Here is a 113,406-nt window from a genome sequence, read left to right as displayed (position 1 = left end):
TGCGAGCATCGACAAGCGGCGTGCCGGCCGTTAGTGCAGCAGCAGGTCGGGCGCTTGCCCCGGTCGACTTTGGTTCCTTGTCGGTACAAGAGCGAGCGGCAGTTGAGCTCAGTTTCATGAACTACGAAACGACCCAGTCAGCAGTATCGGAACGGCCAGAGGCGCATTTAAACCTTGGCCTCTTTCACGCTGAGCGCGGCGATGCGGTTAGTTCCGAAGCTGAATACCGGCTGGCCATTCAGCGGGACCCCCAGTTTGCGCCAGCCTATGCGAATCTGGCCGATCTATACCGCGCTACAAATCGGGATGTGCAGGCGGAACGTATCCTCGAAGCGGGCCTGACTGCCGTACCTGACAATCCGAGCCTGTTGCACTCGTTGGGTTTAATGCGCATCCGTCAGGGTCGCCAGAGTGACGCGCTTGAGTTTCTGGCGCGCTCTCACAAGCTCGCGCCCGATCCCCGGTTTGCTTACATTTATGCAGTCGCATTACGCTCATACAACCAGCCGGAACAGGCATTGCGAATCCTCGATGCAGCGCTGGCTGTGAATCCAAATGACCCTGATTTGCTCTATGCGCGCCTTTCCTACACCTTGGAAGATGGCGACATTCCGGCCGCACGAAAATACGCAACCCGTTTTGTCGCTGTGGCCCCGGAAGACGCAAGGACATCTTTGTTACTTCAGTCTATTGAGCAGAAGTAACCGGCATTGCATCCATGGTTCGTAAATTTTTCCATGGAGTGCTTGTGCAGGGCTTTAACCGTGCGTGAAAAGGAGCTGGAAGGTATTCAGAAGATGGGCGAAACAAACAACCGTGCCATAAGAAATCTAGCGCGTTAATGCTTTTGATAGACGATAGGTGTATGAGTCTAATTTAGATATTTCCATTTCTTGGGGAAAGAAATGGTGCCGAGGAGAGGACTTGAACCTCCACGGGGTTGCCCCCACTAGCACCTGAAGCTAGCGTGTCTACCAATTTCACCACCTCGGCAGGTGATTTGCAGAATTCCCGTTAGTTTGTTGAAAACTGGGCGTTTCTGCCTAAGATGAACGTGCAGTCTCATCCGATGGCGCGTACTTTAGTAATTCCGGCTTAAGCTGTCAAACATTTTTTCAGTAAATGCTTGGCAGGTAATTATGCCTATAAAAGGTGGGTTGTTAGGCAGTTGCTGCCTCCCAACGTATACTGTGTTGCAAATGAATACGAACAGCGCCGCTGTGGCGCCGCATTGAGCAAGGATTTTAATGGGTTCCAGAAATAAAAAACGCAAAGACCCACACGCCAGTCGTGAGGCCCAAAATTATGACAACCCGATCCAAAGCCGGGAATTCATAATTGCGCACTTGAAAGAGCGGGGGGCTCCGGCAACGCACGAAACATTGTGTTCAGAGCTTGGGCAAACAGACCCGGAAGGTATCGAAGCACTTCGGCGTCGTTTGATCGCCATGTGTCGCGACGGGCAGCTTATCTGCAACCGGCGTGATGCCTATCTGCCGATTGAAGAAGCCGACTTGGTGAGTGGTCGGGTTATTGGGCACAAAGATGGCTTCGGCTTTCTGGTGCCGGATGATGGCGGGTCAGACCTGTTTCTTACTGCCCGGCAAATGCGCCAAGTGTTTCACGGCGATCGGGTAGCCGCCCGGGTAGACAGGGTCGACGACCGTGGCCGGCGTGAAGGCGTTATTGTTGATGTAATTGAACATCGTACACAGCAAACGGTAGGGCGTTTCTTTAATGAAAGCGGCATTGCCTATGTGGTGCCGGAAAACGCCCGCATCAATCACGAAGTGTTGGTGCCGAAAGAGCATGTTGGTGAGGCGGTTCATGGTCAGTATGTCGTTGTCGATATCTTGCGCCAGCCCACCGTGCGTACCCAGCCTACCGGCAAGATAGTCGAGGTTTTGGGTGAACATATGGCGCCGGGGATGGAAATCGACGTGGCTATTCGCTCCTACGATATTCCCCATGAGTGGCCCACCGCAGTAGGCGAGCAAGCTGCTTCTATTGCTGCCGAGGTTGAAGAGAAGGATAAAAAGAATCGCGTCGATATTCGCAACATGCGTTTGGTGACCATCGATGATGAAACCGCCAGGGATTTTGATGATGCGATTTATTGCGAGCCCAGAGGTCGAGGTGGTTATCGACTCGTCGTTGCGATAGCAGACGTGTCTCACTATGTGCGCACTGGGTCGCCCCTTGACGAAGAGGCGTTGCGCCGGGGTAACTCTGTGTACTTCCCGGATCACGTGGTGCCCATGCTTCCGGAGAAGTTGTCCAACGGCCTGTGCTCCCTGAACCCGGATGTTGATCGCCTATGTATGGTTGCAGATATGACCATCAGCGCCGCTGGTAACATCAGTGGATATACGTTTTATCAGGCAGTTATGCGCAGCCATGCCCGACTGACGTATAACAAGGTCAGCGACATGCTTGAGCGGCCAGATACAGAGCCGGGATACCGCCTGTCTGCCCAGTATGCCGACGTGCTGCCACATCTGCATAACCTGTACGATTTGTACAAGTTGCTGCGCAAAGCGCGCACAGAGCGTGGCGCTATCGACTTCGAAACCACGGAAACCCGGATTGTGTTCGATGCTGAGCGCAAAATCGAAGAGATTGTGCCAGTGCACCGTAATGATGCGCACAAGATTGTTGAGGAGAGCATGCTGTGCGCTAACGTAGCCGCGGCGCGCTTCCTCAAGAAGCACAAAATGCCCGCCCTTTACCGGGTGCACGATGGCCCCTCGGAAGAGCGTCTTAATTCGGTGCGTTTGTTCCTGGGTGAGCTGGGTCTGCAGCTGGGTGGTGGCGATAGTCCAACGTCAGCGGATTACCAGGAGTTGTTATCCCAGATTGTCGACAGGCCAGATGCCAATGTGATCCAGACAGTTATGCTGCGGTCGCTGAGCCAGGCGGTTTATAGCCCGGATGAAAGTGGTCACTTCGGCTTGGGCTTCCCAAGTTACGCTCACTTTACCTCTCCAATTCGCCGCTACCCTGACCTGATCGTGCACCGCGCTATCAAATCACGGATTCATAATCCTGAAGTATCCAAGGATGTGGTGTCTCCAGCTGTACACGATGCAACACTGGTAGAGTATCCCTACGATTACGCCAAGATGGAGCAGCTGGGTGAGCATGTGTCGATGACTGAGCGACGCGCAGATGATGCGACCCGCGATGTTATGGCTTGGCTCAAGTGTGAGTTTCTGAGTGATCATGTGGGTGAAGAGTTTGACGGTGTGATTGCCGCTGTTGTGCCCTTTGGTTTCTTTGTTCAGCTCGCGGATGTGTATATCGAAGGTCTTGTGCATGTGTCCACCTTGAGTGGCGACTATTTTCATCACGATGCTGCCAAGCATCGCTTGATTGGCGAGCGCACGGCCATCAGTTTCCGCCTGGGCGACGAGTTGCGTGTACGTGTAATGCGGGTTGGCATGGAAGATCGAAAGATCGACCTGGAGTTGGTCAGTGAGCCGAAACGGCGGCAAGCAGATCGGGACGGGTTGGGGGTTGCCAAGCGGGATGCCCGTGGCAAGGACGGAAAGCGCGGCGACAAAGGCCGTGGTCGTGGCGGGGCGTCTGCGGGGCCAAAATCCGGTAAGAGTGGAAGCACTGGTAGATCCGGGCGTGGCAGCAAGCCTGCGACTGCAAAAGCGCAACTGGTTGCGGAAGCTGCCCGTGATGCTGGCAAAAAGCCCAAGAAGGGTGCGGCCAAGCCAGATGGTGTGAGTAAGCCGCGCAAACCCCGTAAGACAAGCAAATAACAGGAATCCAAACCAGTGTCTCAGGAATTTGTATTCGGTTGGCATGCGGTTGAGGCAGTCCTCAAGCGCGAGCCTGAAAGGTTGCAGCGTGTTTGGATTCAGACTGGCCGGCAGGACAAGCGAGTAAAGTCCATCACAGATGCCCTTGATGAGTTAGGGGTGAAGTGGGGTGTTGTCCATCGCCGTGAGTTGGATGAGCGCGTTGGCGGGGTTCACCAGGGTGTTGTTGCGGCAGTCAGTGAAAGCCGTGAGTGGACAGAAAACGACCTTCTGGCCCAGCTTGCGGCAAGCGACAAGCCTCCGTTTCTGTTAGTGCTGGATGGTGTAACCGATCCCCATAATCTGGGTGCGTGTATGCGCACCTGTGATGCGGTGGGTGTGCAGGCGGTTATCGTTCCTAAGGATAAATCCGCTTCGCTTACTCCAGTGGCCCGTAAAGTTGCTTGCGGTGCGGCCGAGACGGTGCCATTCGTGCGCGTGACGAATCTGGCTCGCTTTCTGCGCACTCTGCAGGATCAGGGTGTTTGGTTGATCGGCACGGCCGGTGAGGCGAAGACGACTCTGTATCAGGCTGACTTTAAAGGCCCGGTTGCGCTGGTGATGGGGGCGGAAGGCAAGGGTATGCGCCGCCTTACCCGTGAGCACTGCGATCAACTTATCCACATACCCATGCTTGGCCATGTGGATAGTCTCAACGTTTCTGTCGCTACTGGCGTTTGCCTGTATGAGGCTTTGCGTCAACGCATTGGTTAGCCCTTGCACAGAAGCCCCTGTACGCCTAGAATACGTGACCCCTTTTTTTAGGGGGAGGTTTGTATTGCTTCTAATCAGGTGTACAACACTTCGCTTTTGATTAAGGTTTTTTGTAAGGCCTTATTAATAAAGCACAAAACCGGCAGCTTAGGCTGTCACCTCCTTGCTTTCATGCTTCCCGGCCAGTCCGTGAATTAGAGAAAGCTGTTTAAACCGTAGGGAGAACTCATGCGTCACTACGAAATCGTATTTATGGTACACCCGGATCAGAGCGAGCAGGTGCCCGCGATGATCGAGCGTTATACCAGCCTCATCACTGAAGATGGCGGCAAGGTAGATCGTTTGGAAGATTGGGGCCGTCGTCATATGGCATACCCGATCAACAAGATTCACAAGGCTCACTATGTGCTGATGAACGTTGAATGTTCACAGGCTGCAATGGACGAGCTGACTCACAACTTCCGGTTTAACGATGCCATCATCCGTGACTTGATTCTGCGTCGCGATGAAGCTGTTACCGATATGTCTCCGATGAAAGCCGCTGAGTCCCGTGAGGACCGTCGTTCCGGCGGAGATGATCGTCCGCGTCGTTCGGCTGAATCTTCTGATGACCGTCAAGGCGAGCGCCAAGACGAAGAGCAGTCAGCGGATTCCCAGGACGAAGAAGAGTAATTAACCGGAGTTGAGGAGATACGTTATGGCTCGTTTTTTCAGACGTCGTAAATTCTGCCGCTTCACGGCAGAAGGTGTTAAAGAGATCGATTATAAAGATCTGGACACCTTGAAAGGTTATGTCACAGAAACCGGCAAAATCGTGCCTAGCCGTATTACAGGCACAAAAGCACGTTATCAGCGTCAGCTGGCTACCGCTATCAAGCGCGCCCGCTACCTGGCACTGCTGCCGTACTCGGATAGCCACGATAACTAAGTAACAGAAAGACAGGACTTGGGACCATGCGTGCACTGGCACAATTTGTAATGCGCGGTCCCCTGCAGGCCAGCGGGGTAGCAGCAGTAACAACTGCGATACCTTTGCTGTTCTGGATTGGCGCAGCGGTTGTTGGCCTGGTTATTCTCAGGCTTGGCATCAGTCAGGGGCTTAATATTGGCCTTTGGGCACTACTTCCGGCTCTTGGTTGGAGTGTGTTCGGGGGCGATCCTACAGCTCTGGCGGTGCTGCTGCAGGTGATGCTGATGGCATCCATGCTGAGAACAACGCTGTCCTGGGAAAGAGCCCTTCTCGGAGGGAGCTTTCTGGCGATCGTCATGGGGCTTATCTTGCCCATGGTGTATCCCGGTTTGATGGACGAACTCGTTCGCACCGGGGTCAGTTTTTACGAACAGTACAATGCTGAAGTGGCCCGTGCGCTTGGGAACGATCTCGAGACGGTTATACGGGACACCATGAACGCCAGTATGGCCGGTAGTTATCTGGCAATCGGCGTGGGCATGACAATGTTGGCAAGATCGTGGCAGTCGGGGTTGTATAATCCCGGCGGATTCCGCAAGGAATTCCATGATCTCAAGCTGTCACCCGCCGTTGCAGTGGTTCTTATCGCCACCATGGTTGTTGGCCCGTTTCTCGGGTTGAATGCTATGTTGCTGGTCTGGATAGCCGGAACGCCGATGTTTTTGGCGGGCCTGGCACTGATTCATGGCATTGTTGGTCGTAAAAATCTGAGTGGCCAGTGGCTTGCAATGTTTTACGTTGCACTGGTGCTTCTGGGCCCAAGCCTGATGATTCTGTTAGTGGTTCTGGCTTTTGTGGATAGCTGGCTGGATATCCGGAGGCGAATAAAGCCTGCCGGGCCGGCTGAATAAAGCACGAAGAGGTTAACGAGATGGAAGTTATTCTGCTCGAGAAAGTTGCAAACCTTGGCACCCTGGGCGACAAGGTAAAAGTAAAGTCCGGTTACGGCCGTAATTATCTGCTTCCGTACGGCAAGGCTGCGCCTGCCACCGAAGCAAACCTGAAGGCGTTCGAAGAGCGTCGTGCCGAGCTTGAGAAAGCAGCAGCCGAGAAGCTGGCAACAGCTCAGGCCCGCGCTGAGGCTCTGGAAGGTGCATCCTTCACAGTTACCTCCAAAGCAGGCGATGAAGGCAAATTGTTTGGCTCCATCGGTGTGCGTGATATTGCTGACGTAATCACTGCTGCAGGTACTGAAGTAGAGAAGAGCGAAGTTCGCTTGCCAGAAGGCCCGCTGCGGTCAACAGGCGAGTATGAGATCGAGCTTCACTTGCACTCTGATGTTGAAGTGACTGTTAAACTGGCGGTTGTTGCCGAGTAAGCTGTCTTCTTCGGAAGCAGTGCCGGGCTTATCCCGGCTTCGGTAACACGCTGGTGGCTGGTAGAGAGCTCTTCTGCGTTTTCGCCCGGCCAACCCAACAGGCCCGAACCGTTTAATACGGCTTTCGGGCCTGTTGCTTTCTGGTATGCTGTTAACTCCGGTAACCCCCTCCATTGCTGCGACCTTCCGCGTACACTGTCGTGGCTGTGATGTTCAACTGAAGATGTGTTCATGGCGAAGCCTAATCTGAAACCCGCAATTATCGATACCGAAACCAGCCGCATCAAGGTGCCACCTCATTCCGCAGAAGCGGAACAGGCAGTGCTGGGTGGTCTTATGCTGGACAACCGGCGATTTGATGAGATTACCGAGATAATCTCCGCTGCCGATTTTTATCGCCAGGATCACCGGCTGATCTTTGGTGCGGTGGAGCGTCTGGCTAGCGAAAATGAGCCGCTGGATGTTGTTACTCTGGCTGAATTTCTGGAGCGTGCGGGCGATATTGAAGATGCCGGTGGGCTTTCTTATCTGGCGGAGCTGGCCGAGAAAACACCCGGTGCTGCCAATATTCGAGCCTATGCCGAGATCGTCCGAGAGCGCTCAATCCTCCGGCAGCTCGTGGAAGTTTCAGGCACGATCACCGATTCGGCGTTTAATCCTCAAGGGCGCAACAGCAGCGAGATTCTGGATGAGGCGGAGCGTAATGTATTCAAAATTGCTGAGTCCAGGGTTAAAGAAGGCTCGGGTCCTCAGTCGATTAATCCGATTCTGACCAAAGCCCTGAGCCGTATTGAAGAATTGTTCGAATCTGGCGAACAGACTACTGGTTTGACGACAGGGTTCAGAGACCTGGATGAGCAAACATCTGGTATGCAGCCTGCCGATCTCATCATCGTGGCTGGACGACCCTCGATGGGTAAGACCACCTTCGCCATGAATATTGTCGAGAATGCCCTGATCAGCACGGGCACACCGGTTTTGGTATTCAGTATGGAGATGCCGGCAGATGCACTGGCCATGCGTATGCTGTCGTCTCTGGGGCGCATTGACCAAAGCAAGGTTCGTGGCGGAAAGCTTGAAGAGGACGATTGGCCAAGGCTTACCTCTGCTGTCAGCCTGCTTAAAGACAAGCCTTTGTATATTGATGATACACCGGGCCTTAGCCCTACTGATCTGCGCTCTCGCGCACGCCGGATTGCCCGTGAGAACGGGGGCAAAATCGGCTTGATCATGGTCGACTACCTGCAGTTGATGCGGGTGCCAGGCAATACTGAAGGCCGGACCGCGGAGATCTCGGAGATTTCCCGGTCCCTGAAAGGCATAGCAAAAGAACTTAGCTGCCCAGTGGTGGCGCTTTCGCAGCTTAACCGGAGCCTTGAGCAGCGCCCCAACAAACGCCCGATTAACTCTGACTTGCGAGAGTCTGGTGCGATTGAGCAAGACGCAGACGTCATCATGTTTGTTTATCGTGATGAAGTGTACAACGAAGATACGCCAGATAAGGGCGTTGCCGAGATTATCATCGGTAAGCAGCGTAATGGTCCTATTGGCACCATACGCCTCGCCTTCATTGGTAAATATACAAAATTTGAAGACCTCGCTAGCGGTGACTACGGGGATTATGGTGGAGAATACTAATGCCGCGCAGTACCGTCGCCCGCATTGATCTTGATGCTTTGCGCACTAACTACCTCGCAGCTTGCGAGCGTTCAGGTGGCGCCAAAGTCATGGCCGTTGTGAAGGCTGATGGCTACGGCCATGGTATTGCCCGGGTTACATCGGCACTGGCGGATATTGCGCCCAAGTTCGCCGTTGCCTGTATTGAAGAAGCTTGGGCTATTCGCGCGGCAGGCCATGCGCAGCCAGTGGTGTTGCTTCAGGGAGTGCATGCCGCGGGTGACCTGGCGGACTGCGTACACAGTAACTTTGAGCCGGTAGTGCACGGTGAGCACCAACTGGCGTGGATGGAGCACAGTGGCGTTGCGCCGACCTTCTGGTTGAAGGTTAACACTGGAATGAACCGTCTGGGCTTCCGGGGAGATGCTCTGCCTGCCGTGATGACCAAGCTCGAAAAAATGGGTGCTGCGCCCAAGCTTCAAGGGTTTGTTGGCCATTTCGCATGCGCTGATGATGCCAGTAGCACAATGACACTTGCCCAGACTGCAAACTTTGAAACAGCAACCGCGCCCTGGCCCACACTGATGAAAAGCGTGGGGAATTCTGCAGCCCACTTTATTCCAGGCCAGCCTCTGTTTGACTGGAGTCGCCCGGGCATCATGCTCTATGGGGGCTCACCGATCATTGGGAAGACGGGCCCCCAACTCGGTCTTGAACCAGTGATGAGCCTTGAAGCGCCGCTTATCACCACGCGGGTTGTGAAAGCGGGGGAAAGTGTAGGCTATGGCGCAGGCTGGGTTGCTGAGCGCGACACCCGCATGGGTATGGTCGCCATCGGCTACGGAGACGGCTACCCTCGCCATGCTGGAACGGACACGCCGGCGGCCATTGCTGGCCGCCGTATCAGGCTGATCGGTCGGGTCTCCATGGATATGCTGGCAGTGGATTTGAGTAATGTGCCAGAGGCCAGGGAAGGAGATCTTGTTGAGTTGTGGGGGCGCACGGTTGGAATCGACGAGGTGGCAAGCTGTGCCGGAACCATCTCTTATGAGCTACTCACGGGGCTTACCAGCCGGGTTCCTCGAGTCTCCCAATAGCCTGCTCAGGTAGTTTCAGGCTCCTGGATGATTTCTTCAATGAAGTCGAGAATGGATGCCAAGCTGCGGTCGTCCAGCTTTTTAAGTACTTTGTGGACAACCATCTTACTGCCTTTGAGCATGCTGCTAATGCCTACTTTGGCCATGCTTAGCATCATCTTGCTGGCCCTCAGTCGTCGCAGAGGCTCGATAAAAAAGAAATCCAGGCCTGCGTCGGTCATGTCTACAATCAGGGCGTAGAGCTTGTCGATCGCTTCTTTGTCAGCTTTGCCGCGCCCGCGTAGCTCTTCTACGGTATATAGGGCCCGCATGCGCAATTCGTCTGGAATTGGGGCAACAATATGGCTCTGTTGTTTCAGCATGGTGATCCTGTTGTTGTATGCTTCTTGAAGGGATAGCAAGTGCAGTGCCGAGCAGGCTCGCCTGACGGCATCTTGAGTTGCGAATCATTCTACGAAACGGTAGCAGGAAGCCATTGGCCAAACAGGGCCCCCTGGCGCGTCATATCAGTAATATCCGGAGGCATTGAACCCTAGTGCATGTACTTGTTGTTCACGATTACGGCCCCTTGGGGAAGGTTCTGCTCGAGCGGCTCAGGAATACCTCTCTGCGTGTTAGCCCGTTGCTGGTCAGCGATCCGGCTGGTGCTAACCTGAGTGCCCTTGAGCGCTGGATCCCGGACGATACTGATCTTATTGTTAATGCGCTCTGGATGGCAGACCCTGAAGTCGCAGAACGCGATCCCGAAGGCACCCACAAAGCCGCATTTTCACTTCCGGTGGCCATCGCGGAGTATGCCCGCGACAAAGGCATGGCGCTGTTCCAGCTATCTTCGTGCTACGTGTTTGATGGCCGTAAGCAAAGCGGCTATATAGCTTCTAACCCCGGCCAGCCGGTGAATGAACTTGGCAACTGGCAGTGGGAGTGTGAACAGGCATTGCGCACACTCTTGCCCCGGCACATTATTTTACGTACCGGATGGAGTTTGGGGCGCTTCATTCGCAAAGTTCAGGCGAGCACCGCAGCGAATGAGACTCTGACCTTACCCGGGCGTTGTGTGGGGCAACCTGTGTCAGTGCAGGATCTCGCGAGGGTAATGACCGCTGTTATTCAGCAGCTGGATTGCGGTGCTGAGGTGTGGGGAACCTATCAGTACGCGGGCGCCGAAGAGATCAGTCTGTATGAGTTAGGTCTGGCCATTGCTGGCTTGCCGGGTATTCCGGAAGATATTCACGTTGTGGATGATATGCCGTTATGGGGCGCTCTTGAGCCACCCAATACAACGCTGATCTGTACCAAAATCCGTAATACATTCGGAATCAAACAGCAGCCGTGGCGCTCCGGGTTAGCGAATGAGCTGACTATGCTGAAGGAAGGTTTGGTGCGAGCTGAAACTGGCTTGCCGACCAAGTAATGGCAGCCGGTTCCAGTAAATAGGGGTTCATTGCTCGCAGTTTTGGCGTGAAAGCTCACGGGTTACCAGTTGCAGTGCTTCAACATCCAGCAACTCGACTTCACGGCCTCGCGCGCGGATAAGGCCCTGGTTCTGGAAACGAGTGAAAACACGGCTAACCGTTTCAACCGCTAGCCCAAGAAAGTTCGCAATATCATTTCTGGCCATAGGCAGGCTGAAGTTGGTTGGCGACATGCGCCGGCGCTGGAAACGGCTGGATAGAGAAAGAAGCAGTGCTGCAATACGTTCTTCCGCCGTGTTCTTGCTAAGCAGCATGGCCAATTGATGACTGTTTTGAATTTCCTGGCTCATCAGGCGGTACATGTGGTGCTGTAGATCTGGCAACTTGCCGGTGAGCTCTTCCAGCTTTTCAATCGGGAACTCGCATACGCTTGTGCGCTCCAGCGCTTTGGCTGTGCATGCGTAGAACTCGCCGCTCATGCTGTCCAGGCCCACAAGCTCTCCTGGCATGAAAAAGCCGGTAACCTGCTCTTCACCACCTTCGGTGATAATCGACGTTTTGACCGATCCACTTTTTACAGCGAAGCAGGAGCGGAACGGTGTGCTTTGATCGAAGATATGTTCACCACGATCATACATGCGCCCTTGTTGTACAATGTCTTCCAGGCTATCCAGGTCATTATCCTGAACGGCAAGTGGTAAGCACAGGTTGCTCAAGCTGCACTGCTGACAGGATGCTTTCAGGGGCGAGGTTGCTTGGCGAAATCTGATTGCTTGAGCCATTTCTGGTGGACCGTCCGAATTGATGCAAATCAAAGGATCACTCTAATACGTGGGCACTGATTTGCCAATGAGCAAATCTAAGGATATGCATATATCGCCTAATGACGTCGGCCCGAGCGGGCTGCTTTGGCTGCAGCTTTCTTTTCGGAAAGCTTGGCTTCTCTTTCAGCTTCCGCCGCGGCGGCTATCTTTATTTCCTGCTCTACCATCTCGGGTGTCTCCAGAGAGATTCTCCCAAGCGTGCCAGCACGGAACTCATTGAGCAGCACTTCAGAAACTTTGTTCAAGTCCGGAACTCCACCGCGGCCGAGGAACCGCCGCTTTTTGGCGATGCCGTCCATGAGGGCTAAGCCATCTGCCGGCAGCTCGTTAAAGCCGTATCGGGCTTTCACAAGCTCGGGGTAGGCTTCTCGCAGGTAGTCCGCTTCAAACATCGCAATGTCTTCAAAATCCAGAACGGAGCTACGTATGGCTCCGGTAATCGCAAGCCGGTATCCACATTCCTCTGGTGAGAGCTTTGGCCACAGGAACCCGGGTGTATCGTAAAGCAAAATGTTGTCCGGCAATTTGATGGTTTGCTGGGCCTTGGTAACCGCCGGTTCATTACCGGTTTTGGCCGCCGGGCGCCCGGCAAGGGTATTGATCAGCGTGGATTTACCTACGTTGGGAATACCCAGAATCATTACCCGTAAAGCGCTTTTCTGGCGGTCATGATTGGGTGTCATTTCCCCGGCCAGCCGGAGTATATCCAGCGCCTCGCCGCGTTGGTTGTGGGTGAGGGTGATGGTTCGTACGCCTCGCTCTCTTTCCAGCCAGGTCTGCCACTGCGCCGTGATGGCAGGATCAGCGAGATCGCGCTTGTTAAGGACCCTCAGTAGTGGTGTGTCTCCGCGCAGGGCGGGCACCAGCGGGTTTTCGCTGCTAAAGGGGATGCGGGCGTCCAGTACCTCAATGATGAGATCCATTTGAGGCATGATTTGTTTGATCTCCTTGCGGGCTTTGTGCATGTGCCCTGGAAACCAGTTAATAGCCATCTGTTACGCTCCGGAAGTGTGTGAATAGGGGCATTATGAAGGGGAATGACCAAACTTTCACATTTGTTTCAATGCGCTAGTGTGGCGGGTTTTGAGCGGGCTTGGCTCACAACCTGTACAAAAAGAAGGGGTGTTGGGGTGAAAAGCAAGGGCGGGATGCTTTAGGCTGTGAAATCAGTTGATTAACCAAACCACATTGTTAACGGAGATTTCTATGAAGCTTGCAAAACTGTTCGGCACTGCTCTTGTGGCACTGAGCCTTTCCGCACCCGCATTGGCGCAGCAAGCGCCGGGTGGACAGCCCGATCAGGTAGATCAGCTGGCTCAGATGGTAGGGCTTTCCGAGGATCAGCAAAAAGAGATCCGAGGCATCCTTGATGAGATGCAAGGTGAAATTGGTACGCTGCGCGAAGAAGCTCGTGCCTTGCAGGAGCAAATGCAGGCTGAAATCAAAGCGGATTACGATGAAGGCGCCATTCGCAAGCAAGGAGAGAATCTGGGCGATGTAACCGGTGAAATTGCCACGCTTTCAGCTCTGATGCAGGCTAAGGTCGACAGCGTGTTCACGCAGGAGCAGCGTGATGAGCTGGATAAGAAGATGCAGGAAATGCGTCAGCAAATGCAGCAGCGCCAAATGATGATGCAGCAGCAAGGGCAGTAAAATGTACCCTGCTATCTCACCTGTTTATCAGGGGGGTAAGGAAAGAGGGCAGTGCGCAATCCGTGTGCGCACTGCCTGAGCTCAACCGGTAATTAGAAGTACAGGTTGAACATTACGTTGGCTGTGCCCAAATCGATCGTGGTGTCGCAAGCGTTACAGCCGCCATCAGCAATCTCAGCGCCAATCTGGCCACTGATTGAAACGCCGTCGGTGATCATGGCTTCAGCACCAAAGAATGCACCAATGCCAAAGCCTGTGTCTGCTGCGTTAACAATGCCCAAAGCTCCGCCAGCGAAGGGGCGAATACGGTTGGACATGTCACCCAGGTACATGCGTGCGCCACCGCCGACTGTGAAGATAGTGTCAGCAGAGCCGCCGGGATCTGTGATAGAGAGGTAGCCGAAGGGCAGCAGTGTCTCGCTAGCCTTGTAGCCGATCATGTAGCTAGGGGCAGTTACACTTGGAGTTCCAAATACACTTGAGCTACCAAACGGGTTAAAGCCCATCATGATTTTGCCAGACTCAGATTCCTGAGCAACAGCCATGCCAGAGGACAGGATAGCGGTAGCAGCGGTAGCAGCAACCAGTTTGGACTTGAGAGAGAAAAGCTTCATTATCAGATTTCCATTCTTTGGTGTTTTAAGCAAGAACCGGAGCAGGCCCTAGGGTGATCTAAGGCGCTACGGTGTCCGGGTCGCGCAGTGCCTGAGCGACGGTGTGGATTTTCGTTGCTTTAGCTATGAAACGCAAGACTGAAGGCAGGATGAAGCTAAGGGTAGTGTTCAGCTTATGCACTATTCAACGTGTTTAACGGGAATCTGAATAGCATTTGAGGCTGCAGGTACTTTTGGGACCGCAAGGCCCAGGTTGTTTTTGTCGAACACTTTGTCAGCCCTGTAGCTTGAACGTACCATTGGCCCCGACGGTACTTCCATGAAGCCTTTCTCCAAACCTATTTCACGGTACTGATTAAACTCTTCCGGCGTTACATAACGCTCTACCGGCAAATGGTTTGGCGTTGGCCGTAAGTACTGGCCCAGTGTCAGAATATCCACGCCTATTTCGCGTAGATCGTCCATGGTGGCCAGGATTTCTTCATGGGTCTCGCCCAAGCCCAGCATCAAGCTGGTTTTAGTGAGCACGTCTGGCCGGTATTGCTTGGCGTGAGCCAACACACTGAGCGTCTTTTCATAGCCTGCACGTGGGTCACGAACGCGACGTGTTAGCCGCTCTACAGTTTCAACGTTCTGCGCAAATACCTCGAGGCCGGAGTCCAGTACCTTCTCTACATCGCTCATTACCGCATCGAAGTCGGGCGTCAACGCCTCTACAGCGACTTCTGGTGTGCGCTTTTTGATGGCTGATACGCAGGCCGCGTAGTGGGCAGCGCCGCCATCTTCCAGGTCGTCCCTGTCTACAGAGGTAAGTACAATATAGCGTAGGCCCATGAGCTCAACAGACTTGGCGGTGTTTTCAGGCTCGTCTTTGTCCAGCCAGCCATTGGGGTTGCCTGTGTCCACAGCACAGAAGCGGCAGGCGCGGGTGCATACTGAGCCCATCACCATGATGGTTGCCGTGCCGGCGGTCCAGCATTCGCCAATATTGGGGCAATGAGATTCCTGGCACACAGTGCTTAACCGGTTTTCCGTAACGTTTTTGCGCACAGCTTCAAAGCGCTCGCCACCGGGCATCTTTGCTCTCAGCCACCGAGGCTTGCGTTCAACAGATACAGGCTCCTGATTTGCCGAGCGCTTCTGGCCATCTTTGATAGCTGAAAAACCATGCTCGTTACGGAATTTGGAACCACTGGTGACGCGGGGCTTTGTGCTTTCGCTCATTGCAACCGGACTCTCATTAAGGCTTGGGGATCCTGAGAGAATAATCCGCTGGCAGGGCAGTTACAAGGCAGGTAAGGGCAATCACGGGGTGTTATAGGGGGATACCGGGCACGACTTTCGTCGTACCCGGTGGAGGATTATTGATTAGATGCGGTTAAGCCTGAGCTTTTTCCAGTGCTTGAGACACGTCGGCAAGAATGTCATCTATGTGTTCGATGCCAATGGACAGGCGTACCAGATCTTCACTCACTCCCGCATTTTCGAGTTCTTCCGCGTTTAGCTGGCGGTGAGTGGTGGTGGCCGGGTGGCAAGCCAGTGACTTGGCATCACCAATGTTGACCAAGCGGTAGATCAGATCCAGCGCATCAATAAACTTGGCGCCAGCTTCACGTCCGCCTTTAATGCCGAAGCTCACAATGCCGGATGCTTTGCCGCCACAGATCTTGTCGCAAGTGGCTTTATACGGGCTGTTTTCCAGCGCAGCGTAGTTCACCCATTCAACTGCTGGATGATTCTGCAGGAAGTTGGCAACCTTCTCAGCGTTCTCGCAGTGGCGCTCCATACGCAAGCCCAGAGTTTCCAAACCTTGCATGATCAGGAATGAGTTGAAGGGCGAGAGGGCTGAGCCCGTGTTGCGCAGGGGCACAACGCGGCAGCGACCGATAAACGCCGCAGCGCCCAGAGCTTCGGTGTAGACCACACCGTGGTATGAGGGGTCTGGCTCGTTCATCATCGGGAACCTGTCGCCGTTGGCTTTCCAGTCAAACTTGCCAGAATCCACAATAATGCCGGCTACGGTTGTTCCGTGTCCGCCAATGTACTTGGTGAGGGAGTGCACAACGATATCTGCGCCATGCTCGAAGGGGCGGCAAATGTAGGGCGTTGCAACGGTATTATCTACGATCAATGGAATGCCATGCTTGTGAGCGATTTCAGCCCAGCGTGCAATATCTACTACGTTGCCGGCCGGGTTGCCAATGGACTCGCAGAACAGGGCGCGGGTCTGGTCATCAATCGCCTTTTCAATAGCATCAAAGTCGTCATGGCGGACCATGCGGCATTCAATGCCCTGGTTCGGCAACGAGTGTGCAAACAGGTTGTAGGTGCCGCCATACAACTGGCCGGTGCTGATGATGTTATTGCCCACCCGGCAGATGGTTTGTAGAGCGTAGGTAATGGCAGACATGCCAGAGGCAACGGCAAGGGAGCCTACACCGCCCTCAAGCGCAGTCATGCGCTCTTCTAGTACCGAGTTGGTCGGGTTCATGATTCGGGTGTAAATGTTGCCGGCAACCTTCAGGTTAAACAGATCCGCACCATGCTGGGTGTCGTCAAACGTGTAGGACGTGGTCTGGTAGATTGGCGTGGTTGCGGCTTTGGTGGTCGGATCGCCTTTGAATCCGGCGTGAAGGGCAATCGTCTCGAATTTCATAGTAACTTCCTTGCGAATGGATAGTTGGCGTTGTTGGTTTCGGGCGTCAGTATGCCATATAGATTTGGCGGGGTTTATACCGGTATGCAATCGTGACATGCCTGAACATAATATGCAGGCCTTTGAGGGCGATAAACCATTGAGAGTGAGGGGGATGGGTGATGAATAGTTGGGTATTTCTGGGGGTAGCCATAGTGGCTGAGGTGATAGCTACCTCTGCGCTTAGAGCAAGCGAAGGGTTTACCCGGCTGGTGCCGTCTCTCATTGTTGTTCTGGGCTACGGCTTGGCATTTTACCTACTTGCGTTAGCCTTGCGGACGATTCCGGTCGGAATCGCTTACGCAATTTGGGCAGGTCTTGGCATCGTACTTATCGCAGCAGTGGGCTGGGTTGTATTTGGAGAGAAGCTGGATGCCTGGGGTCTGGTTGGTATGGGGTTGATTATTTCCGGCGTATTCGTGCTGAACGTTCTCTCCCGGACCGGCGTTCATTGATTGGAGGGGGGTTCGGATATGGCTGTGTCAGAGTCGGGAAACAGGGTGTCGTAACACCAGGTAAACACAAAGGCATACACCAGATAAAACAGCGCAAATGAGACATCCACCAGAAGCGCTTCCAGCAGCCCTATATCCATCCACCAGGCAATAATCGGAAGAAAGGCTACTAATAACCCCGACTCGAAACAGATGGCATGTATGAAGCGATGTTTCAGGGATTTGCGGGTTGAGCCGGTAAATCGTTTTAGTGTGTGGTCAAAACCAAGATTGAAAATGTAGTTCCACACTGTGGCTAGCGTAGCCCCAATCAGGCCAAGCACGCCGGTCTTTTCAAGTGAGTAACCAAAGGCGAAGGCTGCCAGGGGAACGGAAATGAGCAGCCCGATAACTTCAAAGGAAACCGCTTGCCGGATTCTGTCGCCAGTGGTTCTCATGAGAAGTCTCCACAGAAGCTGGGTGCTGGGCGCTTTTTCTGCGCGAAAATAAAAAAAGGCCGCGACGTGAATCGCGGCCTTTTTCGAATACTGGTAGCAAGGGGCGGAGTTGAACCGCCGACCCCAGCATTATGAGTACAAAAGAACGCATCTCGTAAAGCTTCAAAGCCTTGCAATATATGTGTTTGCTCTAGGCTCTGATTTCATAAAGTGGCATAGATTAGCTATGCGCTGGTCAACTGGTCAACATCAGTTATCTCTTTTTAGGAAGTCGCGCTTGTCATCTATTATTTTTATATCCCGGTAGGCAAAACAAAAAAACCGTTGTGATTCGAGTACAACTCTACGCCCGTGATTTTTTTGAAACGGTTTAATTCTGGTCAGTTCTTCACATACTTTTTTGAAGTCTTCTTTTGCATTTGCCCTGCATAGAACCCTTTCATTTTTTGGAGCTGCTGAGCACAAGGAATCTAGATCCAAGTCTCCATCTTCAGTGACCTCGTACGTGTACGGGTATGATTTAGCCATGTAGCTGGGTACTGGCATTTCATCTGCTTGTATGTTTGTCGTAACTATTAACAAAAATAAAAGTAGCTTTTTCAACCCTGTTCCTTGTTTTCTGCGTTTCGGTGATACCAGCGGTTCATAACTTCCTGAGTGATGCTTATCCCTCTGCGCGTTTGCTTAAATTTTCGTTTGCCTGGTCGTATTCAGGGCTTGTCTGCCCTATGTCTGGTGCCAGCTCCCCGCTAATTAGCCAAAGCCGGTATTGAGGGTATTTTTTCTGGAGTACATCCAGCTCCTCTGTGCTCATTCTTACGTTCTTGTATGTAACGCTCGACCATCTGCTAGCCGGTATCTCACTGTTCTTTGCTAAGTGATCTACGCCTTTCAGTTTAATTAGAGTTCTAGCACGCCCTAGTATTGATTCCATAATGTTCTAAAAACCTGCTCAATCTTTCCGCTCAATAGTTGAACTCACCCTATCTATAGCCTATAATTCAATTATTGAGCTCATTTAGTGAGTTATAGCAACACACTGCAAGGTATAGAACATGTTAGAGCATTCGATAACTGAGCGCATCACCGAAAACGCCGATTGGCCACCCTTAATGGAGTGGCGGGCTTTCGCTCAGTGGTGCCGTGTCGATGAATCTGTAATGAACATGTGGGTACACCGCGCTTATGTCCCCACGGTCAAAATTGGCAAGCGTCGCCTGGTTAACCTGGTGCGCTTGGTTGAAGACTTGAAAGGGGAGAATCAGGAATGATTACTGACGAAATCCGCGCTGAAAAGAAAGAAGAAATGGACGAGCTTTTTTGGCTCACTTGTGATCTATGGTCGGCTCGCGAATACAAAGAATCTGAACGTATTGGCGCAAAGCTTCATGGTTTCAGGGACGCTTTTCTGGGGTTGGATGGTTACCTTTTCAGCTATGGTCTTCAGCTTACTTCCCTTTTCAATCTGTTTTTAGTTTCCGACGCTGAGACCTTTGAAGCGTTCGCCATGCTCAAGGCTTGCCAGGCGTTTAAGGGTCTTAATGTCGACCCAGCCCCAGCCCCAGTTCAGTCCCGTGTCGGCTCTGCTGACGTTGATTACGGCCCGCTAGATCCCTCAATAGCCGCTGAAAATAACCGCCTTGCTACGGATTACATGGCTGACCGTCCTCGCCTTCGCGGTGGCGTTGTCATTGTCTTTAAGGGCCAGTGTTCCGGCTGGATGAATGAACTACGCAATCCTGAGCGTTGGGAACCTGGCTGCTTTGCCATTGATAGTCGCGGTAATCAATACCTTGCTATAGGCGGTGATTCTCAAAATGGTGCTACTAGCTGGAACCTTGTCTATCACGCTCCACAACTAGGGGAGGCCGCATAATGCCCCGCATCCCTCCCAGGCAAGCCAACATCGAGGACAAGAACAAGCGTTTCTACGTCCAGTCCACCACATCCGTAAAGCTTGCTCTTGAGAAGGAAGCGTTCTCCAGGGGAACTGATCTTTGGACACTTTCCGGCTCCGTACTCGCGGCCTGGCTCCATGCTGGCTGTCCTGATTTCGGTTTTTCGGGTGATCAAGTTTCTAACCAAAGTATTGAAGCCCCCCCCTCGTCATCGTCGCCGCTCACGGGCTCCAAGGGAGGTTCGGCATGACCGGCGCAAGGCTGCGCAGCACGCGTAGCGCTTGGCCTTGCGCTGGTCAGGACGTGCCTCACGTTGCCCGTAACAGAGCGGAGACGTTGACGAGGGGGGAGGCCCCCCCTTTGATTCAGAGCTGTGAGCAATCGAGGCAAGCGGAGCGCGGCAGGCAACCGGGATCGTCACCCGTAAGGGCCGCGACCTTAGGCGCGGGGAGCAAAGCGACTAGAGCCCACCCCGGAGGGGTTGCACTGGAAGTTTCAGATAGTGATGCCTTGATGCTTCAGCGCCTGTTTGAGCGTCACATGATTGCTTTGAATTCGAGTGTCACCTTCTGGCGAAAAGAATTGGCCTTCGGCCATAGCCCCACGTTTGAGCTGTCACATCGTGAACGTGAGGCAGAACTGATGCAGCGCCTTTACCTGGCCCTGTTTGATGTCAACAAGCAAAACCCAAAACTCAATAAAGCAAATGCCTATAAATTGGCCAAAAACGCGGAGTAATAACCATGCAATTTGAAATGACATCCACCGTATTCAGCTGCAACAAAGTTACTGTTGAGGGTCGCACCTTTTGCAGCATCTTTACCGGCCAGCATCCTACCGGTGATAACGCAGAAAATACCCTGGGCCTTGAAGTAACCAAAATTTCTGCTGATCCCCAGGTCTTCGAGCAGCTGCGAGCCGAAAACTTTAAGCCAGGCGATAACGTCAAGCTGATCGCCATGATCAAAAAGGCAAGCGGCGGTAAGAGTCAGCCTTTTATCGTTGGCGTTGTGCCTGGTCAGAAGCCTGTTTCTGAGCCTCATAAGAAGGCTGGTTAAGGGGTAGCTGATCGTGTCCTTTTTATGGTTGCTGAACACTATCGGCGTGTATATCGCTCTAGTTGTTAGCGGGCTGCTTGGTGGTTTCACCATCTTTGCTTATACGGTCGATGAGTCGGTTTCGGACTATATCCAGGAGCACGGTTGCCCGACTGAGGAGGTTGTTAGTGAGACTCCCAAAAACCCAGTTGACTGAGCTTGGCACCGAGCGGCGCTGCACCAGGTGCAAAGAATACTGGCCTGAAGATCGCGAATTTTTCTACACCATGCAGCGTAAAGGAAGTGTGCAGGTGAAGTTTCAGCAGCCCTGCAAAGCCTGTTTTTCAGAGCTTAAACGGAATCAAAGGAGAGTAAAACAAAATGAAAACCTTCTTCGTTGTGACGTTAGCAGCCTTCACCTCAGGTTTCTTGCTCGGTGACGTTCACGGCTTCATTAGCGCACTTGAATTGTTAGGGGATCATTGATGCAAACCGTCCAGAACTACCAGTGCTCAGGCACCTTAACAAGTGAGCTTATCAACGGTAATGCCGTGATGGGCTGCTCTGGTGGTAACTGGACGGTTCAACAAATTCAGCAACAGGACATCGAAACGGTGTTCGCTGAATACCTTTCCCCTGATCCTGGGATGATTGGTTTGGTTATGGGTTCTGGCCTGGTGTTTTGGGCTGTTGGAATCGGGCTGAGTCGGGTTGTCCAGGTGATGCGGAAAGTTTCTTAAACCAGTGGAGTAATTGTTATGCCTGAATTGATCGAGATGGAAAAGAACGAAGCCAACAAGCAGTGGGCTATTGCTCGCTCTCGCGTTGGTCGTGGTGCCGCGTTGGTTGGTACCGCACTGACTGCCGGTCTTGCTGCCGGTGTGGCGTCTGCAGCTGATCACACTGTTGCTATTGGTGATGCCTTTACAGACGCGAGCGGTAACGTAACGGCTGCAGCGCTTGGTGTCATTGCGCTTGTGGCAGTGGTTGTCGGGTTGGGTCTTATTGTTTCGATTATGCGTCGTTAAATGTTTACCGGTGTTCTCATAGGGGCCCTTTGGGCCTCTATGTTTGCCCTCGGTTACAACGGCAGTTAAAGCAATACAGGGCCGGTTTCGGCCCTTTTTTGATTTAGTGGGGTCAGTTATGCGTTTATTTGTTCAAGGATGTCTGATCCTGCTGCTCTGTTTTTTTTCATCTGCTGCTAGTGCTGCCGTATTTTATTATGAAACTTATGCTGAAGCTTTAGCTGCTTGCCAAGCTATTGGTACTTACCAGTGTGATGGCCGTCCTGGTGAATTTCGTGTTTTATTAAAAAAATATGGCTCCGTTTATAATGAAAACCGCGTAGCTAGTGAGTGGGGCGGTTGTCCTTCCGGCCCTGTAGATCTTAATACGGGGTATTGTGTTGATCCTGGCCCTGTTTGCACGTCTCCTGATTTTATTCACCCTGATTCCGGCGAGTGCGTTTCTCCTAAAAGCCCGTCTGAGTGTCGTGAAGTTGGTGAGTTTTATGATCGTTCGACAAAGCTTTGCGTTACTGAGTGTTTTTGGGGTGTGTTAGGCAATATTTGTCTTCTTGAACCGGAAACGGAACCGCAAGAACCTGATCAACCAGAGTGTGGCCCTGATCATCCTGATTTTAAGGGGGTGATTGGTTTTGGTGGTGAGGCGGCAATCGTTTGTGGTGATCCTGAAAATCAATGTCCCGTCGGTTCTACTTATGGTTTCCATGAGCAGGATGATGGGAGCTACAAGCCGTCGTGCTATCCACCTGAAGCTAATGCTCCGCAATGCCCAGGTGGTCTGGCCGTCATTATGGGAAAAAAAGGTATCTCTTTTCAGTGTGGTGAGATTAGGAATCCTAATGCTACACCTGAAGATTTACTCGATGCTGTAAGTGGCGATAGTACCGGTGATGGTGCTGGTGATCTTACCGGTATCGGTAATCAGCTTTCTAAGATTCAGCAATTGATACAGAAAGGCAATAGCGATACTAGCAATATTTCAGAAAGTCTAAAGGGTATTGGTAAGCAGCTTGATTCAGGTACTAAGGCTATTGTGGATGCTATCGGCAACATTCCAGGTGGTGGCGGCGGTGGTGGTAGCAATCCAGATCCCGGAGATGGTGAGACTCCCGATCCTGTCACTTGGAGCGGTACCCCTATAGATATGGAGCTGACTGACCCTGCTAACGAATATAACCAGGTGCTTCAGGATTATGAATCGGCTATGAATACCATAAAGGCCGAAATTCAAAGTATGTTTAGCTCCGACCTTTCTGGCGGTGGTTCTGTTGATGACAACATTCAAACCATTATGGGCGTTGACGTAAATTTTTCACTTAACAGGTTCTTGCCTGGTTTAAATATTTTAGGTGCCATTATTCTTTTCTGCGCAGCATTTATATCGGCTGGTATTTTATTTACTAATAGGGGTTAGTTATGGAATTTATATCTAGTTTCTTTACCGAGTTCTGGGGTTTTCTCGATAGCATTCCCGCTTTTGTCGATGATGCATTAATAAAAGTGGGGGCTTGGGTGGTTATAGCAGCCACTAAGGCCAAGATATATTTTATCCAGTTTAGCTGGGGCGTTGCTCAGGAGGTTCTTAGTCAGCTTAATGTTTCAAGTACGATACAGGCGTATTGGGGCCAGTTAGATAGCCAGGTGTTAGGTGTTGCTACTTTTCTAAAGATACCTGAGGCGTTCAACATGATTCTTAATGCTCGTTTGACGCGTTACGTAATGGACGTAATAGGCTAGGGGGATTTATGAGTATTGTGATTCACCATGGTCACCCTGGTTCTTACAAGTCGTTCGGTGTATTACAGCGTCACGCTATACCTGCTCTGCTTGAGGGTCGAACTGTTGTAACCAATATTAGGGGTTTCGATTCAGTCGAGAAAGTTGAGCAAGCGATTGATGAAGTGCTGCCTTCTGAGGCGCGCATATTAAATGTTAATACTGAGGGTCGGGACGAAAAGCATTATATGGCGTGTTGGTTTCATTGGGCACCAAAGGGTGCTTTGGTCATTATCGATGAAGCCCAGGCTATTTACCCTGCCAAGCGAAAAGATTTCAGAATCGAGAATCTCGATTATCCGGGGGGTGAGGACAAGGCCGCTGCCGATGAACGTCCAGCAGATATGATGGTCGCTTATGATATGCACCGGCATTACAACTGGGATGTGTTTCTGTGTACTCCTCACATATCAAAGGTTCACGCTGAAATACGTCAAGCTGCTCAGGTGGCTTTTCGTCATTATTCCATGGGAGAGCTCGTGCCCTGGAAAAAAGATAAGTGGAGGGAGATAGAGCATGATCCAGAAAACAACGGCAAGTCAAAAAGCCATGCATACGGAGTCCCTAAAGAGTACAAAGCGGATGTCTCCCTCTTCGATACCTACCAAAGCACAAAAACCGGAGACCATCAGTCTAACCAAGGCCCCCAGAGCGTTTTTAAAGATAAACGTGTTGTGGGCTATCTTTCGCTTTCAGTCTTTTCTGTTCTGGCTTTTGTCGTTCTCGCGGTTAATATTTTCCAAAGGGACCGGAGCTATTCGCTACCTGATCCGACGGATATTCAGAGTATTGATCCGGTGTTCTCTGATGCTGGTTCTAATGGTCGTGATGTCCGTCGTTCTGAGGCTCGTCCTGAGGTTAGCAGTGGCATAAGTTGGCACCCCTTTACTGACGTTCGCCTTGATATAGCTGGCAGCATCAATAGGCGTTATGTGTTTCACGGTAGTGATGATCTGGGTGAGTTCTCTGTTACCCAAAAAGATATCTTTAGCTTCGGTTATCGGGTTCTGTACGTCACCGATTGCCATGGCCAGCTCTGGTGGAACGGTGAAAAAGTCCAGGATATCTATTGCCAGCGAAACCGCATTGAGCAACCTGATCTACGCCCTGATTCAAACCCTATCGGCTTGTCTAATCCCTTCCTATCCGTAAACAAAAAAGCGGAACGCGCGGACGGCCGCGACGATGGCGAGGAGCGGACGGGAGCGCGTGGAGCTTTCTAGACGTCCCTGTAACACGTCTTATAGAAAACACTGAAAGCATCCGTAACATTGCAATAGGTATCAATAATGGCCGTATCTGATTTTGAGAGAATGAATGTTTCAACTGGTGAGGTTGGCACGGGCAATTTGTTTATTGGTCCTGACGCTCAACAGTTCAATTTATCTGGTCTTAACGTCCTTTGGTCTGGCGTTGATACCATTCGCCAGCTTTTTCAGGGTCGGTTGAAGCCTGAACTTCTTTCTGAGGTTGCGTCAGCTTATGACTCTGGCCATGGTGCAACGATTTCAGTTAACGGCACGGTGTTCGCTGTTATGTCTGGTCGTCGTGGTGGTTTTCGGTACATTCTCCAGAATCGTGAGCACGGCTTAACTATTCTGATTCAGAATTTTTATGCTGAGGCAGATAACCAGGGAACCCACGTTAAGATTGAAGCCTCTCCCCGGTGGATTTATGAGCGTTCTAGCGATCAGATACAGCAAGAACTCATGTATTGGGGTCGCACTTTCCTGAGCACTATGGAGCCTTCGGGCGTGGCCATACACTTGGCCGTTGATTTTCAGGGCTGGGAGCCACCTTCAGACTTTGCGCAATCTTTTGTAACACGCGCAAAAACGGTCAGTGTCCACAACGGCATAAGCTCCCTTGAGTGGGAGAGTGGATCGACCATTAATGGCCGTGGAGAGACTTTCACGTTTGGTAAACCTAATAGCCTTCAGGTCTGTCTCTATGACAAGTCTAAAGAGGTAGATGTTTCCGACAAACGGGCTTTCATGGAGGGTATCTGGCAATGCTCGGTCAATGAACAGACGTTTCCTGACACTTGCTATGATCCTGAAAAGCCGGTCTGGCGTCTTGAAATTCGTTACCACCATCGGATTATTAATGAGCTTTGGCAGGGTACCGAAATCAAGCCGATCGTTGATTTTGCTGGGGCTGTGCCTCACCTTACCGGCCTTTGGCGTTATGGCCTTGAGCGTAATAGGTATGAGATCAAACGTGACTGGAATCATCCGGTTTGGACAAAACTCCGTGATGATGTCTTTTTCGGTTGGGATGCTCCCAGTCTCGCTTATAAACGCGTAAAAAAGGAGCCTGGTTGCGGCAACGAAAAGAACGTTATTCTCGCATTCGGCAATCTGCTTAGCGTTTATGCTCGCAACCATTTTAATCCACGGCAAGCATGGGATTGCCTTAAAACTTCCGGCCTCTGGGACGATTTAGCTGCCTATTATCGTAATAGAGGGATAGATAAAAATGACTTGTTCAAGCTCATTGAGGACGGCCTCATACGACGACGATTGCTAACTAAGGTTGCGTCGTGATTGAAAAGTATTCTAAGGGCTGGAAAGTAGATTTCTATCCTGAGGGTGAGAGTGGCCCAAGGGTACGAAAGCGAGGCTTTAAAACTCGATTGGACGCGCTTGCCTTTGTCCGCGATTACGGCAGAAAAGGAAATCAGCCAGTTATGCGGTTGCGTGATCTTGTTACCACCTGGTACGACATGCACGGTCATACACTGAAGGATAAAAAGTATCGTTTATCGAGAACGTATGCCATTGCTGATCGGCTTGGCAATCCCAGGGTAAAAGATTTCAGGGCGTCTGATTGGCTGGAGTATCGCGCTCAACGTCTTGACGTTGTTACTGCTTCAACGATTAACCATGAGCAACGCTATCTTTCGGCTGTCTTTTCAGAGTGCGTCAGGGGTGGTTTGATTTCGGAAAACCCTATTTCTACAGTTCGCCAGGTCAGAACAGCCCATCATGAAATGATGTTTCTTTCCCTGGATCAGTGTCGCCAGCTCCTGGATGAATGTTCAGCGAGCACGAATCCTTTCACCTGGTCAGTAGCGTCCATTTGTTTGGCTACCGGTTGTCGTTGGGGTGAGGCTGAAAAGTTAACTTCTTCTTCTCTTTTGCCTGGAAAGATAATTTTTCGCGATACAAAGAACGGCAATGATCGCGCTGTACCTGTCTCTACTGATCTACACCAAGCTATTAAGGAAAATTCGTTATCAGGCCCTGGTCGTCTGTTTTCTTCCTGTCGTGACGCTTTCAGGTCTGCATATGGTCGCTGTGGTTTCGTTACTCCCAATCAGCTAACTCATATCTTGCGGCATACCTTCGCCAGTCATTTCATGATGTCTGGTGGTGATCTTTTAACGCTTCAGCGGATACTCGGCCATGGCTCTATCACAATGACCATGCGCTATGCCCACCTCTCTCCTGAGCATCTGGAGTCTGCCAAGGTTTATAACCCTCTTGCTCTCCTTGCTAGTCAATAACTGGGCAAAGCAAAAAAAAAGCCTACGGTTTTCACCGTAAGCTTTTGAAATTTGGTAGCAAGGGGCGGAGTTGAACCGCCGACCCCAGCATTATGAGTGCTGTGCTCTAACCAACTGAGCTACCTTGCCATCGCTTCACCAAAGGAAGCGGCGCGTATATTATGAAGGGAGGGCTGAACTGTCAAGGGCTGACAGAAAATTCTGATCTAATAACTGTTCCTTCTCTAAGGTGATGTGGGCTTTAAGTGTTATTAAACATGAGCTTGAAGGCTTTTGTGAAAGGCAGAAAGTGTTCGGATATTACAGGCAGAGACTGGTTTCAGGTGGACCTGCATAATAACGTGTATCATTATGCAATTGTCAGACGTCCCCATATTGGAAGTGGAATCTAACTATGCAATCGAAAGAACTAGTGGCGCAATTCATCGCGGATATCCAGGCACAGCATTTTGAAGAGGCCAAGACTTTGCTCGCTACTGAAGGCTTTGAGTATGTTGGGCCGAACATGCGGTTCCTGAATCGTGATGACATGCTGTCCTATCAGTTTGGAATGGCTGCCATTCAGAAGGACTTGATTGTCCGTCAGCTCAGTGCCGATGGTGATCACGTATTTGCAATCCTGGATTATCAGACTCACTTCCAGCCAATTGGGGATGTGCGGCTTGCGGTATGGTTCCGTGTTCGCGATGACAGGATCCAGACTGTTGAAGCTTTCTATAATGCGGCAGTGGTTGAGAATATGCTGGGGGGTAACTTGCCTTCAGCGAACCCCTTGTAAAGGGTTTTTCCGTGAAGTCGAAGACTCACCGGCTGGACCGCTTTATTAGCCAGAATAGCGAGTTCTCGATTTCTGATACCCGCCTTTTAGTTGCCCAGAAGAGAATCATTCTGGATGGTCGTGCGGCTAACTCGGTTCAGCAGCGAGTGACTGAGTTCACCCATGTTGTGTTGGATGGCCAATGCTTAAATGATAGCAAGCCCGTTTACTTGATGCTCAATAAGCCCAAAGGGGTTGTTAGCGCGACCAAAGACTCTAAGCACCCTACCGTTCTGGATCTTATAGACCACCCACGCAAGAGCGAGCTGCACATTGTTGGGCGCCTGGACCTTAACACAACGGGGTTGGTGCTTCTGACCAACGATGGGGCATGGTCGCGCAAGATAAGCCTGCCTGAGACAAAACTCGAAAAAACCTATGAAGTGACTCTCTCCAGGCCGCTCAGTGAGAAGTATGTGGCTGCGTTTCGGGAGGGGATTTACTTTGCGTATGAAAACATTATAACGCGCCCGGCAAGCTTGGAGATACTTTCAGAGTACACCGCCAGGCTCTCGCTGGTTGAAGGCAAGTATCATCAGGTTAAGCGGATGTTTGGTCATTTCCGAAACCAGGTGTTGGCGCTTCACCGGGTTTCTGTCGGGAGTATTACCCTTGAGGGGGCTGAGGGGCGACTTGCGGAGGGGGGTAGTAGGCCGCTAACAGCTGAAGAGTTTGGTAATGTGGGTATCAGGGCTGTCAAACATCCGTTCGACAGCCCCGCAGGCACATCAGATAGGGTTAAACATTAAAGCGGAAGTGAATGACGTCGCCGTCCTGAACAATGTATTCCTTACCCTCAAGGCGCCATTTCCCAGCTTCTTTTGCTCCTGCTTCGCCGTTGTATTTCACGAAATCCTCATAGCCGATGATTTCAGCGCGGATAAATCCTCGCTCAAAGTCTGTATGAATCACTGCAGCGGCTTGTGGGGCCGTAGCGCCGATTCTAACGGTCCAGGCCCGTACTTCCTTTACACCGGCCGTAAAGTAGGTCTGCAGGCCTAACAGGCTGTAGCCGGCGCGGATAACCCGGTCGAGACCTGGCTCTTCCATTCCCATCTCACCCAGGAACATGCTCTTTTCGTCATCTTCCAGTTCTGAGATTTCGGCTTCAATCTTGTTGCAGATCGGCACTACAACGGCGTTTTCTTCTGCTGCGATTGCACGCACTGTATCGAGGTACGGGTTGTTCTCGAAGCCGTCTTCGCTCACGTTGGCGATATACATGGTTGGCTTGATTGTGAGAAGACACAGTTCGCGGATCAGCAGGAGTTCGTCTTTATTCAGACCCATGCCGCGCACTGGCTTGCCTTCGTTCAGCACGGGCAGCAGGCGTTCAAAGATTTCAATCTGAGCCTTGGCCTCTTTGTCGCCGCCTTTAGCAATACGCTGAACACGCTTGATGGCTTTTTCAACGGTGTCCATGTCGGCCAGGGCAAGCTCGGTATTGATGATCTCGATGTCTGCCGCCGGATCGATTTTGTTGGCGACGTGAATGACGTTGGGGTCGTCAAAGCAACGTACCACGTGTGCAATGGCTTCGGTCTGGCGAATGTTGGCAAGGAACTGGTTGCCCAGGCCTTCACCTTTGGAGGCGCCCTCAACCAGGCCGGCTATGTCCACAAACTCCATGGTTGTGGGTACGGTGCGCTGGGGCTTAACGATCTCCGCCAATTTGTCGAGCCGGGGGTCGGGCATGGCGACGACGCCAGCGTTAGGCTCAATGGTGCAAAACGGGAAGTTTTCCGCGCCAATGCCTGCTTTGGTCAGTGCGTTGAACAGGGTGGATTTGCCGACGTTAGGTAGGCCGACGATGCCGCAGTTAAAACCCATGGAATGCCTCTGCTGGTACTGGAAAGTTTGGCCGGATTATACCGGTGTACGCCAAAGGGTGCGAGTGAGGGAAATCAGGGCTGGTAGATTAGCCTGAAGTGGTCTCTGGCAGACTCAGGCGGTAGTTGGTTTGAAACTGTGTAAGCGGTTCATGGCGGCTGCGAGGTTGCCAGAAGCTGCATCGGGTAGCACCCGCATGGTTTCATTGAACACCTCGTTCAGGTCTTCCGTTTCACGCTTGCCTAAACGGCCAAGGACGTAACCGGTAACCTTGCGGCTATCGCCAGGGTGGCCGATTCCAATTCGCAGTCTTTGAAATTCGTTGGTGCCCAGATGGGCTATGGTGTCTCTCAAACCGTTGTGGCCACCGTGTCCTCCGCCTTTTTTAAGCTTGGCGGTGCCGGGAGGGAGGTCCAGCTCGTCGTGAGCAATCAGTATCTGACCGGGAGAGATTTTGAAAAAGTCTGCGAGTGCTTTTACAGAAAGGCCGCTGCGATTCATGAAAGTAGCGGGATTCAGCAGGTGGAGCTCAAGGCCTTGCCACTGAATGCGGGCGTAGTGCCCGTGGTATTTCTTTTCGGGGCGGAGCGACTGACCCGCATCGCGGGCCAGTGCTTCAACGAAGAGGGCGCCGGCATTATGGCGGGTATTCTCGTAGTCCGGACCGGGGTTACCCAGCCCAACCACCATGACAATATCCTGTGCCATCTGCCAACGCCTCCGGAGTAATTACTCCTTGTCTTCGCCTTCTTCGCCTTCTGCTGCTTCGTCTTCGGCATCGTCAGACTTGACGCCTTTCGGCTTGCTGACAGACACAACAGCCTGGTCGTGTTCTGCGTCGTGCTGCAGAGCAGGAATGCGAACGCCTTCTGGCAGCACCAGGTCACTCATGTGAATAACCTGGTCCATCTCGACATCAGCCATATCGATGGCGATGAATTCAGGCAGGTTTTGCGGCAGACAAGCTACCTCAACTTCGGTCATCAGGCGGAAAGCAACGCCACCAAAGGTCTTGATCGCAGGTGCTGTGTCTTCGTTCAGCAGGTGTAGAGGAACGTGAACAAAGATTTCCTGGTCTTTCTCTACGCGCTGGAAGTCGGCGTGAGACAGCAGCAGCTTGTACGGGTGCCGCTGAAGGTCTTTGATGATAACGCTTTCTTTCTTGCCATTCAGTTCAATGGTCAGAATGTGAGAGAAGAAGGCTTCGTTTTCCAGAGCTTTTTTCAGCTCGTTGTGCCAAATGGAAATCGGAGTCGCTTCTTTACCAGCACCGTAAATGATGGCTGGAATTTTACGCTCTTCGCGACGCAGGCGGCGGCTCGCACCTTTCCCCTTGTCGTCACGAGGAAATGCTTCAATAACAAAGTCCTGAGACATGGTTTTTACCTCAATCGTCATCTGAACTGCCCGCGACCAGGCGTTTGGACAGATGATATTTTCGAAAAGCCGGATTTTTCCGGCTGACTAAAAGAGTCGGGAGCCTTGTGGGGCTCCCGACTCGGTATCTTGATGAAAGTTGCCAGTAACTTGCTGTTTATCAGCGCATTACGGCGAGCAATCTACTCAGGCGTTCTCAAACAGCGCGCTGATAGACTCTTCGTTGCTTACGCGACGAATGGACTCTGCGAGCAGTCCGGCCATGCTGAGGGGGCGAATTTTAGCACAGTTCTTCGCTTTGTCACCCAGCGGGATGGTGTCGCACACAACAACTTCGTCAATTACTGACCCGTTGATGTTTTCGATTGCGGGGCCAGAGAGAACCGGGTGGGTAATATAAGCCACCACACGGGTTGCTCCACGCTCTTTCAAGGCATTAGCGGCCTTGCACAGGGTGCCTGCGGTATCGACAATGTCGTCCACAAGGATGCAGGTCTTATCTGCAACGTCACCGATAATGTGCATAACCTGAGATACGTTGGCCTTGGGGCGGCGCTTGTCAATAATGGCCAGGTCGGCGTCATCCAGTAGTTTGGCAATGGCGCGGGCCCGTACAACGCCGCCTACGTCTGGTGATACCACAACAAAATTCTCAAACCGCTGCTTTTCGATGTCATCAAGCAGAACAGGTGTGGCGTAGATGTTATCTACCGGTACATCGAAAAAGCCCTGAATCTGGTCAGCGTGCAGGTCTACCGTCAATACGCGATCGACGCCGATGCTGGAGATCATGTCGGCAACAACTTTGGCGCTGATGGCAACGCGGCTGGAGCGTACCCGGCGATCCTGGCGTGCATACCCGTAATAAGGGATAACTGCCGTGATGCGTGATGCAGAGGCGCGGCGCAGGGCGTCGGCCATCATGATCAGTTCCATCAGGTTGTCATTGGTTGGGTAGCACGTGGGCTGAATAATGAATACATCGTGACCACGAACGTTTTCGTTGATCTCGACGGTAGTTTCGCCATCGCTGAAACAGCCTACAGTGGCTTCTCCCATGGGGATGTGGAGTTTTTTTGCGATAGCGTGAGAAAGCTCGGGGTTGGCATTGCCAGTGAAAATCATCAATTTGGACACGACGGCATCCTTCTCGTTTTCGGAGGTTGAGTCAGAAGAAGCGGGAGAAAAATGGCTGGGGTGGCAGGATTCGAACCTGCGCATGACGGGATCAAAACCCGTTGCCTTACCACTTGGCGACACCCCAGTATCGTGCTTTTTCGGCATCATTCTAGCTCTGTCAGCTTTTGGTGAAGTGGTGATATGTTCACCCCTTTAGCTACGAACCCGGTGATGCCGGAAGGTTTGCTTTCCCAGATGATCCGGGCTGCGGATTCTGTAGGGAAACGTCCAAATATGCAAGCCCCGGTTCCGGTTAATCTTGCAGGTCCGAATTGTTTGAGCCAGTCCATGCTCTGCTTGACTTCAGGATATAGTTTTTTAACCACATCTTCACAGTCATTTCGGTACCTCGAGGCGTCTCCCTCAAAAGCGGGCGCTATTGTCATCTTCGGGGTGTTTCTTGTCAACCCTTGTTCTGAAAATATCTTTCCGGTGTTGATGTTGCATGTTGGTTTCAGAACCAAAAACCAGTCTTCTGGCGGGAAGGCAGGGGTTAGTCTTTCGCCAACGCCTTCGCCGAAGGCTGCATGGCCATGCACGAAAACGGGCACATCTGCGCCGAGGGCCAGGCCTATTTCTGCAAGCTCGTCTAAGCCCATTTGCAGTTTCCAGACGTGGTTTAGCCCCAAGAGGGTAGTGGCTGCGTTTGAGCTCCCCCCGCCGAGTCCGCCGCCCATCGGCAGACGTTTGTTGATACTGATACTGACGCCAGGAAGCTCGCCAGCCGCCTTGTGCGCTAGGGCGCGAGCTGCTTTGATGATCAGGTTGTCTTCATCCGGAACGCCGGTAAGGGGGCTCTCAAGGCGAACTCCAGGGTGTTCAGGTGTTACGCGGAGCGTTATATCGTCGCCGTAGTTGAGGAATTGAAACAGAGTCTCAAGCTCATGGTAGCCATCTGCGCGCCGGCCAACTATGTGGAGAAAGAGGTTCAGCTTGGCTGGGGAGGGCAGGGTTATGGTGTCGGTCACGGCGCCAGATCCTGCCAGTCGCTGACAACAACGCGCACTCGTTTGTTGTCCTTCAGTGCGGTGATTCTGGCAGGCAGGGCGGGGGTGCTGTCTTGCAGTTCGTGCCAACGATCGTAACGGATTTCCCAGCCGCCTTGGCGAATGATCGCTAGCTCACCACGGGTATCAAACAGCAGCCGAAAATCACCCGCCGGTGCCGGCAGGCCGCGTATCCACCAAACCAGGCTTTCCAGAGGCAGTTGCCAGCCCGTGGCGGCCTCCATAAGCGCATCTGGATCTCCAGAGCGATAGGTTTCACCGTTGGAGAGGGTAAGTTCAATAAACCCCGGAGTGCCATTCAGCTTGGTGCTGCCCATTCCCAGAAATGAGGACGACAAGGCTAGATCATAGGCCTCGCCCTCCTGTATCCAGTGGTTAATGATGGCTGTGCCGCTGTCTGTTGGTTGGCGCACCGCCAATTTGCCTGATAACTGCCAGTGATCAAACTGCCTTAGTTTCGCAGAGCGGTCTTGCCAGTCGGCGGGAGGCTGATCTGTCATCCCCTCCGGTAATGGCTCTAGTTGAATGGTGGTGCAGGCGTTCAGGCTCACCATAAGCAGTACGGCTGCCCATAAGCGCATAGCCTTTAGCATCACTGTTCACCAGTGTTGGTCAGCCGGTCAATGGTTTCTCGCAGCACGTCGTGTTCCATGTCCAGCTCAAGCGCTTCTTTCCAGATTACTTGCGCCTGCTCTTCGGCACCGCTCATCCATAAGGCTTCTCCATAGTGGGCGGCCACTTCCGGGTCAGGAAATGCTTCCCAGGCCCGGGACAGATAATCGAGTGCGGGTTCAATCTGACCTTCCTGAAGCAGAACCCATCCCATGCTGTCGAGAATGGCCGGGTTTTCCGGATCCAGCTCCAGGGCCTGCTCAATGTAGCCCCGGGCTTCGCTCAGGCGATCAGTGCGGGTGGCCAGTATGTAACCAAGGGCGTTAAGCGCGACGGCGTTTTTTGAGTCGTTTTCAATGATCAGCTTAAGGTCCGCCTCGGCCTTCTCGGGCTGGCCCAGTGCGTCGAACAGCATGGCTCGTGCATAGCGGATCTGAAGGTTTTCTGGATAGTCCTCAAGTGCGCTTGTAGCAACTTCTAACGCTTCTTGCTGGAGCTTTTGGTCAAGTAGCAGGTTGACCTCAAGCAGCCAGAAATTTTCAGCTTGTGCGGGGTTGGCGTTGCGCATGGAGTGAATATCTTCCAATGCTTCGTTGAGCCTCCCTTCTGCAGTTAGCAGGGCGCTGGCACGTGCAATAGCAGGGAAAAAGTAATTGCCTTCGTCCACGCTCTGGTAGTAACCGATAGCCTGCTCTGCATTACCTGCCTCGTCTTCTATCCTGCCCAGGTAATAGTTGGCTTCGCTGGTGTGGAGCCCCTGCTCGTTTAGTCGGTTAAGCTCTTTTTTTGCCAGCTCCAATTGCCCGTTTTCCAATGCAACAAGGGCGTGCGAAAGGCGTAGGCCGGGGTTGTCCGGATAGCGTTTTACCAGTCGGTTGAACTCGTCCTGGGCGGCTTGCAGCTCGCCTTCGCTGATCAGCATGCGTGCATATAGGGTGCCCATTTGCCGACTGGCGGGGAAGCGGCGGGTGTTGACCATCAAGTGCTCAAGCGCTTCGATTTCTCTGTCGCTCTGATAGAGGAGGTCACCCTTCAAGATAATGGCCGGCTGAAAGTTGGGCTCTTCCTTTAATAAGGGTTCTAGACGACCAAGTGCTGCTTGCGGGTTGCCGGCAATTTTCAACAGCAGGGCGATGCTGTATTCCAGCTCAGGTATGCCGGGATGGCGGTTTGCCATCTCATTGTATAAGGTCATCAGCTCTTGCTGTTGTTCGGGTGACAGGTTGCCCGCCATGGCCGCAAGGCTGTCGAAGTCTGCATCTTCCCCCTGGTTCAGGATTTGCTCCATGTACCCCAGAGCAGATTCGAGTTCATTGCGTTTTACTGCCTGAATGGCAGAGACCCTAAGTGCTTGAAGGTTGTTGGGGTCTACCTCAAGCCAGAGTTCAGCCAGCTGTTTCTGGGCGTTGTCACCATTGAGGGACTGGGCAATACGCATGGCCCGCTCAATTACGTTGGTGTCTCTGGACTGCTTGGCTGCCCGAAGGTAATTAACCAGGGTAACGTCATACCGGCCGCGCTGTGCTGCGATTTCAGCTGAAAGCAGTAAGTACAGTGTTTCCGGCTCAAAGTCCGCATACTCTATAGGCGGTTCGCTGTTGGCTTTTCTGGAATCTTCCTGCGTGTGCGTGGGGGCTTTTTCATCAACAACGGATGAATGGCCGGAACCGGTTATACTGGCGCAACCTGCCAGTGAGAGGCCAAGCAGGCAGGTAATCAAAAGCGGTGCGGATTTGTACATGCAACTTCCCGTGATTTTTTGACTACGCACCCTGAATAGCTCGGAACTCTCTCTTTTTTTGAGTTGAGCCGGGCCCGGCGTGCGCCGATTCCCTATAATGGCATAAGCTCCTGTTCTTGCCCAACCTGTCCGCACTTCCCGAAGCATGAACGGTTATGGGTGGCAGCTGAAGGCCCGGGCCGCTAAAATGCACGCACAATGGCGATCATGCACACCGTTTATTGCTAGAGGATTGTAGAACCAAGAAATGGCACTGCTAACGCTGGGAATCAATCATCGCACCGCCCCCATTGAATTAAGGGAGCGAGTTGCGTTTACGCCTGAGCGTATGTCAGAGGCGTTTGCAGAGTTGCGGGCGGCATCAGGTGCCAGCGAGGCTGCCATTCTTTCGACCTGCAATCGCACCGAGCTATATCTTGCGGGCGACGACGACTGCGCGTCGCTGGTATTGCGTTGGTTGGCGGGCTTTCACAATCTGGATGCTGCGGAGCTCGAAGAAGTGTTGTACATCCACCGCGATGCAGATGCTGTGCGACACATGATGCGCGTCGCTGCCGGATTGGATTCCATGGTATTGGGTGAGCCGCAGATTTTCGGCCAGTTGAAGGATGCCTATGCGCTGGCCCGGGAGCACGGCGGGAGTGGCTCTTTCCTCTCTCGCATGTTTGAGCAAACGTTCACCGTAGCAAAGCGTGTTCGTACACAAACTGCGATTGGCGAAAATCCTGTTTCTGTTGCTTATGCGGCAGTAAGCATGGCGAGTCGCATTTTTGCTGATATGTCGAAAAACACGGCACTGCTGATAGGTGCAGGCCAAACCATTGAGCTGGTTGCGCGTCATCTTGCAGATGCGGGCGTTAAAAACTTTATAGTAGCCAACCGCACCCTGGAGCGGGCTCAGGCACTGGCGGATTCCAGAGGTGGTCGGGGCATTCTGCTTTCAGAGATTCCGGATTATCTGGCAGATGTGGATATTATTATTTCATCTACAGCCAGCCCCCTGCCTATTCTTGGTAAGGGTGCGGTGGAGCGCTCGTTGAAGAAACGTAAGCACCGGCCATTTTTCATGGTAGACATCGCCGTACCCCGGGATATAGAGCCGGAAGTGGCATCCTTGGCGGATGTGTATCTGTACACCGTTGATGACCTGCGCCAGGTAATTGAAGAAAACATCCGTACCCGAGAGGGTGCTGCCCGTGAAGCAGAAAATCTCATAGCCGATGGCGTACAGGAATTTCTCAGCCAGCTCAGAGCGTTGGATGCTGTGTCCACGCTAAAACAGTTCCGCCAACGTGCGGAAGTGTTGAGAGACATAGAAACGGAAAAAGCCCTGCGCGCCCTGCGCAATGGCGGTGATCCCGAAACAGCATTGCGCAGTCTCGCGCGAGGCCTCACAAACAAACTCCTGCACGAACCTTCGATACAGGTTCGCAAGGCCACCACCGAAGGGCGAACCGAGGTGACCGAATGGCTGAGAGAGCTGCATCAGCTTGATGTGTTGGAAGTAGACGCGACCACCACCCCGGAAAAAATATGAAATCATCCATACAGTCCCGCCTCGAGCAGCTTGTTGAACGCTACGAGGAGGTGAGTGCTTTGCTCAGCGACCCTGCTACCATCGCCAAACAGGACAAGTTCCGGGAATTGTCGCGGGAGTATTCCGAGATTGAGCCGGTAGTGCAGTGCTTTCAAGCATGGAAGCGCTCACTGGGCGATATCGATGAGGCAAAAGAGCTGGCGAAAGACGGCGATGCCGAGATGCGCGATATGGCCGCAGAAGAGCTTGAGATTGCCGAGCAGAAAACCGAAGAGCTGGATGAAGAACTGCAGCGCCTGATGCTGCCAAAAGATCCGAACGACGGAAAAAACGTGTTCCTGGAAATCCGTGCAGGAACCGGTGGTGACGAAGCCGCCATTTTTGCCGGAGATTTGTTCCGCATGTACAGCCGCTATGCTGAGGGTCGCCGTTGGCAGATTGAAGTGCTGAGCCAGAACGAAGGCGAGCATGGAGGTTATAAGGAAATAATTGCCCGGGTTGCCGGCGACGCTGTCTACGGTGCACTGAAATTTGAATCCGGAGCTCACCGGGTTCAGCGGGTGCCGGAAACTGAATCCCAGGGCCGCATTCATACCTCTGCCTGTACCGTTGCGATCATGCCGGAAGCAGATGAGGCGGAAGCGGTTGAGATTAACAAGGGTGACCTGCGCGTGGACACTTTCCGCGCCTCGGGCGCTGGTGGCCAGCACGTAAACAAAACCGACTCGGCCATCCGGATTACTCACTTGCCCAGCGGCATAGTAGTGGAGTGCCAGGAAGAGCGATCGCAGCATAAAAACCGTGCCAAGGCCATGAGTCTGCTGGCCTCAAGGCTGCAGAATGTTGAAACTGAACGCCATCAGCAATCCATGGCGGAAACCCGCAAAAGCCTGGTGGGCAGCGGGGATCGTTCCGAGCGAATTCGAACCTATAACTTCCCTCAGGGCCGGGTAACCGACCATCGAATCAACCTCACACTGTACAAGCTTGATGATGTGATTGCGGGTGACCTGGATTCCGTAGTTGTGCCTCTTCAGCAAGAGCATCAGGCGGAGCTTCTGGCCTCGCTTTCCGATGACGAGTAAGCCTTCACTAACCTGCGAGGCGCTGCTGGGTGACGCAGCGCGCCGCATCGCCGGAGACACCTCCCGGCTTGATGCCGAATTGCTTCTTGACTATGTGACGGGTATTGGGCGTTCCGGCTTTCGTGCTTTTCCTGAGCGCGAAGTCGAGCCCCGGCTGGCAGCTCAATTCGAAGATCTTGTGGTGCAGCGTGTGCAGGGAATGCCCGTGGCCTACCTGTTGGGACATCAAGAATTCTGGTCACTCCCGCTAAACGTCAGCAAGAGCACTCTTATTCCACGCCCGGATACCGAATGTTTGGTGGAGCAAGCGCTGGAATTGCACTTGCCGGATGATGCCCGGGTTGTTGATCTTGGTACCGGCACTGGTGCCATCGCTCTGGCGCTTGCCAGCGAACGGCCGGGCTGGGTCGTTAGCGCCTGCGACCTGATGGACGATGCGGTGGCATTGGCGCAGGCAAATGCCAGCTCTTTGAAGTTACCTGTAGAGGTTTTTCAGAGCCGGTGGTTTGCGGGGTTGCCCGCTGGCAGTTTTGATCTGATTGTTTCCAATCCACCTTACATTGCTTCGGGCGACCATCACTTGGGCGAAGGCGATGTTCGTTTTGAGCCGGCCTCTGCGCTGGTATCCGGAGCGGACGGCCTTGATGATATTCGCCTGATCGTGAGTGAGGCGCCTTTTTGGCTGAACCCTGAAGGCTGGCTACTTCTGGAGCACGGGTTTGATCAGGCTGAGGCTGTTCAAGGGCTGCTCGCTACTCGGGGGTTTGCTAAGGTGGAAAGCCGGAAAGACTACGGCGGCAACGATCGCATGACCCTGGGGCAATGGCCCCGACAAGGAGCCCTCCATGCTCAGTGATGCAGAACTCCTGCGCTTCAGTCGCCAGATTTTGATGCCCCGTTTTGATATTGCAGGGCAGCAGGCTCTGAAGTCCGCCCACATTGTGATTGTCGGATCTGGTGGCCTCGGCTGCCCGGTTGCACTTTACCTGGGTGCTGCCGGTGTTGGTCACATAACGCTGGTGGATGATGACGTTATCGAACTGGCCAATCTGCAGCGTCAGATAGCGTTCGAAACTGCACAGATTGGCGAACCCAAAGCGGAAACTCTGGCTGCACGCGTGCGCAGTATCAATCCAGGGGTGTCTATTTCTGTGGTTGACCGCCGCCTTGATCTGGATGGCTTTGCGCAGGAAGTGGCGGGAACCAACTTGGCTTTGGACTGCTCGGATAATTTTGCTACGAGGTTCGCACTTAATCGTGCTTGTGTGGCTGCGGGTGTTCCGCTGATTTCCGGTGCGGCGATCCGGGGCGAAGGTCAGGTTGGTGTGTACGACAGCCGGAATTCGGAATCTCCCTGTTACCACTGTTTATACCCTGAGCAGGGCAATGAAGACTTGACCTGTTCTGAAGCTGGTGTGATCGCGCCGTTGGTTGGGATGATTGGTTCGGTTCAGGCTATGGAGGCCATTAAGGTGCTTTCCGGCGTAGGCACTTCGCTTGTTGGCCGATTATTGATTCTGGATGCTTGGGAAATGCAGTGGCGGGAAATGAAGCTTGCAAGGGATCCTGATTGTCCGGTTTGTGGGGCTGTGTAAGTCTTGAACTTGCTTGCCCGCTTCTACAATGGCTTTCTGGTCTAGTCTTTCAGCGCCTGAAACTTCGCTATTGCCTCTTTTCTACTCTCTTTCAGATCAACAATTGGCCTTGGGTATCCGCCCGGTATTACTCCACCTTTTGAAGGATCGTGGATGCGTTTGTTATCCAGCTTTGCCAACTCAGGCACCCACTCGCGGATGAACTCACCTTTCGGATCAAAACGCTCACTCTGCGTAACTGGATTGAACACCCGGAAGTAAGGTGCTGAGTCTGTGCCAGTGGATGCACTCCATTGCCAGCCGCCGTTGTTGGAGGCGAGGAAGCCATCAACTAGTTTCGACATGAAGTAGGCCTCGCCCAGTCGCCAGTCGATAAACAAATTTTTGGTCAGAAACATTGCCGTAACCATACGCAACCGGTTGTGCATCCATCCGGTCTGATTGAGTTGGCGCATGGCGGCGTCAACCAGGGGAATGCCGGTGTTGCCGGATTTCCATGCTTCGAAGTGTTCGCCTGGGTCGTTCCATTTTAGCGCTTCGGTTTCTGGTTTAAAGGCGCGATGCATGCTCACTCGGGGGCAGTGGTACAAAGTATGGATATAGAAATCCCGCCAGGCGATTTCGTTTATCCAGGTCAGGAACCCTTCCTGATTGCCTCCCATACCTTGTGCTTGTTTTGCTGCGAACAGGCACTGGCGGCCGGAGAGTACGCCGTTAGCCAGGTAAGGGGAGAGCTGGCTGGTGCCGTCAAGAGCGGGGAAGTCTCGTTGCTCTTTGTAGGCACCGCCGTTTTCGTTGAGGAAACCTTCCAGTTGTGAGTGGGCAGCATCCTCTCCGGTTTCCACCAGTGCTGGCGGAGCGTTTTCAAAACCATCAGGAATGCGTGAGATGCGTTCCGGCTCAATAGCTTCGCCCAGAGCTGCAGGAATCGGGTATAGCCCTGGCTGGTTGTCATCAATCCAGGTGCGCCAGCGGCGGGAGAAGGGGGTGAAGACGGAATAAGGCTCACCCTGGCCGGTTAGTATTTCGCCCACCGGCGCCACGGTCTGGTCGCGGTACTTGCGGGTTATGATGCCCAATTCGTCAAAACGGTGCTTCACTGCTTTGTCGCGCTTGCGCTCGTTGATGCCATACTCTTCATTGAAGTGGAGTTGGCGTACGCCATGTTCACGGCAATGATTCTCCAGCGCGGTAATACTGTCAGTGAACTGATCGGCATGAATAAAGCAAAGCGGTATACCCAGCTTTCCCAGTTCCTCAGCCAGAGCATTGGCATGGGCGACAACAAACTGTACCCGTGCCGGTGACCAGTCGTGTTCCTGCCATTGCGCGGGTGTCAGGATGTAGCAGGCGCGAACGTTTGGATGACCTTCCGCTTTACAAGCAGAGGTAAGGGCGGGGTTGTCTGCGATTCGGAGGTCATTCCTGAACCATACCAGTTGTGTCATTGGCTATTCCGTGTCGTGTTCCAGCATTTAGTGTAGGGGTAATTACATCGCACGGAGGCAATAAAATCACCTGGTTAGATATTCGCCCAAGACCCCTGATTGGATTATAGTCGTCACAACTTTAGTGGCCGTATTCGTGGGAGATTAGCAGCGATTATGGAGAATGAAACCGAAAGCTGGCGCGATGGCATTTGGGCGCAGCCGTATGAACTTTTGTCTGGCCAAACCCAGTACCACAAGCTTGGGCATGTGCGGCTGTGGGTAACCCTGCTGGATAATGAATGGCAGGTTCGCTCCGTAACGCGGGAGCCTGAAACAGACCCCGTGAGCTGGACGGAATCTATAGGGCATAAGCTACCACTGACAAGTGTTTCCCTGGAACGCTTTATCCGGGATGGGGATTCGCCAACGGTAACCTTTATACCGGCGGTGGCTAACCTTCCCACGGTAATCCGCCCGTTCCAGCCGTTGACCATTCCGGCAGGTGGTCGTTGCACAATTTATGTGGGAACGGTTGTGTGGATGAAGGTGTGTGCCGGGGCCAAACAGACCGTTCTGACCGAGGTTCCGCTGGCAGCCCCTTCTCTTACCTGGGTGGGCCGCAATACCATGGAAGGTGAGTTGTGCTATTCATCTTCCAGTTTTGCACGTTTGGTATTGGAGGCGGTTCCCAAGCGACCCTGGCGCGCAGTAACGCCGGTCACCATTATCAATCGACGGGCGGAACCATTGCTATTGGATCGCTTCAGCCTGCCCACGCCGTTGTTGTCACTGCACCAGAATGAGCGCGGACAGCTTTGGACACCGGGTGTGGTTGTTGAGGTCGAAACCGATATGAATTCAGCCAGCTTGCACGTGGATCAGAGCTTGCTCGTTGCGGCGGGCCCCTGTGAGCAGGTGGCTCCGGCCCGTGTGAAAGCGGCCAAGGGGCGCTTTGTACGAGCGTTCGACCGGGTGTTTGGCTGATGCCTTTTTTGCAGGTTAATTATTGTGGCTGAAGAGCTGAAGGCGGGTGCAATGCAGATGTTTACCGACATAGCATGGGGGCAGTGGATTAGTTCCGGCTTTATATTGGTGTTAGGTATTGTTCTGGCATCATTGGCGGCGCGGAGTGTGTCTCGCGTGATGTCCAAGCGCAGTTCCAGACACCACACGGTTATGATTCGACGGTTGGTATTTTACGTCATCTTTCTATTGTTTGGTGTGGCTGCGCTCCGGGAAGCCGGGTTTTCGCTGGACGTGGTGTTGGGTGCGGCCGGTATTCTGACGGTGGCCATTGGTTTTGCGTCACAGACGTCCGCATCAAACATGATCAGCGGGTTATTCCTGCTTGTGGAAAAGCCCTTTGAAATTGGCGATGTCATTGAAGTGGAGAAAACTACGGGTGAAGTGGTGGGTATCGACATGCTCAGTGTGAAGCTGCGCACCAGGGATAACCTCTATGTACGCATTCCCAACGAAACCCTGATCAAGACCCCGGTTGTTAACCGCTCGCGCTTTCCTATTCGCAGAATCGACCTTCAGGTGGGTATTGCCTATGCTGAAGATGCAGAGAAGGTGGAAAAACTACTGTTGGAACTGGCTGAAAAGAACCCTGCCTGCCTGGAAGAGCCCAAAGCATTTGTGCTGGTTACAGCATTTGGCCCTTCATCGGTGGATTTGCAGTTCTCCTTCTGGGTACCGAAAGACAAGGTGTTGGAAGGCAAAAGCGGTATGCTCGTTGCTGTAAAGAAAGCTCTGGATAAGGCGGACATTGAGATACCGTTCCCCCATACCAGTATTTATGCTGGCAGCCACTCCGAGCCGTTCCGGGTGCAATTGATGGCGCCTGAAAAAGTCACTGAAAAGGAAGAGTTGGATGTCCAAAAAGACAGTTGAAGCCCTCAAGACCGTGGAGCCGATACCTGCTGAAAATAAAATCAGCCTGGGCTGGCGAGAATGGGCGGCGCTACCTGATCTGGATATTAACCGCATCAAAGCAAAAGTGGATTCCGGGGCGCGCACCTCGTGCTTGCATACTTTTCGGACGGAGCCCTACACACAGGATGGTGAGCGCCGAGTTCGGTTCTGGGTTCACCCGGTTCAGAACGATATGCACCAGGTTGTGGAGTGCGATGCTCGTGTGCTTGATGAGCGTGAAGTAACGGATTCCGGCGGCCACACAGAGTTGCGACTGGTGATTGAAACCACATTGGTGATTGGCGGCCAAAGTTGGCCCGTTGAGATGACGCTCACGAACCGCGATAGCATGCGGTTTCGTATGCTGATTGGGCGCACCGCGATGGAGGGTCGATCCATAATATATCCCGAAGCTTCCTATCTTGCCGGGGAACCGGCTTTAAGGCCTAAAAAATGAAAATTGCAGTTCTGTCCCGTAACCGGCATTTGTATTCAACCCGTCGTTTGGTGGAAGAAGGGGTCAATCGTGGTCATGAAGTGAAGGTGATTGATTGCCTGCACTGCTCCATGAACATCACATCCGCCAACCCGAAAATTCATTATCACGAGGAAGTTCTGGAAAATTTCGACGTGATCATTCCCCGTATTGGGGCGTCCGTTACTTTCTACGGCACAGCGGTTCTACGCCAGTTTGAAATGATGGGAACCTTCCCGGTAAACGAGTCTGTTGCCATCACTCGTTCAAGGGATAAGCTGCGCTCCCTGCAGCTACTTGCTCGTAAAGGCGTGGGCATGCCGGTAACCGGCTTTGCCAACAAGCCGGATAACGTGCCTGAGTTGCTTAAAATGGTGGGCGGTGCGCCCGTGGTGATCAAGCTTTTGCAAGGCACCCAGGGTATTGGTGTTGTGCTGGCGGAAACCCGCACAGCGGCAGAAAGCGTGATTGAAGCATTCATGGGCCTCAAAGCCGACATTCTTGTGCAAGAATTCATCAAAGAAGCCGGCGGTGCAGATATTCGCTGCTTCGTGATTGGCGATAAAGTCATCGCTGCTATGAAGCGACAGGGTGCCGAGGGCGAGTTCCGTTCCAATTTGCACCGTGGCGGTAGCGCCTCACTGGTTCGTATCACGCCGGAAGAGCGCAAAACGGCCATTACGGCAGCAAAAGCCATGGGTCTGAACGTGGCGGGGGTGGATTTGTTGCGCTCGAGCCGTGGGCCGCTGGTGATGGAAGTTAACTCCTCGCCGGGATTGGAAGGCATAGAGAACGCCACCGGCAAGAACGTCGCGGGTATGATTTTGAACTGGATTGAAAAAAATCACGCGCCCTGGCGCACCAAAACCAAAGGCAGAGGATAATCGATGGCGCGCGCGCCCTTTGAGATGGCTGGAGTGCAAGTAAAACCTGGTACCCGGCAACAAGTAGAAATTCCAATTGCGAAGCTGTATACCCACACGCCGCTGCATATACCGGTGGAAATCGTGCACGGGCGCCGCGATGGCCCTGTGCTGATGGTGTGTGGCGCCATACACGGTGATGAAATCGCGGGTGTGGAAATTGTGCGCCGAGTGCTCACCAATTCAGCGCTTCGTAATCTGAGGGGTACCTTGATAGCGGTGCCCATCGTGAATATTTTTGGATTTGTGCACCGCACGCGCTATCTGCCTGACAGGCGCGACCTGAACCGCTGTTTTCCCGGCAACGAAAGAGGCTCTCTGGGTGGCCGTATTGCTTACCTTCTGCGCACCCAGATTATGGAGCATGTAACGCACATCATCGATTTGCACACGGGCGCTATTCACCGGTTCAACCTGCCGCAGGTGCGGGCCGAGCTGAAAAACCCTGAAACTGCACGCATGGCCGAAGCCTTTGCAGCGCCGGTGATTATTAATGCAGGCCTGCGGGAAGGCAGTCTGCGTGCCTACGCTGATTCGCTGGACATACCTGTCATCACCTACGAAGGTGGTGAGGCGTTGCGCTTTGACGACGTGGTTATCGGCAGTGGCGTAAAAGGCGTAATGCGAGTGATGCGCGAGCTGGAAATGGTTCCGCCACGGAAGGGACGCGCAACATCGAAAAAGCGTTCTGAAATTGCAGCTAACTCCCAGTGGGTGAGGGCAGAGATTGATGGCATCATGCGGCCGGTTGCCAAACTTGGGCAGAAGGTACGCAAAGGCCAAAAGCTGGCCATGGTGGCAGATCCTTTCGGCGAATCCGAAACGGCGATTATGTCACCTTGCTCGGGAATTGTTATCTGCGTGAATAATCTGCCGCTGGTTAACGAAGGCGAAGCCATCTACCACATAGCTCGATTCGATGAGCTTAACGAAGCAGAAAAAGCCATGGATTACTTTCGCAGCTCCTTTGAAACAGAGGTGAGCGAAGCCGTTGTGCCCATGCATCCTTGGGATGAACTTCAAAAATAAGCCACAGGAGCCGCCATGATCTGGGATCAGACATTCGTTGACCTTGCACCCTTGCCAAGGGGTTTTCATCTGGTAACCAATGAACTTCTCGCTCAGGCGCCGGAAATGACCAATTGCGAAGTGGGGCTGCTGCACCTGTTTATTCAGCACACCTCGGCGTCGCTGGCGGTAAATGAGAATGCTGACCCAGACGTACGCGGTGATCTCGAACGCCATTTCAACGTGATGGTGCCCGAGAGAGCGCCACACTACGAGCACGTACTAGAAGGGCCGGACGACATGCCGGCCCACATCAAGAATATCCTTATTGGCCCATCACTCACCCTGCCAGTAAACCATGGCCGGCTTGCGCTAGGCACTTGGCAGGGCTTGTACCTCTGTGAACATAGAGACAATGCCGATGGTCGGCGGATTGTGGCTACGTTGCAGGGGAGGTGGTAGCCGCGCCCGCTATAATCACCGGAACGGCGGCTCATCAAAGCTACGCAGTTTGCGCGAGTGTAAGGTGTAGCGCTCACTTCGCATCAGTTCCAGCGCGCGGATGCCGATATGCAAATGCTGGGTAACCGCGCTTTCGTAAAACGCCCCTGCCGCCCCGGGTAACTTGATCTCGCTGTGCAGGGGTTTGTCACTGACACATAGCAAGGTGCCATAAGGTACGCGAAACCGATACCCCTGCGCGGCGATGGTGCCACTCTCCATATCTACTGCGATGGCGCGGGCCAGATTAATTTGCGAGCGTTCCTGTGCCCAGCGTAGTTCCCAATTGCGATCATCGTAGGTCAATACAGTGCCGGTACGCAGTCGCCGCCGGAGCGTATCGCCCTCGTCGCCGGTAATCTCCGCAGCAGCCTGCTGCAGCACCTGTTGTACCTCGGCCAGTGCCGGCAGTGGGATATTTGGCGGCAACACCTTGTCCAGAATACCGTCGCGGCGCATGTAAGCATGGGCAAGCACATAATCGCCGATTACCTGGGATTGCCGCAGCCCGCCGCAGTGACCGATCATCAGCCAGCAGTGGGGCCGCAATACTGCAAGGTGGTCGGTGATGTTTTTGGCGTTGGAAGGCCCCACGCCGATGTTGACCAGTGTAATACCCTGGCCTTGCTCCTTGGCCTTCAGGTGGTAGGCTGGCATCTGGAATCTGTGCCAGACCACAGAGTCCACCAGTGTTTGCATTTCCTCTTCGCACATCCCTCGCTCAATCACCACATCGCCGGGTAAAACCATGCTCTGAAAACGGGAGCTGCCTTGCAACATATCCAGGCCGTGGCGAATAAACTGATCCACATACCGGTGGTAGTTCGTCAGCAATATCCATGGCTGTACATGTTTCCAATCACTACCGGTGTAATGCACCAGCCTGCGCAGTGAGAAATCGGTGCGCGATGCATCGAATAGAGACAGCGGCATCTCTTCAAGTTCTTGCCAGTCGTAAAGGCCATCGGCGGTGCCATCATCGGTGGCAGAAAGGTCCGTGCTGGGGAATACCTGTGAAAGCTCGCGGGCCGTAACGCCGGAAGCACCGAGTTCGTCGCCCTGCTCAACCACATAGGGGTATGGAATGTTGACCTGGCTTGTGCCTACTTCCACGGCAACCGTGAAATCCCTCATGAGGAGTTTTAGCTGGCTTTCCAGATAGCGTCGGAAGGATGCTGGCTGGGTGACGGTAATGCTGTAAACGCCCGGGTCCTGAAGGCGCGCATAGGCGCGTATACTACTTGGTATTTCCCCCAGGACCCGATAAGTCAGGCGCAGCTCGGGGTAGCGAAATGCGGAGTGGGCGTTCGTTGGTAATTGGCGATCAACAAGGTACTGCTTTAGCGCTGCACGCAGTGAGCTGGTAGCTTCTTCGTAAAGGACGGCTAGCCGGTCAACGGCCGCTTCAGGCGTGGTTACTACAATATAATTATCATCACTGGATAGTGTCACGACATGCCTCAGAGTTGTTTTGCTGTTGTTATGGCAGCTTTCTGCGTACGTCGGGCCCGCAGGTCTTTAAAGGCCATGAATAATGCTAACAGAATGACCAGCATGATCGTCAGGAACCCAAGGCTCACTGCTGTGTGCCAGGAGCTCTGAGCTGTTACGGCGAACACAACGGCTGTGATCATGGCAATGCCAACAGATGTGCCAATGCGCTGGCCGGTTTGCATAATGGCACCGGAGCTACCTGCGTAGGTCAGTGGCACCTCAGCCAGTGTAAGTGCCTGGTTGGGGCTGATCACTGACCCATGGCCAAGGCCAAAAAAGGCCAGAGATAACAGCAACCACCATAGACTCAAGCCTGTGTGCTGGTGCAACTGCACCACGGCAATGCTGGACAGCAAACCGAATACCGCCAACATCAAGCCCCCGATGACAACCTTGCGGCCGTGCTGATTGACGCGCTTACCAGCCCAGTTGGCGGACCAGGCAGACAGCAATGCTGAAGGGACGCCGATCATCGCCGCTTCAAAAGCCGAAAACCCAACGCCTTGCTGAGCGTACACGGGCACCAGAACCCAAACACTGGTCATCCCAAGAAAATATAGAAACATGATGACACTGCCATTACGGTAGCTGGATATGGCGAAAATGGTCAGATCCACCATAGGGCTATAGCCACGCCGGGTATACCACCGCTCCCATTGAACCCAGAGGTAAAACAGCAACAGGCCTGTTGGAAGCAACAGCCAAACCATATCAGACGAGCCAGATTCAACAAAAGGATAGAGCACGGCTAACACCCCCAGGCCCAACAATAAAGCGCCCACTGGGTCAAGAGAACCGAGACCCTTGTCGGCTTGTTGTTTGGGTTTGTGTATTAACGGGCGGGGAAACCAGAGGAACGCCAACACCAGGGTTAGCAAGCCGATGGGCACATTAATAAGAAACGTGAGCCGCCAGCCTATATCTGCGCCACCCAATTGAATCAACAGCCCACCCAAAACAGGCCCGATTGCGACAGAAACCCCCACTGTGGTGCCGAAAAAGCCAAAGGCGCGGGCGCGATCCGGGCCCTGAAAATACTGCTGGATCATGCCCATGCCCTGGGGGTTCAATAATCCAGAACCGACCCCCTGAACAAAGCGAGCCGTATTCAGCCAGTCCGCATCCGGTGTGAGCCCGGCGGCAACAGAGGCGAGGGTGAAAATGGTAACGCCCAGAATAAAAAAGCCGCCGCGCCCCATGAGATCCCCGGCACGCCCGGCGCTGACCAGCACCACGCCGAAAGTGAGCGCATAACCAGAGAGCACCCACTGGATATCAGACTGACTGGCAGCCAAAGCGTGCTGGATTGAGGGCAAGGCTACGTTGATCACACTCACGCCCATGAGCGACATAAAAATCGCCATGAGCAGCACGATAAGAATGCGCCAGCGGAGAGGGTCTTTGCTGGTGTCGGGGGTGGTGTTTTGCAGCGAACTTGTGATCCTGAAGGGCTCCCTGGTTACTGAAATGATGGTTGGCTGTATAGCCGGAAGCAGTTTTTCCCGCTCTTTTTGGCCGCATACATGGCTTTGTCTGCCTTGCTGATCAAGGTGTCTACATTTGCTCCATCTTTGGGATAGATAGCAATGCCAATGCTCGCCCCTATGGTGGCTGCGCCGTTATCGAACTGAAAGGGTTTAGACATATTTTTGATGATACTTGAGGCAACTGCCCCTGCGTCTTTTTCGGAGATTCCACCATTCAACTGGATGATGAATTCATCACCGCCATAGCGCGCCACAAAATCCGCATCCCTAAGGCTGTTCTTCAATAGTTCACCAATCTTCTCAAGCGCTTGATCGCCGGCTCTATGGCCAAATGTGTCGTTAATAGCTTTGAATCCATCAATATCGACAAACAACAGCGCGATTGTTTCTGTATTTCTTTCTGCATTGGCGATCATGGAGGCACTTAATTTTTTGAACAGTCTCATGTTTGCGAGCCCTGTTAGCTCATCATAAATGGACTCTTCATAAAAAATATCCTTTTGCTCGTGTACCAGCCCAATCAGCACAGTAGAAATTATCGACATGGCGAAGATCAACTGAACTTCTAGCATTCCATAGAATGAGTAGCCAAATAGAACGTAAAAGGAAAGTGTTAACAGGTTTCCAATAAACGCATACATCAATCCAATGCCTAATCCCCATTTAACAGAGGTCCAGATAATGGGGATCAGAATCACGTAGTAGTAGCTTGAGTAGTTCTCGCTGAACTTGCCAAGAGATAAAACCAAAAATGATAGTAATATTATGATGAGGAACGCAACTAACTTGTCGGGCTTCAGAATATCTCGATGAATGGTGAGCTTTACATTGTTCCATCCGCAGGATCTAACATGAAGGAAAAATATAAATATCGGAAGTGCGGTCAGTGCGCCGGTTAGATTCCCGATAAAAAACAGGGGAACCTGCTCGCGCCATGACGAACTGAACGTACTACCTATAGTACTGGAGCCCATAACAAAAACGGCAGAAGCTAGAAGCGCAGTGATTATGAATATCAGTGTATAGTAGAATTTTGCGCTAACTGTATGTTTTTCAGGGTTTAGTTTTTTTAGTATTAGACCGGCGACGCCGTAAATAAGAAACATTCTCAGGTCGGGAGCTAGCATTTCCAGGTTGTAGTTAAAAACATCCCGCTGTGGAAGACCGCCCAATATTATCGCAACAAGAAAAACAGGTAGGTATTTTGCTCCGAAAAGATAAATCAGCAGCATCGCAAACCCGGAGGGCGGGTAAAAGACGCTAATGCCTTCGGCAACCTCGAAGAGGTAAGCGATCTGGTTCAGGAACCAAAAAGAAAAAATAAAAAACAGTGCGTTTCGGAAGTGCAGCCTCGCCCCTGTCGGCCTAAAGGGAATGTTTGTTCTGTCCGACGAAACATCCATGAACGCTCCGGATCACACCGATTTTCAGGATTTTTATTTTCTGCCTGCACTTGCGAAAGCTGAAAACATCCAAGGCCTCAATTTCAATGCTTTTGAGAAGCATAAGTTAACCCGGTATAAAACGGTACCCCAAGGCTGAACCTTTGGTGCAATGTCCACTGCGGACGAGGTAGGTAGAGGGTTTTTCAGTAGGATACCGACCCAGCACGATTGCGGGGTCGGCGTTTTGGATTCGCCAGCTAGTCCTCCATCGCCTCCATGGCAAACTGACCAATATCCGTATGGTGCAGAATCTTGCCAAAAGGCCCCGCCACTTTAGCTGGCCCCTGGGTGAAGACCAGCACCGGAGTGTTGGTGTGAGTACCTGTAGACCAGACTACATTCTGCTGTTCAGCAACTTCGCGGGCCAGCAGGTTCTGGCGGTTGTCGTCTGTCTGGTACACGAAGAAGGCACCGTTTACGTCCATTTTTGGTACGGTTTTGGTGCTCAGGTACGAGTGGCCTTCGGTGTAGAAGGGGTTGTCTTCTGTGGCCAGTACCCGTGCTGCCTGCTCTTCGGTGATGTCAAAGCTGGTTTCAGCGTTAACAATGCGCGCCAGGTTAACGGGGGTTTGCTCGTCTTCGCTCAGGCTGTCGAACTGGCTGTAGAAGATGTCACCGTAGGAAGACTTCTGCTCATAGAGTTTGTCCAGAGTAGAAACATCACCAAAGTTGAAGCCAGGCTTGAACTGCTGTTCCTTGAACACATCGCCCGGCAGGTCACGGCCGTGGGGCAGGTCGTTGGCGGAGTAGCTGAAGCCGAAGCCGCCGGTTTCGTGGTCAGCGGTGACAACAACCAGCGTGTCATCCCGGCCTTCTGCCCAGTCCAGTACGTAGTTCAGGGTTTCGTTCATGCGCAGCATTTCATGCAGCATGGTACCTGTGTCGTTGTAATGGCCTGCCCAGTCAATCTGGCCGGCTTCAATCATCAGGAAGAAGCCCTTTTCGTTCTGTGACAGCGAGCCGATGGCTTTTTCCGACATTTCTTTCAATGTGGGAATGGTGCGGTTCGGGTCGTTTTTGGTCTGGTTCTCAACAATGGCGTTAGGCAATGAGGAATAGGCAAATAAACCGAGCATTTTGCCATCTGCCTGGTTCATCTGATCAAGATTGAACGCCAGGTCGTAGTTTTGTTGCTGCGCTTCGGCAATCAGATTGCGGTCGTCCTTGCGCTTGGATTTGATGCGCACGGAGCCTTCCGTCAATGCTTCCAGTTCCAGGCGCGCAGCGGATTGCTCATCATTGGCGGACGCTGGAATCCAGTAGCGCAGGCCACCAGACAACATCACGTCTACGTTGTTATTCAGCAGGTCCACGGCAATGTCATTTTCCAGGCTGCGGTGGCTCTGGTGGGCCGCAAAACCGGCGGGTGTGGCGTGGGTGATGCGGGTGTCAGACACCAGGCCGGTGGATTTGCCCAGCTTTTTCGCTTTCTCCAGAATGCTTTCCGCTGTGTTGCCGTCTTTGTCTGCGCCAATCATTTCGGCGCCAGCGAGTTTGCCGGTGGCCAGTTGGGTGGCAGAGGCCGCGGAGTCAACAACCAGGTTGTCATTGGCGTGGGTCATGGAGATGCCCATGGGGCCGTTTTCGGCAATACGGTCAAAGGCAGTGATGCCGCCGGTGATGACCGAGTTGGGCGCTTGCTTGGCATAAGCTAGCAGCAGGCCAATTTGTTGCGGGCCCATGCCGTCGCCAATAATCATGATGACGTTTTTGGCTTTTTCAGGCTCAGCCAATGCGGCTTGAGAGTCTGTTTGCAAGGGGGCACAGGCTGCCAGCAGGAGGGATGAAGCAAGCAGCCCCGCACCCGCCGTGATGTTTCGGATATTCATAGATGTCCTTTTTTAAAAAGGTTAGTCGTTTTATGATTATTGACCGGCGATAAAGCTCGCCTAGCTGTCGTCCAGATGCTTGCCCAGCATGGCGTGGTAAAGCTCCCGGTCGCCTATGGCGCCGGTAATCTGGCCGCTTTCTTCCACCAGCAGGCTATGGCCGGTGAAATATCGAATCTCTACGGCATCCCGCAGAGGTGTATTCGGGGCGATGCGGGTGGGTTGTTTGGCCAGGCTTTCGATGGCTTGGCCTTCCTGCCAGGCTTGGGTCTGGAAGGTTTGGCCGCCACTGGTGACTACGGCTTTTTCTGCCACATCCGGTGTGTGTAGCCAGGTGTCGTAGCGCTTGTTGAGGCAGCGGTTGCCTCTGGAGTCTTCCTGTATCTGGCCAATGGGCAGTGCCAGGGAGCGTGCCGCCAGAACGTTCAGCGGGTTGGTGCTGGCAACGAAGCTTTTCACGTAATCGTTCGCAGGTTCCAGCACGATGGATTCCGGCTTGCCGTGCTGCACTATCTGGCCGTCTTTCATGATGGCGATGTGGGAGCCCAGCTTCAGGGCTTCGTCCAGGTCGTGGCTCACGAAAACGATGGTCTTTTGCAGCTCTTCCTGCAGGGTCAGCAGTTCGTCCTGAAGCTGATGGCGGATTAGCGGGTCAAGGGCAGAGAACGGCTCGTCCATCAGCAGTATTTCAGATTCTGTGGCCAGTGCCCGTGCCAGGCCCACTCGCTGGCGCATGCCGCCGGAGAGTTCATCAGGCCGGCGATTGGCCCAGCCTGAAAGGCCAACCAGTTCCAGTTGGCGGGCCACTTTCTTGCGGCGCTCGGCTTTGCCAAGGCCTTGCAACTCAAGGCCGAAAGCCACGTTGTCTTCCACGGTCAGCCAGGGCATAAGGGCGAAGCTCTGGAATACCATGGAAATGTGGCGCGTGCGTATGTCTCGCTGTAGCTTTTCGCTGGCCTGGGTGAAGTCCACCATGTCGTTGTCGTGCTTGATGCGAATGGCACCGCTGGTGACCTCGTTTAAGCCGTTTATACAGCGCAGCAGGCTCGACTTTCCGGAACCCGAGAGCCCCATCAGCACGCAGATTTCGCCTTTTTTCACACTCAGGTTGGCATTCTGTACGCCCACCACCAAACCGGTCTGATCACGAATCTCGGCGCGTTCCAGGCCCTGTTCAATCAGTGGCAAGGCTCGTTGGGGTTGCTTGCCGAACACAACGTTAACGTTATCGATTTCAATCATGCTGAGGTCTCCGCAGCGCCTTTCTGGCGGAAAAAACGGTCCATCCAGATGGCCAGTAATACAATGGCGAGGCCGGCTTCAAAGCCCTTGCCTATGTCGACGGTGTTCAGGGCGCGTACAACCGGGACACCCAAGCCATCAGCACCGACCAGCGCGGCAATAACAACCATGGAGAGCGATAACATGATGCACTGGGTGATACCGGCACCAATGGAGCTCATGGCCGCGGGCAGTTCTACTTTGAATAGCAGTTGGCGGTTGGTGCAGCCGAAGGATTTACCGGCTTCAACCAGCTCGGTAGGTACCTGGGAAACGCCCAGATAGGTCAGCCTTACGGGGGCGGCGATGGCAAAAATCACGGTGGAGATAACACCGGGTACCACGCCCAGGCCAAACAGTGTGAGGGTGGGGATCAGGTACACAAACGGTGGAATGGTTTGCATAAGATCCAGCACCGGCTGCAGAAACCGGTAAAGCCAGGTGCTGTGGGCCGCGTATATGCCCAGGGGAATGCCAATCAGAATGCACAGCACAGTTGCGTAAAGCACCAGTGACAATGTGGCCATGGTGTCTTCCCAATAGCCGATATTCAGAATTAACAGAAAGCTGACAGCGGTGAAGGCCGTGAGCCCCCAGCGGCGGTGACGAATGTGGGCGGCCGCAGTAAACAGGGCTACCAATGCAAGAGGTGGAACCCAGAGAAGCGCGTCGGTCAGGCCATGAATCATGCTTCTGAGAGTTTCGGAAACGGCATCGAAAAAGCCGCTGAAATTGATCACCAGAAAATCAACAATGGCTTCCATGAAGTCGCCGAAGGGTAGTTGATGCTCAGTTATCCAGTTCATGGTTTTATGTCTTTTTGGGTGCGGGCCAGGGCCGGCACGGAAAATGAGTGAATCAGGCAGTGCATGGCAGGTGCCCGGGGTTGCCCCCGGGCACTAGAGGTTATTTAAGGGATGCTTTAACGGCGGGCAGAGCTTCTTTGCCGTCAAGGGTGGTCACGCCTTCAAGCCAGGCGTTGAGTACCTCGGGGTTGCTGGCCAGCCATGCCTTTGCAGCATCGTTTGGCTCTTCGCCGTCATTCAGGATGGCGCCCATCACTTCGTTCTCCATGGTCAGGGAGAAGGTGAGGTTGTTCAGCAGCTTGCCAACGTTCGGGCACTCGCTGGTGTAGTTCTTGCGAACGTTGGTGTGCACGGTTGCGCCACCGTAGTTGGGGCCGAAGAAGTCGTCGCCACCTTCAAGATACGCCAGCTCATGGTTAGCGTTCATCGGGTGCGGTTCCCAAGCCAGAAAAACAACCCAGTTGTTGCGACGGGTTGCGCGGCTTACCTGTGACAGCATGCCCGCTTCACTGGACTCGACCACACGGAAATCGCCCAGGCCGAAGGCATCTTCGTCTACCATCTGTTGGATCAGACGGTTGCCGTCGTTGCCCGGCTCGATGCCGTAGATGCGGCCATCAAACTCGTCGGAGTGCTTGGCGATGTCGGCAAAGCTGGTAACGCCTGCATCGTAAACATACTGGGGAACCGCCAGTGTGTATTTGGCGCCTTCCAGGTTGGTGATCACGGTTTCTACATCACCGCTTTCCAGGTAAGGGCGGACATCGCCTTCCATGGTGGGCATCCAGTTGCCCAGGAACACATCGATGTCCTTGTTTTTGAGTGAGCGGTAGGTCACTGGCACAGACAGGACTTTTGCCGTAGGGGTGTACCCCATGCCTTTCAGTACTTCGGATGCCAGCGCGGTAGTGGCGGTTATGTCGGTCCAGCCTACATCTGCAAAACGCACGGTTTCACATGCGGCGTTCGGGGCAGCGGTGGCAGCGCCACTGATCGCAAGGCCTGCACAGGCCATCATGAGTTTCTTCATTGGTTCTCTCCTTTCTTGGTTTTGTGTCACAGCGTTAGCGTTGTGCGTTTTTCCAGTCAGGGTGTTCCCATACCGGTGCGGGTGAGGGAGCGAGTGGCTCAAGGCCACGTATGTGGTCGGCACATTTTTCGGCCAGCATGATGGTGGGTGCATTCAGGTTGCCGCTTACCATGCTGGGCATGATGGAGGCATCCACCACACGAAGGTTGTTCACGCCATAAACCCGTGCCTGCTCGTCAACTACCGCCATGGGGTCATCGGCTGCGCCCATTTTGCAGGTGCATGAGGGGTGGTAGGCGCTGTCCGCGTATTTGCGGACGAACGCATCAATATCGTCGTCGGTAGTGGCGCTGGCACCCGGGCGCAGTTCTTCGCCCCGGAAAGGGTCAAACGCAGATTGGGCAAAGATTTCCCGGGTCAGTTTTATGCTTTGGCGCATTTCCCAGCGGTCACGTTCGGTGCTGAGCAGTTTGGGATCAATAATCGGGTGGTCGCTCGGATTGGCGGATTTCAGTTTAATGAATCCGCGACTGGTGGGGCGCATGGGGCCAACGTGGGCCTGATAGCCATGGCACTCAGCGTCTTTCCGGCCGTGATCAATTACCTGGGACGGCAGGAAGTGATATTGGATATCCGGGTGCTGAACGCCCGCTTCCGAACGAATAAAGCCGCCAGCTTCCAGGTGGGCGGTGCGGCAGGCGCCCCAATCGTTGTTGATAAACCACTTCATGCCGGCCAGGGTTTTGCCCGGCTGGGTGGTGTACTTGTACAAAGTGACCGGCTGGGTGGATTTGTGCTGAACGTAGATTTCCAGGTGGTCTTGAAGGTTTTTGCCGACACCAGGGCGGTCGGCCACTACAGGAATGTTGTGTTCTTTCAGCTCGTCTTCCGCGCCTATGCCTGACAACATCAATAGTTGCGGCGAGTTGATGGCACCGCCGCTTACGATGACTTCTTTGCGGGCCTTCACACGAAGGGCTTTCCCTTTCTGAATGTATTCCACGCCCACGGCGGTATCGCCTTCAAACAGAATGCGGGTGGTCATGGCGCCGGTTTCAGCGGTCAGGTTCGGGCGGTTCAGGGCGGGGCGCAGGTAGGCTTGAGCTGCGCTCCAGCGCCGACCTTTTTTGATAGTCATGTCCATCTCGCCAACGCCTTCCTGCTGGTAGCCGTTCATGTCTTTTGTATAGGGGTAGCCTGCCTGCTGGGAAGCCTCAAGAAAGGCGCCAAACAGGGGGTTGGGCTCGTCGCCGGTGTGAACGTTCAGCGGGCCATTGCCACCGCGGTAGTCGTCAGCGCCTTTTTCCCGGCTTTCGGCTTTGCGGAAGTAGGGCAGCACGTCCTGATAGCGCCAGCCTTTGGCACCTTCATCGTGCCAGCGGTCGTAGTCGTAGGCGTGGCCACGGATATACACCATGGCATTCAGGGTGGAACCGCCGCCCCAAACCTTGCCCCTGGGCCAATACAGCTTCCGGTTGTTCATGTATTCCTGGGGCTCGGTGTGGTAGTACCAGTTGTGCTTGTCGTCCATGAGGTTGAACATGAGCGCCGCGGGCATGTGAATTTTCCAGCCGTTGTCACGGCGCCCGGCTTCCAGAACCAGAACCTGGTCATTTCCACTTTCACTCAAGCGGTTCGCCAATACGCAGCCGGCGGAGCCGGTGCCGACAATCACATAGTCAAATTCATTATCAAACTGCAAAACGGTCTCCTTAATGCGAAGGCGGATAGGTCATCCGCAGAGGCTCTGGTTTGAAGGCGCGGGTTAAAATGGCGACTCAAGCGGGGCCATTCCAACGTAAACGGATTTGATCTGGGTGTAATGGGCGAGTGTTTCGCGACCATTCTCGCGGCCCAGTCCCGAGAGTTTGTAACCGCCCACAGGCATTTCCGCCGGCGAGGCACCAAAGCTGTTGATCCAGCAAATGCCTGCTTCAATTTGATGGATAACGCGGTGCGCGCGAATAATGTCTGCGGTGAACACTGCCGCTGCCAGGCCGTAGTCTGTGTTGTTGGCGCGCTGGATCACTTCTTCTTCAGTATCGAACGGCAGTACCGACATCACCGGGCCGAAAATTTCTTCCCGCACAATGGTCATGTCATCGGTGCAGTCGGCGAAGATTGTGGGCGCCACAAAATAGCCGCCTTCAAAACCAGTCGGTTGCAGGGTCTTGCCGCCGGTGAGCAAGCGCGCCCCTTCAGCTTTGGCACTGACGATGTACTTCATCACCAGGTCGCGATGCTTGGCGCTGATCAGGGAGCCAAAATTGGTGTCTGGGTGTTCCGGGTCGCCAGCGATGATGTTGTTCTCGGTTCTTCTTACCAGTTCCTCAAGGAAGGCGTTGTAGATGGAGCGTTGAACAAACACGCGGGTACCGTTGGTGCACACTTCGCCCTGGGTGTAGAAGTTGCCCAGCATGGCGGCGGACACCGCCTGTTCCAGATTGGTATCTTCAAAAACCATCAGCGGGGATTTGCCGCCCAGTTCCATGGTCACGGATTTGAGAGACGAGGCAGAATCGGCCATCACTGTGCGGCCGGTTTTCGCTTCGCCGGTAAACGAGACTTTTGCAATGGCCGGTTCGGCGGTCAGCATCTGACCCACCCGGTAATCGCCTTGCACTACGTTGAATACACCAGCAGGCACGCCGGCTTCGATGTAAATCTCGGCAAGCTTGATGGCGCCCAGCGGGGTTTCTTCGGATGGCTTGAAGATCATGCTGTTGCCGCACGCCAGAGCGGGGGCAGACTTCCAGCAGGCAATCTGCAGAGGGTAGTTCCACGCGCCAATGCCAGCGCATACGCCCAGAGGTTCGCGGCGGGTATAGAAGAAATCCGGCCCCAGGTGCTGGCTTTCGCCGGTAATACTGGAAGCCTGACCGGCGAAATACTCTACAGAATCGGCGCCGGTGACCACATCGACCACGCTGGCTTCCTGCCAGGGTTTGCCGGTATCCAGCACCTCGACCTTTGCCAGCTCATCATTCCGCTCACGCAGAATGTTGGCGGCCCGGTTGAGAATACGCCCGCGCTCAAGCCCGCTCATGGCAGACCAGGCTTCGAAGCCTTCCCGGGCACTCTTGACCGCTGCTTGCATAACGAATTCATCAGCCTGTTCAACCTGATAAATCAGCTTGCCAGTGGCAGGGTTCACCACGTCGAAGCGTTCGCCACTCTGGTTTGCCAGTGGCTGGCCGTTAATAAAAGACTGGTACACGGGCAATGTCATTTGCTGGCTCCGTTATTCGCCTGGATGGCTTGGTCGATGTAGGTTTTGCAAAGGGCAACGGCCTGGTCGGGTTCAATTCGGCCCTCACTCATGGCGGCGCGCAGCCAGAAACCGTCGATCATGGCAGCGACTGTTTGCGCGGTTGCTTGCGCCGGCCCAGGGGGCATCAACTGGCGCAAATGGAAAATCAGGTTCGAAAGCAGGCGGCGCTCGTTCACCCGCTGAAGTCTCATCAACTCCGGGCTGTGCATGGCCTGGGTCCAGAACGCCAGCCAGGTTTTAGCCGACTGAGCGTGGGTCTGAACGCCGGAGAAGTTGGCGTCGACTATGGCCATCAAGCTCTCACGAGGGTTGCTGGGCCGGCTGGCCATCAATCTTGAGGCGTCCTGTTGCAGGCACGAGAGCAGGTATCGCATGGTGGCTTCCAGCAGGCCCTGCTTGCCGCCGAAATAATGGCTCACAATGCCCACCGACAACTCCGAAGCCGCTGCAATTTTCCCTATGGTTGCACCTTGGAAACCGTGGGTTTCAATAACGCTCAATGTTGCGTCGATCAGCTGTTGCCGCCTGATTGACTCAATTCCCGGTCGTGCCATGCGCCCTGTGACCTGCTGCGGATTGAATGAATGTTCAATTTGTTGAATGACTGTTCAATCGGTGCAGAATAATGGTTTGAATACTAAATATCAAACAGGTTAAAGCGGAGAGGTGCCCGTGAGTGGCCTGATATGGGCAGGAGATTTGGCGGATAGTACCTATAAAAAAGTATTTAGAAGGCGAATGATTGCGCCTGGGGTTGCAGCTGCTTTTGTGCTGGCGGAAGTTCACCCAATGCGGCGCGGTAATGGGTGGAAAGGTACCCAATTTCCTGGTCTTTTAAGCGTGGCATTTTTGGATGTTTATGTTTTATATGGGTTTCTTTCTAATGGCCCGCTATTTGCTATCTTTAAAGAGTTATCGCAGCCCCTTCGGGCTCCGTCGAGCACCCAATTAACAAAACGAATCAGGGAGCAGTCTCTATGAAGAACCAAGCCATTTTCGCGGCGGCATTCGCCTCTACTCTTGTTGTTGCAAGTCCCGTTGTTGCCCAGGATCGGGCCGGTTGGCCGGATAACTTTACCGTTGGTACAGCCAGTCAGGGCGGCACCTATTTCGCCTACGGCTCAGGTTGGGCTAACTTTGTTGCAGAAAATCTGGGCGTTTCGGGCGGTGCTGAAATTACTGGTGGGCCAATGCAGAATATGGCGTTAGTGCATACTGGCGATCTCAAGTTTGGCCTCACTACCATGGGCCCGGCTCGCGAATCCATGGATGGCAACAGCCCGCTGGCGCCAGGCATGAAGATGGACAACGTATGTGCCATGTTCCCCATGTACGAAACGCCTTTTTCGGTCACGGCGCTGACCAGCTCCGGAATCAAGTCTATTTCTGATATTCCAGATGGTGCCACCATTGGCTTCGGCCCGGCTGGCTCAACCTCCGACACCTATTTCCCGCGCATGATGGAAACCCTGGGTGTGAACTTCAAGCGTCGTAACGGCAGCTGGTCGGATCTTGGCGGACAGCTTCAGGATGGCCTGATTGATGTTGTCGCGTTTGCCGCAGGCATCCCCATTCCAGCCGTTAGCCAGCTGGAAGTTCAAACCGATGTGAACATCATTGGTATGACCGATGCCGAAGCCAAAAAGGTTACAGATAACTTCCCGGTGTCTGAGTTCATTATTCCAGCGGCCACCTACCAGTCCCTGGATGAGCCATCGCGCGTTGTATCCATGTGGAACTTTGCCATGGTGAATTGCGATATGCCGGAAAGCTTTGTGTATGAAATCACCAAGCTGACCATGGAGCAGAACGAACGGATGGTTTCTATTCACAAAGCTGCCCGCAACTCCATTCCAGAGAACTACAGCAAGAACAACGTGCTGCCTTGGCACAAAGGCGCCGCTCGCTGGTTCAACGAGAACGGCTATACCATTGAAGAAAGCAAGATCAAGTAAGACTGCTGATTTGAATGGTTGAAAGAAAGGGGTCGCAAGGCCCCTGAATAATAGCCGGCAGTTTTCCGGCTCCGATTTGCCTGCAGGCAGGACCCCCAATGACACTCGAACGACACCCCAAAGACTTTTCTGATATAGAGGTGGGCGAAGACCACGTGCTTGCCCACGACGTGGACAAAGAGCCAGTAGAAGCAAACCGCAGGCTGTTTGAAGGCAGGATGCTGAAGTTTGTAACATTACTGGCCATTGTTTACTCCTCTTTCCATCTCTATTCGCTGAATATTGCGCCTTTGGAAACCTGGTCGTTCCGGATTGTGCATATTGCCGGCGCGCTCGTTTTAGGTTTTGTTCTGTTCGCGGGTGCGCGCTTTGTCTCTGCTGAAGAAGGCTCCGCTCGCCACCGGTGGACAACATGGATCGGTGCTGTAGCGCTTTTACCTGCCTTTTATGTGTTGTATCAGACTTACTCGTTTTGGCAGATGGTTCAGAACGGAGCCATGCGGATTCCGGTCGATCTGGAAACCTGGCATTTTGGCTGGCCGTTGCTGGCGGCAACGGGTGTGGGCATTGTGCTGAGCTGGTTCCACCAGCGTGAACGCTCGCGCTTCAGCCTGCCGGATCTGGTGTTGATTGTGTGTTCGATCGCGGTTGCGGCCTATTTTCTTGTGGCTTTTAACACCTCCATGCGCATGTCCACGGGCACATCTTTCGCGCCGGTGGGCATTTCTTTTGCTGCGGTGGCGGGTACTGCGCTGATAATGGAACTTACGCGCCGGGTGGCCGGCTTGGCTCTGGTGATTATCGGGCTGGTGTTTTTGGTGTACGTATTTGCCGGGCCGTACCTGCCAGGTTTTCTGGGCTACCCCGGGCTTTCAGTGCAGCGTTTCTTCAGCCAAGTGTATACCGATGCAGGTATTCTTGGGCCCACCACAGCGGTGTCGTCCACCTACATTATTCTATTCATTATTTTTGCGGCATTTTTGCAGTCGTCCAAAGTGGGCGATTACTTCGTGAATTTTGCGTTCGCGGCGGCTGGCCGTTCAAGGGGCGGCCCTGCGAAGGTCTCTATTTTTGCCTCTGGTCTGATGGGCATGATCAACGGCACCAGTGCCGGTAACGTTGTGTCTACCGGCTCGCTAACTATCCCGCTGATGAAAAAAGTGGGTTACAGCAAAAAATCCGCCGGCGCGGTAGAAGCAGCTGCGTCTACGGGTGGCCAGATCATGCCGCCGATTATGGGGGCAGGTGCCTTCATTATGGCCGAGATTACCGGTATCCCATATACCGAAATCGCCATTGCGGCCATTATTCCAGCGATTCTTTACTTCGCGTCTGTGTATTTTATGGTGGATTTTGAAGCGGCGAAAACCGGTATGCGTGGCATGCGGGAAGATGAGCTGCCCAAGCTGCGCACCATGGTTAAGCAGTGCTATCTGTTCCTGCCCATTATTATTTTGGTGGTAGCCCTGTTTATGGGCTATTCGGTGATACGAGCCGGTACGTTGGCGATGGTGTCTGCGGCGGTAGTTAGTTGGTTTTCACCCAACAAAATGGGCATTCGGCAGATTTTACACGCGCTGGAAACGGCCTCCTACATGGCCATACAGATTATTGTGGTGTGTGCGGCAGCGGGCGTTATTGTCGGTGTTATTTCCTTGACCGGGGTTGGAGCACGCTTCTCTGTGCTGTTACTTGATGTGGCCGAGGCAAGCCAATTGCTGGCGCTGATTTTCGCCATGTTTATCTCCATCTTGCTGGGCATGGGGATGCCCACGACGGCGGCCTATGCGGTGGCGGCTTCGGTAGTTGCGCCGGGCCTGGTGCAGCTGGGTATCGAACCTCTGACGGCGCACTTCTTCGTGTTCTACTTTGCGGTGGTTTCCGCCATTACTCCGCCGGTTGCCCTGGCTTCTTATGCGGCGGCAGGTATCTCCGGCGCCAACGCTATGGAAACCTCTGTGGCCTCTTTCAGAATTGGTATCGCGGCGTTTATCGTACCTTTCATGTTCTTCTACAACGGCGCTCTTTTGATGGAGGCTGGCTGGTTCGATATAGCTCGGGCACTGGTTACGGCGCTCTTTGGCGTATACCTGCTCTCGGGCGGTGTACTGGGCTGGTTTGGAAACATCACAGCGTCCTGGATCGTCCGTATATTGCTGATTGGCGCCGCACTGATGATGATTGAAGGGGGGCTGGTATCTGATCTGGCTGGCATCGGGCTTGCCGCAATAGCGTTTGTGATGCAGCGTCAGCGCAAGGGTCGCCTGGCTGCTGCCTGAACTATGCCCTCGTCGCCCGGTCCTTGTCCTTCACGGGGCCGGGCGATACTCTGGCGTCCTTTAACGGTATTTCGGGAACCGGGTTATGTCCTACCGGATAGGCGCTTTTGTTATATTCGCGATCACCCTTGCGGTGTCCTGGATCCTGGGTGGTTGGGTTGGTTACCAGCAGGTTGAACAGGATAGCCTCGAAGAATCTTTCCGCTACCGCCAACTCGTGGGGAACGAGCTTAACCGCTATCTGCCCATTCCGGAGCTGATGGCTGAACACCCATTGCTTGCGGCAGCCCTTAATGCTCCTGGCAATCCCGCCATTATTCACCAAGCCAACGAAGAAATGCAGCGTATGGCAACCATCGTTGGCAGTTCGGATGTGTATCTGATGGACACAGCCGGGCTGACGATTGCGGCCAATAACTACCAGCAGGCAGGCAGTTTTGTGGGGCGCAATTTCAGTTTTCGTCCCTATTTTTTTGAAGCTATAAAATCCGGCAGGTCTGCCATCTATTTCGCATTGGGTTCCACCTCCCGGGTCCGTGGGTTGTACTTCTCTCATCCGGTGCGTGGAGAGCAGGGCCAGCTACTGGGTGTGGTGGTTGTGAAAGTATTGGTGCACGAACTGGAATCCCAATGGCACAGGCCGGCTTCCGTGCGTGAGGCGGAAATGGTGGTATTGGATGAGGCTGGTGTCAGTTTTTTGGCCAGCAAGCCGTCGTGGTTGTACCGGGATTTCACAGGCAGTGCTGAAAAGGCGCCTGGTGAAGCATCTCGTCAACGGTATCCTGATCGGGATCTCAAACCTGTGTCACTGCAGTATCAGGGCAAGCCTTTTGGCTTGTCTGGCGCATCCGAGACGTTGCGCATCAGGGAGGATGGCAGTGCTCAGGAGTACCTGAGCGTGCGAACACCGCTGCCGAGACTCGACTGGACGTTGAGGGTAATGGTCAGTACATATTCGGTAGTGTGGACTCGCCTCGGGTTTGTAATGGGCGGTATCGCGATCTATTTTGGTGTTCTTCTGGCGTGGCTGTATCTGCGTGAGCGCTATCGTCGAGAGGCGGAGTTAGCTCTTAGGGGTGAACAGTTGGAGCTCAGTGTCACTGAACGAACGGCCGATCTGGAGCAATCCAACCGCAAACTCATTGATGAGATTCGGGAACGTGAACGCACTCAAAGCGAGTTACGGGAAACCCAGCAGGAGTTAATTCAGGCAGCCAAGCTGGCGGTGCTCGGGCAAATGTCCGCTGGGCTTAACCACGAAATGAGCCAACCGCTTACTGCAATCCAGACCTACGCCAGAAACAGCCGCCGCTTTCTGGAAAAGGGCGCCGCCGATATGGTGGATGAGAACCTCAGTGAAATTGTACTTCTGTGTGACAAAATGGCCGAACTGACTCGCCAGTTCAAGGTGTTTGCCCGGAAGTCCGAGGGGCCACCCACCATCGTGGATTTTCGCTTGTCTGTGGACGCCTCTTTGAAAATTATCGCAGCACAGAAAAGCAGCGCGGGCATTGATATTCGTTGGAGTCGCCCTGAGCAGCCAGTGCTATGTCACGGTGATCTGATCCGCATTGAGCAGGTTATGGTCAACTTGCTTGCCAATGCAGTGCAGGCTGTAGAAAGTCAGCAGCAGCCGATAGTCACTATTGATGTCGAGGAGAGGGGAGAATGCTGGCGCTGTTTTGTCCGGGATAACGGGACCGGACTGCCGGCGAACACCGAGCAGATTTTTGAGCCCTTTTTCACGACTAAATCGGTGAAACAGGGGCTTGGGCTGGGGTTGTCTATTTCAAGGCAGATTGCTGATGCTTTGGGTGGCCGGCTTACGGGGCGCAATCGCAGTGACGCGCCGGGTGCGGAATTTGAATTTACCCTGCAAAAAAGGGAGGCCACGGAATGACAGAACCCTCGGTTATTTTTGTTGATGATGACCCGCACATACGCAAGTCCATTGCCCAGGCATTGACTCTGGAAGACTTGCCTGTTCAGTGCTATGAAAGCGCCGAGGCAGGGCTGCAAGCTATTACACCTGAGTACAGTGGCGTAGTGCTGTGTGACTACAACATGCCGGGAATGGATGGGCTGGAAATGCTGGGCGCTGTTCAGACGCTGGATAAATCCATTCCGGTTATTATTCTGACCGGCCAGGGTGACATCAGCACAGCGGTTTCAGCCATGCAGCAGGGCGCCTATGATTTTATTGAAAAGCCCTTCAATCACGATGAGCTGATTGAGCTCCTGCGCCATGCCCTGGAGAAGCGTCACCTCGCCCTGGAAAACCGCCGGCTCAAGGCCCAGTTACGCCATTTGGCCCGGCCCGGCCCCAGGATACTGGGGGATACGCCTAGCATGCAGAAAGTGATGGATACCATCACACCGATTCTGGATATTTCCGCCAACACACTCTTGTTTGGCGAGACAGGCTCCGGTAAGGATGCGCTCGCCCGCTACATTCATGAAAACAGCCCACGGGGAGCCCATAATTTTGTGGCGATCAACTGCGGAGCTGTGCCGGAAAACCTCATTGAAAGCGAGCTGTTCGGGCACGAGGCGGGAGCATTTACCGGAGCTGACAAGCTACGAATTGGCAAAATAGAGCATGCTCACAGGGGTACCTTGTTTCTGGACGAGGTTGAGAGCATGCCAATGCCGCTGCAGATCAAGCTGCTGCGAGTTCTCGAAGAGCAAAAAGTGGAACGCCTTGGGAGTAATCAGGTACAGGATGTAGACGTTCGCATTATTGCGGCCACGAAAGCCGACCTGAAGGCGCTCAGCGATGAAGGGAGCTTCCGTGCGGATCTGTATTACCGGTTGAACGTGGTGAAAGTGGATATACCTCCTTTGCGAGAGCGCAAAGAAGATATCCCTATGCTGTTCCATCACTTCGTCCTGATTGCAGCTGCCCGTTATGATCGGGAGAGCATTCCTCTGGATGCCAGCCAGGCGGCACGGCTAATGCACCACAGTTGGCCAGGAAATGTGCGTGAGTTGCGTAATCTGGCGGAGCGGTATGTGTTGCTGGGGCCGGCAGCCCTTGATGACAGTGAGCCGGTAGCCAAAGCCGATGTGAGCGGGCGGCGAACCCTTGCCGAAATGATGGACAGCTTCGAACACTCGGTGCTGACCAGTGCCTTGAATGCGTGCCATGGCAGCATCAAAGACACCATGGTGCAGTTGGGCGTTGCCCGCAAAACCCTTTACGACAAGATGAAAAAGCACGGTTTGGATAAGGCTCAGTTCAAAGACTGAGCCGGGCATTTGATACGCAGACGCACGAACGTTTACACGCTGGATACAAAATACGCAGTACCCTCAATGATAATATCCGCGCCTATTCTGTAGCATCTCGCCTCCTTGCAATGGGTTAGACCTTCTGCCCACTCCTTCCAGCAGATACAAGATAAATTCGATATGAAAAATCTTACCATTCAGATGCGCGTGCTGTTGCTGGCACTTATCCCAGTGATCGTGCTTACCGCGTTCCTGACCACATACAATCTCAAACAAGCTCAAGGCATAGGCACTGAAGCAGTGGCGGGTTTCTCCTCAGATATGGAATCCAGCAAACGCCAGGAGCTCAAAAACTATATTGAGTTGGCGCGCACATCCATTGCCCATCTATACAACCAGCCCGGTTCGGCGAACGACCCTGAAGTTCGGGAGAAAGCTTGGGACATACTGCGCCAACTGAGGTTTGATGATTCCGGCAGTCCGGGTTATGTGTTCGCCTATGACACCAGCGGTGTCAGTGTTATGCATGGCGTCAACCCGGCATTGGAGGGTAAGAACCTCTGGGGCTTTAAAGATCCTAACGGTAAATATTTGATTCGCGAGCTTGTAAAAGTAGCCCGCAACGGCGGAGGTTATGTTCCCTATCACTGGGAAAATGGCGATACCGGTGAGGCTGCTCCAAAGCTTGGTTACGCCGTGATGTTGCCGAAGTGGAATATCATGATCGGTACAGGGTTTTGGGTCGATGGTCTGGAAGACCAAGTCGCCGCCATGGACAGCAAAGTCGGCGGGGCATTGGGCAAAGCGGTCGTTGGCTCAGTAACTACCTCTCTAATTGCGTTAGCTATCATTGTGTTTTTTGCCCTGATCGTAGTCCGCAGCATCATTCGGCCTCTGAAATCGGCGGTGTCTGCAATGAGTGATATTGCCAATGGAGATGGTGACCTGACACGTCGATTGGAGGTGGGAAGCAAGGATGAATTAGGTCAGTTGGCGACGGCCTTCAACAGCTTTGCAGAACAAGTGCACGGGTTGGTTGAAGGGGTTCTTTCGTCCACCCGCACGCTGAATGAAGCGTCTGCGGAACTGAATCAGATTATGGATGAGGCGGGGCAAGGTGTAGAGCGTCAAAAATCCGAGAGTGATCAAGTCGCAACTGCCATGAATGAGATGACGGCCGCGGCTCAGGAAGTGGCAGGTAATGCCAGTGAAGCCTCCAACGCTGCAGATCATGCCACGGTTCAGGTATCCGATGCTCAGGGCTTGGTACATCAGACTATCGAAGTGATTGGTGGCTTGTCCGAGCAGGTCGAAGAGGGCGTTAAAGTTATTGAAAAGCTGGGCTCTGATTCCCACAAGATCGACAGCGTTCTGGAGGTTATCCGTGAGATAGCTGATCAGACAAACCTGCTTGCCCTGAACGCGGCCATCGAAGCGGCACGAGCCGGCGAAGCTGGTCGAGGCTTCGCCGTTGTGGCAGATGAAGTTCGTACGCTGGCGAGCAGGACTCAAAAGAGCACTCAGGAAATCCAGGAAACCATTGAGCGGCTGCAAACCGGTGCCGGCAATGCCGTGAAATTGATTGGCTCGATCAGTGAACGCAGTGAGGCCACTGTTACGGAAACGCGCAAGGTGAATGACGCGTTGCAGAGAATCAATCAGGCGGTTGGAACTATCAATGATATGAACAGCCAGATTGCCAGTGCCGCTGAAGAGCAGACCAGCGTTTCCGAGACCATCAATCAGAATGTTCATGAGATTGTTGCAATCACGGAGCAGACTGCTAAAGGGGCATCCCAGGCGGGCTTGGCAGCGCAGCGTCTCAAGGCACTGGCGGCAGATATGTCAGACCAGGTCAGTCGATACCGAGTGTAAGCTAAGCGCTGAAGCATCAAAAGCCGGGCCGTGACCCGGCTTTTGTAACTGTGTCAGAGGTTGGCTTCGGCAAACTCCGCCAGCAGTGAGCGAGGTACACCTTGCAGGTGTATATGGCCACCGTGGCTGAAGGTTTTGAAACGTTCGGTCATGTAAGTCAGGCCCGAGCTTAGGGCGCTCAGATACGGCGTATCAATCTGTGCCAGGTTGCCCAGGCAGATCACTTTGGACCCGTTACCGGCACGGGTGATGATGGTCTTGATCTGGTGCGGCGTCAGGTTCTGGGATTCATCAATAATAATCAGGCTATGCTGAAAGCTGCGGCCTCGAATGTAGTTCATGGATTTGAAGTGCAGGGGCACCTTGCTGAGGATGTAGTCCACACTGGCGGTCATGTTCTCGTCGTCTTCGTGCAGTGCTTCCAGGTTATCTACAATGGCCCCTAGCCACGGCTCCATTTTTTCCGCCTCGGTGCCAGGCAGGAAGCCAATATCTTCATCCAGGCCCTGGGTTGAACGCGTGGCGATAATCCGCTTGTAGAGCTTGCTGGCCACAGTCATTTCGATGCAAGCGGCCAGCGCAAGAATGGTTTTACCTGAGCCTGCTGACCCGGTCAGGTTCACCAAATGAATGTCTGGGTCCAGCAGCAGGTGCAGCGCCATGGCCTGATAGATATCCCGCGGCACCAAACCCCAGACTTCTTCGTTCATCAGATCGTGCTGATGCAGATCCCGGATGACTACCTGGGAGTCGTTAATGTTAACCACCCGGCCGATAAACCCCTGCTCATCAAGAACAAACTCGTTGATGTTCAGTTTGGCCAGCTCGCCTTCGCGTTTGAGAATGTGTTCTGTTATCCCGTCTCGCTGCAGAGTTTCTACTTTGGCAATGGTGTCCCAAAAAGAGTTCGGGAACTCGATATAGCCCTTGGGAAGCAGGTCAATGTCATCAACCAACTGGTCGTTCTGGTAGTCCTGAGCCTCAACACCAAACCCACGGGCTTTCAGCCGCATATTGATGTCTTTGCTTACAAGAATGATGTCCCGGGATGTGTGCCGCTCCTGAAGCGAAGCAAGGGTATTGATAATCTTGTTATCGTTCAGGTGCTCAGGTAATGAGTGGCCACTGGCGTGTTCGGTGCTCATCAGTATTGAGAGCGTTCCCAGAGGCTTTGCCATTTTGGCCCTTACTATGGGCACACCTTGTTCTATCTCTTTGGGGCTGGCATCACCGAGCAGTCTGTCGATGGTGCGGATTGCCTGGCGACAGTCGGCTGCGACACTTTGTTTGCCGGATTTAAGGCCGTCGAGTTCTTCAAGAACGGTCATCGGGATGATGACATCGTGTTCTTCAAAGTTGAGAAGGGCGTTGGGATCGTGGATCAGAACGTTGGTGTCGAGGACGTACATGGTTCTACGGGCTTGCGATGCACTTTCCGGTGTTCTGGGCATAGGGGGCGCTACCTCTGTGGTGGGTCTCAGCTGTTACTGGCGCAGCGTTTCGTAAGCTCCTCATTCGAGACGATTTTCAGCATATCATATGTAGTTACGATGCCGGTTATCCTGGTGTCTTTGGTGACAAAAATCCGGTGTAGATGTTCTTTCATCATGATGTTGGCTATGTCGCGCACCGGTGTGGTTTCGTCAACCGATAATACAATGGGGGTCATGATATCCCGTACTTCTACCGGTACTTTGCCCATCTCCTCGAAAAGTACCATGCGTAAGCGCCGGGCTTCCTGCTGCTCTTCTGCCGTGAGTTCATCCGCGGTGTTCGTATTGGAACGCTTGGCATTCCAGCGGAACTCGGTGATATCCTTTAGGGTGGCGATGCCAATAATTTCACCGGATTCATCCGTAACAGGGCTGCCCGTGATTTCATTGTCAGTCAGAAATCTGGCGAGACGATCCATTGTCCAGGATTGTGGCACCGCCTTAATGCTAGGCGTCATTATTTCGTGTGCGAGCACTGTCATCAGGTGATCCCTGCTTTGCGAAGTCCTTTGCCAGAGCTTAGCGTTTCACACCTGGCTCGTCACCCCTCAGATGTCGCTGGTTTGCCTTACATCAATCAGGCGGCCGCTCTCGTCATAGATCAGGCTGAAGCCCTGATAGCGCTCTTTGCTTGCTACCCGCTCTAACTCTTCCAGAGATCTCACCGGTATATCAACCAGAAGCGTGTTAACCAGCCAGCCGGGCAGGGCGCCATTGGGGTCTGTGTGCTGAAGCCAGATCATTCGGGTTTTGTCATTTTCAGGAATAAAACGATATTGGGTGTTTGATAACCCAACCCGTACGCGGTTGCTGACTTCTGCACGCATTTCAGGCACAGCGCTCATTTCCATAATGACTTCGCCGGAGGCTTGATTGCCCTTTGTGCTAATGCTGATTACGTAGTCCCGATCAGATACGGGCCAAGGCAGGTCATTGACGGAGTAGGCGTAGCGCTGATGAAAATTGCCTTTTCCGATCGCGTAAGATTCGGTGCAGTTGAGCAACCATTCCATGCAAGACGCGGGGTTCTGCATCACGGCCATAACAGATTCGATGGGGGCATCAATCAGGGCTTCGGCTTTAAATGCCTGAAAGCTGGAGTTGCTCTGGCTCATGGTGTAGATGCGTATGTCGCCGGATTCTTTGCGCAAGCTCCATACCTCGCTGTCTTCGCCTGGTAAACCGGCGCTAACAGTGGTGGTCGCCATTGCAGAAGCCAGCAGGGCGAACATTACACCACTGATGACTGAGGCCCAGTCTTTAAGGCTGTGGGCTTCGGTCTTGTTCATAAGCTACACTTCCTTGAAAAAATTGCGCAGAGTCTATCACGGGGTGACGGGCAGTATGAGCCCGAAGCAGGGGATTGTGAACCAGGTTGTTGCCCGGTGAAACAGTTCGATAAATTGGCCTGATTTGACGATTATTATGACGATAAAGAAACTGATTGATGGCAAGGGACGCTTTGCTCCCGGCGTACTGAGCCAGCCGGTCGAAGAAATAAACTATCTGGATTACGACCTGCGTACGGTAATGGATAAACCTCGCACCAGGTTCGCCCGGCGCTGGCGGTTTAACCAGTTCCAGTTTGTGAGTGCCACTGGCCCCGGGTGGGTGTTTGGTATGGCGCTGGTGGATTTAAAACTCGTGGGGAGTGGTTTTTTCTACCTCTACGATTTTGCATCCGGGCAGATGCTTGAGCAAAGCTTTATGAGCCCTTTGGCAATGGGAACCCAAATAGAACCTTTCCCTGAGCGTGGCCAGGCCTCGTTCAGAAAGGGCAAGGTTTCCATGCGCATACTGCCCTTCGCAGGCGGCAGGGCAATTTCGGTATCCGCCCCCGGTGGAATCCGTGTGGAGCTTGCGCTGAAAGAGGATAACGACCCACTCCGGCTGGTGTGCCGTGCGGGCTACAATGGCTGGGTGTTCACCCGGAAGTCGGCGGGCCTGCCGGTTGAGGGTGAGATTCGTTGGGGCAATCAAATTTGGCGCTGTGATGAAGGCACTCGCGGTGCTATTGATTGGAGTTGCGGCTTTATGCGCCGCGAAACGGCCTGGAACTGGGCGAGTCTGGCGGGGCAACTGCCAGGCGGCCGATCACTCGGGCTTAATTTAGCCGCGGGCGTTAACGAAACCGGCATGACAGAAAATGCTCTGTGGTTGGATGGGCAGTGCCAGACACTTGCAGCTGCCCGGTTTAGCTTTGATCGCTACAGTGCTGAAAGTGACTGGCATGTAACCACGGTAGATGGCCGGGTAGACCTGCGTTTTGTGCCGGCCACGGCTCGTAAGGAAAAGCTGAATGCAGGGGTACTGGCGTCCAACTTCCGGCAGTATGTAGGCACCTTCAATGGAACCGTCACCGATGAAAGCGGTAACAAGATTGAGGTTGAGGGTTTGCAGGGGTTTATGGAAGACCACTTCGCGCGGTGGTAACGGCAAAGAGCGCCAGCCTACAGAAAGCTGGCTGGCGCTCGCTCACATCACCGGGACTGAACTGGCTCAGCGTTCGGGCAGTGTGACATTCAGCTCCAGAACGGAGCAACTGCCATTACGGTCTACTTCTACCTGAACCATGTCATCGCTGATCTGCACGTATTTACGAATGACCGCCAGTATTTCTTGCTGCATTTCCGGCAAATAATCCGGCTGGTCGCGCTGCCCGCGTTCGTGGGCCACAATGATCTGCAAACGCTCTTTTGCCACATTGGCAGAGCCTGATTTCTTGCCTCTGAAATAGTCGAGGAAACTCATCCGTTAGCCTCCCTTGAACATCCGTGAAAAGAAACCCTTTTTCTGGTTAGTCATGAAGCGCTGTTTGCGCTCCTCACCCAGAAGGCGTGCAACTGCGTCGTCGTAAGCCTGGCCAGCGTCGCTCTCGGTTTCGAGTATAACGGGCAACCCCTGGTTTGAGGCGTTGAGCACAACCTGGCTTTCGGGTATTACGCCGAGTAACGGAATGGCGAGAATCTCTTCGACATCTGCCACCGACAGCATCTCCCCTCGCTCGACCCGATCCGGGTTGTAGCGGGTTAGCAGCAGGTGCTCCTTAACCGGGTCTTCACCCATTTCGGCGCGCCGCGATTTGCTTTGCAGAATGCCAAGAATGCGGTCGGAATCTCGAACGGAGGAAACTTCCGGGTTGGTTACTACAACGGCCTCATCCGCATAGTACAGGGCCATAAGCGCCCCATGCTCAATCCCTGCGGGTGAGTCGCAAATGATGTAGTCGAAGGTCTCAGCAAGTTCGTTGATAACTTTTTCAACACCCTCTTTGGTAAGCGCCTCTTTTTCCCGGGTTTGTGAGGTCGGGAGTATGTAGAGGGTATCAACCCGCTTGTCACGGATCAGCGCCTGATTGAGCGTTGCATCACCCTGTATAACGTTTACAAAGTCATACACCACGCGGCGCTCGCAGTTCATGATCAGATCGAGGTTACGCAGGCCTACATCAAAATCTACCACTACAGTTTTGTGGCCGCGTTTGGCAAGACCGGTGCTTATGGAGGCGCTGGTGGTGGTTTTACCAACGCCGCCCTTTCCTGAGGTTACGACAATAATTCTAGCCAAGGTTTATTTCCTGTATCTCGTGGATTCGTCGTGTCAGCCGGATGTGTCGCCCGGTCAAATTATTTTGCTCGATTCCAGTATCAGGCCTTGTCCAGTGGTGCTACCACCAGCAGGTCGTCCCTGAGCTGAATCTGCACAGCGCTTTTCCAGCCGTTATTTTGAAGATCTTCGGAGATTTTATAGTGTCCGGCGATGGACACAAGCTCTGCCTCAAGGGATTGGCAGAAAATTCTGGCAGATTCCGAGCCATGAATGCCCGCCAGAGCCCGGCCGCGCAATGGACCGTAAACATGAATGCTGCCCGCTGCCAGTACTTCTGCACCGGCTTGAACCGGTGCGAGAATAACCAGATCGCCCTCGGGTGCGTGAACCTGTTGGCCTGAACGCACCGGTTGGCTGATGATTTTTGCCGGAGCAGCTTCTTTTGCTGTCTGAGGTGCAGGCGCTGCAGGGGCGTCAGCTACCTCTGCTGTGGTTTCGTGGTCCTTGTCTCTTTGTCCGCTCCCGGGCATTAGTGCCAGAGAGGCTCCGCGAGCAAGACGGCGCTGATCGTCATTCCCGCCACGAACGCCAATCACATGAATGCTGTTGCGGCGGCAGGCGCCGATGATCTTGAAAAAATCCAGTTCGCTGTCGAGGCCTTCGTACTTTTCCAGGCTTATGATCAGAGGGATATCCCGAAAGAAGCCGGGAGCCTGGCTGATTTTGTTCCTCAGCGTTTCCTCAAACTCGTCGTTGTCGAAGTAATACAGTTCCAACGCTGTCATGGAAACGCTGGCGCTTTTCAGCTGGAATACCTGCTGTACCCCGGGTGCAGTGATGTTGCTCATGAATGGGTGTCGTCCTTGATGGATGGCTCGGTCGGGCGGCGCAGGCGCAGCGGCGTATCTTCAAAGCGAATGCCAGACCAGCCGGTGCCAATGAATTGGCGAATGTTGCTGTGGCTTTCACTGGCAGGGTTGTCTAATACCTGCTGATAATGTTGAGCAAACAGTTTCAGCGTGTCTGCTTCATTCAGTGTGCAGTAAAGGCCGAGCCCAAACACTTTGCACGAACCTGCATTTTCACCGGCCGAATTAAATAAAGGTCCGTTCTGGAAACTGGCGGGTGTGTAATCAAAGTGCCGCTCTATCAAAGCGAGAGTGTCATCAAAATTGGCATGGCCACCCCCTATCGAAGCCAGGTGAATACGTACTGCTTCATTTACATTCATCACTTGTGATCCTGTTTAGGACCTGTTTGATGTAGGGCTTTCCACTCTTCGTACGGCATGCCGTAAATCTTTTCCCTGGCAGCAGGGTCAGAAATCTCAACGCCGCGCTCACTGGCTTCTGCCCGGTACCATTTGGAAAGGCAGTTGCGACAGAATCCGGCCAGATTCATCAGATCAATGTTCTGAACCTCGGGGTTGTCTCCCAGGTGCTTAACCAGGCGGCGAAAAGCTGCAGCTTCGATTTCAGTGCGCTTGGAATCTGGAATAGGGTTCGACATGGTGCCTCGTTATGAGATTCTGTGGTTGTCTTGGAGATTCCTGACATTCTCAGCATCTTACTTTAAGATACAAGACTGTATAAATGTACAGAAACCCGACGCGAGCCCAATGATTATGCCTCAACGCAAGATCATCCACGTGGATTGTGACTGTTTTTATGCGGCAGTTGAGATGCGTGATGACCCAACGCTGCGTGAGGTGCCGCTGGCGGTAGGCGGCGAGGGTGGCCGTGGCGTGGTGACTACCTGTAATTATAAAGCCCGGGCTTTTGGTGTGCGCTCGGCGATGCCTGGCGGCGAAGCTCGGTGGCTATGCCCCGGCCTGGTTACCGTGCCGCCTGATATGGCCCGCTACAGAGTGGCATCACAAAAGGTGATGGGCATTCTGCGAGAGTTGACCGATCTGGTTGAGCCCCTGTCACTGGATGAAGCCTTTCTGGATGTTACTGATGTGACCGAGCATAAAGGGAGCGCCACATTAATGGCTCGCTACCTGCGGGAGCGTGTGGAAAAGGAAGTGGGGATTACGATTTCTGCCGGGGTCGCCCCCAATAAGTTTCTCGCCAAGATTGCCAGCGATTGGCGAAAACCAGACGGTTTGTTTGTGGTAAAGCCTGATGAGGTCGACGGTTTTGTGCGCGAGCTCAAGGTTGAGAAATTGTTTGGCGTTGGGCAGGTGACGGCGGCTAAATTACATGCGTTTGGTGTGAAAACATGTGGTGATTTGCAGGCACTGGGCGTTGATGTGTTGATCGAACGCTTTGGTAAACAGGGGTATCGGTTGCATGAAATGGCCCATGGCCGGGATGAGCGGCCGGTGGTGGTATCCAGAATTGCCAAATCTGTGAGCGTTGAGCGTACTTTTTCTCAGGATTTACCAGATATTGCCGCCTGTGAAACGGTTTTGGCATCACTGGCGACAGATCTTAATCTCCGCCTTACCCGTAAGGGTCGTGATAAGCCCATCCATAAGCTGTTTATAAAAATACGCTACAGCGATTTTTCCACCCACACATTGGAGCGGGTGCGGGAAAACATAAAAGAGCCAGGATATGAAGACTACCTCCCACTGCTTACCGAGTTGGTGAGTAATCGAGAGCGGCCGGTTCGGCTGCTGGGCCTAGGGGTGCGCTTTCGCAATGATGATGCACCGGTGACTCAGCTCAGATTGTTTGATTGATGTCAGTCTGAGAAAAGGCACGCTAGGGGCTGAAAAAGCATGTCACCGATAGATACCCCATCAGGCCACCAATAAATGCGCCCGCGAGAACGTCAGAGGGATAGTGCAAACCCAGTACCACTCGGGATGCGGCCACGCTCAGTGTAAAGGGAGCGGTTGCCAGTGCCAGCTTTGGCATTGTCATGAACAAAATGGTCTGAAAACAGGCAGCGTGCAGGGTGTGGCCTGAAGGAAAGCTGTAGCGGTCCAATGGTGGGGTGCCGCAACTAATGGAGGGGAATGATATGAAGGGCCGTTCGCGGATTAGCCAACGCTTAAGTAATTTGTAGGTCAGGGTGCAGGTCAGCCCAGTCAGAGTCATTAGCAGTGCCAGGCCTTGGCCAGTCTCTCGCTTCAGGAAGGGGATGGCCAATATCAGTGCGTACCAGAACCAACCATCCCCCAGCCGACTTGCCAGTTGGAAATAGCGCATGATCGGCCGAAATTTGGCAATTTTGTTTATGTGCTGGCAAAAAGCGTATTCACGCTGATCTGCGAGCTCAAAGAAGCGGATCGCCTTGCTGCTTTCTGACATGGGTTAGATCCTTATCGTTCTCCACCCCGCGGCAACAATCGCCCTTGAGTGGCTATATAGATTGTATCCGGGTAGCTAGCTTGCCAGACTGGCTTGGATCATGACGTTCCCTCTGGTTTTTATTACTATGGCTCCACTATGGGAGCTTTGGGTGACGGGCACATGACACCCCTGTGACACTTTTATTACGCATTCAACAATCTTGAGCGGAGGCGCAATGCAAACCCGAAAGCTAGGCCGTACGGATCTTGAAGTCAGTCTTATCTGTCTGGGCACCATGACATGGGGGGAGCAAAACACAGAGCAGGAAGCTTTCGAGCAGCTGGACCATGCCACTTCTGAAGGTGTGAATTTTATTGATGCTGCGGAGATGTACCCTGTTCCTCCGCGGGCTGAGACTCAAGGTCTAACAGAGACTTATCTCGGGAACTGGCTGGCGCGGCGCGGCCGCCGAGACGATCTGGTGATCGCCTCTAAAGTCGCCGGTCCCGGGAATGGGCTCAGTTACTTGCGAAATGGGCCCCGCCTTACCCGCGACCACATTATTGAAGCCTGTGATGCCAGCCTGAAGCGTCTGCAGACGGATTATATCGATCTCTATCAGGTGCACTGGCCGGATCGCAGCACCAATTTTTTCGGGGAGCTCGGCTATCGGCCAGACCCGAAAGAAAAGTCGACGCCAATTGAGGAAACCCTCGGCGCACTCAGTGAGCTGGTGGCGGTAGGGAAGGTTCGGCATATCGGGATTTCGAACGAGACGCCTTGGGGCACGATGGAGTATCTCCGCCTGGCAGGGGAGAATGGGTGGCCGCGCATTGCCAGTATTCAAAACCCTTACAACCTGCTGAACCGTTCTTTTGAAGTGGGGTTGGCGGAAATAGCTCATCGTGAGCAAACAGGCTTGCTGGCGTACTCCCCGCTGGCGTTTGGCATGCTGTCTGGCAAGTATATGGGTGGTAAGTGGCCGGAAAAGGCTCGCCTCACGCTTTATGAGAGGTTCAGCCGCTATACCAGTGAAAGAGGGGTTGATGCGACTCGAGCCTATGCAGAGCTTGCGAGGCACATAGGGCTATCTCCGGCTCAAATGGCGCTGGCGTATGTTAATAGCCGCAGTTTTGTAACCAGTAACATCATTGGTGCCACCAACATGGAGCAGCTCCGTGAAAATCTGGGCTCGTGCAGTGTGAAGCTTAGTCAGGATACGTTGGAGGCTATTGACGCGATTCATAACGAATTTACCTACCCTTGCCCCTGAAGACTGTCGAAAATCTATGGTTTCTCTTAAGCTGTTGATGCTAAAAGGAATTGGCTGGCTTTAGAGAAGTGGGTGTTACATTCTGAAATATTGGCGATCATATATTGACAAAATGTCTGCGAAAGCGTGACAAAAAAGAGGCATGACTGCGCGCGATTTCACATCTTTTTGCCGCTAAGGGGTTAGACTTTAGTCAATGGGGTGAGTAAACTTCTAATCCGTTTAAAAGGTCGCTGTAAGTATCATGATTATCCGCATATTTGTCACACTGCTTGTTCTCAACGTCGCCGCGTTTGTGGTTCGCGCCGAGGCGTCTGAGCGCGCGTTTGAGGCGACCAGCGAAACCATGACAGTAGAATATGTATATGAGCTTCAGCAGCGGATGTCCCGTGATTTTGAAGAAGATGATGCTGATGCGGTTGCCGTTGCCGAAATTGGCTCTCGTTTGTTAAGTCTTTCTTTGGTGCGCGCGAACGATAACGGCAAGCACTACGCCTCGCAGCCGGCGCAGGCTGATCATGGAATCGCGCTGCTGAATGAAGGTGCATGCCTCAACCTGAAATGGAATTTCTGAATCTGTAGTCGCCCGGTTCTGGTTGCCTCCTTTGCTTCATATCGTTTTCCCGCTCATCTGATTCATCCTTTCGCTGTACTGGCTTTTTCCTGCAATACATTGGTTTAACGCCAGATTAATGATCTGGTGCATTGTCTGTCTGCATGTCTCATGTGATGATTCTCTGATAGTAGCCATATGTTGAATAATCAGTGGGGATCTCTTTATGGCGGTAAATAGCAGACAGCGCTCGAATAACGCGGAGCGTTGCGTGGATGATGTGATCCGCCGGGTGGGCAAGAATATTACCCTGGGGTTGCCACTAGGTCTTGGGAAGCCTGTCCGCTTCGTAAATGCGCTGTACCAGAGGGCGAAAGACGATCCTGAAATAAACCTGCATATTTTCACTGCGCTTTCGTTACTTGCGCCTTCCGGCAGTTCATCCCTGGAAAAGCGCTTTATGGCGCCGTTTGCGGAGCGCCTCTATGGCGGCATTCCGACTCTCCAATATGCGCAGGATGTTAATAAGAACAGCCTCCCTTCCAATGTTCAGGTGTCGGAGTTTTTCTTCAAAGCAGGGAGTTACCTCAATAACCGCAGTCAGCAGCGTCATTACGTGTCGACCAACTATACCCACGCCGTTCGTGACCTGATGGACCTGGGCGTTAATGTCGTGGCGCAAATGGTCGCTCCAGGCGAACTGTATGATGCGCCAGGAATGGTAAGCCTGAGTTGTAATCCCGATCTGAGCCTCGACTTGCTGCCTCTGCTGAGGGAGCGGGAAGCGTCTGGGACCCCGGTGGCTATTGTGGGTGAAATCAATCGCCAGATGCCTTGGTTCGGTCGCGATGCTGCTATTGCGGAAGACGAGTTTGATCTGGTGTTCGAGCACCAGGCTACCGAGTACCCATTGTTTTCGGCGCCTCAGATGGCTATTAGTCCCGCAGACCACTTGATCGGCTTTTACGCCAGCACCTTGCTTAAAGATGGTGGCACACTTCAGGTGGGTATTGGTTCGCTTGGGGCGGCGCTTGTGCACAGTGCCATATTGCGCCACAGGAATAACGCGGCCTGGCGGGCTGTTTACGACAACTTGAATGTTGCGGAGCGATTCCCGCTGGCGGAAAAGGACGGTGGAACCGGCCCCTTTGAAAAAGGACTCTATGGTTGCAGTGAGATGATGGTTGATGGCTTCCTGTACCTTATGGAAGCAGGAGTGTTGCGGCGTGAAGTATATGATCACGCGGACCTGCAAATACTGATCAACAACGGTGAAATTGAAGAGCAGATTTCCCTGGAAACCCTTGATGTACTAAGGCAGGAAGGGCTGATTGACTCACCCATGCGGGCCCGGGACGTCACCTGGCTGAGACGGTACGGTATTCTCCGTGATGCGGTTGAGTTTAAAGGTGGCCGGTTGCGGATTGGAGATCATTCACTCAATGCCGATCTGGATGATCCAGAGGCGAGAGAGGCAATGAAGGCGCTGGCGATCGGTGAGCGGCTTACTGGCGGGGTTGCGATGCACGGGGGGTTCTATGTGGGTCCCCAGCAGTTCTACCAGTCCCTGCGCGAGCTTTCCGATGAGGATCGCGATCGCATTTGCATGACCAGCGTGAGCTTTATTAATCATCTTTATGATCATCGTTTCGGTAACCAGCGGCTCAAGGCGGCTCAGCGAATCCACAGCCGGTTTATCAACACGGCAATGATGTATACCCTTAGTGGCGCTGCGGTTTCCGACGGGCTTGAGGATGGCAGGGTGATCAGTGGTGTGGGTGGTCAGTACAATTTTGTCTCTATGGCGCACGAATTACCGGGGGCCCGCTCTATCATAGCCTTGCGCAGCACCCGTAATGCCAAGGGCTCAGTGGCGTCGAATATCGTGTTTAATTACGGCCACTGCACCATTCCCCGGCATTTGCGGGATGTAGTGATCACTGAGTACGGTATTGCAGATCTTCGTGGTCAATCGGATGAGCAGGTCTATCTGCGCTTGATCCGCATTGCGGATTCCCGCTTTCAGCAAGGCCTGCTCGATCAGGCGCAGAAGGCGGGTAAGGTGGATGCGAAGTTCCGATTGCCAACAAATTGGTTGAACAATACGCCAACTGCCGCCGCCAGTGCGTTCACTGGCACCGGCGATAAAGATTGGTTCCCGGCATTTCCATTTGGGCGGGATTTTACCGACCAGGAGCTGGTGCTGGGCAAAGCGCTGAAGCGGCTCAAGGCTGAAACGGCGACCCGTCGTGGTAAACTGTCGACCCTGCTACAGGCCTTGCGGGCGAAAGATGAGAAGGGCCGTTATGCAGAATTGTTGCAGCGAATGGACCTGAACCAGCCTTCAGGGCTGCGTGAAAAACTGGATCAGCGCCTTGTGATTCATGGTCTTACATTGATAGAACATTCATCGAATACGGGAAACTCGAAAGTCTGATGCAAGCTCCTCAAGAAAAGCCTGATGTTTTTACAGTTCACTATGTACTCAAGAACAAAATTGGCGAGTTGGTTGATACCTCGGAGGGTGGTGAGCCCCTACACTTCCTGTACGGCAGCCCTGATGTGATAGAGGGTATCCAGAAAGCGGTAAAGGAGCGCAATGCCGGAGACTGTCTGGAGGTTACGGTGCCTCCCTCGATGGCATATGGAGAGCACCGTGATGACCTGGTTCGGAAGGTGCCCCGGTCAATGTTTGAGGGGGTAGAAAAACTGCAGATTGGCATGAAGTTTCAAACCAACACTGGTGAAAATGCCCAGATTGTCCAGGTTATGGGATTTGACGGTAATCTTGTTCGAATTGATGCAAATCATCCACTTGCGGGTTTTACTCTGTATTTTGATCTGGAAATTATCGGGCGCCGCGAAGCGACTGATGATGAAGTCGCTCAAGGTCGACCGCTGTTCGAGTGAATTGGGTGGTTGCACGCCGAATTCGCTAGAGCTTAGAGGGTGTAACCGGGTGTAACCGCATGGCAGTTCCATGTATATTTCTGAATAGCATGTATAATTGCTGTTACATCAGGTTGTCTGTATCGTGAGATGCAGACGAAATAATGGACCCGGAAAAATAAAATAAGAGATGGACGCCTGTGGAACAGACGAATGAAAGTTGGCGAATTCTTATTGTCGAAGATGATGAGCGACTGGCTGAGTTAACCCGTGAATACCTCGAGAGTAACGGTTTGTCCGTGTCCCTCGAAACCCATGGTAGCCCAGCCGTTGAGCGAATCCGAAATGAACAGCCAGATCTTGTTGTGCTGGATCTGATGTTGCCCGGGGAAGATGGTCTGTCCATCTGTCGCCGCGTGCGGCCATTATATTCCGGCCCCATCATTATGCTCACCGCGCGCACTGACGATCTTGATCAGGTGTTGGGCCTTGAGATGGGTGCGGATGATTACATCAGCAAGCCTGTCAAACCTCGAGTGCTTCTTGCCAGGATCCGCGCGTTGCTGCGCCGCGTAACGGAAAATGCGCAAAACACCGCAGATGAAGCAAGCGCGGAAGAGCCTTCGCGCCTGCAGTTCAACAACCTGGTTGTTGATCGCTCCATGCGCGAAGCCTGGCTTAGCGAAGAAAGCATCGATCTGACCAGTGCCGAGTTTGATCTGCTGTGGCTACTGGCGAGTAATGCCGGCCGTGTCTTGAGCCGGGAAGAGATTTTTACTGCCTTGCGGGGCATAGAATACGATGGACAGGACAGGTCTATTGATGTCCGGGTCTCCCGGATCCGCCCGAAAATCGGCGATGACCCAGTCCACCCCCGCAGGATCAAGACCGTTCGAAGCAAAGGCTACCTGTTTGTGAAGGAAGTCTGACGATTCAGTCTTTGGCGTCGGCACGGGTATTCCGGCCGGCGTTTCCCTGCCAGGGTTCGTTGACATGCCCCTGAAGTTTTTCCTGAAACTCTATGCCCGCCTAGCCGGCCTCACAGCGCTGGTGATACTGCTCTGTAGTGTTTTGTTTGTCGGTATGAATTCCGTACGTTCACAATTCTGGCATGAGCGTTTTTCCGATCCGTTAATGCGTTGGCTTGCGTCTTCGCCTGCTCCCGAACAGCAGTACCACTGGCTGGTTTCCAGATACGATTTTCGGGTGGTTGGCACCGAGGAACTGTCGGGCTACCCCGTCGTGCGCGAGCGTCTGGGCTATGGCCAGGTGGTGGCGATTGAAGGTAGCTTGGGTTATCGCTTTTTGGTTACCGGGCTCCATGGTGAAGCGCTGCAATTCAGAGCGTCTCAGCCATATCGTGATATTGCTGAAGCATCCGCACAAATTCTGCGGATTCACCTTGATGTGGTGGACCCGGAAGAGCGCGAAGAAGCGGTCAGGCAGTTGGCAGACGGCTTGAACCTGAGCGTTCTGAGGATTCAAGGATCTTCGGCGCTGCCAGATGATGAGGTTCTGGAGCGCGTGGCCAGTCAAGGCTCTGCGTTTTATAGCCGCAATGGGGTAGGGCGAGTGCTTGTTCAGTTATCTGATGGCGAGCTGATTCAGGCTAGCGTTCCCGCTCCCTTTAATCCGTGGGCATGGCCTGTCATCTTGTTGATGTTGGTAATTTCTGGAAGTGTATTGGCTTTGGCGTTGCTGTTTGTAGTTCGGAATCTGGATAACAATCTGCGCAAAGTCGAATCTGTGGCTGTGCGCATTGCGCGGGGTGAAATGGGGGCCCGTGTAGAGGCAGGGGAAAGCACCATCGTCGCCCGTTTATTTGCAGCGTTTAATGGCATGGCGGAGCACATCCAGCGTCTTGTGAACGTTCAACGTGAGATGATCCATGCGGTCTCCCATGAATTGAGAACCCCTGTCGCCCGTATACGCTTCGGTGTGCAGATGATTGAAGACTGCGAAAGCCAAGAGGCCCGGCAGAAGCAGTTGGATGGGATTGATGGTGACATTCAGGAGTTGGATGAGCTAATTGACGAAATCCTCACCTACGCGCGGCTCGAACAGGGCGGACCGGTTTTTTCCCTTGAAGAGGCCTCGGTAACCGACATTGTCAGGCAGGTTGTCGCCGAGCAGAAAATTGTGCGCCCAGCTCTCTGTATTGAAGGCGAGATTGATGAATCTACAGAGCTGCTTGCGATGGCAGACGTTGAGCCACGTTATATCCATCGTGCTGTCCAGAATCTGGTAGGCAACGCAGGGCGCTACGCATCGGGGAAGGTACTTGTTCGCTGTCAGATTGATGAGGAGCATTGTCGGGTCGATGTAGAAGACGACGGACCTGGCATTCCGGAAGATGAATGGGAAAAGGTATTTACAGCCTTCGCACGGCTTGATGACAGCCGTACCCGAACCTCTGGTGGGTACGGGCTTGGCCTCTCTATCGTGCGGCGAATTCTTTATTGGCACAACGGGCAGGCATTCGTGAGCCGGAGTGACAGCCTTGGTGGCGCGCGCTTCAGCTTGGTTTGGCCCCGAAGAAAACCACTGGAACAGAACGAGTGAAGAAGGTCGAGAGCCAGCTCCCGGGCTCTCACCAGATGTTACAAAGCGACTACACAAGTACTACTGAATACCGGGGTGGCTGAAGTAATAATTTAAAGCGTAAGGGATGACTTTTGAGGTTGTGGTTCTTACGAACTTTCCTTGTTTCATTCGTCATTTGAGGGTCGGTTTTCCGGCCCTTTTTTTTGCATTTTTTTTGATGAATTCAGTACTTTTCTCTGCGGTTCCTGTTGGTCAGACTCCACGCTCAAATGCTATCAGGTGGTCAGCTTCTACCCGGACAGGTACGGTTTCGCCCAGGTGGAAATCCAGATGGCTGCGGAACAGCGCCTCAAATTCCGTATCTTCAGAGCATCGGAAGCGATAAAGCGTGGAGGTGCCTGCGAAAGTTTTCTCCACAACTTTCGGGCGCAGATCGGACTCCGCATCGTAGACAATGTCATCAGGGCGGATAAGCACATCTACCAGAGTACCGGCAGGCCATTTGTAGGCCCGATTGCCGTGAATAATGCCCAGTTCGGACTCTATGATGTCTGGCCCCACGGCCTTTCCCGGTATAAACCCGCCTTGTCCCACAAAACTCGCCACAAAGCGGTTTACTGGCTCGTGGTAGAGATTGTACGGTACGTCCCACTGCTGGATTTTCCCGCTTTGCAGAACAGCTACCTGGTCGCACATGGCGAAGGCTTCTTGCTGATCGTGAGTGACCAGAATAGCGCTGATTCCAAGGGTCTTCAGAATCTCACGAACATCGAGACTCAGTCTTCGGCGGAGATCGGTATCCAGGTTGGAGAAAGGCTCGTCGAGCAGAATAAGTGTTGGTTCAGGCGCGAGCGCCCGAGCCAGAGCAACCCGCTGTTGTTGGCCGCCTGACAGCTCGTGAGGATAGTTGTCTGCCAGGTCCTGCAGGTGAACCACGTGCAGCAGTTCCATCACTCTGTTGCGCTTCTCGGTCTTATCCAGCCCACGCAAACCGAATCCTACGTTGTCGGCAATGCTTAAGTGCGGAAACAGGGCGTAGTCCTGAAACACCATGCCAATGCGGCGTTTCTCAGGCGCGAGCGTGCGGCCAGGGAGGCTGATAGGGTGAGACTGCAACCGTATCTCGCCGCTGGTCAGTGGAAGAAAACCGGCCAGAGCGCGCAAAATTGTGCTTTTCCCGCAACCGCTAGGCCCGAGCAGGCAGCCGATGTCCCCATGGCTGAGCGCGAAATTGACGTCTTTTACAACGGCATCCCCTCCATAGCCACAGGTCAAATTGTCTACTTCAAGCAACCAGGTGTCCGCAGTCGTTATCGGCGCGCTCATAAATCTTAGTCCAGGCGGTTCAGAATCAGGAATTCCAGCAGGGCTTTCTGAGCGTGAAGCCGGTTTTCAGCTTCGTCCCAGATGACGGAACCCGGGTGCTCTATCATATCAGCTGCGATTTCTTCACCGCGATGAGCGGGCAGGCAGTGCATGAGGAGCGCGTCCTTTGCTGCCATGTCCATCAATGCCTTGTTGATCTGGTATTTGCTGAACGCCTTCTCACGGGCTTTCTGTTCGTCCTCCTGACCCATGGATGCCCACACATCGGTGACCAGGAGGTTTGCGTTGCGTGCCGCCTCCTCTGGTTCACGCATTAACGTGATGCGTGAACTGTGGGCCTTTACCAGTTCCGGATCCGGCTCGTAACCCTCGGGGGTTGCCACGTTCAGGTGAAAATCGAACTGGGTGGCAGCATTGATGTAAGAGTGGCACATGTTGTTGCCATCCCCGATCCAGGCCACTGTAGCGCCCCGGATGCTGCCGCGATGCTCGCGATAGGTTTGCATGTCGGCCAGCAGTTGGCACGGGTGAAAGTCATCAGTGAGCGCGTTGATAACCGGTGCCCGCGAAGCACGGGCAAACGTTTCAACGGTTTCGTGGGCGAACGTGCGAATCATCACCGCATCAACCATGCTGGAGATGACAATGGCAGAGTCCTCTATGGGTTCGCCGCGGCCAAGTTGCGTGTCTCGCGGGGAAAGGAACATCGCTGAGCCCCCCAGCTGAGCCATGCCTGCCTCAAAGGAAACCCGGGTACGGGTTGAGGACTTTTCAAAAATCATCGCCAAAACACGGTTTTTGAGTGAATCCCTGACCTTGCCTTGGCGCCATTCGTTCCGGAGCCTGGTGCCATGATCCACCAGATTTTCCAGTTCGGTTGTGGACATGTCATTCAGTGTCAGAAAATGCCTTACTGCCATGGGGTGGCCCTTACTAGATGAAGCCCTGGATGAGTATAAGTACTGGTGAAAAAAAGGGGGGGTCAAGTCTAGCCCTTCGCGCGTTTGATGACAACGCTGCGGGTATCAGGCTTGCTCTGTATCAAATTACACGGTTTGTTGAGTAGCCTGCCCGACGTGTACAATAGGCGCCAGTCAAGGCAGGTGCAATAGCGCAAACCGGCGCGGCAGACTGTTCTGTTTTCAACCAGAGGTGAATGTTCATGGATATTAACGAAACCATTAAAAATCAGCTCGCAGAAAATCCGATTATTCTTTACATGAAAGGGTCTCCTCAAGCTCCGCAGTGTGGCTTTTCTGCTAAAACATCGCAGGCTTTGATGGCGTGTGGCGAGCGCTTTGCGTTTGTGAATATTCTTGATAACCAGGAACTGCGCGAAGGCCTGAAAGTCTACTCAAGCTGGCCTACATACCCGCAGCTGTATGTTAACGGCGAGCTGGTTGGCGGTTGTGACATCATTATGGAGATGTCAGAAAATGGCGAACTGGCTACTTTGGTAAAAGGTGCTGCAAAACAGGCTGAGGCCTGATCTCACCTGCCCCTGCCTGAAGCGCGGGCCTTCAATCAGAGCCGCGACGGAGAAAACACCAGTTTTACTTCGAAGCGGCTTTTGCTTCTCTGGTCAGGCGGCGGCTCCGGGTAAGGGCTCGCTGAAAGCGCGGCTTGGTAGGCTGCAAGATCTATTTGTTCAATGCCTGTCGATTTGACCACTCTCGCCCGTGTTAACGCCCCATTGCTCAGTAGCTGAAGCTCTAATGCCATGGTGCTTGTATTCGTCAGCTTCTTGATGGCGGGTATCCTCAATGTTTCAAGTTTCGTTGCCAGATGCGTTGCCAGCTTTATCAGGTAAGGATCCTGTTCGCTGGGCGACAGAGTGATTTTGGTGTCATCTTCTGTTGTTTCCTTGTTCGAAACCTGAGTGCGGACACCGGATTTGGACGGTGTCCCTGAAGGAGATGGAACAGAAGCGACTTGGGTCGGGCCAGCTTCATTCTTTGTGGCAGCAGCTTGCTTGTTGTCACTGGCAGCCGTTTTTTGTTGAGAGGTGGTTGTTGTGAGCGCAGGTGTTGCCAGCCCGGGGTTGTTGTCGGGCGGCACCTCAAAAGGCGGGTTGCGGATGATGGGCGCTTCGTTTGACCGCTGTGTGTCTGCAGATGCAGGTGCTCCCTGAGCGCTGTCGGCTGCCACCAATTCCAGATTCATTTGCTGTCGATGCCGGGCGGGGGGATCAGGAAGGATAGCTGGAAATCCAGATAATAGCAGCGTATGAATCAGGAAGGCGGTTGATAAGGCCAGGGCGATCCGATGCTTCGCCGGAAGGCTGTTGTTGCTGCCATGCTCCAGCATTGAACTCAGGTATCTCCTTTACTGCCAGATGAACACTGCGCTAGAGGCGCTGGACCCGCATGGTAATTGCGGGCCCAGGCCAGGTCAGGCAGTTTTACTACGAAGGGATCCGACGACGGCGTCCAGTGCCCGATCGATGAGGGCCCCTTGTTCAAGCCGTGTCATTCTTCCGCGTCGCATTTCATGGGCAAGGTCAGTGCGGGTTTTTTCGATGACCTTTAGCCCCATACGATTTACAAAGACAAAGCAGTCCGCTTCGTCAATGATGGCGGAAAGCTTGCAGCGGAAGCTTGCACCATTAACCAGTCTGAACTCAACCCAATGACCAATTTCCAGCATATCAATCTGGGCCATGAACTCGGCAATCACCGCATCTTCAGGCTGGGGCTCAGTTTGGTTCTTTGTTTCACTCAGGGTCTCTTCATGAGCAGGTGGCGCTTCGGCTGCTTCCATGTTGGAGCTTGCGCGGAAAGCTTCTGCCAGCTCATGCTTGAGTAAACTCATTGTGTCGTCAAGCTTGGTGGCGTTATAGGAAACTTCTTCCAGCCCCGCCCTAAGCGATTTGAGAAGGCCGGGTACCACGCGAACCCACTGATCTCTTTCAATGTCTTCCTGGTGCGGATGGAGGCACCAGATAAGATCATCAACAACTTTGACGCTTTCTTGCCAGCGATGTTCTACATCGTCCCGCAGATAAGCGAGGAACATGAATCGGCTCCAGCCATTGATAAGAATGGTATGGACAGATTCCGGGAGACGGTAACGCGCTACGCGTTCTTTTATGACCCGGTCGACCATTTCCTGGGCTTTCTGGGACTTGATGCGGCCACGCTCCGATTCACGGGTACGTTGCTCTACCAGAGACGATTTCCGGTTTTCTCTGGCAAGGAACTCCTCAAACTCTTCGTTCAGAGTTTCGAAAAGTGCAATATCGCCATCAAATTCACACAGGATTCGCTGCACAATGCTGTGAATCTTTTCGTACAGCTTGTCCCGCGCCTTTTCGTCGCTGTTGCTCCAGCCGATGCCTGCGCGGGCCAAACCATTGAGCAGTTTGCGCGCAGGGTGTGTTGTCTTGCTGAAAAAGCTCTTGTCTTTGATAACAACTTTCAGAATCGGAATCTGCAGCCGGCTGATCAGAACCTGAACCGGTGCTGACAAGTTGTAATCGTCAAGAATGAACTCAAATAACATGGATACGAGGTTGATCAGATCCTCATCCATTTCCTCCAGCGCAGGCTTTTTGCCGTCGTTTGTTTTGGCTTGGGCCAGGATCTGTTGCACGACACTAAGGAGATCGATGGTAAGCGGATCGCCCTCGCTGAGGTTGAGCTGAGAGTCTGCCTGGGTATTTAGGGGTAGTGCGGCCAGCAGACTGATCAGTTCATTGCCACCGACAACGCGTATGTCTGAGCTGTACTGGCGTGATGGTATGCCGGCATTGGCCCTCTGGCGAGCCAGTAACTGATGGATTTGCTCGAAGACGGCGTTGCTGCCTTGGTCGTCACTCGACTGGCTATCATGGGAAGCGCCGTTATCCGCGCTCTCGGAAGACGCTTGGCTCTCCGTAGGGCTGCTGTGCTGCTGCCCGGTTTTCCCGTGATAGCGGAAATTGGGAATAATCCCTGCTTGAACGAGAATTCTGTTGGCTTCATCCAGAAGCATGCCCAGATTGGAAACAACGTAGCGGTCAAACTGCTTAAGCAGAATCAATCGCTCCCGGATTTGAATTTCCAGAGCCTGAATCGCTTCAGTAAATGCGCTGCAAAGATGTTCCGGGGCCATGGGGTTGACCGGTGACTCGTCAGAAGCGCCGTCATAGACATGACTAAAGCGAGTCTGAAGCTGGATGAGCGGTCCCTGGAAGTGCGCTTTAGCTTTGGTGATCATGGCATTCAGAGCTACTTGCTCTTCAAGGTCGTCGTTGCCCACCAGTGCCAGATTGTCCGCGTTTGCTTGTCGTCCCAGAGTGTCTTCGTGCAGTTGAATGGTATGGGGGGGATTTGCAAAAAACTGCGCAACAGTATTCTGGAAGTGGCGCTCCACGCCTTTACGCTTGATGCGTATTTCCCGCATGGCTTCAAAATAGCGGTTTTGCTCGTTGTTGCTGCGGGCATTGTTTGCCAGTTCGAACAGCGAATCATCAACGGCATCAAACGCGCCCTGCAATAGATCTCCGAGCCCGGCGACAACTGTGTCGCGGATGCGGGTGACCTCCACAGGAACCGGCTCGCTGCTTCCCGCTTCCCTGTGCTCGCGGAGGTAATGTATGCCGGACTGCTTGTTCATGGCCGACTCCTGTTTGCGGCTCAACCGGGTACATGACCGAGTTATACTATCTGTTTTTTAGTTATAGGCTAAATTTACCGCATTTTCCGCCTGGTTAACATGAATAAAATCTAACCAGTGCGCTTATCTGCAAAAAAAAGGGTGTCCCAATGGAGCACCCTTGGTTGTTTCATGGACATGTAGATATGGAGTAAGCCTGACCCTCAGCTTACATACACCGGACCAATGCCGACGCTCCAGATTACGACACTGATGGCAAGAAGGGCGACAAACATGACCAGCCCAACCGTCAGCACCGCTGTGGCAAACATGAATCCACGGTCTTCGGGGATTTTCATGAGTATGGGGAGCCCTTCATAAAGAAGGTACACCGCATACGCAATGGCAACGAGTCCTGCCAGCATGTTTACCCAGATATTAGGGTAGGCTGCTATAACGCCGATCAGGAACATGGGGGTGGCGGTGTAAGCCGCCATCGCCACGCCTCTCGGCACTCTATCTACCGCATCGTAAGTTGCTGCAAAGAAATCAATGAATTTTCCGAGAATGAATATGCCTGCCAGCATGGCGGCATAGAACAGTACGGACAGGCTTAGCGCGCTGTTTACGGACAGGCGTGTAACCTGTCCGTCACCAATCTGCCAGCCTACCTGGGTGGTTCCAAAGAACCCGGCCAAGGCAGGAATAAGAGCGAGAAGTAGTACGTGCCCTAGATAAAGTTGGGAAATGGACTCGGAATCGTTCCGAATGGCTTTCCATTGCTGATCGGGGTGGGTCAGAAGACCAAAAGTGTTCGACAAGCTCATGGACAAACTCCTTAGCATTATTATTGTTCGGTGTTCCTAATGAGTGTTGGCGGTAGATTGATATGCGTCAAGGGGCTGGTTACATTTTGATCTTTCAAGAAAGGGCTCCGCTATAACTGGAACGTCTATAGCGAAGTGAGGGCAAACTGGGTTAAACGATGGAAAGTGCGCGTTTTTTGCGCTTCTTGGGGTGCACAATTGCGGCCTTCACAACGTTGTCCTTGATCTGGAGGACCTCTACCCGGTGGCCGTCGACCTTTAGGCAAACGTTGGTGTCCGGGATGTTTTCAAGGGTTTCGGTGATCAGGCCGTTGAGGGTTTTCGGGCCGTCGGTGGGTAGTTTCCAGCCCAGGGATTTGTTGATTGTGCGCACGGATGCGGTGCCGTCAATAATAAACGTGCCATCTTCCTGGGGGATGATATCCGGGCTAGCTGCAGCGTAATCCGTTGTGAATTCGCCAACGATCTCTTCCAGAATGTCCTCAAGGGTAGCGAGTCCAAGTACATCACCATACTCATCGACCACAATGCCAAACCGGCGCTTTCCTTTCTGGAAGTTGATGAGCTGTGTATTCAGAGGTGTGCTTTCGGGAACGAAGTAGGGCTCTTGGCAAAGCTGCATGATCATGGGCTTGCTGATCTCGTCTTGCTGGAGCAGTTTCGTTGCGCTGCGCAGGTGCAGGATGCCCTGAATGTTATTAATGTCGCCTTTGAACACCGGCAGGCGAGTGTGCTGGCTATTTCTTAACTGGCGCAAAATGGTGTCGGTGTCATCATCCAGATCGATGCCGGAAACTTCGTTGCGGGGCACCATGATGTCGTTCACAGTGACCTTTTCTAGATCAAGGATGCTGACCAGCATATCCTTGTGTTTGGTTGGAATGAGGGCGCCAGCTTCGTTTACCAGGGTCCTGAGTTCTTCGCGACTCAGGTGATCGCTGGCGGAGTCGCTGGGAGAGATTCTGAGGATCCAGAGTATCGCACCGGTAAACAGGTTTACTGCCCATACGATCGGATAAAGTACTTTCAGTAGAGGCCCGAGAATATAGCTCGCGGGGAAGGCTATTTTTTCCGGAAAAAGGGAGGCCAGAGTCTTAGGGGTGACCTCGGCAAAAATCAGGATGACGATGGTCAGTAGTAGCGTGGCGATGGCGATGCCGGCATCGCCCCAGATGCGTATAGCTATAACTGTGGCTATAGACGACGCCAGAATGTTGACGAAATTATTGCCTATCAGAATGATGCCGATAAGCTGGTCGGTGCGCTTCAACAATCCTTGTGCCCGTTTAGCGCCTTTGTGGCCGGTTTTGGCCATATGTTTGAGGCGATACCGGTTAAGAGACATCATTCCGGTTTCAGAGCTGGAAAAGAATGCCGACAGCATGATCAGCCCGACGAGAATAATCGACAGCGCAGTAAGCGATGTACCGTCCAAACCAGAGGTGTCCTTATATTGCTGACAAGTAGCGAAAATAGGTTGTGATTGTGCTCGGTGTCAAGAGGTTGTGGCGCAGATGTCAGCCGCCCCTCTGGAATACCAGCTCAAGGGCGAATTTGCTGCCGTAAAAGGCCACCATAAGGAGGGCGCAACCGGCCAGTGTCCAGCGACTTGCTGTCATTCCGCGCCAGCCTTTGGTATAGCGGCCCACGAGCAGAGCTATAAAGACCAGCAATGAAAGTATGGAGAATAGAGTTTTATGGGCCAGGTTTTGGGCAAAAAGATTTTCTATGAATACGGCCCCGGTGACGATGGCCAGGGTTAGCATGACAACGCCTGCCCAGACCATTTCGAAAAGTAGCGATTCCATGGTTTGGAGGGGGGGCAAATTACGGATCAGCGGGCTGTTATAGTTTTGTTTGAGCTGCCGGTTCTGAAAGTAAAGTAAGATTGCTTGTATAGCCGCGAGAGAAAACAGGCTGTAGGCTGTGACGGACAGTGCGATGTGAGACAGTACGCCGTAGCTTTCATCAGATACCAGTCGTGACGGCGTATGCGTAATCAGGGTCATTATGATGGTGAGTGCTGCCAGTGGGTAAACGCCGAGAAACAGGCTTTGAACAGGCTTCCTCAGGTTCAGGCCCAGCAGTAAAAATACGATTAGCCAAGAGATCAGCACCGAGCTTTTAAAGAAACCCAGGTCGACACCGCCATCATGGTAGAGGGTCTGCGAGATCAAAAGCCCGTGAGACGTTAGCGCCAGCATGCCGATAAGGGTGGTTATCGCTATGTTGCTTTGCACGCGACCACGGAAGTGGAGCGCCTGCAAAGCGGTGCCGACGCTGTACAGAAAAAGAGAGGTGACCGCGAGAATCAGCGTTCCCATAACTTCCTTTATTAACCACTGTGCTGGCTGGGGATCAACAGATGTGTCTGTCGATTTGACCGGGTTGGTCGTTTCAGAGCGATAGTCTGGTTATAATGTCGCGATTATGCAACAGGAATCAAGGAGCCGAAGCTGGCTCTGAGGTTTGTGCACTCAATTTATCCGGGGAACGGAAGAGCAACATGTTTGAGAACCTCCAAGACCGACTTTCCGGTAGCCTGCGCAAGATTTCCGGTCAGGCGCGGCTCACCGAAGACAATATAAAGGACACTCTCCGGGAAGTGCGTATGGCACTGCTGGAGGCAGACGTCGCCCTGCCGGTGGTGAAGGACTTTGTTGAGGGTGTCCGTCAGCGCGCTATCGGGCAGGAAGTTCAGCGCAGCCTTTCCCCGGGCCAGGTCTTCATCAAGGTTGTTCAGCAGGAGCTGGAGCGAGTTATGGGCGAGGGGAATGAAACCCTCAATCTTGCCGTTCAGCCTCCCGCCGTGATCATGATGGCTGGCCTTCAGGGTGCTGGTAAAACCACCACAGTTGCCAAGTTGTCGCGTTTCCTTAAAGAGCGCCACAAAAAGACCGTCATGGTGGTGAGTGCTGACGTCTACCGGCCGGCTGCGATCAAGCAGTTGGAGACGTTAGCGGGTGAAGTGGGTGTTGAGTTTTTCCCCAGTACCGCCGATCAAGACCCCGTTGCCATTGCGGAAGGTGCGGTAGCAGCTGCCCGCAAGAAGCATATCGATGTGGTTATTCTCGACACTGCGGGCCGCCTGCACGTTGATGAGCAGATGATGGGCGAGATTGGCCGGCTACATAAGTCTGTTAAGCCGGTAGAGACCCTTTTCGTGGTTGACGCCATGACGGGGCAGGATGCCGCTAATACGGCCAAGGCGTTTAACGATGCCTTGCCATTGACTGGTGTGGTGCTAACCAAAACCGACGGCGACGCTCGCGGTGGTGCGGCGCTTTCGGTCAGGCATATCACGGGCAAACCAATCAAGTTTCTGGGTGTTGGTGAAAAGTCGGATGCCCTGGAACCGTTCTATCCGGATCGGGTCGCCTCCCGGATTTTGGGTATGGGCGATGTGCTCTCTCTTATAGAGGAAGCCGAGCGCAAGCTCGATCAGAAGAAAGCAGAGAAGCTCACCAAAAAGATCAAGAAAGGCAAAAGTTTTGATCTGGAAGATTTCCGCGACCAGCTGCAGCAAATGAAGAATATGGGTGGTATCGGTGGCTTGATGGATAAGTTGCCGGGCATGGGGCAGATGGCTCAAGCGGCGCAACAACAGGTTAACGATAAGTCGATGGGGCAGTTGGAAGCGATCATTTGTTCGATGACTCCGAAAGAGCGTCGCTACCCGGACGTAATCAACAACTCCCGCAAGCGTCGCATTGCCGCCGGCTCGGGAACGCAGATACAGGATGTGAATCGTTTGCTTAAGCAGCACAAGCAGATGCAAAAAATGATGAAAAAGTTTAGCAAAAAGGGCGGGATGGCGAATATGATGCGCGGTCTTGGTGGTATGATGCCGCCGGGCGGCGGTGGCGGTGGAATGCCTCCGTTTGGTCGTATGTAAAAAGCCTTACATCGAAAACATGCAAACAGTCAGTTTGCCTGTTTTCTTTGGCGCTTATTTAGCATAGAATAGCGCCCCTTTCGAGTATGGGTCTCCGCGTCAGCCACTCTAGTGGTCGACGTGAAACGTACAAAGTTCGTATAACAGAACAGGATATTGGTTAAATGGTAACAATCCGTTTGGCTCGCGGCGGCTCCAAGAAGCGCCCGTTCTATCATCTGACAGTCACTGACAGCCGTAATTCACGTGACGGCGCTTTCATTGAACGCGTTGGTTTTTTCAACCCGATCGCACGCGGTCAGGAAGAGCGTCTGCGTGTTGATCGCGACCGTGTAAACTACTGGGTTGGCCAGGGTGCACAGACCAGCGATCGCGTTGCGCAGCTGCTTAAGACTGCTGAGTAAGCTTTTACTGACTACCGAGGTTGTTGTATGACGCAGAATTCGCAGGAAACTGTGATCGGTCGGATTACCTCGGTATTTGGGGTTAAAGGGTGGCTCAAGGTTTATTCCTTCACCGACCCCATTGACGGAATACTTGGCTATACCAACTGGGTTCTTGATCTGGACGGTAAGCGCATTCCGGCAAAGCTTGAAGAGGGTCGCCGGCAAGGCAAGGCGATTGTTGTCAGGCTTAAAGGTATTAATGACCGTGATCTGGCGCGCACATACTGTGGTGCCGAGGTTAAAGTTCCCACTGCTGAGTTGCCTGAGCTTCCCGAAGGGGATTTTTATTGGCGCCAGCTGCAGGGGCTTGACGTGTTTACGGTTGAGGGTGAATGCCTCGGACGAGTGGATCATCTCATAGAAACCGGCTCCAATGATGTTCTGGTGGTGCATGCAACTGCGGGCTCCATCGATCAGCGCGAGCGCCTGATTCCTTACCTTCCTGGCCAAGTGGTCCGGGAAGTTAATCTGGCAGAGCACAAGCTGATCGCAGACTGGGATCCGGAGTTCTGACGGGTGTGGATTGGCGCAGTCAGTCTGTTTCCTGAGATGTTCCAGGCGGTAACGGATTACGGGATAACGAGCAGGGCAGTACGCGATGGTCTTTTGACCTTCGAGAGCTGGAACCCTCGCGACTTTACCCAGGATCGACACCGCACCGTTGATGACCGTCCCTACGGTGGCGGCCCTGGTATGCTGATGAAAATTCAGCCGCTAAGGGATGCCATTCACGCAGCGCGGAAATCGGCGCCAGGCAAAGCCTGTGTGGTTTATCTTTCACCTCAGGGTGAAACGCTGAGCCAGGCTGTTGTTGAGTCACTTGCTGCAGAAGAACGTTTGATTCTGGTAGCAGGGCGTTATGAAGGTGTTGATGAACGCCTGATAGCAACAGAAGTCGACCGGGAAATATCACTGGGCGATTTTGTACTGTCTGGTGGTGAACTGGCAGCGATGACTGTTATTGATGCGGTTACACGCCTCATCCCCGGAGCGCTGGGTCATGCGCAGTCGGCAGAGCAGGATTCTTTTGCTGACGGTTTGCTGGATTGTCCGCACTACACCCGGCCCGAAGTTTATGAAGGTCAGGCGGTGCCGGATATTTTGTTGGGCGGTCACCATGATCAGATCCGGCGTTGGCGGCTTAAACAGTCGCTGAGGCGAACCCGGGAACGACGCCCCGATCTGCTTGAAAAGCGGGTGCTTACGGATGAAGAGCGTGAGTTGCTGGGTGAGATTTTAAACGAACCGTGTGCCTCTGAATAATCAGGGCATTAAAAGATTGGGTATCAGGAGCATTACGATGAGCGGCAAGAACAACATCATCAATCAACTTGAAACAGAGCAGATGACCAAGGAAGTCCCCGCGTTTGCGCCGGGTGATACCGTGGTTGTTCAGGTTCGTGTAACTGAAGGCAACCGTGAGCGTCTGCAGGCGTTCGAAGGCGTTGTTATCGGTAAGCGTAACCGTGGCATGAACTCGGCATTCACCGTACGGAAGATTTCCTACGGCGTAGGCGTTGAGCGTACTTTCCAGACCTTCTCCAAGCTGGTCGACAGCGTTGCTGTGAAGCGTCGCGGTGAAGTGCGTCAGGCCAAGCTTTACTACCTGCGCGAGCTCTCGGGCAAGGCAGCTCGTATCAAAGAAAAGCTGGGCTGATCAGCTATTTGCTGAGCAACCTTGCAGTGAAAAAGGCAGCCTGACGGCTGCCTTTTTCGTTTCTGGCGAGTCAGAATGCCTTCTTGTGCATGGCGGGGCTGTTAGAGGGTTAGGGTGTGAGAGCCGAAGATGAAACAATAGTTGTCCAGTTTGTTGATGCAGTCTGGCTTGAAGACGGGTTGGGAGAGCAAACCCGCCAAGCTTACCGCAACGATTTGCAGCGCCTGGCTGCATGGCTGGAAGCCCAGCCGGGGCAGCTATTGCTAACGGAGGTGCGGCGAACAGATTTGCTTGCCTGGATGGCCAATGGATTCGCTCAGGGGCTGAAAACGTCTACTGCGGCTCGTCGTCTTTCGGGTATTCGTCGGTTTTATCGCTATCTCCTTCGCGAGCGGCTGATTTCTGAAGATCCTACCTTGCGTATCGATAGCCCCCGCCTGCCCCGTCGCCTACCGGACTCGTTAACAGAAGGTGAAGTGGATGCACTTTTGGCTGAGCCGGATCCGGGTTTGCCCATTGAGCAGCGAGACAAGGCTATGCTGGAAATTCTGTATGGCTGTGGCTTACGTGTATCTGAGCTCACCAGTTTGCGTGTGGATCAGGTAAACCTGCGGCAGGGGGTTGTTCGTGTGACCGGCAAAGGCGACAAAGAACGCCTGGTTCCGCTGGGCGAGGAGGCCATAGACTGGCTTGTCCTGTATATGAAAGAAGGTCGCCCGGAGCTTCTGAAAGGGCGTGCCTGTGATGCGCTTTTTCCAGGAAATCGCGCTGCGCCCATGACGCGCCAGACGTTTTGGCACAGAGTTCGCCATTACGCCACGCGCACAGGCATTCGCAAGCACCTGTCGCCCCATACGCTCCGTCATGCCTTTGCAACACATCTGCTTAATCATGGTGCGGATTTGCGTGTGGTTCAGATGCTGCTGGGCCACTCTGATCTTTCCACGACCCAGATATACACTCACGTCGCGCGCCAGCGCTTACAAACCTTGCATAAGACCCATCATCCTCGTGGCTGACATTGCGATTTTTAGGTAAGGTGGCGTTTTGAACTTTATTGGCAAGCCGGTGTCGCACGGTTTTGATTAAAAGAACTTTTTCATGGCTTGTGAGCTCAGTTTCGCAAGCATCATAAGTACCCTGCTATATAGGTGTGTTTTCCAGAATGAATGTAAAACAGTGGTTTATGTTGGTGTTAATGGCGGTTGGGATTCTGGGATCACCCTTCAGTGTTGCAGGTGATGTTGAAGACAAAATTAGCGAGCGCCTATCCAGTGCGGTACCCGGGCTGGAAATATTGTCGATTCGCGAATCCGAAGCCAAGGGGCTTTATGAGATTCAGGCTGCTAGCGGTGAGACCGTTTATACAACCCAGGATGGTCAGTATCTGCTCACCGGTGATCTGTTGAAGGTTACGAGCACGGGCATCGCCAATGTTACGACAGAGGCCAAGGCAGCTGCTCGGCACAAGGCATTAACAGGCTTCGGGAAGAGCGGTGTTATCAGCTACAAGGCTGACGATGAGCGGGCGGTGGTTAGCGTATTTACCGACATTGATTGCCCCTATTGCCGTAAGCTCCATGGCGAGGTGCCAAAGCTCAACGACTACGGCATTACCGTCAATTATTACGCTTTCCCACGGTCTCAGCCGGGTTCCCCATCTTTTGTAAAATACGTTTCAGTTTGGTGTGCCGAGGATCAGCAGTCCGCAATGAATGCTGCCAAGGCTGGTAAAACAGTTCCTGCGGCTACCTGTGATAATCCCGTGCTGAAGCAGTATGAGCTTGGGCAGCGTGTTGGTGTGACAGGCACTCCGGCCATTGTTCTGGAGGACGGCAATATCGTGCCTGGCTACGTGCCGGCCAATAAGCTTGCCGAGGGGTTGGGGCTGCTTTAATCCACTACAGGCCGCGGCTTCCTTCGGGTGGGCGTCGTTATGTGACGGGCTTTTGGTTCAGGGCTTATTCAGCAGGTCCTGAACCGGTATACTATGCGGCACTTTCAGTGTCGCAGAATCAATATGCTGCACTATTACAATACATCAGGACCCCTTCGGGATCAGAGGTGAGAGCTTGAAAGACGTCAGTGTCGGAATCTGCGGACTGGGAACCGTTGGCGGCGGTACATTCAATGTATTGACTCGCAACGCCGCACTTATTGCGGGCCGTGCGGGCTGCAATATCCGGATTACCCGGGTAGCCAGTCGGCGAAACCGTGATGATATAGATCTTGGTGGCGTTGCCTTCAGTACCGAGATCTTTGACGTGGTGAATGATCCCGCGGTTGATGTGGTGGTTGAGCTTATCGGCGGGTACGACACGGCGCGTGAGCTTGTAATGACAGCCATCGCTAATGGCAAACATGTAGTCACTGCCAACAAAGCTCTGATTGCAGTACATGGAAATGAGATATTTGCTGCAGCGGAAAAGGCCGGCGTTGTCGTTGCCTACGAAGCCGGTGTCGCCGGTGGTATTCCCGTAATGAAGGCCATTCGCGAAGGTTTGGCAGGGAACCGTATTGACTGGATCGCGGGCATCATCAATGGCACGGGCAACTATATTCTTACCGAAATGCGTGCTGGCCGCGCGTTTGCTGATGTGCTCAAAGAGGCGCAGGATCTGGGTTATGCAGAAGCCGACCCCACGTTTGATGTGGAAGGTATTGATGCGGCCCATAAATTGACCATTCTGGCTTCTGCCGGCTTTGGTGTTCCGCTTCAGTTCGAAAAAGCCTTCACCGAAGGCATTTCTTCGATCACACCTTACGATATCGCTCACGCCGAGCAGCTTGGCTATCGCATCAAGCATCTGGGCATTGCTCGTCGCCGGGATGACGGCATTGAGCTTCGCGTGCATCCGACACTGGTTCCTCAAAGTCACCTGATTGCTCAGGTAGATGGTGTGCTGAACGCCGTTCTTGTGGAAGGTGATGCAGTGGGTCAGACCATGTATTACGGGCCAGGCGCCGGTGACGAAGCAACGGCTTCCGCTGTAATTGCCGATATTGTCGATGTTGCCCGTATTGTGGCGAGCGGAAGTTCGCTGCGAGTGCCGCATCTCGGGTTTGCTCCGGAAGCTCTGGAAAATCTCGACGTACTGTCGATGGAAGACATCCAGTCAGCTTATTACCTGCGCATAACCGCTCTTGATCGCCCGGGTGTTCTGGCCAAAATCGCCTCGATTCTGAGCGAGCATGGCATCAACATCGAGTCGATCATGCAGAAAGAGTCTGAGGTACAGGATGGCCGCATACCGGTCATTATCCTGACTCACACAGTGCAGGAACGACAGGTAAACCGTGCTATCGAAGAGCTGGAGGCCCTGGCTGATACAGATGGTCCGGTTGTGCGTATTCGCGCCGAAAATTTTAACTGAGAACACCCTAACTAACAGGTACTCACGTGAGATACATCAGTACGCGGGGAGAAGCACCCGCACTGGGCTTTGAAGACGTTCTATTAACAGGGCTGGCTCCCGATGGTGGGCTTTATGTGCCCGAGGCGCTCCCACACTTCAGCCTGGAAGAAATTCGCAGTTGGCGTGGACTTCCTTACACCCAGCTCGCATTCAATATCATGTACCCGTTTGTGGAAGAAGCCATCCCCGAGGCTGAATTCCGGCGGATGCTGGATGAGACATACGCAGCGTTTGCCCATAAGGCGGTCGCCCCATTGGTTCAGCTTGATGCCAATGAGTGGGTGATGGAACTGTTCCGCGGACCAACCTTGGCATTCAAGGATTTCGCACTTCAATTGCTGGGCCGCTTGCTGGACTACGTACTGGAAAAACGTCAGGAGCACGCTGTAATTATGGGCGCGACTTCTGGCGATACGGGGTCTGCCGCTATTGAAGGCTGCCGCCACTGCGAGCACGTGGATATCTTCATCCTGCACCCATACCAGCGTGTGTCGGAAGTGCAGCGCCGTCAGATGACAACGGTCCTGGGGGACAACGTTCACAATATTGCCATCAAGGGCAATTTTGATGACTGTCAGCGCATGGTGAAAGAGAGCTTCGGCGACCAGTCTTTCCTTGGTGGCAAGGCCAGGTTGGCCGCGGTTAACTCTATTAACTGGGCCCGGATCATGGCTCAGATTGTTTATTACTTCCATGCATCCCTGGCCCTTGGTGGCCCGGATCGCAGCATGGCATTTTCTGTGCCTACCGGAAACTTCGGAGATATCTTTGCGGGTTATCTTGCGAAGAAGATGGGCCTACCGATTTCGCAGTTGGTTATCGCCACCAACAAAAACGATATCCTCCATCGCTTTATGAGTGGCAATAAATACGAGCAGCACCAGCTCGAGCATACGCTGTCGCCAAGCATGGACATTATGGTTTCGAGCAACTTTGAGCGCTTGCTGTTTGATCTCCATGGTCGCGATGGGCTGGCTGTGAAAGAATTGCTGGAAAACGCAGCCAAAGGTCCGGTCAGCATTGAAGATTACCGCTGGAAGCAGGCTCGCAAGCTGTTCGATAGCGCCGCGGTTGATGATAAGGCTACGTGCGCCACCATTCGTGAAGTGTACGAACAGAATGAATACCTTCTGGACCCACACACCGCCATTGGCGTACGCGCAGCCAGAACCTGTCGCCGGGATGTTGAGATACCAATGATTACCCTTGGTACTGCCCACCCGGCCAAGTTCCCGGATGCCATTACTGAATCCGGTCTGACGGTTAAGCCTGAACTGCCTGCCCATATGGCCGATCTGTTTGAGCGGGAAGAGCGCTACACAGTGCTTGATAATGACCGCGCCGGCGTGCAGGATTTCATAGCTAAACACTGGAAGAATGCCTGATACGGTATGACACCAAAAAAGATCCTGCGTCGCCCCCAGCCGGACAATACTCCAGGCTGGGGGCAAGATCTCCCTCCCATACTCCGCCGTTTGTACTCTGCGCGGGGTGTAACCTCCGATGCACAGCTAAGCTATACCCTTAAACATCTGGCCTCGCCATTTGAGTTACGCGGTATTGATCGAGCGGTAGAACTGCTGGCAGACGCCATCGCGCAGAATCAGCGAGTACTGGTACTCGGGGATTTTGATGCCGATGGAGCTACCAGCACCGCTGTCGCGATGCTTGGTCTCTCCATGCTCGGGCTTAAAAGTATAGATTTTCGGGTGCCAAGCCGCTTTGCAGATGGCTACGGTTTGACTCCGGGAATCATTGAACGTCTGCAAGATGAGGGCGAGTTGCCCGATCTTTTGGTGACGGTAGACAACGGTATTTCTGCGATCGAAGGGGTAAGCGCAGCGAAGAAACTGGGCATTAAGGTGGTGGTTACGGACCATCACCTTGCGGGTGAAATGCTGCCGGATGCCGACGCCATCGTGAATCCCAATCAGCCCGGCTGTGCCTTCCTGAGCAAAAATGCCGCCGGTGTAGGTGTGATGTTTTATGTGCTCACGGCTCTGCGCAAAAAGCTGAGAGACGCTGGCCGGCTGCCGAAGCCAGAGCCCAATCTGGGCAACCTTCTGGATTTGGTGGCCTTGGGTACAGTGGCTGATGTTGTGCCGCTGGATCACAACAATCGCATCTTTGTCGAGCAGGGTCTGCGCCGCATCCGACAGGGCGAAGCTCGTCCGGGAATACTCGCGTTGCTGGAAGTGGCTGGCCGCGAACACGGTAACATCAGCTCAACCGATTTGGGCTTCGTGGTTGGCCCGCGCCTCAATGCCGCAGGCCGGCTGGATGATATGAGCGTTGGCATAGCCTGTCTGTTGGCTGACAGCCCGGATGAAGCGCGGCGCCTTGCCCGTGAACTGGATACGTTCAACCGTGAGCGGCGCACCATTGAAAAAGACATGAAAACCCAGGCTCAGGATTTGCTGGCCTCCATGTCGCTGGATCTGGAAGGGTTACCCTGGGGTTTAGCGTTGTTTGATAAGGATTGGCACCAGGGCGTAATCGGGATTCTTGCGGCCCGAATCCGTGAGCAGACCCATCGGCCTACCATAGCTTTTGCCCCAGACGAAAATGGCGTGGATATAAAGGGCTCCGCCCGTTCAATTCCGGGCTTGCATATCCGTGATGTTCTGGCGGTTGTGGATGCCCGTCATCCTGGTGTGATGCACAAATACGGTGGCCACGCTATGGCGGCTGGTATGACACTGGCACAGAGCGATCTTGATACTTTCTCCGATGCTTTTGATCAGGCTGTGCGGGATACTTTGACTGCAGCAGACCTTGAGGCAGCCATCACTACTGATGGGCCATTGAGTGCTGATGAGTTGTCGCTGGAAACCGCAGCCTTGTTGAAGCGCGCCGGCCCTTGGGGGCAGCATTTCCCGGAGCCGCTTTTTGATGGCGAGTTCCGGGTGGTAAGCCAGCGTATTGTTGGCGAAAATCATTTGAAGTTGGTTTTGCAGCCGGTGGATGGTAGCGGCATCATTGACGGTATTGCGTTTAATACCGGGCCGGAGGTGCCTGATTACACGCGCACCGGGGCTCGGGTGGTTTATAAGCCAGATTCGAATACGTTTCGTGGGCGGACTAATTTGCAGCTTTTGGTGGATTATCTGGAGCCGCTTTCTTAGCTTTGCCTGCCTGCTTGCACCCATGCCGAAGTTCGGTTTCCCACGGCTGATTTACAGCTGGAATTCCGGTAGAATCCCGCGTCTGTTTTACGCATCATTTTCCAACATTGAGTATTGGTCTTATGGAAGTTAATCCCATTGTGACGAAGATTAAAGAGCTTCGTGAGCGTACTGAGACGCTCAGGGGGTATCTTTGACTACGATCAGCGTAGTGAGCGGCTGGTCGAAGTAGAACGTGAATTGGAAATGCCCACCGTGTGGGATGATCCTGAGCGCGCCCAAGCGTTGGGCAAGGAGCGTTCTGATCTTGATTCGATTGTTAGCACCATCGATAACCTCACATCCGGCCTTTCTGATGCAGAAGGCCTGCTGGAAATGGCTGTTGAGGAAGATGATGCCGACACAGTTGATGAGATTGTGTCGGATCTTGAAGCTCTGGAAGCCGAGCTTGAAAAGCTTGAATTCCGCCGGATGTTTTCCGGTGAGATGGACCCCAACAACGCCTATCTGGAAATTCAGGCAGGGTCGGGCGGAACTGAGGCTCAGGACTGGGCTAATATGCTTCTGCGCATGTACCTGCGCTGGGCCGAGAGCCGGGGTTTCAAGACTGAGATTGTAGAGCTTCAGGAAGGTGAAGTGGCAGGCGTGAAAAGTGCCACCGTTCACATTCAGGGCGAGTATGCGTTCGGCTGGGCGCGCACGGAGACCGGTGTTCATCGTCTGGTTCGCAAGTCGCCTTTTGACTCAGGTAACCGTCGTCATACGTCTTTCTCGTCGGTGGTTGTTACTCCGGAAGTGGATGACAGTTTCGAGATTGAGATCAACCCGGCAGATTTGCGGGTGGATGTTTACCGTGCCTCTGGTGCGGGGGGGCAGCACGTTAACCGAACAGAATCTGCGGTACGTTTGACCCACAACCCGACCGGCATTGTTGTTGCCTGTCAGGCCGGCCGAAGCCAGCATCAGAACAAAGATCAGGCGATGAAGCAGCTGAAGGCCAAGCTGTATGAGCATGAGATGCAGGCACGCAACGCCGAGAAACAGAAAGCAGAAGACGCAAAGTCCGATATTGGATGGGGCAGTCAGATTCGCTCCTACGTGCTGGACGATGGTCGTATTAAGGATTTGCGTACCAAAATTGAAACCAGCAACACTCAATCGGTGTTGGATGGTGATATTGATAAGTTCATTGAAGCCAGCCTGAAGATGGCGCTGTAATCAGCGCCATTGCCAAGCCAACTCCGGACACCCCTGATTTTTAGTGAGCCAACATGACTGAACACGCCAAGAATGCCCCCCCAGAGGACAACAAGCTGATTGCCGAGCGTCGCGCCAAGCTGGCCGAGCTTCGTGAAAATGGCAATCCGTTCCCTAACGACTTCCGTCGTGACGCAACCGCCGCCGAACTGCAGGCAAAATACGGCGATCATGGTAAGGAAGAGCTTGAGACTCTAGGTATACAGGTGGCTATTGCAGGCCGCATGATGCTGGATCGCAAGGCATTCAAGGTGGTTCAGGACATGACGGGCCGCATTCAGATTTATGCCACCAAAGATGTGCAAAAAGATACCAAGCACTGGGATCTGGGAGACATTGTTGGTGTGCGCGGTACCTTGTGCAAATCAGGTAAAGGCGATCTCTATGTGGCTATGGATGAGTATGTGTTGCTCACCAAGTCTCTGCGACCGTTGCCCGAGAAGCATAAAGGCCTGACCGATACTGAATCACGCTACCGCCACCGTTATGTGGATTTGATGGTTAACGAAGACAGCCGCCGGGTGTTCCTTGCGCGCTCGAAAATCATCACCTCCATGCGCCAGTTTTTCGCGGATCGGGATTTCATCGAGGTGGAAACGCCCATGCTGCAGGTGATTCCAGGTGGCGCCACTGCGCGGCCGTTCGTTACCCATCACAACGCACTGGGTATGGATATGTACCTGCGCATTGCTCCGGAACTGTACCTCAAGCGGCTGGTTGTGGGTGGCTTTGAGCGGGTGTTCGAGATTAACCGGAACTTTCGGAACGAAGGTCTTTCAACCCGCCATAACCCCGAATTTACCATGGTCGAGTTCTATCAGGCCTATGCCGATTACAACGACCTGATGGACCTTACCGAGGACATGCTGCGCACCATCGCGCAGAATGTTCTGGGCAGCACCACTGTAGTGAACACACGTATGCTGGCCGACGGCACTGAAGAGCGCATCGAATACGACTTCGGCAAGTCCTTCGAGCGCTTGACCGTTGTGGATGCCATCCTGCGTTACGCTCCGGATGTAACCGCCGAGCAGTTGGCGGATGAGGCGTCTGCGCGTCAGGTAGCAAAAGACCTGGGCATTCATGTGAAATCCGGTTGGGGCCTGGGCAGGGTTCAAATCGAAATTTTCGAAGCAACGGCAGAACACCGCCTGATGCAGCCAACGTTTATTACTGAATACCCGAAAGAAGTATCACCGCTGGCGCGCAGCAAGGACAGCAACCCGTTTGTGACCGAACGTTTTGAGTTCTTTGTGGGTGGCCGTGAAATTGCCAACGGCTTTTCCGAGCTTAACGACGCGGAAGATCAAGCCGAGCGCTTTCGGGCGCAGGTTGCCGAGAAAGATGCCGGCGACGACGAAGCCATGTTCTACGACGAAGACTACGTGATGGCACTGGAATACGGCTTGCCGCCGACGGCGGGTGAGGGCATCGGCATTGACCGGCTGGCCATGTTGCTGACCAACTCGCCGTCCATTCGCGACGTAATCCTGTTCCCGGCCATGCGCCCTGAGCACAAAGCTGAGAGTTCAAAAGACGAGGAATAACCATGCACCCGGTTGAGGCACTGGCAAACACACTCAGGCCCGACCGGGGCTGGAAAGAACATCTTACAGGCGAATTCCGTCAGCCCTACATGCAGGCGCTGGCGGAATTTCTCGCCGAAGAAGAAAGCGCCGGCAAGGTTCTCTTCCCGGACAGAAAACACTGCTTTAATGCCCTTAACAACACGCCTCTGGACCAGGTGCGTGTTGTCATTCTGGGGCAAGATCCCTATCACGGCCCCGGCCAGGCCAACGGTTTATCGTTTTCTGTGAGGCCGGGGGTTCGTACACCACCTTCTCTGGTGAATATATTCAAGGAAATGCAGACGGATCTCGGCATTGAGCCACCAGATCACGGTTGCCTTCAGCCTTGGGCGGAGCAGGGTGTATTATTGCTCAACAGCGTACTTACGGTTGCTCAGGGGCAGGCTGGCGCCCATCAGGGGAAAGGTTGGGAGACGTTTACCGACCGGGTGATTGAAACGGTAAATCGTGAATGCGAAGGTGTGGTATTTCTGCTTTGGGGCAGTTATGCCCGAAAGAAGGGTCAACACATTGATCGCAGTCGGCATCTTGTGCTCGAAGGGCCGCACCCGTCACCGCTCAGTTCTTACCGTGGGTTCTTTGGTTGCAAGCATTTCTCCCGGGCCAATGACTGGCTCCGGGAGCAAGGGCGTTCGCCAGTAAGTTGGGCGCTACCTTCGGAAGAAGATTTGGATGCGGGTTATTGAAGCAACGCCATCGCCGCTTCCATCTGAGCGTTAAGGTCTTCTTCTTCGCTCATGTCGATGTTCGGGTCCAGGCCCAGGCGGTCAAACGCTGAAATGGCAGTCCAGTCCATCTGTGCCCAAGGATGCTCCGACCCTGAAATAAGCTGCAAGTTAGCGATCATAACCAGGTCGGCGTAGTCGGCTGAAGGTACTTCTCTCTGGAATTTGGCGAATTCCAGAGGAACATTCACCAGATCCTTCGGGAAGTCCCACTTTTTCAGAATGGCTGCGCCGATTCTAGGGTGCAATTCTTCAATAACGCCGTCGAGCATGGCGCCACTGATTTGTATGTCCTCATCTTCCACATAGCGCAAAATGGGTAGCACACCAATCAGGTGAACCAGCCCGGCCAAGGTAGCCTGGTCCGGTTTCAGTTTCGTGTAGTGCTGGGCAAGTACATGACAAATGCCGGCTACTTCGGTGCTCGCTTGCCAGGTAGCGCGCAAGCGCTTGTCGATCATGTCGGAGGTCGCCTGGAACATCTGCTGCATCGCCAGGCCCATGGCCAGGCTGCTTGTGTAAGCCATGCCGAGGCGGCTCACAGCCATGTTCAGGTTCTCTATCGCACGATTGCCTCTGAAGAGAGGGCTGTTACATACGCGAATGATGCGGGCAGAGAGGGCGGTGTCATTGCTGATGACCTTTACCAGATCTGCGATGGCAGAGTCTTCGGACTCGGCAATTTCCCTCACCTGAAGCGCAGCTTCCGGCAGTGTTGGGAGTAAGAGCTTGTCTTCTTCGATCGCGGTAATAAGATCCGCTTTGATGGTTTCAGCAATGTTTGACATGGTTTCGTATGGATCCGCTTGTCAGTTCAGATCGCCCGTTACCTTGTGGGGTGGGCAATCTGAAGGCCAGAAGTTTAAACCCTATTTATAGCAAATTCTGACAGTCTTGCCTGTCAACTTATGTATCCTTTGGTTCACTTCCCTCGCGCTCGGTAACGGAGTAAGGCAGCGGTCTTTGCTCCAGCACCGCATGTGGCAGGCCTTTTGCCAAGAGTTCGCCGCTGGCTGCGTCGTGCCGAATCACGGCAAGCAGTTCGCAAGAGCCGTCAGTAAAGCCCACTGCGTTGACGATTTCTCCTACTGATCGCTCGCCCGCCATGATTGAGGTTCCCGGTACAGGTAGCGAGCTGGCCTCCGCAATACGGAAGCGAAACAGGCTTTTTTTAAGTTGTCCGAGAAAATGCATTCTGGCGATAATTTCCTGACCGGTGTAGCAGCCTTTCTTGAAATGCACACCGCCCAGATGCTGCCAATTCAGCATTTGCGGCACATAGGCGTCGCTGGAAGCTGTGCTGAGCATGGGCACGCCCGCAGCAATTTCCGAGGCTTGCCAGTCGGAAAGGGTCTTCTCAGGAATGTTGCCCACATCTACATCACTTGCGCTGGCTTGCCACAGTTCATAACGAGATACGCCGTCTGCTGTGTTTTCTGTGCGAATCAGCAACCCGCAATCCAGCGCAAGGGTGTCCCCTGCAGCTTCCAGGCTGTTCAGTTGCTCGCCTGCAAGGCGTGAGGCGGCATCAGTACCCAGCAACCCGGTGATTCTTCCGCCGGTGTGCTCGGTCATGGTGGTTCCACGGAACAGCATCATGTATTTGCGCAGGTGTGCCATGGTTGCTTCTGCCAGCTCGGAAGGCAGGTCCATGAGCACGTCGTCACCATCGCGTACCAGTCGAGTCAGGCAGTATGCCCGGCCTTTTGGAGTAGCGCCTGCTGCGCGAGGCGAGAAGCCCGTTTTGACGTCACCCAGGTCCTGGCTCAACTGCCCCTGCAGGAATTTGTCGGTGCCTGGTCCGGATATACGAACCAACACACGATTGGACAGCAGGATGCGGCCTGAGGTTGGCAGAGGTACTTCGGCAGATGCGTAAACAGGCGTGGCTGAAACAGGTGTTTCTGTACCAGTCATGGAAAAACTCCGGGCAGAATGCTAGTCAAAGGAATGTTGAGTGCGGCCCAGTCTGAGCCACAATCTCAGGCGACGAAATTGCTCTTCGGGCAGGTTACCGGTAATCCGTTGGCCCGAGAGTATCACAACCGGATATGAAGAAGATTTGGAGGCGACAGGCTGTAGTTTCAAGAGCGCCAGCTTGGAGCTTAGACGGCTCGAGCGGCACGCACTCACAGCTTCGGCTTGCCCGCTGCCGAGTCGCGCGTAGAGCGTGTTGTTTTCCAGGTACAGTCCAAGAACCGCAGAAGGCCCTATCAGCAGGCCATTGAGGCGGTACTGGAATACAGCGCCCGCGAGGGTTAGTGGCGCTAGCGCGTACAACCAACTTTTGCCGGCAGTAGCGGCAATCAGTACGAAGGCGCTGGCTACCAGCCAAGGCGTGGCGGCCAGGCAACCAGTCGCAACGCTGGGTGACAGCGTCAGGTCAATCCGGCTGGACACGGGAGAGAATGATGTCAACGATGCGCTGCAGATCTGCGTCGTCTGGGCGGCTGCGCTGCATGAACCACTCGAACATATCGGTGTCTTCACACGTCAGGAGCTTCTCGTAGCGCTTCTGATCCTCTTCATCAAGGTCCAGATAAGCCTCTTCCAGAAAGGGAAGCAGCAGGACATCCAACTCCAGCATACCGCGGCGACTGTGCCACCATAGGCGTTTGAACTTGGGGCTGTCAGAAGTGCTTCGGGTGTCTTGCATAATTAATCTCTTGGTCATCCCCCTTACGGCGAAGGGGTTCTGTAAGTGGTTGGTATGAGCACGGTATCACGGGCTTCTGGCAGTAGTCCTGGGTAATCCAGCGTGTAGTGCAGGCCTCGGCTTTCTTTGCGCTGCAGGGCTGAGCAGATGATCAGATCCGATATGGTTACCAGGTTGCGCAATTCCAGAAGATCGTTGGTTACCCGATAGTTGCTGTAAAACTCGCTGATCTCTGCGGACAAAAGATCAGCCCGATGTTTGGCTCTTTGCAGGCGTTTGGTTGTTCTCACTATGCCCACGTAGTCCCACATAAAATGTCGTAGCTCATCCCAGTTGTGGGAGATTACAACATCTTCGTCGGAATCCCGCACCTGGCTTTCGTCCCATGCCGGAGCTTCTGGCGGGGGCGGAATGTCTGCTTCCCGGCGTGCAATGTCGGCCGCAGCAGCCCGGCCATACACCAAGCATTCAAGTAGTGAGTTGCTGGCCATGCGATTGGCGCCATGAAGCCCGGTAAACCCGGCTTCACCCACCACATACAGTTGGTTGATATCGGTTCTTGCCCGCTGATCACTGACAATGCCGCCACAGGTGTAGTGCGCTGCTGGCACCACCGGGATTGGGTCGCGCGTAATGTCGATGCCAAATTCCAGACATTTCTCGTAGATAGTAGGAAAGTGGTGCCGAATGAAATCGTCAGATTTGTGGCTAATATCCAGGTACAGGTGGTCGGCACCCAGTCGCTTCATTTCATGGTCGATGGCGCGGGCCACTATGTCCCGGGGCGCCAGCTCTCCGCGTTTGTCGAAGCGATCCATAAAACGGGAGCCATCAGGCAATTTCAGCAATCCACCTTCGCCTCTTACCGCTTCAGTAATCAGGAATGATTTGGCGTGAGGATGGTACAGGCAGGTCGGGTGGAACTGATTAAATTCCATATTAGCCACGCGGCAGCCTGCCCGCCAGGCCATGGCAATGCCATCTCCGGACGCACCGTCAGGGTTGGTGGTGTATCGGTACGCCTTCGATGCGCCGCCGGTTGCAATTACGGTGAAGCGGGCCCGGAACAGTTCCACGTGGTTGTCTTCAAGATTCAGTATGTAGGCACCAACGCAGCGGTTGCCGGGCAGGGCCAGCTTGCGATTGGTAATCAGATCAACCGCAACACGCCCTGATTTTAGCTCGATGTTGGGCCGGGCCTGTGCTTGCGCGGTCAAGGTTGTGGATACGGCGTGCCCGGTGGCATCAGCGGCGTGGATAATACGCCGGTGGCTATGCCCGCCTTCCCGGGTGAGGTGAAGCTGGGCGTCTGTATCCCGGGTAAAATCAACGCCGGTGCCGATAAGCCAGTCTATGCTTTCTTTACTGTTTTCAACGGTGAAGCGCACGGCGTCTTCGTTACAAAGACCACCGCCTGCGACGAGAGTGTCCTGCACGTGATTTTCGGTACAGTCCTGGTCATCCAAAACGGCCGCTATGCCGCCCTGGGCCCAGAGTGTTGCGCCGCTGCTGATGTCGGCTTTGCTCACAACACAGACCTTCAAGTGTTCCGGCAGATTTAAAGCAACGGTCAGGCCGGCAGCGCCGCTGCCAATAATAAGTACATCGTATTCGTGGGACTGTGGCATCGGGTCGTTGTCGCGGGCCATAATGTAGACGTGTATTGAACTAAACTTTACGCTTGCTGTCTATTTGGCCTAACGGATAACAGACCTTACAGGCAGGGTTGTCCATTCTTGAAACGGGCGCCGGATAGAGCGTATGAATCACCAGAAACTCGTATCGGCCGAAATACTGGCCATGAAACCGGAGAGTACCGGCACGTCTACCATGGCCCCAAATGATCAAAAACAGGCTGAGCAGTCAGACCGCCAGACCGATCTGCAACTTGTTCGCAAAGTCCGGGGCGGGGATCGTGGAGCCTTTGACTTGCTGGTAGTTAAATACCAGTCAAGGGTGGCATCTATTATCAGCCGATATGTATATGACAGCCAGGAAGTCATGGATCTTACCCAGGAAGCGTTCATCAAGGCATATCGTGCTATTGATCGCTTCCGCGGGGACAGCGCCTTTTATACCTGGCTGTACCGTATTGCGGTGAACACCGCGAAAAACCATCTTGAATCCCGTAGTCGAAGGCCCCAGGGCAGTGCTGATTCAGGGGAGGCCGAGAACTTTGATGATGGGCGGCGGCTACGAGACATTGCCTCGCCCGAACGCCTGCTTCAGCGAGAGCAGTTACAGAAAGAGCTGAGTAATGCCATAGCCAATCTTCCAGAGGAACTGCGTTCAGCATTCTTGTTGCGGGAGTATGACGGTCTTAGTTATGAAGATATAGCACGGATTCTGGAATGTCCTATCGGAACTGTGCGCTCGCGTATTTTTCGGGCCAGGGATGCTGTTGACAAGCATTTGGGGCCTTTGCTTAATCATTCGGTGACGTAATTGAAGGTGCATCCTATGGATGATCGTCTCAGAGAAACGCTGTCGGCCATGATGGACGATGAAGCCGATGAACTGTCGGTTCGGCGTCTGTTGTCCCATGAAAATCAAGCCGATGTTTGCGCCCAGTGGCAGCGGTGGCAAGGTGTGCATGATTTGATGCACCGGGGCAGCTCACCGGCGGAAGGCGTTGATGTCAGTACCGCCGTACGTGAGGTGCTCGATGGGCGAGCCAGGCCGCAAAGGCTTGCCGAAGTGCGGCAACGCGAGTCACAGAGAGTCTGGCAATGGCCGGCAGCAGTGGCCATGGTTGCGGCAGCTTTGCTGGTTGGCTTTGGTGCGGGCACAGGCTGGGAGTCCGATGCGGTTGCTCCCGGTACGTTGGCGTCTGCAGCCGCAACGGCAGCGCCTGAAAATGAATCGTCTACCAATGCCGGGCCGGTTCAGGAGGTTGCTTTACAGGGGCTCGATGAGAAGCAGTGGGAGCACATGAGCCGCTATCTGTTGGAACATGCGCAACACAATAGTGTGGGTGCAGGGCAAGGCTCGGTGGGCTATGCCCGACTTGTCAGCGCAAGCGGCGGCTATTGATAGCAAGTGATGAAGGTATCCATGAGCAAAGCCCGTTATTTTGGCCTGAGTTTGAATGATCTGACCGTGCGAAGCGTCCTCGCGTTTATATTTGCGATCATGCCGGTGCACACATTTGCAGGTGATAAAACGGCAGCAGGCTGGCTTGAGCAGCTAGGGCCTGCCCTTAATATGACCTCTTACCGGGGTGTGTTTGTATATGCCAGAGGCGCCAACGTCCACTCAATGCAAATTGCCCACCGCTATCACAACGGCATAGTTGAAGAGCGGCTGGTGTTGCAGGACGGCGGTACTGGTGAGATTGTGCGCCGGGATATGAAAGTCGTCTGCGTGCTTCCGGAACAGGGTAAGGTACAGCTGGATCAAATCATACCCTCCGGCCCCTTTGCTGAAGCCTTTACAAACCAACTGATCCCCGTAAATCGCTGGTACACTGCCGAGCTGAAAGGCGAGGATCGCGTAGCGGGTTATGAGGTGGTTACTGTCGCGTTGACGGCAAACGATCAGCACAGGTACAGCCACAGCCTTTGGCTGGAAAAATCGACGGGACTTCTGGTAAAAAGCCACGTGCGCACGTCTAAAGGGGAGGTGTTGGAGCACTTCCAATTTACCAGCCTGGAGATTACTGAGGATATCTCGGACAGTGAGTTTGAGATCCGCTCCAAAGGTCGAGAGATCTCCCGCACGCTCGGTGGCCCAAACCCGGAGGGAAGAGCCTCAAAAGCACCCCGTATGCTTGGGTGGCATTTGGGCTGGCGGCCGGAAGGATTTGAGCCGGCTGCTGCACCAGGGTCCGGCAAGGGGCAGGCAGTTGCATTTTCGGATGGGTTGGCAGCATTCTCGGTCTTTGTTGAACCTGCCGGCAGGATCAGCATGCCTACAGGGGCCTCTCGTATCGGAGCAACAACCGTCTATATGCGTCAGTTGGAAAGTGGGAACAAAATGTTTTTAGTGACTGTGGTCGGTGAGTTGCCACCGGCCTCTGCACGTCAGGTTGCAGAGTCAGTGCGGATTGATGAGACGTTTGTGCTGGGTGTGAAAGAGCCGTGATTACCGAGACAGGCAAAGTGGTTGCTCTTTCAGGTGAGTATGCCTGGGTTCAAACCATTCGTACCCGTGCCTGTCAGAGCTGCTCGGCTCGCAACGGTTGCGGGCAGAAGCTGCTGGCTACCGCGACTGGTGGGCGTGCCAACCAGGTTCGGGTTGTGAATTCCGTGAATGCTTGTGTTGGTCAGGACGTGACGCTCGGTATTGATGAAGATGCGCTCCTGGGAGCCTCGATGCTGGTTTATGCGCTTCCGCTACTGCTTATGGTGGTTCTCAGTGTGGCCGGTCATCAGGTGTCCGGTGGCAATGATTTTGTTTCCATGGTCGGTGCGGCGGCCGGCCTGGCATCCGGCTTTTATGCAAGCCGTAAATTACAGCACCGGAGCGCCGGTCGCTATGAACCC

At 53.5% G+C, this 113,406-nt stretch carries 115 protein-coding genes and 3 tRNA genes (2 of these 118 only partly in view); 67 read left to right on the top strand and 51 right to left on the bottom strand.

Translation table 11 applies throughout. From position 1 onward, the window contains the following. Positions 1-704, top strand: partial view of a tetratricopeptide repeat protein gene (locus AADB16_RS16565; RefSeq protein WP_410804880.1) — the final stretch only. The gene continues 1,618 nt to the left of window position 1, outside the view; only the last 704 of its 2,322 coding nucleotides appear in the window; its start codon lies beyond the left edge, outside the window; it ends in the stop codon at positions 702-704. A gap of 202 nt (positions 705-906) precedes the next feature. Here AADB16_RS16565 and AADB16_RS16560 read toward each other — a convergent pair. After that, positions 907-993: transfer RNA gene (locus tag AADB16_RS16560), tRNA-Leu, on the bottom strand. A 254-nt stretch (positions 994-1,247) separates the two neighbouring features. On the opposite strand from AADB16_RS16560, the gene rnr reads away from it, so the two are divergent. From rnr to alr, 8 genes are all read left to right on the top strand, one after another. After that, positions 1,248-3,770, top strand: coding sequence for a ribonuclease R (rnr, locus tag AADB16_RS16555; RefSeq protein WP_410804878.1), 2,523 nt, complete (start codon positions 1,248-1,250; stop codon positions 3,768-3,770). Positions 3,771-3,785: 15 nt separating this feature from the next. Continuing rightward, positions 3,786-4,523 (top strand): 23S rRNA (guanosine(2251)-2'-O)-methyltransferase RlmB, encoded by a 738-nt coding sequence (gene rlmB / locus AADB16_RS16550; protein WP_410804876.1) that lies wholly within the window; start codon positions 3,786-3,788, stop codon positions 4,521-4,523. A 228-nt stretch (positions 4,524-4,751) separates the two neighbouring features. Further along, positions 4,752-5,195 carry a 30S ribosomal protein S6 gene (gene rpsF, locus AADB16_RS16545; RefSeq protein ID WP_298449752.1) on the top strand — a complete coding sequence of 148 codons (444 nt, stop codon included), beginning with the start codon at positions 4,752-4,754 and terminating at the stop codon, positions 5,193-5,195. Positions 5,196-5,220: 25 nt separating this feature from the next. Continuing rightward, the gene (gene rpsR, locus AADB16_RS16540) at positions 5,221-5,451 is read left to right on the top strand and encodes a 30S ribosomal protein S18 (protein ID WP_114613426.1); all 231 of its coding nucleotides are present in this window, start codon (positions 5,221-5,223) and stop codon (positions 5,449-5,451) included. Positions 5,452-5,477: 26 nt separating this feature from the next. Further along, positions 5,478-6,344, top strand: a complete 867-nt coding sequence (locus AADB16_RS16535) for a hypothetical protein (RefSeq protein WP_410804873.1) — start codon at positions 5,478-5,480, stop codon at positions 6,342-6,344. A gap of 20 nt (positions 6,345-6,364) precedes the next feature. Continuing rightward, the gene (gene rplI, locus AADB16_RS16530; RefSeq protein WP_298449760.1) at positions 6,365-6,811 is read left to right on the top strand and encodes a 50S ribosomal protein L9; all 447 of its coding nucleotides are present in this window, start codon (positions 6,365-6,367) and stop codon (positions 6,809-6,811) included. Between the two features lie 231 nt (positions 6,812-7,042). Beyond that, on the top strand, positions 7,043-8,449 hold the full coding sequence (gene dnaB, locus AADB16_RS16525; RefSeq protein ID WP_298449762.1) for a replicative DNA helicase: 1,407 nt from the start codon (positions 7,043-7,045) through the stop codon (positions 8,447-8,449). Beyond that, positions 8,449-9,525 (top strand): alanine racemase, encoded by a 1,077-nt coding sequence (gene alr, locus AADB16_RS16520; RefSeq protein ID WP_410804870.1) that lies wholly within the window; start codon positions 8,449-8,451, stop codon positions 9,523-9,525. The genes dnaB and alr overlap by 1 nt, the downstream gene beginning before the upstream one ends. Before the next feature lie 5 nt (positions 9,526-9,530). Here alr and AADB16_RS16515 read toward each other — a convergent pair whose 3' ends face one another. Then, positions 9,531-9,887: a hypothetical protein gene (locus tag AADB16_RS16515; RefSeq protein WP_298449767.1), complete on the bottom strand. Its 357-nt coding sequence runs from the start codon at positions 9,885-9,887 to the stop codon at positions 9,531-9,533. 173 nt (positions 9,888-10,060) lie between these two features. Here AADB16_RS16515 and AADB16_RS16510 point away from each other — a divergent pair, with 173 nt between their 5' ends. Beyond that, on the top strand, positions 10,061-10,939 hold the full coding sequence (locus AADB16_RS16510) for an SDR family oxidoreductase (RefSeq protein ID WP_410804867.1): 879 nt from the start codon (positions 10,061-10,063) through the stop codon (positions 10,937-10,939). 27 nt (positions 10,940-10,966) lie between these two features. Here the strand turns inward: AADB16_RS16510 and fnr are convergent, their stop codons facing one another. Both fnr and ylqF read right to left on the bottom strand, forming a co-directional pair. Continuing rightward, the gene (fnr, locus tag AADB16_RS16505; protein WP_410804865.1) at positions 10,967-11,722 is read right to left on the bottom strand and encodes a fumarate/nitrate reduction transcriptional regulator Fnr; all 756 of its coding nucleotides are present in this window, start codon (positions 11,720-11,722) and stop codon (positions 10,967-10,969) included. Between the two features lie 98 nt (positions 11,723-11,820). After that, complete coding sequence (ylqF, locus tag AADB16_RS16500) at positions 11,821-12,756, bottom strand: ribosome biogenesis GTPase YlqF (protein WP_410804863.1); 936 nt, start codon at positions 12,754-12,756, stop codon at positions 11,821-11,823. Positions 12,757-12,970: 214 nt separating this feature from the next. Between ylqF and AADB16_RS16495 the strand changes: the two genes are divergently transcribed. Next, positions 12,971-13,417, top strand: coding sequence for a Spy/CpxP family protein refolding chaperone (locus tag AADB16_RS16495; protein ID WP_309044865.1), 447 nt, complete (start codon positions 12,971-12,973; stop codon positions 13,415-13,417). Positions 13,418-13,509: 92 nt separating this feature from the next. Here the strand turns inward: AADB16_RS16495 and AADB16_RS16490 are convergent, their stop codons facing one another. From AADB16_RS16490 to AADB16_RS16480, 3 genes are all read right to left on the bottom strand, one after another. Continuing rightward, positions 13,510-14,031: a hypothetical protein gene (locus AADB16_RS16490; protein ID WP_410804861.1), complete on the bottom strand. Its 522-nt coding sequence runs from the start codon at positions 14,029-14,031 to the stop codon at positions 13,510-13,512. Positions 14,032-14,211: 180 nt separating this feature from the next. Beyond that, positions 14,212-15,255: a lipoyl synthase gene (gene lipA / locus AADB16_RS16485; protein WP_410804859.1), complete on the bottom strand. Its 1,044-nt coding sequence runs from the start codon at positions 15,253-15,255 to the stop codon at positions 14,212-14,214. A 154-nt stretch (positions 15,256-15,409) separates the two neighbouring features. Continuing rightward, a complete protein-coding gene (locus AADB16_RS16480) occupies positions 15,410-16,687 on the bottom strand; it encodes an O-acetylhomoserine aminocarboxypropyltransferase/cysteine synthase family protein (protein WP_410804857.1) in 1,278 nt (425 codons plus the stop codon). 161 nt (positions 16,688-16,848) lie between these two features. Between AADB16_RS16480 and AADB16_RS16475 the strand changes: the two genes are divergently transcribed. After that, positions 16,849-17,181 (top strand): DMT family transporter, encoded by a 333-nt coding sequence (locus AADB16_RS16475; RefSeq protein WP_298449783.1) that lies wholly within the window; start codon positions 16,849-16,851, stop codon positions 17,179-17,181. On the opposite strand, the gene AADB16_RS16470 is transcribed toward AADB16_RS16475, so the two are convergent. The 3 genes from AADB16_RS16470 to AADB16_RS16460 form a co-directional block, all read right to left on the bottom strand. After that, positions 17,175-17,618 (bottom strand): PACE efflux transporter, encoded by a 444-nt coding sequence (locus AADB16_RS16470; protein WP_309044861.1) that lies wholly within the window; start codon positions 17,616-17,618, stop codon positions 17,175-17,177. The genes AADB16_RS16475 and AADB16_RS16470 overlap by 7 nt on opposite strands. Before the next feature lie 249 nt (positions 17,619-17,867). Then, positions 17,868-18,221 carry a hypothetical protein gene (locus AADB16_RS16465; protein WP_410804854.1) on the bottom strand — a complete coding sequence of 118 codons (354 nt, stop codon included), beginning with the start codon at positions 18,219-18,221 and terminating at the stop codon, positions 17,868-17,870. 61 nt (positions 18,222-18,282) lie between these two features. After that, entirely contained in the window at positions 18,283-18,432 is a 150-nt protein-coding gene (locus tag AADB16_RS16460; RefSeq protein WP_410804852.1) for a hypothetical protein, read from the bottom strand. Positions 18,433-18,673: 241 nt separating this feature from the next. Between AADB16_RS16460 and AADB16_RS16455 the strand changes: the two genes are divergently transcribed. The 11 genes from AADB16_RS16455 (at position 18,674) to AADB16_RS16405 (ending at position 26,865) form a co-directional block, all read left to right on the top strand. Further along, positions 18,674-18,889, top strand: coding sequence for a hypothetical protein (locus AADB16_RS16455; RefSeq protein ID WP_410804850.1), 216 nt, complete (start codon positions 18,674-18,676; stop codon positions 18,887-18,889). Beyond that, entirely contained in the window at positions 18,886-19,494 is a 609-nt protein-coding gene (locus AADB16_RS16450) for a hypothetical protein (RefSeq protein ID WP_410804848.1), read from the top strand. Before AADB16_RS16455 ends, AADB16_RS16450 begins: the two co-directional genes overlap by 4 nt. A gap of 268 nt (positions 19,495-19,762) precedes the next feature. Beyond that, a complete protein-coding gene (locus tag AADB16_RS16445) occupies positions 19,763-20,254 on the top strand; it encodes a hypothetical protein (RefSeq protein WP_410804846.1) in 492 nt (163 codons plus the stop codon). A gap of 5 nt (positions 20,255-20,259) precedes the next feature. Then, on the top strand, positions 20,260-20,574 hold the full coding sequence (locus AADB16_RS16440; RefSeq protein ID WP_410804844.1) for a hypothetical protein: 315 nt from the start codon (positions 20,260-20,262) through the stop codon (positions 20,572-20,574). 464 nt (positions 20,575-21,038) lie between these two features. Then, a complete protein-coding gene (locus AADB16_RS16435) occupies positions 21,039-21,293 on the top strand; it encodes a hypothetical protein (RefSeq protein ID WP_410804842.1) in 255 nt (84 codons plus the stop codon). Between the two features lie 18 nt (positions 21,294-21,311). Then, on the top strand, positions 21,312-21,581 hold the full coding sequence (locus AADB16_RS16430) for a hypothetical protein (RefSeq protein ID WP_410804840.1): 270 nt from the start codon (positions 21,312-21,314) through the stop codon (positions 21,579-21,581). 118 nt (positions 21,582-21,699) lie between these two features. Beyond that, positions 21,700-22,995 carry a hypothetical protein gene (locus AADB16_RS16425; RefSeq protein WP_410804838.1) on the top strand — a complete coding sequence of 432 codons (1,296 nt, stop codon included), beginning with the start codon at positions 21,700-21,702 and terminating at the stop codon, positions 22,993-22,995. A gap of 2 nt (positions 22,996-22,997) precedes the next feature. Further along, the gene (locus tag AADB16_RS16420) at positions 22,998-23,318 is read left to right on the top strand and encodes a DUF2523 family protein (protein ID WP_410804836.1); all 321 of its coding nucleotides are present in this window, start codon (positions 22,998-23,000) and stop codon (positions 23,316-23,318) included. 8 nt (positions 23,319-23,326) lie between these two features. After that, positions 23,327-24,580, top strand: a complete 1,254-nt coding sequence (locus AADB16_RS16415; RefSeq protein ID WP_410804834.1) for a zonular occludens toxin family protein — start codon at positions 23,327-23,329, stop codon at positions 24,578-24,580. Positions 24,581-24,646: 66 nt separating this feature from the next. Further along, positions 24,647-25,903 (top strand): hypothetical protein, encoded by a 1,257-nt coding sequence (locus tag AADB16_RS16410; RefSeq protein ID WP_410804832.1) that lies wholly within the window; start codon positions 24,647-24,649, stop codon positions 25,901-25,903. Further along, on the top strand, positions 25,900-26,865 hold the full coding sequence (locus tag AADB16_RS16405; RefSeq protein ID WP_410804830.1) for a tyrosine-type recombinase/integrase: 966 nt from the start codon (positions 25,900-25,902) through the stop codon (positions 26,863-26,865). Before AADB16_RS16410 ends, AADB16_RS16405 begins: the two co-directional genes overlap by 4 nt. 52 nt (positions 26,866-26,917) lie before the next feature. On the opposite strand, the gene AADB16_RS16400 is transcribed toward AADB16_RS16405, so the two are convergent. Then, positions 26,918-26,994, bottom strand: a tRNA-Met gene (locus AADB16_RS16400). A 265-nt stretch (positions 26,995-27,259) separates the two neighbouring features. On the opposite strand from AADB16_RS16400, the gene AADB16_RS16395 reads away from it, so the two are divergent. Both AADB16_RS16395 and AADB16_RS16390 read left to right on the top strand, forming a co-directional pair. Further along, complete coding sequence (locus tag AADB16_RS16395) at positions 27,260-27,643, top strand: nuclear transport factor 2 family protein (RefSeq protein ID WP_309044860.1); 384 nt, start codon at positions 27,260-27,262, stop codon at positions 27,641-27,643. Between the two features lie 11 nt (positions 27,644-27,654). Then, positions 27,655-28,431, top strand: a complete 777-nt coding sequence (locus tag AADB16_RS16390; protein ID WP_410804828.1) for a pseudouridine synthase — start codon at positions 27,655-27,657, stop codon at positions 28,429-28,431. Here AADB16_RS16390 and ychF read toward each other — a convergent pair. From ychF to AADB16_RS16350, 8 genes are all read right to left on the bottom strand, one after another. Then, positions 28,421-29,512 carry a redox-regulated ATPase YchF gene (gene ychF / locus AADB16_RS16385; RefSeq protein ID WP_200202009.1) on the bottom strand — a complete coding sequence of 364 codons (1,092 nt, stop codon included), beginning with the start codon at positions 29,510-29,512 and terminating at the stop codon, positions 28,421-28,423. The two genes, AADB16_RS16390 and ychF, sit on opposite strands and share 11 nt — an antisense overlap. Positions 29,513-29,626: 114 nt before the next feature. Then, positions 29,627-30,220, bottom strand: a complete 594-nt coding sequence (gene pth / locus AADB16_RS16380) for an aminoacyl-tRNA hydrolase (RefSeq protein ID WP_410804826.1) — start codon at positions 30,218-30,220, stop codon at positions 29,627-29,629. A 21-nt stretch (positions 30,221-30,241) separates the two neighbouring features. Then, the gene (locus AADB16_RS16375) at positions 30,242-30,889 is read right to left on the bottom strand and encodes a 50S ribosomal protein L25/general stress protein Ctc (protein ID WP_298450495.1); all 648 of its coding nucleotides are present in this window, start codon (positions 30,887-30,889) and stop codon (positions 30,242-30,244) included. Between the two features lie 186 nt (positions 30,890-31,075). Then, the gene (locus AADB16_RS16370; protein ID WP_298449795.1) at positions 31,076-32,026 is read right to left on the bottom strand and encodes a ribose-phosphate pyrophosphokinase; all 951 of its coding nucleotides are present in this window, start codon (positions 32,024-32,026) and stop codon (positions 31,076-31,078) included. Positions 32,027-32,078: 52 nt separating this feature from the next. After that, positions 32,079-32,153: transfer RNA gene (locus AADB16_RS16365), tRNA-Gln, on the bottom strand. A gap of 19 nt (positions 32,154-32,172) precedes the next feature. After that, complete coding sequence (ispE, locus tag AADB16_RS16360) at positions 32,173-33,036, bottom strand: 4-(cytidine 5'-diphospho)-2-C-methyl-D-erythritol kinase (protein WP_410804823.1); 864 nt, start codon at positions 33,034-33,036, stop codon at positions 32,173-32,175. Next, positions 33,033-33,668, bottom strand: coding sequence for a lipoprotein insertase outer membrane protein LolB (lolB, locus tag AADB16_RS16355; protein ID WP_410804821.1), 636 nt, complete (start codon positions 33,666-33,668; stop codon positions 33,033-33,035). The genes ispE and lolB overlap by 4 nt, the downstream gene beginning before the upstream one ends. Further along, positions 33,668-35,428: a tetratricopeptide repeat protein gene (locus AADB16_RS16350; RefSeq protein WP_410804819.1), complete on the bottom strand. Its 1,761-nt coding sequence runs from the start codon at positions 35,426-35,428 to the stop codon at positions 33,668-33,670. Before AADB16_RS16350 ends, lolB begins: the two co-directional genes overlap by 1 nt. 247 nt (positions 35,429-35,675) lie before the next feature. Between AADB16_RS16350 and hemA the strand changes: the two genes are divergently transcribed. Genes hemA through AADB16_RS16330 form a run of 4 tightly spaced genes read left to right on the top strand, consistent with a single transcriptional unit; the run spans position 35,676 to position 39,645 of the window. Then, positions 35,676-36,965 (top strand): glutamyl-tRNA reductase, encoded by a 1,290-nt coding sequence (gene hemA / locus AADB16_RS16345; protein WP_309044853.1) that lies wholly within the window; start codon positions 35,676-35,678, stop codon positions 36,963-36,965. Further along, positions 36,962-38,050, top strand: a complete 1,089-nt coding sequence (prfA, locus tag AADB16_RS16340) for a peptide chain release factor 1 (RefSeq protein ID WP_309044852.1) — start codon at positions 36,962-36,964, stop codon at positions 38,048-38,050. Before hemA ends, prfA begins: the two co-directional genes overlap by 4 nt. Next, on the top strand, positions 38,040-38,906 hold the full coding sequence (gene prmC, locus AADB16_RS16335; RefSeq protein WP_410804816.1) for a peptide chain release factor N(5)-glutamine methyltransferase: 867 nt from the start codon (positions 38,040-38,042) through the stop codon (positions 38,904-38,906). Before prfA ends, prmC begins: the two co-directional genes overlap by 11 nt. Continuing rightward, positions 38,896-39,645 (top strand): HesA/MoeB/ThiF family protein, encoded by a 750-nt coding sequence (locus AADB16_RS16330; RefSeq protein ID WP_410804814.1) that lies wholly within the window; start codon positions 38,896-38,898, stop codon positions 39,643-39,645. Before prmC ends, AADB16_RS16330 begins: the two co-directional genes overlap by 11 nt. Before the next feature lie 41 nt (positions 39,646-39,686). Here AADB16_RS16330 and phrB read toward each other — a convergent pair whose 3' ends face one another. Next, positions 39,687-41,093, bottom strand: coding sequence for a deoxyribodipyrimidine photo-lyase (gene phrB, locus AADB16_RS16325; protein WP_410804812.1), 1,407 nt, complete (start codon positions 41,091-41,093; stop codon positions 39,687-39,689). A 156-nt stretch (positions 41,094-41,249) separates the two neighbouring features. Here phrB and AADB16_RS16320 point away from each other — a divergent pair, with 156 nt between their 5' ends. From AADB16_RS16320 to AADB16_RS16295, 6 genes are read left to right on the top strand one after another with little or no spacing between them, the layout of a single operon-like run. After that, the gene (locus tag AADB16_RS16320; protein WP_309044848.1) at positions 41,250-42,059 is read left to right on the top strand and encodes a hypothetical protein; all 810 of its coding nucleotides are present in this window, start codon (positions 41,250-41,252) and stop codon (positions 42,057-42,059) included. Positions 42,060-42,110: 51 nt separating this feature from the next. Further along, positions 42,111-42,971, top strand: a complete 861-nt coding sequence (locus AADB16_RS16315; protein WP_309044942.1) for a mechanosensitive ion channel family protein — start codon at positions 42,111-42,113, stop codon at positions 42,969-42,971. Then, on the top strand, positions 42,952-43,449 hold the full coding sequence (locus AADB16_RS16310; RefSeq protein WP_410804810.1) for an ATP-dependent zinc protease: 498 nt from the start codon (positions 42,952-42,954) through the stop codon (positions 43,447-43,449). The genes AADB16_RS16315 and AADB16_RS16310 overlap by 20 nt, the downstream gene beginning before the upstream one ends. Continuing rightward, positions 43,446-44,351 carry a 30S ribosomal protein S6--L-glutamate ligase gene (gene rimK, locus AADB16_RS16305; RefSeq protein WP_298449807.1) on the top strand — a complete coding sequence of 302 codons (906 nt, stop codon included), beginning with the start codon at positions 43,446-43,448 and terminating at the stop codon, positions 44,349-44,351. The genes AADB16_RS16310 and rimK overlap by 4 nt, the downstream gene beginning before the upstream one ends. Before the next feature lie 3 nt (positions 44,352-44,354). After that, positions 44,355-45,419, top strand: coding sequence for a succinylglutamate desuccinylase/aspartoacylase family protein (locus AADB16_RS16300; RefSeq protein ID WP_309044846.1), 1,065 nt, complete (start codon positions 44,355-44,357; stop codon positions 45,417-45,419). Between the two features lie 15 nt (positions 45,420-45,434). Further along, positions 45,435-45,860, top strand: coding sequence for a secondary thiamine-phosphate synthase enzyme YjbQ (locus AADB16_RS16295; protein ID WP_410804807.1), 426 nt, complete (start codon positions 45,435-45,437; stop codon positions 45,858-45,860). A gap of 15 nt (positions 45,861-45,875) precedes the next feature. On the opposite strand, the gene amn is transcribed toward AADB16_RS16295, so the two are convergent. The 10 genes from amn to betI all read right to left on the bottom strand — a co-directional run bounded on the left by amn (position 45,876) and on the right by betI (position 59,096). Continuing rightward, the gene (gene amn / locus AADB16_RS16290; RefSeq protein WP_410804805.1) at positions 45,876-47,351 is read right to left on the bottom strand and encodes an AMP nucleosidase; all 1,476 of its coding nucleotides are present in this window, start codon (positions 47,349-47,351) and stop codon (positions 45,876-45,878) included. A gap of 8 nt (positions 47,352-47,359) precedes the next feature. Continuing rightward, positions 47,360-48,757, bottom strand: a complete 1,398-nt coding sequence (locus AADB16_RS16285) for an MFS transporter (protein WP_410804803.1) — start codon at positions 48,755-48,757, stop codon at positions 47,360-47,362. A 95-nt stretch (positions 48,758-48,852) separates the two neighbouring features. Continuing rightward, the gene (locus AADB16_RS16280; protein WP_410804801.1) at positions 48,853-50,283 is read right to left on the bottom strand and encodes a diguanylate cyclase domain-containing protein; all 1,431 of its coding nucleotides are present in this window, start codon (positions 50,281-50,283) and stop codon (positions 48,853-48,855) included. Positions 50,284-50,522: 239 nt separating this feature from the next. After that, positions 50,523-52,154, bottom strand: coding sequence for an alkaline phosphatase (locus AADB16_RS16275; protein WP_410804798.1), 1,632 nt, complete (start codon positions 52,152-52,154; stop codon positions 50,523-50,525). A gap of 60 nt (positions 52,155-52,214) precedes the next feature. Further along, positions 52,215-53,396, bottom strand: a complete 1,182-nt coding sequence (choV, locus tag AADB16_RS16270; RefSeq protein WP_410804797.1) for a choline ABC transporter ATP-binding protein — start codon at positions 53,394-53,396, stop codon at positions 52,215-52,217. Next, positions 53,393-54,241, bottom strand: a complete 849-nt coding sequence (gene choW / locus AADB16_RS16265) for a choline ABC transporter permease subunit (RefSeq protein ID WP_410804795.1) — start codon at positions 54,239-54,241, stop codon at positions 53,393-53,395. Before choW ends, choV begins: the two co-directional genes overlap by 4 nt. 100 nt (positions 54,242-54,341) lie before the next feature. Continuing rightward, positions 54,342-55,271, bottom strand: a complete 930-nt coding sequence (locus AADB16_RS16260) for a choline ABC transporter substrate-binding protein (protein ID WP_298449832.1) — start codon at positions 55,269-55,271, stop codon at positions 54,342-54,344. A gap of 34 nt (positions 55,272-55,305) precedes the next feature. Then, complete coding sequence (locus AADB16_RS16255; protein WP_309044838.1) at positions 55,306-56,973, bottom strand: choline dehydrogenase; 1,668 nt, start codon at positions 56,971-56,973, stop codon at positions 55,306-55,308. A gap of 63 nt (positions 56,974-57,036) precedes the next feature. Continuing rightward, positions 57,037-58,500 (bottom strand): betaine-aldehyde dehydrogenase, encoded by a 1,464-nt coding sequence (betB, locus tag AADB16_RS16250; protein WP_410804792.1) that lies wholly within the window; start codon positions 58,498-58,500, stop codon positions 57,037-57,039. Continuing rightward, a complete protein-coding gene (betI, locus tag AADB16_RS16245; RefSeq protein WP_309044836.1) occupies positions 58,497-59,096 on the bottom strand; it encodes a transcriptional regulator BetI in 600 nt (199 codons plus the stop codon). Before betI ends, betB begins: the two co-directional genes overlap by 4 nt. Positions 59,097-59,214: 118 nt before the next feature. Here betI and AADB16_RS16240 point away from each other — a divergent pair, with 118 nt between their 5' ends. From AADB16_RS16240 to AADB16_RS16215, 6 genes are all read left to right on the top strand, one after another. Continuing rightward, on the top strand, positions 59,215-59,523 hold the full coding sequence (locus AADB16_RS16240; RefSeq protein WP_410804790.1) for a hypothetical protein: 309 nt from the start codon (positions 59,215-59,217) through the stop codon (positions 59,521-59,523). After that, complete coding sequence (locus tag AADB16_RS16235) at positions 59,520-60,497, top strand: TAXI family TRAP transporter solute-binding subunit (RefSeq protein ID WP_410804788.1); 978 nt, start codon at positions 59,520-59,522, stop codon at positions 60,495-60,497. The genes AADB16_RS16240 and AADB16_RS16235 overlap by 4 nt, the downstream gene beginning before the upstream one ends. Before the next feature lie 98 nt (positions 60,498-60,595). Continuing rightward, positions 60,596-62,776 (top strand): TRAP transporter permease, encoded by a 2,181-nt coding sequence (locus AADB16_RS16230; protein WP_309044833.1) that lies wholly within the window; start codon positions 60,596-60,598, stop codon positions 62,774-62,776. 85 nt (positions 62,777-62,861) lie between these two features. Then, entirely contained in the window at positions 62,862-64,676 is a 1,815-nt protein-coding gene (locus AADB16_RS16225) for an ATP-binding protein (RefSeq protein ID WP_410804785.1), read from the top strand. Further along, positions 64,673-66,025 (top strand): sigma-54-dependent transcriptional regulator, encoded by a 1,353-nt coding sequence (locus AADB16_RS16220; RefSeq protein ID WP_410804783.1) that lies wholly within the window; start codon positions 64,673-64,675, stop codon positions 66,023-66,025. Before AADB16_RS16225 ends, AADB16_RS16220 begins: the two co-directional genes overlap by 4 nt. Positions 66,026-66,187: 162 nt before the next feature. Further along, on the top strand, positions 66,188-67,882 hold the full coding sequence (locus tag AADB16_RS16215) for a methyl-accepting chemotaxis protein (protein ID WP_309044830.1): 1,695 nt from the start codon (positions 66,188-66,190) through the stop codon (positions 67,880-67,882). A gap of 53 nt (positions 67,883-67,935) precedes the next feature. Here the strand turns inward: AADB16_RS16215 and AADB16_RS16210 are convergent, their stop codons facing one another. The 3 genes from AADB16_RS16210 to AADB16_RS16200 form a co-directional block, all read right to left on the bottom strand. Further along, entirely contained in the window at positions 67,936-69,291 is a 1,356-nt protein-coding gene (locus AADB16_RS16210) for a PhoH family protein (protein ID WP_410804988.1), read from the bottom strand. A gap of 68 nt (positions 69,292-69,359) precedes the next feature. After that, the gene (locus AADB16_RS16205) at positions 69,360-69,857 is read right to left on the bottom strand and encodes an HPP family protein (protein ID WP_410804780.1); all 498 of its coding nucleotides are present in this window, start codon (positions 69,855-69,857) and stop codon (positions 69,360-69,362) included. Positions 69,858-69,923: 66 nt separating this feature from the next. Further along, positions 69,924-70,664 (bottom strand): START domain-containing protein, encoded by a 741-nt coding sequence (locus tag AADB16_RS16200; RefSeq protein ID WP_410804778.1) that lies wholly within the window; start codon positions 70,662-70,664, stop codon positions 69,924-69,926. A 136-nt stretch (positions 70,665-70,800) separates the two neighbouring features. On the opposite strand from AADB16_RS16200, the gene AADB16_RS16195 reads away from it, so the two are divergent. Continuing rightward, positions 70,801-71,808, top strand: coding sequence for a DUF2804 domain-containing protein (locus AADB16_RS16195; protein ID WP_309044826.1), 1,008 nt, complete (start codon positions 70,801-70,803; stop codon positions 71,806-71,808). Positions 71,809-71,874: 66 nt separating this feature from the next. On the opposite strand, the gene minE is transcribed toward AADB16_RS16195, so the two are convergent. The 5 genes from minE to AADB16_RS16170 form a co-directional block, all read right to left on the bottom strand. Continuing rightward, positions 71,875-72,126, bottom strand: coding sequence for a cell division topological specificity factor MinE (minE, locus tag AADB16_RS16190; RefSeq protein ID WP_298449854.1), 252 nt, complete (start codon positions 72,124-72,126; stop codon positions 71,875-71,877). A 3-nt stretch (positions 72,127-72,129) separates the two neighbouring features. Continuing rightward, entirely contained in the window at positions 72,130-72,942 is an 813-nt protein-coding gene (gene minD, locus AADB16_RS16185; protein WP_410804776.1) for a septum site-determining protein MinD, read from the bottom strand. A gap of 80 nt (positions 72,943-73,022) precedes the next feature. Continuing rightward, positions 73,023-73,772: a septum site-determining protein MinC gene (minC, locus tag AADB16_RS16180; protein ID WP_410804774.1), complete on the bottom strand. Its 750-nt coding sequence runs from the start codon at positions 73,770-73,772 to the stop codon at positions 73,023-73,025. After that, positions 73,769-74,155, bottom strand: coding sequence for a HopJ type III effector protein (locus tag AADB16_RS16175; RefSeq protein ID WP_410804772.1), 387 nt, complete (start codon positions 74,153-74,155; stop codon positions 73,769-73,771). Before AADB16_RS16175 ends, minC begins: the two co-directional genes overlap by 4 nt. Continuing rightward, positions 74,155-74,433, bottom strand: a complete 279-nt coding sequence (locus tag AADB16_RS16170; protein WP_410804770.1) for a DUF1244 domain-containing protein — start codon at positions 74,431-74,433, stop codon at positions 74,155-74,157. Before AADB16_RS16170 ends, AADB16_RS16175 begins: the two co-directional genes overlap by 1 nt. A gap of 115 nt (positions 74,434-74,548) precedes the next feature. Here AADB16_RS16170 and dinB point away from each other — a divergent pair, with 115 nt between their 5' ends. Then, positions 74,549-75,613, top strand: coding sequence for a DNA polymerase IV (dinB, locus tag AADB16_RS16165; protein WP_410804986.1), 1,065 nt, complete (start codon positions 74,549-74,551; stop codon positions 75,611-75,613). A 22-nt stretch (positions 75,614-75,635) separates the two neighbouring features. Here dinB and AADB16_RS16160 read toward each other — a convergent pair whose 3' ends face one another. Then, entirely contained in the window at positions 75,636-76,187 is a 552-nt protein-coding gene (locus AADB16_RS16160) for a phosphatase PAP2 family protein (RefSeq protein WP_309044822.1), read from the bottom strand. A 217-nt stretch (positions 76,188-76,404) separates the two neighbouring features. Between AADB16_RS16160 and AADB16_RS16155 the strand changes: the two genes are divergently transcribed. The 6 genes from AADB16_RS16155 to AADB16_RS16130 all read left to right on the top strand — a co-directional run bounded on the left by AADB16_RS16155 (position 76,405) and on the right by AADB16_RS16130 (position 83,446). After that, complete coding sequence (locus AADB16_RS16155) at positions 76,405-77,442, top strand: NADP(H)-dependent aldo-keto reductase (RefSeq protein WP_410804767.1); 1,038 nt, start codon at positions 76,405-76,407, stop codon at positions 77,440-77,442. Between the two features lie 244 nt (positions 77,443-77,686). Beyond that, complete coding sequence (locus tag AADB16_RS16150; protein WP_298449864.1) at positions 77,687-78,016, top strand: hypothetical protein; 330 nt, start codon at positions 77,687-77,689, stop codon at positions 78,014-78,016. Positions 78,017-78,221: 205 nt separating this feature from the next. Then, positions 78,222-80,432, top strand: a complete 2,211-nt coding sequence (locus AADB16_RS16145) for an acetyl-CoA hydrolase/transferase C-terminal domain-containing protein (protein ID WP_410804765.1) — start codon at positions 78,222-78,224, stop codon at positions 80,430-80,432. After that, on the top strand, positions 80,432-80,905 hold the full coding sequence (locus tag AADB16_RS16140) for a peptidylprolyl isomerase (RefSeq protein ID WP_309044819.1): 474 nt from the start codon (positions 80,432-80,434) through the stop codon (positions 80,903-80,905). Before AADB16_RS16145 ends, AADB16_RS16140 begins: the two co-directional genes overlap by 1 nt. Before the next feature lie 179 nt (positions 80,906-81,084). Further along, positions 81,085-81,813: a response regulator gene (locus AADB16_RS16135; protein ID WP_309044818.1), complete on the top strand. Its 729-nt coding sequence runs from the start codon at positions 81,085-81,087 to the stop codon at positions 81,811-81,813. Between the two features lie 64 nt (positions 81,814-81,877). Then, positions 81,878-83,446: an ATP-binding protein gene (locus AADB16_RS16130; protein ID WP_410804762.1), complete on the top strand. Its 1,569-nt coding sequence runs from the start codon at positions 81,878-81,880 to the stop codon at positions 83,444-83,446. A 234-nt stretch (positions 83,447-83,680) separates the two neighbouring features. On the opposite strand, the gene AADB16_RS16125 is transcribed toward AADB16_RS16130, so the two are convergent. Next, positions 83,681-84,754 (bottom strand): ABC transporter ATP-binding protein, encoded by a 1,074-nt coding sequence (locus tag AADB16_RS16125; RefSeq protein ID WP_309044816.1) that lies wholly within the window; start codon positions 84,752-84,754, stop codon positions 83,681-83,683. 5 nt (positions 84,755-84,759) lie between these two features. Next, on the bottom strand, positions 84,760-85,674 hold the full coding sequence (gene argF / locus AADB16_RS16120) for an ornithine carbamoyltransferase (protein ID WP_410804760.1): 915 nt from the start codon (positions 85,672-85,674) through the stop codon (positions 84,760-84,762). A 242-nt stretch (positions 85,675-85,916) separates the two neighbouring features. Here argF and grxD point away from each other — a divergent pair, with 242 nt between their 5' ends. Then, entirely contained in the window at positions 85,917-86,243 is a 327-nt protein-coding gene (gene grxD, locus AADB16_RS16115; protein WP_309044814.1) for a Grx4 family monothiol glutaredoxin, read from the top strand. Positions 86,244-86,278: 35 nt separating this feature from the next. Here grxD and AADB16_RS16110 read toward each other — a convergent pair whose 3' ends face one another. From AADB16_RS16110 to AADB16_RS16090, 5 genes are all read right to left on the bottom strand, one after another. Then, entirely contained in the window at positions 86,279-87,061 is a 783-nt protein-coding gene (locus AADB16_RS16110; RefSeq protein WP_309044813.1) for an energy transducer TonB, read from the bottom strand. Positions 87,062-87,145: 84 nt separating this feature from the next. Further along, entirely contained in the window at positions 87,146-89,350 is a 2,205-nt protein-coding gene (locus tag AADB16_RS16105) for a DUF1631 domain-containing protein (RefSeq protein WP_309044812.1), read from the bottom strand. Positions 89,351-89,553: 203 nt separating this feature from the next. Continuing rightward, the gene (locus AADB16_RS16100; RefSeq protein ID WP_309044811.1) at positions 89,554-90,156 is read right to left on the bottom strand and encodes a Yip1 family protein; all 603 of its coding nucleotides are present in this window, start codon (positions 90,154-90,156) and stop codon (positions 89,554-89,556) included. Between the two features lie 151 nt (positions 90,157-90,307). Continuing rightward, positions 90,308-91,591: an HlyC/CorC family transporter gene (locus tag AADB16_RS16095; RefSeq protein WP_410804757.1), complete on the bottom strand. Its 1,284-nt coding sequence runs from the start codon at positions 91,589-91,591 to the stop codon at positions 90,308-90,310. 82 nt (positions 91,592-91,673) lie between these two features. After that, positions 91,674-92,480: an inner membrane protein YpjD gene (locus tag AADB16_RS16090; protein WP_309044809.1), complete on the bottom strand. Its 807-nt coding sequence runs from the start codon at positions 92,478-92,480 to the stop codon at positions 91,674-91,676. Positions 92,481-92,662: 182 nt separating this feature from the next. Between AADB16_RS16090 and ffh the strand changes: the two genes are divergently transcribed. From ffh to ung, 13 genes are all read left to right on the top strand, one after another. Further along, positions 92,663-94,051 carry a signal recognition particle protein gene (ffh, locus tag AADB16_RS16085; protein ID WP_298449889.1) on the top strand — a complete coding sequence of 463 codons (1,389 nt, stop codon included), beginning with the start codon at positions 92,663-92,665 and terminating at the stop codon, positions 94,049-94,051. Positions 94,052-94,215: 164 nt separating this feature from the next. After that, positions 94,216-94,455 carry a 30S ribosomal protein S16 gene (gene rpsP / locus AADB16_RS16080; protein WP_200361794.1) on the top strand — a complete coding sequence of 80 codons (240 nt, stop codon included), beginning with the start codon at positions 94,216-94,218 and terminating at the stop codon, positions 94,453-94,455. A 27-nt stretch (positions 94,456-94,482) separates the two neighbouring features. Then, the gene (rimM, locus tag AADB16_RS16075) at positions 94,483-95,010 is read left to right on the top strand and encodes a ribosome maturation factor RimM (RefSeq protein ID WP_309044808.1); all 528 of its coding nucleotides are present in this window, start codon (positions 94,483-94,485) and stop codon (positions 95,008-95,010) included. 3 nt (positions 95,011-95,013) lie between these two features. Next, entirely contained in the window at positions 95,014-95,760 is a 747-nt protein-coding gene (gene trmD, locus AADB16_RS16070; protein WP_309044807.1) for a tRNA (guanosine(37)-N1)-methyltransferase TrmD, read from the top strand. Positions 95,761-95,797: 37 nt separating this feature from the next. Then, entirely contained in the window at positions 95,798-96,154 is a 357-nt protein-coding gene (gene rplS / locus AADB16_RS16065; RefSeq protein ID WP_298449895.1) for a 50S ribosomal protein L19, read from the top strand. 116 nt (positions 96,155-96,270) lie between these two features. Continuing rightward, positions 96,271-97,173, top strand: a complete 903-nt coding sequence (xerD, locus tag AADB16_RS16060) for a site-specific tyrosine recombinase XerD (protein ID WP_410804752.1) — start codon at positions 96,271-96,273, stop codon at positions 97,171-97,173. A 146-nt stretch (positions 97,174-97,319) separates the two neighbouring features. Further along, a complete protein-coding gene (locus AADB16_RS16055) occupies positions 97,320-98,051 on the top strand; it encodes a DsbC family protein (RefSeq protein WP_410804750.1) in 732 nt (243 codons plus the stop codon). A 175-nt stretch (positions 98,052-98,226) separates the two neighbouring features. Next, positions 98,227-99,528: a homoserine dehydrogenase gene (locus tag AADB16_RS16050; RefSeq protein WP_309044804.1), complete on the top strand. Its 1,302-nt coding sequence runs from the start codon at positions 98,227-98,229 to the stop codon at positions 99,526-99,528. Positions 99,529-99,554: 26 nt separating this feature from the next. Then, positions 99,555-100,955, top strand: coding sequence for a threonine synthase (gene thrC, locus AADB16_RS16045; protein WP_410804748.1), 1,401 nt, complete (start codon positions 99,555-99,557; stop codon positions 100,953-100,955). 6 nt (positions 100,956-100,961) lie between these two features. Then, complete coding sequence (recJ, locus tag AADB16_RS16040) at positions 100,962-102,695, top strand: single-stranded-DNA-specific exonuclease RecJ (RefSeq protein WP_410804746.1); 1,734 nt, start codon at positions 100,962-100,964, stop codon at positions 102,693-102,695. A gap of 122 nt (positions 102,696-102,817) precedes the next feature. After that, a protein-coding gene (gene prfB, locus AADB16_RS16035) for a peptide chain release factor 2 (protein WP_410804744.1) occupies positions 102,818-103,913 on the top strand; the annotation gives its coding sequence in 2 pieces (ribosomal slippage) (positions 102,818-102,889 and positions 102,891-103,913; 1,095 coding nt in all). Between the two features lie 53 nt (positions 103,914-103,966). Continuing rightward, positions 103,967-105,499: a lysine--tRNA ligase gene (gene lysS, locus AADB16_RS16030; protein ID WP_410804742.1), complete on the top strand. Its 1,533-nt coding sequence runs from the start codon at positions 103,967-103,969 to the stop codon at positions 105,497-105,499. Between the two features lie 2 nt (positions 105,500-105,501). After that, positions 105,502-106,227: a uracil-DNA glycosylase gene (gene ung / locus AADB16_RS16025; RefSeq protein ID WP_410804740.1), complete on the top strand. Its 726-nt coding sequence runs from the start codon at positions 105,502-105,504 to the stop codon at positions 106,225-106,227. On the opposite strand, the gene AADB16_RS16020 is transcribed toward ung, so the two are convergent. The 5 genes from AADB16_RS16020 to nadB all read right to left on the bottom strand — a co-directional run bounded on the left by AADB16_RS16020 (position 106,221) and on the right by nadB (position 110,550). Continuing rightward, positions 106,221-107,054: an HDOD domain-containing protein gene (locus AADB16_RS16020; protein WP_410804738.1), complete on the bottom strand. Its 834-nt coding sequence runs from the start codon at positions 107,052-107,054 to the stop codon at positions 106,221-106,223. The genes ung and AADB16_RS16020 overlap by 7 nt on opposite strands. Before the next feature lie 118 nt (positions 107,055-107,172). Next, a complete protein-coding gene (locus AADB16_RS16015) occupies positions 107,173-108,183 on the bottom strand; it encodes a YgfZ/GcvT domain-containing protein (RefSeq protein ID WP_410804736.1) in 1,011 nt (336 codons plus the stop codon). A 21-nt stretch (positions 108,184-108,204) separates the two neighbouring features. Next, entirely contained in the window at positions 108,205-108,684 is a 480-nt protein-coding gene (locus AADB16_RS16010) for a hypothetical protein (protein WP_309044797.1), read from the bottom strand. Next, entirely contained in the window at positions 108,650-108,922 is a 273-nt protein-coding gene (locus tag AADB16_RS16005; protein WP_309044796.1) for a succinate dehydrogenase assembly factor 2, read from the bottom strand. The genes AADB16_RS16010 and AADB16_RS16005 overlap by 35 nt, the downstream gene beginning before the upstream one ends. 23 nt (positions 108,923-108,945) lie before the next feature. After that, positions 108,946-110,550 (bottom strand): L-aspartate oxidase, encoded by a 1,605-nt coding sequence (gene nadB / locus AADB16_RS16000; RefSeq protein ID WP_410804984.1) that lies wholly within the window; start codon positions 110,548-110,550, stop codon positions 108,946-108,948. 133 nt (positions 110,551-110,683) lie between these two features. Between nadB and rpoE the strand changes: the two genes are divergently transcribed. From rpoE to AADB16_RS15980, 4 genes are all read left to right on the top strand, one after another. Further along, positions 110,684-111,367, top strand: a complete 684-nt coding sequence (gene rpoE, locus AADB16_RS15995; protein ID WP_309044795.1) for an RNA polymerase sigma factor RpoE — start codon at positions 110,684-110,686, stop codon at positions 111,365-111,367. 15 nt (positions 111,368-111,382) lie between these two features. Then, positions 111,383-111,955 carry a sigma-E factor negative regulatory protein gene (locus AADB16_RS15990; protein ID WP_410804733.1) on the top strand — a complete coding sequence of 191 codons (573 nt, stop codon included), beginning with the start codon at positions 111,383-111,385 and terminating at the stop codon, positions 111,953-111,955. 99 nt (positions 111,956-112,054) lie between these two features. Further along, positions 112,055-113,005 carry a MucB/RseB C-terminal domain-containing protein gene (locus AADB16_RS15985; protein WP_309044939.1) on the top strand — a complete coding sequence of 317 codons (951 nt, stop codon included), beginning with the start codon at positions 112,055-112,057 and terminating at the stop codon, positions 113,003-113,005. After that, positions 113,002-113,406, top strand: partial view of a SoxR reducing system RseC family protein gene (locus AADB16_RS15980; RefSeq protein WP_410804731.1) — the 5' portion only. Its footprint extends 63 nt past the window's final position; the window shows 405 of its 468 coding nt (coding positions 1-405); the start codon lies at positions 113,002-113,004; its stop codon lies beyond the right edge, outside the window. The genes AADB16_RS15985 and AADB16_RS15980 overlap by 4 nt, the downstream gene beginning before the upstream one ends.

Source organism: Marinobacter sp. KMM 10035 (genome assembly GCF_046537445.1).
GTDB classification, from domain to species: Bacteria; Pseudomonadota; Gammaproteobacteria; order Pseudomonadales; family Oleiphilaceae; genus Marinobacter; species Marinobacter sediminicola.
The sequence above is the reverse complement of the archived record's forward strand: the minus strand, read 5'-3'. Positions and strand labels throughout refer to the sequence as shown.

Excerpts from the sequence above, each read along its gene's own strand:
- minC (WP_410804774.1), bottom strand. The coding sequence starts at position 73,772 with ATGAGCAACATCACTGCACCCGGGGTACAGCAGGTATTCCAGCTGAAA.
- AADB16_RS16285 (WP_410804803.1), bottom strand. The coding sequence starts at position 48,757 with ATGGCGATTTTTATGTCGCTCATGGGCGTGAGTGTGATCAACGTAGCC.
- pth (WP_410804826.1), bottom strand. The coding sequence starts at position 30,220 with ATGGCACAGGATATTGTCATGGTGGTTGGGCTGGGTAACCCCGGTCCG.
- AADB16_RS16020 (WP_410804738.1), bottom strand. The coding sequence starts at position 107,054 with ATGTCAAACATTGCTGAAACCATCAAAGCGGATCTTATTACCGCGATC.
- AADB16_RS16490 (WP_410804861.1), bottom strand. The coding sequence starts at position 14,031 with ATGAAGCTTTTCTCTCTCAAGTCCAAACTGGTTGCTGCTACCGCTGCT.
- rimM (WP_309044808.1), top strand. The coding sequence starts at position 94,483 with ATGACGCAGAATTCGCAGGAAACTGTGATCGGTCGGATTACCTCGGTA.
- AADB16_RS16260 (WP_298449832.1), bottom strand. The coding sequence starts at position 55,271 with ATGAAGAAACTCATGATGGCCTGTGCAGGCCTTGCGATCAGTGGCGCT.
- phrB (WP_410804812.1), bottom strand. The coding sequence starts at position 41,093 with ATGACACAACTGGTATGGTTCAGGAATGACCTCCGAATCGCAGACAAC.
- AADB16_RS16440 (WP_410804844.1), top strand. The coding sequence starts at position 20,260 with ATGCAATTTGAAATGACATCCACCGTATTCAGCTGCAACAAAGTTACT.
- AADB16_RS15985 (WP_309044939.1), top strand. The coding sequence starts at position 112,055 with ATGCCGGTGCACACATTTGCAGGTGATAAAACGGCAGCAGGCTGGCTT.
- AADB16_RS16350 (WP_410804819.1), bottom strand. The coding sequence starts at position 35,428 with ATGTACAAATCCGCACCGCTTTTGATTACCTGCCTGCTTGGCCTCTCA.
- AADB16_RS16220 (WP_410804783.1), top strand. The coding sequence starts at position 64,673 with ATGACAGAACCCTCGGTTATTTTTGTTGATGATGACCCGCACATACGC.
- ung (WP_410804740.1), top strand. The coding sequence starts at position 105,502 with ATGCACCCGGTTGAGGCACTGGCAAACACACTCAGGCCCGACCGGGGC.
- prmC (WP_410804816.1), top strand. The coding sequence starts at position 38,040 with ATGACGAGTAAGCCTTCACTAACCTGCGAGGCGCTGCTGGGTGACGCA.
- dinB (WP_410804986.1), top strand. The coding sequence starts at position 74,549 with ATGCCTCAACGCAAGATCATCCACGTGGATTGTGACTGTTTTTATGCG.
- AADB16_RS16130 (WP_410804762.1), top strand. The coding sequence starts at position 81,878 with ATGCCCCTGAAGTTTTTCCTGAAACTCTATGCCCGCCTAGCCGGCCTC.
- AADB16_RS16470 (WP_309044861.1), bottom strand. The coding sequence starts at position 17,618 with ATGAGAACCACTGGCGACAGAATCCGGCAAGCGGTTTCCTTTGAAGTT.
- AADB16_RS16125 (WP_309044816.1), bottom strand. The coding sequence starts at position 84,754 with ATGAGCGCGCCGATAACGACTGCGGACACCTGGTTGCTTGAAGTAGAC.
- AADB16_RS16140 (WP_309044819.1), top strand. The coding sequence starts at position 80,432 with ATGCAAGCTCCTCAAGAAAAGCCTGATGTTTTTACAGTTCACTATGTA.
- AADB16_RS16145 (WP_410804765.1), top strand. The coding sequence starts at position 78,222 with ATGGCGGTAAATAGCAGACAGCGCTCGAATAACGCGGAGCGTTGCGTG.
- AADB16_RS16495 (WP_309044865.1), top strand. The coding sequence starts at position 12,971 with ATGAAGCTTGCAAAACTGTTCGGCACTGCTCTTGTGGCACTGAGCCTT.
- AADB16_RS16475 (WP_298449783.1), top strand. The coding sequence starts at position 16,849 with ATGAATAGTTGGGTATTTCTGGGGGTAGCCATAGTGGCTGAGGTGATA.
- AADB16_RS16155 (WP_410804767.1), top strand. The coding sequence starts at position 76,405 with ATGCAAACCCGAAAGCTAGGCCGTACGGATCTTGAAGTCAGTCTTATC.
- AADB16_RS16295 (WP_410804807.1), top strand. The coding sequence starts at position 45,435 with ATGATCTGGGATCAGACATTCGTTGACCTTGCACCCTTGCCAAGGGGT.
- AADB16_RS16275 (WP_410804798.1), bottom strand. The coding sequence starts at position 52,154 with ATGAATATCCGAAACATCACGGCGGGTGCGGGGCTGCTTGCTTCATCC.
- rpsR (WP_114613426.1), top strand. The coding sequence starts at position 5,221 with ATGGCTCGTTTTTTCAGACGTCGTAAATTCTGCCGCTTCACGGCAGAA.
- ffh (WP_298449889.1), top strand. The coding sequence starts at position 92,663 with ATGTTTGAGAACCTCCAAGACCGACTTTCCGGTAGCCTGCGCAAGATT.
- AADB16_RS16205 (WP_410804780.1), bottom strand. The coding sequence starts at position 69,857 with ATGACAGTGCTCGCACACGAAATAATGACGCCTAGCATTAAGGCGGTG.
- recJ (WP_410804746.1), top strand. The coding sequence starts at position 100,962 with ATGACACCAAAAAAGATCCTGCGTCGCCCCCAGCCGGACAATACTCCA.
- AADB16_RS16235 (WP_410804788.1), top strand. The coding sequence starts at position 59,520 with ATGAAGAACCAAGCCATTTTCGCGGCGGCATTCGCCTCTACTCTTGTT.
- rplI (WP_298449760.1), top strand. The coding sequence starts at position 6,365 with ATGGAAGTTATTCTGCTCGAGAAAGTTGCAAACCTTGGCACCCTGGGC.
- lipA (WP_410804859.1), bottom strand. The coding sequence starts at position 15,255 with ATGAGCGAAAGCACAAAGCCCCGCGTCACCAGTGGTTCCAAATTCCGT.
- lysS (WP_410804742.1), top strand. The coding sequence starts at position 103,967 with ATGACTGAACACGCCAAGAATGCCCCCCCAGAGGACAACAAGCTGATT.
- hemA (WP_309044853.1), top strand. The coding sequence starts at position 35,676 with ATGGCACTGCTAACGCTGGGAATCAATCATCGCACCGCCCCCATTGAA.
- AADB16_RS16425 (WP_410804838.1), top strand. The coding sequence starts at position 21,700 with ATGCGTTTATTTGTTCAAGGATGTCTGATCCTGCTGCTCTGTTTTTTT.
- AADB16_RS16150 (WP_298449864.1), top strand. The coding sequence starts at position 77,687 with ATGATTATCCGCATATTTGTCACACTGCTTGTTCTCAACGTCGCCGCG.
- rpoE (WP_309044795.1), top strand. The coding sequence starts at position 110,684 with ATGAATCACCAGAAACTCGTATCGGCCGAAATACTGGCCATGAAACCG.
- AADB16_RS16330 (WP_410804814.1), top strand. The coding sequence starts at position 38,896 with ATGCTCAGTGATGCAGAACTCCTGCGCTTCAGTCGCCAGATTTTGATG.
- prfA (WP_309044852.1), top strand. The coding sequence starts at position 36,962 with ATGAAATCATCCATACAGTCCCGCCTCGAGCAGCTTGTTGAACGCTAC.
- rpsF (WP_298449752.1), top strand. The coding sequence starts at position 4,752 with ATGCGTCACTACGAAATCGTATTTATGGTACACCCGGATCAGAGCGAG.
- AADB16_RS16435 (WP_410804842.1), top strand. The coding sequence starts at position 21,039 with ATGCAAACCGTCCAGAACTACCAGTGCTCAGGCACCTTAACAAGTGAG.
- dnaB (WP_298449762.1), top strand. The coding sequence starts at position 7,043 with ATGGCGAAGCCTAATCTGAAACCCGCAATTATCGATACCGAAACCAGC.
- AADB16_RS16090 (WP_309044809.1), bottom strand. The coding sequence starts at position 92,480 with ATGGGAACGCTGATTCTCGCGGTCACCTCTCTTTTTCTGTACAGCGTC.
- rplS (WP_298449895.1), top strand. The coding sequence starts at position 95,798 with ATGAGCGGCAAGAACAACATCATCAATCAACTTGAAACAGAGCAGATG.
- argF (WP_410804760.1), bottom strand. The coding sequence starts at position 85,674 with ATGGCAGTAAGGCATTTTCTGACACTGAATGACATGTCCACAACCGAA.
- AADB16_RS16280 (WP_410804801.1), bottom strand. The coding sequence starts at position 50,283 with ATGGATGTTTCGTCGGACAGAACAAACATTCCCTTTAGGCCGACAGGG.
- AADB16_RS16415 (WP_410804834.1), top strand. The coding sequence starts at position 23,327 with ATGAGTATTGTGATTCACCATGGTCACCCTGGTTCTTACAAGTCGTTC.
- nadB (WP_410804984.1), bottom strand. The coding sequence starts at position 110,550 with ATGCCACAGTCCCACGAATACGATGTACTTATTATTGGCAGCGGCGCT.
- choV (WP_410804797.1), bottom strand. The coding sequence starts at position 53,396 with ATGATTGAAATCGATAACGTTAACGTTGTGTTCGGCAAGCAACCCCAA.
- AADB16_RS16315 (WP_309044942.1), top strand. The coding sequence starts at position 42,111 with ATGCAGATGTTTACCGACATAGCATGGGGGCAGTGGATTAGTTCCGGC.
- AADB16_RS15990 (WP_410804733.1), top strand. The coding sequence starts at position 111,383 with ATGGATGATCGTCTCAGAGAAACGCTGTCGGCCATGATGGACGATGAA.
- rimK (WP_298449807.1), top strand. The coding sequence starts at position 43,446 with ATGAAAATTGCAGTTCTGTCCCGTAACCGGCATTTGTATTCAACCCGT.
- grxD (WP_309044814.1), top strand. The coding sequence starts at position 85,917 with ATGGATATTAACGAAACCATTAAAAATCAGCTCGCAGAAAATCCGATT.
- AADB16_RS16480 (WP_410804857.1), bottom strand. The coding sequence starts at position 16,687 with ATGAAATTCGAGACGATTGCCCTTCACGCCGGATTCAAAGGCGATCCG.
- choW (WP_410804795.1), bottom strand. The coding sequence starts at position 54,241 with ATGAACTGGATAACTGAGCATCAACTACCCTTCGGCGACTTCATGGAA.
- AADB16_RS16455 (WP_410804850.1), top strand. The coding sequence starts at position 18,674 with ATGTTAGAGCATTCGATAACTGAGCGCATCACCGAAAACGCCGATTGG.
- AADB16_RS16310 (WP_410804810.1), top strand. The coding sequence starts at position 42,952 with ATGTCCAAAAAGACAGTTGAAGCCCTCAAGACCGTGGAGCCGATACCT.
- AADB16_RS16015 (WP_410804736.1), bottom strand. The coding sequence starts at position 108,183 with ATGACTGGTACAGAAACACCTGTTTCAGCCACGCCTGTTTACGCATCT.
- fnr (WP_410804865.1), bottom strand. The coding sequence starts at position 11,722 with ATGGCTCAAGCAATCAGATTTCGCCAAGCAACCTCGCCCCTGAAAGCA.
- AADB16_RS16375 (WP_298450495.1), bottom strand. The coding sequence starts at position 30,889 with ATGTCTCAGGACTTTGTTATTGAAGCATTTCCTCGTGACGACAAGGGG.
- rnr (WP_410804878.1), top strand. The coding sequence starts at position 1,248 with ATGGGTTCCAGAAATAAAAAACGCAAAGACCCACACGCCAGTCGTGAG.
- AADB16_RS16200 (WP_410804778.1), bottom strand. The coding sequence starts at position 70,664 with ATGAACAAGACCGAAGCCCACAGCCTTAAAGACTGGGCCTCAGTCATC.
- AADB16_RS16450 (WP_410804848.1), top strand. The coding sequence starts at position 18,886 with ATGATTACTGACGAAATCCGCGCTGAAAAGAAAGAAGAAATGGACGAG.
- AADB16_RS16300 (WP_309044846.1), top strand. The coding sequence starts at position 44,355 with ATGGCGCGCGCGCCCTTTGAGATGGCTGGAGTGCAAGTAAAACCTGGT.
- AADB16_RS16395 (WP_309044860.1), top strand. The coding sequence starts at position 27,260 with ATGCAATCGAAAGAACTAGTGGCGCAATTCATCGCGGATATCCAGGCA.
- AADB16_RS16535 (WP_410804873.1), top strand. The coding sequence starts at position 5,478 with ATGCGTGCACTGGCACAATTTGTAATGCGCGGTCCCCTGCAGGCCAGC.
- ylqF (WP_410804863.1), bottom strand. The coding sequence starts at position 12,756 with ATGGCTATTAACTGGTTTCCAGGGCACATGCACAAAGCCCGCAAGGAG.
- ychF (WP_200202009.1), bottom strand. The coding sequence starts at position 29,512 with ATGGGTTTTAACTGCGGCATCGTCGGCCTACCTAACGTCGGCAAATCC.
- lolB (WP_410804821.1), bottom strand. The coding sequence starts at position 33,668 with ATGCTAAAGGCTATGCGCTTATGGGCAGCCGTACTGCTTATGGTGAGC.
- AADB16_RS16170 (WP_410804770.1), bottom strand. The coding sequence starts at position 74,433 with ATGTCGAACCCTATTCCAGATTCCAAGCGCACTGAAATCGAAGCTGCA.
- AADB16_RS16110 (WP_309044813.1), bottom strand. The coding sequence starts at position 87,061 with ATGCTGGAGCATGGCAGCAACAACAGCCTTCCGGCGAAGCATCGGATC.
- AADB16_RS16460 (WP_410804852.1), bottom strand. The coding sequence starts at position 18,432 with ATGAGCACAGAGGAGCTGGATGTACTCCAGAAAAAATACCCTCAATAC.
- AADB16_RS16225 (WP_410804785.1), top strand. The coding sequence starts at position 62,862 with ATGTCCTACCGGATAGGCGCTTTTGTTATATTCGCGATCACCCTTGCG.
- betB (WP_410804792.1), bottom strand. The coding sequence starts at position 58,500 with ATGACATTGCCCGTGTACCAGTCTTTTATTAACGGCCAGCCACTGGCA.
- AADB16_RS16230 (WP_309044833.1), top strand. The coding sequence starts at position 60,596 with ATGACACTCGAACGACACCCCAAAGACTTTTCTGATATAGAGGTGGGC.
- AADB16_RS16430 (WP_410804840.1), top strand. The coding sequence starts at position 21,312 with ATGCCTGAATTGATCGAGATGGAAAAGAACGAAGCCAACAAGCAGTGG.
- AADB16_RS16445 (WP_410804846.1), top strand. The coding sequence starts at position 19,763 with ATGACCGGCGCAAGGCTGCGCAGCACGCGTAGCGCTTGGCCTTGCGCT.
- AADB16_RS16420 (WP_410804836.1), top strand. The coding sequence starts at position 22,998 with ATGGAATTTATATCTAGTTTCTTTACCGAGTTCTGGGGTTTTCTCGAT.
- AADB16_RS16215 (WP_309044830.1), top strand. The coding sequence starts at position 66,188 with ATGAAAAATCTTACCATTCAGATGCGCGTGCTGTTGCTGGCACTTATC.
- AADB16_RS16100 (WP_309044811.1), bottom strand. The coding sequence starts at position 90,156 with ATGAGCTTGTCGAACACTTTTGGTCTTCTGACCCACCCCGATCAGCAA.
- AADB16_RS16160 (WP_309044822.1), bottom strand. The coding sequence starts at position 76,187 with ATGTCAGAAAGCAGCAAGGCGATCCGCTTCTTTGAGCTCGCAGATCAG.
- AADB16_RS16515 (WP_298449767.1), bottom strand. The coding sequence starts at position 9,887 with ATGCTGAAACAACAGAGCCATATTGTTGCCCCAATTCCAGACGAATTG.
- AADB16_RS16005 (WP_309044796.1), bottom strand. The coding sequence starts at position 108,922 with ATGCAAGACACCCGAAGCACTTCTGACAGCCCCAAGTTCAAACGCCTA.
- AADB16_RS16055 (WP_410804750.1), top strand. The coding sequence starts at position 97,320 with ATGAATGTAAAACAGTGGTTTATGTTGGTGTTAATGGCGGTTGGGATT.
- minE (WP_298449854.1), bottom strand. The coding sequence starts at position 72,126 with ATGAGTTTCCTCGACTATTTCAGAGGCAAGAAATCAGGCTCTGCCAAT.
- AADB16_RS16105 (WP_309044812.1), bottom strand. The coding sequence starts at position 89,350 with ATGAACAAGCAGTCCGGCATACATTACCTCCGCGAGCACAGGGAAGCG.
- betI (WP_309044836.1), bottom strand. The coding sequence starts at position 59,096 with ATGGCACGACCGGGAATTGAGTCAATCAGGCGGCAACAGCTGATCGAC.
- rpsP (WP_200361794.1), top strand. The coding sequence starts at position 94,216 with ATGGTAACAATCCGTTTGGCTCGCGGCGGCTCCAAGAAGCGCCCGTTC.
- AADB16_RS16320 (WP_309044848.1), top strand. The coding sequence starts at position 41,250 with ATGGAGAATGAAACCGAAAGCTGGCGCGATGGCATTTGGGCGCAGCCG.
- AADB16_RS16410 (WP_410804832.1), top strand. The coding sequence starts at position 24,647 with ATGGCCGTATCTGATTTTGAGAGAATGAATGTTTCAACTGGTGAGGTT.
- AADB16_RS16195 (WP_309044826.1), top strand. The coding sequence starts at position 70,801 with ATGACGATAAAGAAACTGATTGATGGCAAGGGACGCTTTGCTCCCGGC.
- AADB16_RS16175 (WP_410804772.1), bottom strand. The coding sequence starts at position 74,155 with ATGAATGTAAATGAAGCAGTACGTATTCACCTGGCTTCGATAGGGGGT.
- alr (WP_410804870.1), top strand. The coding sequence starts at position 8,449 with ATGCCGCGCAGTACCGTCGCCCGCATTGATCTTGATGCTTTGCGCACT.
- AADB16_RS16210 (WP_410804988.1), bottom strand. The coding sequence starts at position 69,291 with ATGTACGTCCTCGACACCAACGTTCTGATCCACGATCCCAACGCCCTT.